Genomic DNA, 115,343 nt, shown 5'->3' on the forward strand with positions numbered 1-115,343 from the left:
CCGCCCCGCCGGAGCCGCATCCCCCCGGGACCCCCCAGCCACACCGGCCTGAATGGCCAACGGCGCGGACCCCTTCCCAAACTCGACCATCCAGTCCGCGGTCTCCGCCCGCACCAACTCCGTCACGTCCTCGGAGAACCGCCGCAACACCCCGAGACACCGCTCGGCAGCCTCCCCGGCGGTCCCTTCCGTGGGCCCGAGAACCTCCCGCACACACTCCGACGCCCAGTCGAACTGAAGCACCTGCAACCGCCGCTGCACGGCCTGAGCGGTGGCCACATCCCTTATCCACCCGGACGTGACCCCGAAGAAACGGTCCCCCGCCACACACGCGACCCCGAGCAACAACGCCAGATACCCCCAGGTAGCGGCCCCGCCGAGCACTCCGGCGAGATCGAGCAGCGGCAACGCGCCTCCGGCAACCCCACCCACGGCCGCGCCGTACCGCAACGCCCGCGCCCCCCGCCGCTTCCACACCCGGTCGGCGAGATACCAGGACGCCGTGGCCAGTGCCCCCGCCTCCACCCACCGGTACAGCTCATGAAGCCGCTCGGCGGGCTCCCCCCAGTCCCCGAGCGGAAACGCCCGCCCCATCAGGTCGTCAGGCGGCTCACCCTCCTGCCCCGCACCATCACCCCGACCGTCGTCGTCCTGGGCCGACCCCTCGGGCTGCATGTCCGGCTGGCTCACCCGACGCTCCCTACTCATGACGTTGCGTGACGGCAATGTGGCGCGAGGTGCTCATGCGCCGCTCCTTTACTACCTCCCAATGGGTGGCGATAGCCCTGGTTTCGGAGGTTTTCCGCTCGGACGTGGGCGTTGATCAGGTATAGGCCAACCTGTCGTGTCACTCGAAAGAGTGCTGGGGCGACGGCTGCGTAGACCACGTAGGCTCGTGCCAAGGCGGGAACACCGCCGGACAGGCGTACGGCCAGCACCATTCACGGCCGTACACACAGCCGTACACAAAGTCGTAGACGTAGCCGTACTCACAGTCGTACTCACAGCCGTACGAAACCAGGAGCTGATCGTGATTCCCGGTGGTGGCCAGCCCAATATGCAGCAGCTGCTCCAGCAGGCCCAGAAGATGCAGCAGGACCTCGCGAACGCACAGGAGGAGCTGGCGCGGACGGAGGTCGACGGCCAGGCGGGCGGCGGCCTGGTGAAGGCGACGGTGACGGGCTCCGGCGAGCTGCGTGCCCTGGTCATCGATCCCAAGGCCGTCGATCCGGAGGACACCGAGACCCTGGCCGACCTGATCGTCGCGGCGGTCCAGGCGGCCAACGAGAACGCCCAGACCCTCCAGCAGCAGAAGCTCGGCCCGCTGGCCCAGGGCCTGGGCGGCGGCAGCGGCATCCCTGGCCTGCCGTTCTAAGTCAACCCGGCAGTCTCTTCTAAGAAGGCCGGGCGCCAACTACCGTACGTACCAAGAAGGCAAGCCCGACTACGGTACGTACCCAGTAAGCGAGCGAGTGGGAACAGGAAGGCAATCCGTTGTACGAAGGCGTGGTCCAGGACCTCATCGACGAACTGGGGCGGCTCCCCGGCGTCGGTCCCAAGAGCGCGCAGCGGATCGCCTTCCACATCCTCCAGGCGGAGCCGACGGACGTGCGCCGTCTCGCGCAGTGCCTGATGGAGGTCAAGGCGAAGGTCCGCTTCTGCGCGACCTGCGGCAACGTCGCTCAGGAAGAGCTGTGCAACATCTGCCGCGACACCCGCCGCGACCTCTCCGTCATCTGCGTGGTGGAGGAGCCGAAGGACGTGGTCGCGATCGAGCGGACGCGTGAGTTCCGGGGCAAGTACCACGTCCTGGGCGGCGCGATCAGCCCGATCGAGGGTGTGGGCCCGGACGACCTGCGTATAAGGGAGCTGTTGGCGAGGCTGGCCGACGGCGCGGTCACGGAGCTCATCCTGGCCACGGACCCGAACCTGGAGGGCGAGGCCACAGCCACGTACCTCGCCCGCATGATCAAGCCCATGGGCCTCAGAGTGACCCGCCTGGCCAGCGGTCTGCCGGTAGGCGGTGACCTGGAGTACGCCGATGAGGTAACTCTGGGCCGGGCCTTCGAGGGGAGGCGGTTGCTCGATGTCTGAGAACGCCCCGCGGACGAGGTCACCCTGGGCCGCGCCTTCGAGGGAAGGCGGCTGTTGGATGTCTGAACGCGCACTGGGTGCACCAGGCGTACTTCGTGTTCGTGACGAAGTTCTTGAGGAAGTTCATGAGGAAGGTCGGCTTCTAGATGTCTGACGCCACGCTGCACGCGACCAGCCAGGACCCCGACGACTTCGCGGTCCAGATCGCGGACCAGGTCGAGAGCTTCGTCGTCGCGGTCACCGAGGTGGCCAAGGGTGACGAGCCGGACTCGGCCGTCCCCTTCCTCCTCCTGGAGGTCTCCCAGCTCATGCTGGCCGGCGGCCGGCTGGGCGCGCACGAGGACATCGTCCCGGACGAGCGCTACGAGCCCGACCTGGGCCCCGAGCCGGACGTCGACGATCTCCGCGAACGCCTGGCGACCATGCTGGAGCCGATCGACGTCTACTCGGAGGTCTTCGACCCCTACGAGCCCCGCAAGGCCCGGGTGCCCGCCCGTATCTCGGACGACCTGGCCGATGTCATCACGGACCTCCGCCACGGCATGGCCCACTATCGCGCGGGCCGCACCACCGAGGCCCTGTGGTGGTGGCAGTTCTCGTACTTCTCCAACTGGGGCTCCACGGCGTCGGCGACGCTGCGGGCCTTGCAGTCGCTGGTCGCCCATGTCCGCCTGAACCAGCCCCTGGAGGAACTGGACGGCCTCGACACCGACCAGGACCTCAGCGAGGACGCCCTCGCGGAGGAGGCCGGCAAGGTGATGGCCGAGGAGATCGCGGAGCCGTTGGGGTTGCGGACGGTCAAGTAGCGGGGTTTTTCCGTACGTTGTTGTGGGGACTGATCAGTCCGGAGGCGGGAGCAGGATGTCGACGACGTCGCGGAGCGGGCCGATCAGGTCGTCGGGTGTCGCGTCGCTCAAGGGCTGCAGGCCAACGGCGGATCGTACGACGGCGACCCCGACACCCAGCGCGACCAGGAGTTCCGCCCTCAGCAGGCGTTCGTCGCCGTCCTGAGTGCAACGCCCGACACGACGTTCAACGGATTCGCCGTTTCCCTCTGAGCGGCGCAGCGCACCTTGCAGGTCGGCGTGCCTCACCAGCCCCCCGCAAGGTGCCTGTCATGCCCGACGTGCCAGGTCAGACGTGCCAGGTCAGACGTACCAGGTCAGCAGCCGGCGGACGAGGTGTAGGAAGCGCTTCTCCAAGCGCCATTGAGGTAGATGTGGTAGACCCCGTCGATCCGCCGGAAGGTGACCTGCCCCGAGTTCTCCCATCCGACGTACCTGATGTCCCGGTTGTTGCCGAGGTCGACGAGGGAGTTGTCCGCCTTGCCCATCGTGATGGGCCCCGCGCTGCCGTCGTCGCCCAGGCCGTACCAATTCTGGTAGGCCCTGGTGGCCGCGATGGTGCCGCTGCCGAAGTCGCAGTCGATGGGTCCGGTGTAGAAGCCTTCGGCCCGGAGGACCAACTGCCACAGCGCCACCGCCCGGGTGTTGTTGTTGGAGTTGTAATCCAGGGGCCCCTCGTCGCCCCAGTCGTTCCTCACACCGGTGTTGCCCCAGTCGGCGCCACCGATGACGCCGCTGGAGACCGACGCGCCGGCCGTCGGCGCCGTCAGGACTCCGCCGCAGGCGATGGCCGCGGCGGTGAGAGCGAGGGTGAGGCGCTTGGAAGGTCGCAACTTGTGTCCTTTCATACGACGGCAGTCGTCACCGAGCCGTCGAGGTCGCATGTCGTGGTTTTCGGTGTTGCGGCGCGGCCGGGGCGGCGGGGCACGGCGCCGTAGTCGCCCTGGTGGCACTGGGACTGCCGGCGGCGGCTTGTCATGGATCCGTGCCGACCGGATTCGTATCCGGGGCTCGCTCAATGAGTGGGCCCCGGATACGAATCCGGGGGTCGCTCAATGAGTGATCGTCTTCACGCCGCAGGTTTCGCAGCTCTTGTGCTCTGTCTTCGTGAACGTGTATCCGCTGGGGGTTGAAGCGTCAGCTTTTCGAGCGTCGTGGATCCAACTACTCGTGCGAGCGCTGCCACCGGCGGTGGGCTTCATCGTCACCCGCAGCCAGGCATGGCCGGAGCAGGAGCCTGAGAGCTTCTGGGAGTACGCGTAGTGGTGCTCGCTGTATCCCGTGTACCCACAGCTGCCACGGCTCAGGTCAACCGACCCAGCGTGCGCCTGCGCCGCGGTGGCAGTGAAGAGGGCGAGGCTTGTCGCTGCCCCCGCTGCCAGAAATCCCCGAGTGATGTTGTGCCTCAATCGCGCCATTGATTCCTCCGCCTCCTAATTGATGAGGTCATGCGTGGTCATGCGTGGACGACCGGGCCGTCCGCGGTGAGTTCGGTGTCCGCGGTGAGTTCGGTGCACAGCCCGTGCGCCCGTCACTCCCCCCGGCGTCACGGGCTGTTGGTCACACCGTGGGGCAGGGATGTGGCGATAACCTTGCGATAACCTTGCTTGGCTGGTCAGCGGGTGGTTGAGGGCCCGGTGTGGCGGAGGCGCACCCGAGAGGCAGGCCATGCGGAGCAGCGCCGGGGAGGCATGGTGGAGTTTCCGCCGCAGGGGCCGGTGGAGTTACGGGGCGCGGACCGCTCGGTGGATCTGGGTCCTGCAGAACAACGCACGGTCTCGGCGGTGTTGTCGGTAACGCGGGCCGCTGGGTGACGGTGGAGACGCTGATCGACCGGGCCCGGAGTGAAGACGCGCCCGCTCAGGCCATTCCGGTCGGTCAGGGTATGGGCGAGTCGGCGATGCGGCGGTACTCCGCTTCGGCCAATACGGACAGGCCGTGGGCACCGCGCGTCCCGGACAGGGCTTGCGCCTGTTCGAGTTGGGCCAGGGCATCGGTCCTGCGATCGGGCGACGCGGCCAGGGCGATGCCGGCCTTGATGCGGGCGATTGCTTCGTAGAGCGGCATACGGCAGGTGCTGAACACCTCAGCGGCCTCCTGCGCGAACCGCGCCGCGACAATCGCGGTGTCCTGCCGGGCGAGGTGGAGCTCGGCGCTGGAGAGCGCGATGAAGGCCCGCTGGTGGTGTGGTCCGTCAGGACTGGCCGAGGCCGCCGCCCGGTCCGCCCACGAGCCGGCGGCGGCGAGATCACCCCTGGCCAGCTCCGCGCTGGTCAGCAGCCCGAACCACAGAGCGCGCATCGAAGCCTCGAACCTGAGCAGGTCGGGGCCACCGCCTGCGCGGGTGACCATGCGGACGCAGCCGTCCGGGTCACCGTTGAAGAGCATGGACTGACCGAGAATCCCGAGCGCGATCGACCTGACCTGTGAGGGCCCGGGATCATCGGCCGTGTTCACGGAGGCCGCCAGCTTCTCGAAGATGGAATTGGCCGTGGCGTAGTCGCCTTGCCACAGGCGAGTCGCGGCGAGCACGGCGGAGGCGAACGAGGACGCCTCTTCGCTGCCGACCACCGACGCGACTTCCAGCGCCTCCTCAGCGCATCTGCTCGCGTCGTCCAGGCGTCCGAGGAGCAGGTGGGCGTGCGCGGAGGCGGCGAACAGGTCGCTGAGCAACAGGCTGTTGCCAGTACGGCGGGACAACTCGAGTCCCTGGCCGAGATGTTGCAGCGCCGAGTCGTAGCGGCCCTGCAGCAGTTCCGTCCAGCCGATCACAGAAAGGGCGTCGATGTACTCCGGCCGCTCACTCTGCGCTCCGCCGAGCGTCTCGAGCAGTTGGCCGAGGTGGGCGCGGGAGCGGGCGTGTTCGCCGGTCGAAGCGTACGCAAGCGCCAGCAGCCCTCGGGCCAGGGCGAGCCGTGGCGGGTCGCCCGCTCTCTGTGCCGAAACAAGTGCCTGTTCGCTCCAGCGGACCGCTGTGGAGAACTCATCCGTGCGCTGTGCGATGGCGGCGAGCGCCATCTCCAGCTCCGCGATGTCGTGCTCCGACCGGCCGTCCCGGTCCTCCAACTCGCGTAGCAGCAAACGCATTGCCTGCTGGTACCCGCCGAGCATCCACTCCATCGTGGCTTGTGCGACGACGACCCGGACCCGCATGTTCCCCGCCTGCGCAGGCAGCAGCGAGGCCGTGGCACGCAGCTGGTCACGGCTTTCTCGCAGCCGTCCGGCCGCGCCGAGCGCGCCGGCCTTCTGGAACCACAGTTCCGGCCTCAGGCGGCCGTCGTCACCCAGCAGCCGGAGGGCTTCCCCTGTCCAATGCGCGGCGGTGGCCGGAGCGATGGTCAGCACGTCGCGGGCAGCCCGCGCCAGCAGATCCGCCGCCTTCTCGTCACCCGGATGTGCCGATCGCTGTACGTGCGAGGCCTGGGCGGCCGACGAGGCTCCGCGCGCCGCCAGGCACTCCGCGGCGCGGCCATGCGCGCTGATCAGCCAGCCGGCGCCCGCCCCTTCGTACACGGCGGCACGCACGAGCGGATGGCGGAACCTGAACTGGCCCGGGGCTCCCACCGGCCGCACCATGTCGTGTGCGGCGAGTTCGTCGAGGGCTGTCAGAGTGCGCGCTTGATCGGCCCCGGCGACGGCCGCGACCATCGTGGCCGTGAAGGAGTCGCCGAGAACCGCGGCCACCCGTGCGGAGAGCCGCGCCGGATCCGACAGGCCCTCCAGCTCCGCCAGGAGCGAGTCCCGCACTGGTCGGGGCACGTCTCGCACGGAGGCTGCCGGATCCAACGGGACGGCCGCCGCGAGCTGCTCGGAGGGCATCCGGGTCAGCGCTTCCAGGTAGAACGGATTGCCGCCGCTGACCTCGTACAGCTGCCGCCAGCGCCCTGGGCCCATGTCGCTCGGGAACAGCTGTACCGCGTCGGTGGACGACAGCGGACCCAGTCTCACCCGGGACAACCGGCTGTCCGCCCCGGCCCGGGCCAAGGCCGCCGACAGACGAGGCGGAATCTGCCGAGGACGGTGGGCAAGCGCGAGCAGCACCCGTGCCGGCGGATGCCGTATCAGGTGGTCGATCAACTCAGCGGTCGCGTCGTCCGCCCAGTGCAGATCGTCCAGGCTGAGTACAAGCCCCCGGCCACCACCGCCCATGGCTTCCGGTCCACCACCGGCCATGGCTTCCAGTAACGACCGCACTGCCCGGTGGAGCCAGTACCGCTCGGCCCGCACCGGCCCCGCCGCCAGGCGGTCGTCCCACAGTGCGGGAAAGACAGCACCGAGTTGGCGCACGGCCGCCTTCGGCAACGCGTCCACAGGGTTGCCGCCCGGGACCGCGGAAGCGAGGTGGTCGTCCAGCGCGTCCACGAAGGCACCGTACGGAGCCTGGTCGAACTGCACGCTGCGCCCGGCCAGCACAAGCAGCCCATGCTGCCTCGCCCGCTCGCCCAGCTCGGCGAGCAGGCGCGTCTTGCCGATACCCGGTTCACCGGCGAGCTCCACCACGTGCGCCTGGGTGCCGGGCCCACCCGTGGCCACGTCCTCGAGGACGCCGTCGAACATCGCCATCTCTTCGGCACGTCCCACCAGTCGGCCGCTCAGACGGCTGACCGCTGCGGGATGCGTCCCGACGGTGGCCACCGCCGGGCGGCGGGTGCCTCCCGGACTCTCGCCGCGGTCGGCCCGGCCGGGGGCGGTGTCCTCGCCACGCAGAATCGTCTGATGCAGCCGCCGCACCTCGGGTCCCGGGTCGGTACCGAGTTCCTCGGCCAGCCGCTCCCGTAAGGCCCCGAAACAGGCAAGGGCTTCCGGACCGCGTCCGCCGATGTGCAGCGCCCTCATCAACGCTGCGGCGAGCGGCTCAACCAGCGGGTGCTCGGCGACCAGATCAGGCAGCCGACCGACCACCGCCGCATGGTTGCCCGCTTCCAGCTCGCAGTCGGCCCAGGCAACCAGCGCGGCGACGTACTCCTGCTTCCAGCTTTCCCGGGCCCGGACCACCCCGGGCCCGGGCAGTCCGACCAAGGGTTCTCCCCGCCACAACGCACATGCCTGACGCAGCAGCAGCGCGCGTTCCCCCTGCGTGCGGGCAGATCCGTGGGCCTGCTCGACCAGACGCCGGAAGCGGTGCAGGTCCACTTGGTCCGGGGCCACGTCGAGCAGATATCCGTCGGCGCGGCGCAGGACGCGCGGTGGTGTGGTGAGGTCGCTGTACTCGGGAACCGGGGTGCCCGGTGTCGCCTCCAGGAGCCTCCGGATCCGGGCGATGTGCGAATAGAGCGAGGCGCGGGCCCCGGCAGGCGGGCGCTCACCCCACAGCCGGTCGATCAGCGTGTCGACCGGGACCGGCCGGCCGGCCTCTGCCAGCAGGAAGGCGAGTACGGCCCGACGCTGCGGCGGGCCGGGCTCCATGGCTCGGCCGGCCACGCGTAGCTCCAACGGGCCCAGCAGTCGAAAATCCGTCATGCCAACCCGTCTGATCCGTCCGCTCCACCACCTTGGGTGCGGGTCCATAACAGCAGTCGCATGCGGGGTGGACAAGGTTTCGACAAGGTTGTCGCCAGGGCGGGACGCCACCATCGACGCATACACCGCCGAGCGGCCGAGCAGGCCGGCGCCCACGGGCACGGAACGAGCCAAGGGCTTCGGCGACGGGGGCAGGTCGCTCGGCGGTGTCGGCAGGAGGAACGCTCGCCCCGCGCCGGACCGGTGCGCCCGGTGCCAACAGGAAGTACATCCACCGGAAGCCGACCGCCTCGCGGCCGACGGACTCCGCGTCACCGTCCGCCGCCTCGATGAGATCCGCGGCGGCCTGTTCCCCCGCGTACGCCCTGGATGCGGACCGCGTCGAAGTGGACGCCGCAGACGCGGAGCCGGTGGCCGGGGAGGGGGAGACCTGGCGGGCCGACCTGACCGGCGGTTCAGCCGCCGGTCACTCGGTGCGCAGCGCCGTGGCCGTGCGGGTCCCGGCCGCCCAGCCGGCCGGGAGCAGTGCGCCCAGCACGGCGATCGCGATCCCGGCCAGCCCCAGCAGCACCAGGCGCGGAGCGTCGAACACATCGAGGACCGACGGCGGCAGATTGGTGCCCGCCGCGTGCCCCATCACCGGCAGCACGAAGCCGTGCAGCGCGAACCCGGCCGGCACGCCGATCAGTCCGCCGAGCACGCCGATCCCGGCCACCGAGGCGAGCACGAGGCTCACCGTCTGGCGCGGTGACATGCCGAGTGCCTTGCAGACGCCCATGTCGTGGACGCGTTCCCGGGTGTCGAGGACGACGGAGTTGAGTACGCCGAGGCCCGCTACGGAGACCAGCATGAGGGTGAGCAGGACCGCCATCGCCTCCAGGACGAGGATCATGTTCTCCTGCTCCGAGGGGGATTTGATCATGACGTCGCCGCCCAGGGGCCGCACCGCGGCGGCGAGTTTCCCGGCATAGTCGGCGGGGGAGACGCCCGGCTTCACGTCGATGGCGAAGGTGTCGGGCTCGGCCGCGGGGAAGCTGTCGAGGTCCGCGTGGATCCGCATGCCGTCGTCCGAGGTGTCGAAGGCCTCGCCGACGATCCGCAGGGTCTGTGTGTCGTTCTGGAGGGTCACCCGCACCTTGTCGCCGATCCTGGTGCCGGTCCTCTCCAGGAAACCCGTCGGCACGACCATCTGTCCCGCACCGCCGATCCAGTGCCCGGAGATCATCTCGTAGCTGCCGGAACGTGAATCGCCCTGGTAGAGGCCGGCCCGGACCGAACCGGAGATCCCGGCCACGGTGACCTCCTTGTAGGACAGGCCGTAGTACGAGGCGGTGTCCGCCTGTGCCTCGATGGCGGCGCGGACCCGTGCCGGGTCGGCGGAGGGGAGTTCGTCGACCCCTTCGGCGGGGCGAGGCCCGCCGTTGCCGGTCGGTGCGCCGTTGATGGCGGTGACCTCGGCGCGCTCCTCGGGCTCCTGCGCGTGGCCGATCGCGGTCAGGGACAAGGTCAGCCCCATCGCGAAAGTCGCCGCGACGGTGCCGAAGGCCACCGCGAGCAGCATCGCGAGCGCCCGGACCGGGTGGGCGAAGGGGCTTGCGAGGCCGTAGGTCACCGCCCGTGGCAGCGGCAGCCGCCCCGCCGCGCGGTGTGCCCACTGGCCGCGCCCCGTGCGCGGCGCCCGGCCGACCGCGATGGCCTCGGCCGTACGCAGCCGTCCGGCCCGCAGCGCGGGCACCAGCGCCGCGATCCCGACGACGAGCAGCGCGCCGGCCGCCACCACGACGTCCACCCACCAGGCCACGGAGAGCGAGGCGGTGCCGTACACCGACTCGGTGTCCGCCAGCAGCGGCATGGCCAGGACATTTCCCAGTACGACCCCCAGTGCGATGCCGGCGCCGGCCGGGATCAGCGCCTGGGCCACATAGGCGCGTACGACCTCACGCGGTGTGAAGCCGATGGCCTTGAGGATGCCGATCCTGCGCAGGCTGGTGCCGACCGCGCCGCTGATCACACTGCCGACGATGATCACCGACATCACGATGCCGAGCACGCCGAACGCGATCAGGAACGGGATCGTCGGCGCCGCGCCCTGATCGGCGGCGCGCTTGGCGTCCAGCCAGGATTCGGCGCCCAGCAGCGCTCCCGACGGCACGGCGGCGGCGAGCTTCTTCCGGTCGGCGGCGATCTGCCCCTTCGTCGAGGCGGAGTCGAAGCGGTAGAGCATCTGACTCGTGACCGGGCTGTCCTTCGACCCCAGTGCCCTGACCTGCCCGGGGGTCGCCCAGGCATCGGCGGTCCTGGCGGCCGACATGGCGAAGCCGACGACCGTCAGGGTCTGGCTGTCCGCCGCGTCCGAAGTCCTCAGGGTGGAGCCGGCCTTGAGGAAGGGTCCCTCGAACGACGCGGAGAGCACGACCTCGCCCGGCTTCGCCGCCCACCGGCCGGACTTGAGGTCCAGGTCGTCCACGTCGCCGTGCGGACCGGACCGCCCGACCAGGGCAAGTCCGGGCAGGTGCCCGCCGTTCGCATCCACCGGGTGGACGGTCGTGGACGGGTACGGCCCCGCGCTCGCGGTGACGCCGGCCAGCCGCCCGGTCGCCTCGATGTCCGCCGTACTCACTTCGGCCGGATCGAACTGCGCTGTGATGTGCGCTCCGTGCTGCTTCGCGAAGGCGTGGTCGAAGGGCGCGTTCGCGGCGACCATGAGCGACCCGGCGACCACGGCCGAGGCCACGGCCATCATCGTGGCGATGGCGATCACGATCGTCTGCACCCGTCGCCGGCCCACCCCGGAGCGTACGACCCGGCCGAGCGCACCCGAGCCCCAGCGGCTCATCGGACGGCCGCCGCACGCGTGTCGAGGGCGAGGTGACCGTCGACCAGATGAATCGTGCGGCTCGCGCACGACTCCGCCAGCGCCAGGTCGTGTGTGACCAGCACGATGGTCTGCCCGCCGCGGTGCAGATCCACCAGCAGTTCCCGTACGTCATGGCCCGACGCGGTGTCGAGCGCGCCGGTCGGCTCGTCGGCGAGCAGCAGCGCGGGCCGGTTGACCAGCGCGCGGGCCACCGCGACCCGCTGGCGTTCACCGCCGGACAGCCGGCCCGGGTAGGCGCGGGCGTGCTTGGTGATGCCGAGCACCTCCATGAGCTCACCGGCGCGGGCCGCGGCCTTGCGCCGCGGGGTGCCCGTCAGCTGGGCGGGGAGCTGGATGTTGTCGGCGACGGTGAGGTCGTCGAGCAGATTGAAGAACTGGAAGACCATGCCGATCCGCTCGCGGCGGAACCGGGCCAGCGCGTGCTCGGTCAGCTGGTCGATCCGCCGCCCGGCCACGGTCACGGCCCCTTCGGTCGGCTTGTCCAGTCCGGCGACGAGGTTCAGCAGCGTGGACTTGCCGCTGCCGGAAGGGCCCGTCACGGCGAGCGCCTCGCCCTGTTCGACGGTGAGCGTGAGCGGTCCGAGCGCGGGCGCGCCGGCGCTGTCGTACCGCTTGGCCACGCCCTCCAGTTGGATCACCTGAGTCATTGGAGTGTCCGTCCTTACGCTCGAGAGGGCCTCTGCCGGTTCCAGAACGTAGGGGCGGCCGCGCGCCGGGCGCGTCGGCCGCGGCACCGACGTCCGGCCCTTCCCCCGGAGGATCCGGCCGCGGGGTCATCCCTGCGACGTACTCCTCCCGGACAAGATCCTGGGCGCGCAGGCTGATGCGGGCCGCGGCGGGCGGGTCACACAATGAGCCGGTGGACACGGAGGACCGGCGAGGATGGCGGCAGCAACTGCGCGACGCGCTACGGCCGGAGGCGAGGCCCGCCCCGCTGTCGCGCGGGGCGGTGCGCGTCGACGTGGTGCTGGCGGTCGTGCTGACCGTCATCGCGCTGATCGTGGCGGCGCGTTATCCCGACAGCGGGCCGGTTCAGATCACGCGCGACGCTCCCTTTCCGCCCCCGCCCCCGCCCGCTCCGGGCCTCCCGGTGCCGGAGGAGCAGTCCTCGTCGCCGGTCTGGCCGCTCGTCGTGCTGTCGGCGCTGCCGCTGGCGGCCCGGCGCCGGTATCCGCTGGCCGCGTTCGCGGTGGTGCTGGGCGCGACGCTGGTCATGGTCGACGACGCCTCCTGGATGAACGTGGTGACCTGCGTCATCGGCGCGTACAGCGCTGTCGTCCACAGCCGCTACCGGATGCGCGCGATGGCCGGACTGGTCGTCGCCGCCGTGCTGGCCGGTCTCGCGTTCCGCAGGACGGAGCCCATCCTGCCGGGCTGGTCGAGCCCGGCGGTCGTGCTGCTGATCGCCGGGGTGCTGGCCAGTCTGGTCCGATTCTGGCAGCGGCAGTTGACGGCGAGCCGGGACCGGTACGCGAAGCTGCAGCGGGCCCAGGAAGAGGCCACGCGCCGGGCCATCGAGGAGGAACGGTCCCGGATCGCCGCCGAGTTGCACGACGTCGTGACCCACAATGTGAGCGTGATGGTGATTCAGGCGGGCGCGGCGCGCAAGGTGATGGACGCGGCGCCCGAGCGGTCGAAGGCGGCCCTGCTCGCGGTCGAGGCCGGCGGACGGGCCGCCATGGCCGAACTGCGCCATGTGATGGGCCTGCTCGCGGGCCCGGACCACGAGCGCCCCGACGGCCTCGCGCCCCAACCCGGGCTCGGGCAGCTCGACGCCCTGGTCGAGCGGGTGCGCGGCGCCGGGACACCGGTGCACGTCGCGGTGTCGCTGCCACCGGACCCGCTGCCGCCCGGCGTGGACCTCGCGGCGTACCGGGTCGTCCAGGAGGCGCTGACCAACACGATCAGGCACGCGCCCGGCGCCGACGCCTCCGTCACGATCGGCTACGCCGACGACTGCCTCGAACTCGAGGTCACCGACACCGGTGGTGTGCGGGACGCCCGGCCGGCGGAGGGCAACGGCCGCGGCCTCATCGGACTGCGTGAGCGGCTGGCGGTCTACGGCGGCGAACTGACGGCCGGGCCCACCCTTGCCGGCGGCTACCGGATCAAGGCCCGAGTCCCCCGGCGGACGGCATGAGCGGAGCGCCCCTGCGCGCCGTCATCGCCGACGACCAGGCCTTGGTGCGCACGGGCTTCGGGATGATCCTCGCCGCCGACGGCATCGAGGTGACGGCCGAGGCGGCCGACGGAGTCCAGGCGGTCGACGCGGTCCGCCGCACCCGGCCCGACATCGTGCTCATGGACATCCGGATGCCGCGGATGGACGGCATCGAGGCGACCCGGCGGATCCTCGCCGACGGCGGCCCGGACGGCACCAGGGTCATCATCCTGACCACCTACGATCTCGACCACTACGTCTACGCCGCGCTCTCCGCCGGAGCAAGTGGCTTCCTGCTCAAGGACGTCACCCCCGAGTACCTGGTGACCGCCGTACGTCTGGTGCGGTCCGGCGACGCCCTGCTGGCACCGGCGATCACCCGTCGGCTGATCGAACGCTTCGCGCGGCGCGACGAGCCCCGGATCACCACCGCGCACCGCGATCTGTCCGGCCTGACACCGCGCGAACTCGAGGTGCTCCGCCTGCTCGCGACGGGCCTCAGCAACGCCGAGCTCGCCGACCTCCTGGTCCTCAGCCCGACCACGGTCAAGACGCACATCGGCCGCATCCTGTCGAAGCTGGACCTCCGCGACCGCGTCCAGGCCGTGGTGATGGCGTACGAGACGGGGCTGATCGCCCCGGGAGGCGGTGCGTGACTCCGCGCCGGTCCCGTTACTGTCCGTTCCCCTGTCTGTGTTTTGTCTGTGCGATGTCTGTGTTGTCGTTCCGTGTCGGGCCCAGTGCACACTTTGCCTTCCCCGTGGCCGATTTCGTGCGGTGATCTCCGCCTCATCTCCATGGCCTCTATGACCCGAAAAGGGTGTGCCGCGGACGGCGATCCGGCCGTCGGCGCCTGCTCTTCGATCTTGCGTAACCAGCCCGCCACCTGGGGGCCCTGGCGAATTGGACGAACCTTGGATGAGTGCTGGATCTGTGCTGGGCAGACCTTTACCAGTGTGACGAGAGGGTTGGGATCGTTCCCGCCGCAAGGGAACGAATCAGCCCCCCCAGCACAGGAGTTGTCATGCAGCGTCACATACGAACCCGCGCCGCGATCGTCGCCGCCGCCCTCGTGGCCGCCGGAGCCGTCACCGTCGGTGTCAGCCAGGCCGAGCCGGTGAAGCAGGCCAAGCCCGCCAAGTCCAAGGCCGCGGCGCCCACCAAGGCGGAGATCGCCGGGCTCTTCGACGAGTGGAACGCGGCTCTGCAGACCAGAGACCCCGAGAAGGTCGCCGACCTCTACGCCCCCGACGCGGTGCTGCTGCCCACCCTTTCGCCCGAGGTCCGTACCGACCGCGCGGGCATAGTGGACTACATGGAGCACTTCCTGGCGAAGAAGCCGAAGGGCGAGATGGTCAAGCAGGTCGTCAACGTCCTCGACTCCAACTCGGCGATCGACGCCGGTCTGTACGACTTCCACCTGACGAACCCGGACACCGGTGAGAAGACCACGGCCAAGGCGCGCTTCACCTTCGAGTACGAGAAGCGCGGCGGCAAGTGGCTGATCGTCAACCACCACTCCTCGGCGCTGCCCGTCGCAAGCTGAAGCGGACGCACAGCCCCCCGCCCGGAGCGTCCCGTAGTTCCACCGCACCGCCGTCATCCGTGACCAACTGCTTGACGATGGCCAGGCCGAGCCCCGAGCCGGACCGGCCCGTCAGGCCCTGGCCGCGCCAGAAGCGGTCGAAGGCGCGGGACTTCTCCTGGTCGGACATACCGGGGCCCTGATCCCGCACGGACAGCACCACCTGATCGGCACGGGCCGACACCCGGACGGTGATCGTGCCACCGTCCGGGGACACCTCCAGGGCGTTCGACAGCACGTTGTCCAGCACCTGGTCCAGGTGACCCGGGCTGGCCAGCACGAGCGGCCGGCCCTCGACCTCCTCCTCCAGCGCGATGGTCACTCCGCGCTCGTCGGCGGCCGGCCGCCACACGGAGAAGCGTTCCTCGATCACGTCGAGCAGTTGGAGCGGCTCGGCCGCGGACACCTTCGCCTCCGCGCGCGCGAGCACCAGCAGGCCGTTCACCAGGCGGCTCATCCGGACCACTTCGGAGGTGGCCTGCTCCACGTCCTCCCGTACGAAGTCGTCGTCGGTCCCGTCCGCGATGTTGTCCAGGGAGAGCCGCAGCGCCGTCAGCGGAGTACGCAGTTGGTGCGAGGCGTCGGCCACGAAGATCCGCTGGGAGGCGATCAGGCTGTCGAGGCGTTCGCCGGCCGAGTTGAGCGTGCGGGCCAGTTGCTGGGTTTCGTGCGGGCCCGTGACCGGTGAGCGTGCCGTCAGATCGCCGTCGCTGAAACGGGTCGCCATGTCGTTGAGCTGTCGCAGCGGGCGGGTGAGGCGGCGGGCCACGTAGGCGCCGATGAGGGCGGCCACGGTCAGCACGCTCACCGCGAGGATCGCCCGGAAGCCCCAGATGTTCCACAGCCGCGCGCTCAGGTCGGAGGTCGCGTACCGGATGCGCACCGCGCCCACGGTCCGGTCCTTGTCGTCCGTCGCCCTGGCGGGGACCGTGATCACGAGGTGGCGGCCCCAGACGAAGGACGAGCCCCAGTCGACCGTCGAGCGGCCGCCGTCGCGCAGGGCTTCTGTCACGGCGCTGTCGCGGGGAGCGAGGGGGAGTGTGCCGACCCGCGTCCCGTCGGACAGCGCGACCTGCACGGTTCCGGGCGTCTCCACCGCGTACGCCGACGCCATCTGCACCAGCGCCTGCCGCGACGACGGTTCGCCGTCCGCCAGCAGCAGCGCCATCGTGGTGGCTTCCCGCCGTACGGACTCCTCGGTGTCCCCGCGCAGCTGGGCGGTCAGCGTGAACGCCACCGGCACGGTGAAGGCCGTCAGCGCCACGGCCACCAGGAGTACGTAACTGACAATCAGCTGACGAATCATGACGGACCATCAGCTCCGGAAGTCCCGGGTCCGTCAGAAGCCCTGGAGCTGTCAGAAGTCCTGGAGCCGTCAGAAGTCCGGGACGCGTCGGAAGTCCCGGAGGCTTCGAGTGTCCCGGAGGCGTCGGGTGTCCCGGACGGTTGCTCCCGCGTGATCTCCAGGCGGAACCCGACCCCCCGTACCGCCTCGATCGTGACGGCGCCCGCCAGCTTGCGTCGCAGCGCCGCGACGTGGACGTCCAGCGTCTTCGTCGGGCCGAACCAGTTCGCGTCCCAGACCGCTTCCATGATCTGCTCGCGCGACATCAGCGCGCCCGGCTCCTCGGTGAGGAAGGCCAGCAGGTCGTACTCCTTGGGCGTGAGGGCCACCTCGGTGCCGTCCAGCCGGACGCGGGCCGCCTTGCGGTCGACGGTCAGCCGGGATCCGTACTGGTCCGGGGCGCTCTCCGCCGCCGTACGCGGCTGGACGCGCCGCATCACCGCTCTTATCCGCGCGATGACCTCACGCACACCGAAGGGCTTGGACACGTAGTCGTCGGCGCCGAGCTCCAGGCCGACCACGCGGTCCGTCTCGTCGCTGCGCGCGCTGATCACGATGATCGGTACGTCTCCGCGCTCCCGCAGCGCCTTGCAGACGTCGAGTCCGTCGGTGTCGGGCAGGCCGAGATCGAGGAGTACGACGTCGTACGGATCCTCGTGGGCCAGGGCGGCACCGCCCGTGCCGACCCACGCCACCTCGAAGCCGTATCGCTGCAGCCCGCGCCGGAGCGACTGGGCGACCGGCTCGTCGTCTTCCACCAGGAGTACGCGCACAAGCGGAACCTTAGTGCTTGAAATTTAAGGCTCCGGGGGCTGGGACGGGTGCCCGTGTGACGCGCCGCACTTTGCGAGTGGGCCGGGGTTGAGCAGGGCAGGTGCGGTCCTGGAGCGGCCGGATGGCCGGACGGTCCCGATGGCCGGACGGTTTCCATTACCGGCGCCGGAAGCCGGATGACCGGGGTGATCACGTCGTGAGCGGGACATCTCACGATGCGATATCCCCGGGGTGGAATTCGGCCGCTCGTTAGACTGAGCCGACCGCAGTCGTGCGGTACGAGACGGACTGAGCGAGGAGCGCACGTGGGCCTTGTCGTGCAGAAGTACGGAGGCTCCTCCGTAGCCGATGCCGAGGGCATCAAGCGTGTCGCCAAGCGAATCGTCGACGCCAAGAAGAACGGCCACCAGGTCGTTGTCGTGGTGTCGGCGATGGGTGACACGACGGATGAGTTGATCGATCTCGCCGAGCAGGTATCGCCGATTCCTGCCGGGCGCGAGTTCGACATGCTGCTGACCGCCGGAGAGCGGATCTCCATGGCCCTGCTGGCGATGGCGATCAAAAACCTGGGGCACGAAGCCCAGTCGTTCACCGGCAGTCAGGCGGGTGTCATCACCGACTCGGTCCACAACAAAGCGCGGATCATCGATGTCACACCGGGCCGGATCAGGACGGCGCTGGACGAGGGCAACATCGCGATCGTCGCCGGATTCCAGGGTGTCTCCCAGGACAAGAAGGACATCACCACGCTGGGGCGCGGTGGGTCCGACACCACGGCCGTCGCGCTGGCCGCCGCCCTCGACGCCGAGGTCTGTGAGATCTACACGGACGTCGACGGTGTGTTCACCGCCGACCCGCGCGTGGTGAAGAAGGCCCGGAAGATCGACTGGATCTCTTCCGAGGACATGCTGGAGCTCGCCGCCTCCGGTTCCAAGGTGCTGCTGCACCGCTGCGTCGAGTACGCACGCCGTTACAACATCCCGATCCACGTCCGCTCGTCCTTCTCCGGACTGCCGGGCACCTGGGTCAGCAACGAGAATCCGCAAGGGGACACTCAGGTGGAGCACGCCATCATCTCCGGAGTCGCCCACGACGTCTCCGAAGCGAAGATCACGGTCGTCGGTGTCCCGGACAAGCCGGGTGAGGCCGCGGTGATCTTCCGCGCCATCGCGGACGCCGAGATCAACATCGACATGATCGTGCAGAACGTGTCGGCGGCCTCCACGGGCCTCACCGACATCTCCTTCACCCTCCCCAAGGCCGAGGGCCACAAGGCCATCGACGCCCTGAAGAAGGCGAAGGACGCGATCGGCTTCGACTCGCTGCGCTACGACGACCAGATCGGCAAGATCTCCCTGGTCGGCGCCGGAATGAAGACCAACCCGGGAGTCACCGCCTCCTTCTTCCAGGCGCTGTCCGACGCGGGCGTCAACATCGAGCTGATCTCGACCTCCGAGATCCGCATCTCCGTCGTGACCCGCCAGGACGACGTCAACGAGGCCGTGCGCGCCGTGCACACCGCCTTCGGGCTCGACTCCGACAGCGACGAGGCCGTCGTCTACGGAGGCACCGGGCGATGACCGGCTACGGAGGCACCGGGCACTGATGGCCAAAACCGCGGGATCCGGGACCGTGCGACCCGGATCCGCAGGACCGACGCTCGCGGTCGTGGGAGCGACCGGGGCCGTCGGCACGGTCATGCTCCAGATCCTGTCCCAGCACGCGGACATCTGGGGCGAGATCCGCCTGATCGCCTCGCCGCGCTCGGCCGGCCGCAAGCTGGCCGTGCGCGGCGAGGAGGTCGAGGTGGTGACCCTGACGGAGGAGGCCTTCGACGGGGTCGACGTCGCCATGTTCGACGTACCCGACGAAGTGTCCGAGCGGTGGGCGCCGCTCGCGGCCTCCAAGGGGGCCGTCGTCGTCGACAACTCGGGCGCCTTCCGGATGGACCCCGAGGTGCCGCTGGTGGTGCCCGAGGTCAATCCGCACGCAGCCCGCGTCCGGCCGCGCGGCATCATCGCCAACCCCAACTGCACGACCCTCTCCATGATCGTGGCCCTGGGCGCGCTGCACGCCGAGTTCGGACTGCGCGAGCTGGTGGTGTCCTCGTACCAGGCGGTGAGCGGGGCCGGGCGCCGGGGCATCGACACGTTGCGGCAGCAGATGTCACTCGTGGCCGGTACGGAACTGGGGACCACCCCCGGTGACGTACGGCGCGCGGTGGGGGACAACACCGGGCCGTTCCCGGAGCCGGTGGCGCTCAACGTGGTGCCGTGGGCCGGGACGCCGATGGAGGACGGGTGGTCCTCGGAGGAGATGAAGGTGCGGGACGAGTCCCGCAAGGTGCTCGGGCTGCCGGGGCTGCCCGTCGCCGTCACCTGCGTACGCGTCCCCGTGCTCACCACGCACTCGCTGACCGTCCACGCCCGCTTCGAGGGCGAGGTGACGGTGGACCGGGCGCGGGAGATCCTCGCCACGGCGCCCGGGGTCGTGCTCTTCGACAACCCGGAGGCGGGGGAGTTCCCCACGCCGGTCGACGTGGTGGGGACGGATCCCACGTGGGTGGGTCGAGTACGGCGGGCGCTCGACGATCCGACGGCCCTCGAACTCTTCGTGTGCGGGGACAACCTGCGCAAGGGCGCCGCGCTGAACACGGCGCAGATCGCGGAGCTGGTGGCGGCGGAGTTGGGCGCTGTGTGAGCGGTAACAGTAGATTTTCTGGCCTCGACTTGAAACGTTTGTAGGATCTGTGTGAGTTTCGTGGTTCGAACGTTGGTCCGGACCACTTGAATCGAGGGTCTCTGGCGTTCGAGGATTTTTGCTCCCCGCTCTCCGCAACCGCGCGGAGGGCGGGGAGCGTCTTTGCGGACGCCCTCAAGGGGGTGTCCGGGCGCCACGTTTCATTGGGGCATAAGGGAAGAGCTGGTATGCATGAGGGCATTTGACGCACTGTCAGACGGTCGCGTCGACCGCGGTGCGCAGCCTGACGCAAATGCGATGCCTGTCGCGTACAACCCCAACGGGGGGCAACGTGTCCAACTGGCGTGGCTGAGGTACTCGAATTCACCGCGACGCGCGGCACGGCCCTGCGTCCGCCCCGCCGATCCCGCACGTCCGGCGCGTCCGGCGGCGGCATGCCGGTGATCGCGCCCATGCCCGCAGCGCGGCCCACCCGCCTACCGAACCAGCGCGAGGGCACTGACGACGCCCTGGCGGCCGGCACGACCGTCGACCATCTCACCGAGACCTACCGCGCCCACTACCGGTCGCTCCTGCATCTCGCGGCGCTCCTTCTCGACGACACCGCGTCCTGCGAGGACGTCGTCCAGGAGGCCTTCATCCGGGTGCACTCGGCGCGCAAGCGCGTGCGCGACCCGGAGAAGACGCTCGCGTATCTGCGTCAGACGGTGGTGAACCTGTCGCGCTCGGCCCTGCGTCGACGCATCCTCGGTCTGAAGCTCCTCTCCAAGCCGATGCCCGACATGGCGAGCGCGGAGGAGGGGGCGTACGACCAGCTGGAGCGCGACGCCCTGATCAAGGCGATGAAGGGGCTCCAGAGACGTCAGCGCGAGGTCCTCGTCCTGCGATACTTCGCGGACATGACTGAGGCACAGGTCGCCGAGACGCTCGGCATCTCGCTGGGGTCGGTGAAGGCGTACGGCTCGCGCGGCATAGCGGCGCTGCGCGTCGCCATGGGGGCGTCGGCATGAGTGGGTATGACGACCGCGAGAATCGCGACAACAACGATGAGCAAGAGCAGCACGCTGGGAACGAAACTGTGAATCACGGCCCCTCGGAGAACTCGGGCCCCGGAGCGTCGGGTTTCTCGGACAAGGAAGCCACCGGCCGGGAGCCGGTGCGCTCCGGCGGGCTCAGCTCGGTCGGGCTCGGCACCGAGGAGTCCGACCTGGACGCGCTCGGATCCGACGAACTGGCGCTGCGCAGGCTGATGCACCAGGCCGTGGAGGAGATCGAACCGACCGACGGCACGCTGGAGCATCTGCGGCGCGCGGTACCGGCCCGGCGGGCGCGCAAGCGCCAGGCCGTCGTCGGCATGGCGGCCGCCGCGCTCTTCATCGGCACGGCGGTCCCGGCCCTCGTGGCCGTCTCCCACTCCTCCGGCTCCGACGCCGACCCGTCCGTCGTGGGCCACAGCTCGCAGACCCCGGGCGAGAAGAGCGAGGACGGGGGCGAGGCCACCGCGGGCAGTAGCTCCGGCAGCTCCGCGGACAAGTCCAAGGGCAAGGACAAGGGCGACAAGAAGGACGACAAGGGCCAGGGTAAGGAGACGAGCAGCGGAACCACCGGCTCGGAGCCCACGCCCACGATCGCGAGCGCGCCCGCCTGTACGTCCACGCAGCTCGGCAGCGTCAGCGGAAGCGCCGGTTCGCCGGACGCCGGCGGCGCGGTCTACGGCTCGTTCAGCGTCGCCAACGTCTCCACCGCCAGCTGTACGGTCACCGGCGGCGGCTCCGTGTCCGTGACCGCCCAGGGCGCCGCGGACCAGGCCAAGCTCGGCACGTCCCTCCACGCTGCGGGTGACGCGGCGGCCTCCCTGCCCGACCCGTCCACCTACGCTTCCTCGCTGGTGTTGCAGCCGGGCGCCGCCTACAAGGTGGAGTTCGCCTGGGTGCCGTCGGAGACCTGCCCGACCAGCGGCGGTGGCGGCAGCGCCGACGGCGGTAGCGGCGGGGAACCCTCGACCGACCCGACGCCCTCGGACGACACCGGCGGGGACAGCGGCGGTACGTCCTCGGAGGGCACCAAGGGCACCGGCGGCGAGACCACCCAGCTCATGAAGCGGGACGGGGTCGCCGACGGAAGCGTCGTGGTGTCCTACACGGCGGAGGGCGGCGCACCGACGACGTCGACGACCGTGTCCAACGCTTGCGCGGGGACGGTCTACATGACTGGGGCGCTGGCGGGGGCCTGAGTGCCTGGGGCCGGGGCTTGAGGTCTGAAGACCTGGGGTCTGGGCTTGGCCGGAGCCTGACACCCGGCCCGGTTGTCGCGGATCAGGCTCTGGGAGAGGTCAGGCCGTGGGTGGGTCAGGCTGTGCGACAGATCAGGCCGTTGGTGGGTCAGGCCGTGGGACAGATCAGGTGGACGCCTTCGCCGCGGTGTCGTCATCGGTACGGACCCGGCTGCCGTCGGCCTCGCTGTCGTCGCCGTCGGCGTCATTTTCGTCCGTGGACGCGTCTTCCGTGAGCCCGAGTTCCGCGTCCCGCGCGAACTCCACCTCGCGCCGCACCAGCCGGAACCACATGAAGACCACGAAGCCCGCGAAGACGAACCACTCGCCGGCGTAGCCCAGGTTCTGGAACGCCTTCAGGTCGAGGCCCGTGTTCGACGGCGCCGTCGCGGGCACCGCCTTCATCCCGGCGTCGGCCTCGGCAAGGGTGACCCAGGCGTCGTACAGGTCGTACGGCACGAGGTTCACCAGCGACGCCGAGCTGATCGCGCCGGTCTGGCCGGCGGGGAGACCACCGGCCGCGCTCACACCGTTCGACCCCGGGGTCTCCGAAGACTGGAGCGCGCCGGTCACGGTGACCTCGCCGGCCGGAGCGGCCGGGGCCTTCGCGGAGTCCGCGTCACCGGGGAGCCAGCCGCGGACCACCGGCAGGGCCTTGCCCTCGTCGGTACGCAGCAGCGTCAGCACGTAGAACCCGCGCTTGTCGTCGAGCTCCCGGTCCGGCACGAGCAACTGCTTCCCGTACCGGCCCGTCACCGTGGCCTGCTTGCCCGACGTCTCCTGGTCCACGGGCAGCAGCTCGGCGAGTGGCCGGGCCGCCTCCGTCTTGGCCGCCGTGGCCTGTTTGTCGGCGTCGCGCTGGTTCTGGACCCGATCCTCGAACCGCCCCAACTGCCACGACCCCATGAAGACACAGACGGGGATGGCCAACAGCACGAAGACGTTGATCCCCCACCAGCGGGGCGTCAGCAGGAACCGGTACACAAACTCCAAGGTACGGGGCGTTGCGGGGAGCTCGGCCGAGGGGGTGCCTGTTCTCGGCCGAGGGAACGCGAGTCGCCGGCGCGGTCGCGTCCCGAGTCGCCGACGGGGTCGCGTCCCGAGTCGCCGACGGGATCCGTCCGTCGTCGAGCCCGGTCCCGCAAGCCCCGCCTCGGGGCCGTGCCGGTCCGCTACCGGCCCAGGTGTCGCTCCGCGAAGTCCAGCTCCAGCCGGACCTGCTTGATCCGCTCGTCCACGACCAGGGAACCGTGCCCCGCGTCATAGCGGTACACCTCGTGGACGGCGTCACGCGCGGCCAGCCGGGTCACGTAGTTGTCGACCTGGCGGATGGGGCAGCGCGGGTCGTTGACCCCGGCGGAGATGTAGACCGGCACCTTCACCGCGTCGACGTACGTCAGCGGGGACGACGCCTCGAAGCGCTCCGGGACCTCCTCCGGTGTGCCGCCGAGCAGCGTGCGGTCCATCGCCTTCAGGGCCTCCATCTCGTCGTGGTACGCCGTCACGTAGTCCGCGACCGGCACCGCGGCGATGCCCAGCGCCCATTCCTCCGGCTGCGTACCCAGACCGAGGAGCGTGAGATACCCGCCCCAGGAACCGCCGGTGAGGATCAGCCGGTCGGGATCGGCGAGCCCCGACGAGACCGCCCACTCCCGTACGGCCGCGATGTCCTCCAGCTCGATCAGGCCGACCCGGTGCTTGAGGGCGTCCGTCCACTCCCGCCCGTATCCGGTGGAGCCCCGGTAGTTGACCCGGATCACCATGTACCCGTGGTCCACCCAGGCCGCCGGGCCCGCCCCGAACGAGTCGCTGTCGTGCCAGGTCGGGCCGCCATGGATGTCGAAGACGGCGGGAAGGGGACCCGTGACTCCCGTCGGTCGCTGGACCAGGGCGTGGATGCGGCCGCCGGGACCGGTCACCCACACGTCCTCGACGGGCACCGACGCCGGTGCCTTCATGCCGGGCGCGTCCAGGACGACCTGGCCGGACGTCGAGCGGACCACCGGGGGCTCGGCCGCCGACGACCACAGGTACTCCACGCTGCCGTCCGGGCGGGCCGTCGCTCCCGACACCGACCCCTTCGGCGTCGGGACGTGCTCGAGGCGGCGCGTCGCCAGGTCGAACCGCCACAGCTCGCTGCGCGCCTCGAAGCTGTTCACGACGAGCAGCGCGGAACCGTCCGGATACCACTCGGCGCTCAGGTCGCCCTCCAGCTGCGAGGTCAGCGCCAGGTCGGTCTCCTCGCCGGACACGACGTCCCACACCATCGGCTCCCAGCGCCCCTGCCGCTGGTGCCCGACGAGCAGCCGGGTGTCCCCGTCCACCGGGGCGAAGCCCAGCACCTCCAGGCCCAGCTCGACCGTGCCGTCCTTGGTGTCGTCCAGCTCGGCGACCGCCGAACCGTCCATCCGCAGCACCCGCAGCGCCGAGTGCATCGCGTCGCCGTGCTCGGTGTGCTCGATCGCGATCAGCGAACCGTCGTGCGAGAGGTCGCCGACGCCGGCCGACTCCCGGTGCCGGTAGATCTCGACGGGGTCCTCGCCGGTCCGGCTGACGTAGATCGTCGAGCCGTCCTCGTCGGTGGACCGGCCCACGATCGCCGTCCGTCCGTCCCGGCCGAGCGCCAGCCCGGCGGGATAGGAGGGGTCGAGACCGGGAGCCGCGGGCTCGTCGGGAACGGACGTGCCGCCCGTACCGTCCGCCCCGGCGAACGGCTGTCGTCTCCAGATCCCGAACTCGTCGCCGTCCTTGTCGTCGAACCACCAGATCCACTCGCCGTCGGGCGACAGCACGCCGTCCGTCGTCCCGTTGGGCCGGTCCGTGGCCTGGCGCCGGTCGCCCGTCACTCGGTCCCACGCGTACAACTCGTACGTCCCTGTCGCGTTCGACACGAACAGGGAACGGTGCGGTGCGTCCTCCGCCCAGTCCGGCAAGGACACCCGCGGCGCCCGGAAGCGCTTCTCCCAGTCCGGCATGGTCGCCTCGTGCGGGGTGGCCCCGTTGCTCTCAGTCATGGCCCCATACTGCCCGCATCAGGTGGCACTCCGCTGGCAGGGCCCTCAGCCTGTGGACAACTTCCCGAACGAAATCGGATCCGCGCAGGTCAGATCCGATTGTCAGTGGCCGGGTGCACTATCGCGGTATGACCTCATCGACCGATCTGCGCAAGACAGTTGAAAGCCACTGGGCCGCGGCCGAGGCTCGTGACTGGGCGGCCTTCGCGGACACCCTCTCGGAGGACTTCCTCTACACCCTGCCCCAGACGCGCGAGCGCATCCGCGGGCGGGAGAGGTACGTGCAGTTCAACCGGGAGTATCCGGGCGACTGGCACCTGCGGATCGAGCGCATAGTCGCCGAGCCCGGGCAGGTCGTCACCTGGGTCCACTTCACGGTGGGCCTGGAGGAGATGTACGGCATCTCGTTCTTCACGGGCGACGACCGGGGCCGCGTCCTGGCGATCACGGACTTTTGGCCAGAGCCGTACGAACCTCCGGCGGGGCGGGAGCACTTGGTGGAGCGTTACTGAGGGCGTTACCAAGGGGGTACCGAGGGGGTACCGAGGGGGTACCGAGGGGCGTCACCGAGGGGTGGGCGGGCCCAGCCGTATCACCGCGACCCCGTTGTCCAGGTCGACCCGTGTCCGGTGCGGGGGCGCCCCGTCCTCCTCGTCGTCCCGCAGCACGAGGGCCGACTCCCGCTCCTTGAGTTCGTTCTGCTTGCCCGGCGACAGTGCGCCGTGCAGCTGCTCGAAGCCGGTGGCCGACACCTGCCCGATCCGCGCCCCGTTCCGCCAGGGCAGTACCCCGGCACGGCCCGCCCGCAACAGCAGTTGATCGACGAAGGCCAGGACCGTGAGCAGGATGACGAGCCCGGGAAGGGTGGCGAGTACGGCGAATTCCATGGGGCCATTGTCGAGGCGGCGGTTCCGCCGGGACAGTCCCTCGCCCGGGCAATCGTCCACGATCGGCTGCGCCGGACCGCGGCGTGCCCGTCGCGACTACTACGGCCCCGTACGGGACGACTACGCGCCCGTACGTTCCCGGGGCCGCCGACCCAGCAGCTCGGCGAGCCCTCGGCGGGTGGCCGCGAGCACCACGCGGTCCTCGGCGCCGAGGACATAGGTGGGCGGCAGGTCCCACACCAGGCCCGACGGGCGGTCGGGGGCGTCCGGAGCGGGGGCGGTCGCGAGATCGGGCAGGCGGTCCCGGGGGGAGGCGGTGTCCAGGGCCAGGACCCGCCACGCCCCCGCGCGGAACGCCTCGTCGACCGTGCGGCCCTCCAGCAACGGATGCCCGGCGACGTCCAGGGCCGCGAAGAGCAGGACCCGGCGTTCGACCGGGATCGCGCCCAGGATCTGGCGGCCCATCATCGCGCCGGCGAAGGCGGGCGCGGCCAGGTGCGAGACGCTGCGGCTGCGGGTGAGCGCGTGCGGGTGGGTGGCGCGCAGGGTGCGGTAGACGGCGGTGGCGAAGTCGTCGTCGTACAGGCGCAGGACGACACGCAGGTCGGGGCGCACCGACCTGGCGTACAGGGAGGCTTCGAGGTTGGTGGTGTCCGCGCTGGTCAGGGCGAGCAGGGCGTTTGCCCGGTGGATCTTGGCGGCTTCCAGGACACCTTCCTGGGTCACGTCGCCGAGGATGACGGGCACGCGCAGTCGGCGCGCGGTCGCCATCCCGCGTGCCTCGGGATCGGCCTCGACGCACACCACGGGGATCTGGAGTTCGCGAAGGCGCGCGAGGACGCGCGTACCGATCTTGCCGAGACCGAGGAGCACGACATGACCGGAGAGCCCACGGGGCGGCTTCCGCAGCGCGGACCCGCTGCGGAACGTACCGAGGGCCTCCAGGACGGCGGCGAGGAGCACGGGAAGCAGCAGCAACCCGATGAGACTGGAGAAGAGTTGGAGGATCTGGCGGTCGCGGGGTGCGTCGAGCGCGGGTTCGTTGATGGCGAAGAGGTCGAGGACGGTCAGGTAGGTGGCGTGCAGCGGGTGGTCGCCCGTTGTCACCATGGACGCGACCGCTAGTCCGACCACACAGGCCACCAGGCCCGCGAAGGACCAGCGGAGCCGGCGGGAGAACAGCGTGCCGAAGGGCAGGACGCTGCGGCTCGTGGGGAGCGGGGGACCGGAGTAGGACACCGCTTCCAGGACGATCGTGCCGCGGCCGGTCGCGGCGGCCACGGAATGTTCGTCGGGGAGGAGCCGGGGCCCGTTCTCGCCGCTGCTCTCCGAACCGTCCGCGCCGGCCGGGTCGTTGGTGGTGGACGAGAGCAGGGCCAGGGTGCACAGACCCGGGTCGGCGACCTGCCCGGGCCCCGGCGGCTGCCGTTCCACGGCCCGCAGCATCAGCCCGTCGGTCTGCACGACCTTGCTGGTCCCCGCCACCGCGGTCGCCGCGAGCGCGGGCGCGGCGGTGTCCGCGTCGGAGAGGACGGTGGTGGAGGCGTCGATGAGACCCGCGCCGAGGGAGCCGCCCGGATCCTCGACGCCCGCCATGGCCAGGGCGGAAGCCTGGTCCAGCAGGGCCTCGATGTGCTGGCCGAGGCGGCGGTTGTAGAGCCGGATGACCAGGCGCAGGCGGGGGTTGAGGCGGCGTGCCATCAACGCGGCGCGGATGTTCGTCTCGTCGTCGTCATGCACGAGCGCCAGCGCGGCGGCCCGTTCGACACCGGCCTCGGCGAGCACGGCCTCGGTGATTACGGCGGCCTCCAACACCCGCTCCGGGCGCGGGCCTTCAGAGGTGGCGGCCCCGCTCGACGAGGCGGCGGCAGTCCGAGGGGACGAGGAATCCGCGCCGTTGCTGTTGCCGCCACTACCGCCACCGCTCGCGCTGCTACTGCCGTTGCCCGCCGCGCGGGTCACCGCCGCCGACACCCGGTCGAGCAGGGCCGAGGCTCGGGCCCGGCCGACGACCGGCGGTCCTGCGGTCCGCTCGGCGGACGGCACGACCAGCGTCACCTGCTCCCCGTAAACCCCACGCAGTTCGGCCGCCAGCCGGTGCGCGAGGGCATCGTCCCCGCACACCACCATGTGCGCGGCACGGTCGTCCGGCCCGGTCTGATTCGGAAGGGTCGCCACAACAGCAAAGAGTGCCTCACTGGCACGAGTGGTTGCACTCCGGCCTGTCGAGCGCCGGCCCGATACCGTCGTGCGCCCTCCTCGTACTTGTCGCTGTCCACAGCCTCGCCCCTGCCGACAGCCAGCAGGATGAGAAGCTGGGCCCGAACCGGCGTACTGAAGGTGGAGGGGCCACCCATGAAGACCCGCCCGCCATGACCGGCCTACGAGGACCGGCCTACGAGGACCGGCCTACGAGGACCGGCCTACGAGGACCGGCCTACGAGGACCGGCCCACGAGGACCGGCCCACGAAGCCCCGCCTACGAAGCTCTTCCTCGCCGGACCACCGGAGGTGCCTGACGTGACGACCACCAACGCGGCCCCGCCACGGGCCGGCCGCCGGGACGCGGACGAACCGGAGCCGGAACCGCAGGGCTGGCAGTTCAACTCGCCGCTCGTCCTGACCATGTTGCTGCTCGTGGCGTTGGTACTGCAGGGGCCGATCCGCGGGGCGTTGTCCACGCCGGTGATGCAGAGCTGGATGACCGTGTTCGTCGCGGTGATCGTGCAGGCCCTGCCCTTTCTCGTACTCGGCGTGCTGCTGTCGGCGGTCATCGCGGTGTTCGTCCCGCCGTCGTTCTTCGCCCGCGCGCTGCCGGGGCGGCCCGCGCTGGCCGTGCCGGTCGCCGGGATGGCCGGGGCCGTGCTGCCGGGCTGCGAGTGCGCCTCCGTGCCGGTGGCCGGGGCGCTGGTGCGCCGGGGCGTGACGCCCGCGGCGGCGCTGGCGTTCCTGCTGTCCGCCCCGGCGATCAACCCGATCGTGCTGACCGCCACCGCCGTGGCGTTCCCCGGCAAGCCGCAGATGGTCCTGGCCCGGTTCGTGGCAAGCCTGTTGGTGGCCTGCGCGATGGGCTGGCTGTGGCAACGGCTGGGCCGTGCGGACTGGTTGCGCCCACCGGCCCGCCCGTCGTCCGACGGACTCGGAAGGGGGGCGGCGTTCTGGGGATCCGTACGGCACGACGTGATGCACGCGGGCGGGTTCCTCGTCGTGGGCGCGATGGCCGCGGCCACGCTCAAGGCCGTGGTCCCGGCGGAGTGGCTGGGCACAGCGGCCGACAACCCCGTGGTGTCGGTCCTCGCCCTGGCGATCCTCGCGGTGCTGCTGTCGATCTGCTCCGAGGCCGACGCGTTCGTGGCCGCGTCCCTGTCCCAGTTCTCGCTCACGGCCCGACTGACCTTCCTCGTGGTCGGCCCGATGATCGACCTGAAACTCTTCGCCATGCAGACCGCCACGTTCGGCCGCGACTTCGCCCTGCGCTTCGCCCCGGCCACCTTCGTCCTGGCCGTCCTCATGTCGGTCCTGGTCGGGGAGGTGCTGCTGTGAACCGCCAGGCCCAGGCGGCCGTCCTGTTCCTCACCGGCGGGGCGATCCTGCACACCGGGCTCACCGATCTCTATCTGCGTTACGTCAAGGCCGGCCTGCGCCCGTTGCTGCTGGCGGCCGGCGTCGTGCTGATCGCCACGGCTGTCGCGACGATCTGGTACGAACGCCGGGGGGCGGGGTCGCAGACGTCCGAGGGGAAGGGCCAGGGGAGAGAACTTGAGGGGAAGGACCAGAGGAACGAGCTTGAGGGGGATGGTGAGGCGAACGGGCTTGAGGCGGGTGGCCCCGAGGAGCATGAGCCCGAGCGCCAAGAAGGGCACGCGCGCACCCACACCCACGCCCACCGCGAACCCCGCATCTCCTGGCTCCTCGTCCTCCCCCTCCTCGCCCTCATCCTGGTGGCCCCGCCCGCGCTCGGCTCGTACAGCGCCATGCGCACCGGCACGGCCCTGCAGGAACAGCCCTGGGGCTTCGCCGACCTCCCCGCCGGCGACCCCGTCCGGCTCAGCCTCGTCGACTACGCCGGCCGCGCCGCGTACGACGACGGCCGCTCCCTCCGCGACCGCGACATCAAAGTCACCGGCTTCCTGGCCCTCGATCGCGACGGCACCCCGTATCTGGTCCGCATGGCCCTCAGCTGCTGCGCCGCCGACGCGCAGCCCGTCAAGATCGGTCTGACCGGCCGGATTCCACCTGTCCTGCAACCCGACGCCTGGCTCGAAGTCACCGGCACGTACACCACGAAACAGACGAAGGACCCGGTGAACGACGGCATCATCCCGTTCCTCGACGTCACCCGAGTCGTACCGGTCAAGGCCCCGCGGGACACGTACGACGAGAGCTGGAACGGCTGAACGTCAGCGAACCCCTTGAGCTTCTGAGCGTTCTGGCGTTGAGCCTCCGGGCATCGAGTCCTCCGGTGTCGCCGGATGCGGCCGTGGCGCGGAGCGCGGGGCGGCTCGCTGCGCGGGGGAAGGCGAGCCCCGCGAGTGCCGCGACCGACGCGGCGACGAGCAGGGGCGAGCGGGGCGGTCGTCGGGGCGACCGGGAAGCTCTCGGCGGCCCGGTAGAGCTTCGACCGTCGGGTGTGGATCACGGGTTGTCCGGTGGCCACGACTCACCTGCACCGTTCGGACCCAGGGAGCCGGTGAACGGAGTCGTGTGCCTCGGCCGTGGCGCTTACGTGGCCGAGGCGGTTCGGGCGGTCCGTCGGGATCGCCGCCGCACGGAGTGGAGGTACGTCCGCGTACGAATGTGACCACCGGGCCCGCGCTCGCGGCGGCGCGGCGATCCGTGCTTTCACCGCGACACCATCGGCGCGCCGAGCGATACCGCGATGGTCACGAGCGTGGAGATCGTTCGGTTCGAATTCTTGATTCCCGCCTGTAGAGAATGTGGCGCCGGGACCGGAGCGGTTGTGACCTGGTGCTGTCTGCCCAGGGCGTGCCCGCGTACTGCCGCCGCTCGGGCGGTGCCAAGCGCTCCGCCGGAAGAACGGTGAGGCTGTGTCGATGTGCGGCTCCGCCGCGTGCGCGGGCCGGTGGGGGCTGGTCGCGCAGCTCCACGCGCCCCTTACGGGGCGCGGTACCGCACCGAACTCAACCAAGGCCGCTCAGACGAAGAGCCCCAACGCCGTGTCGAGCGACCACGACTGCCAGCCCATGGCGAACAGTGTGACCAGCGAGATCAGAGCCATCATCAGGTTCTGCCCCTGCTCGGCCCAGTCGTGGATCATCAGCACGAGGTAGATCAGGTTCAGCAAGAGTCCGCCGACGAGGGCGATCGGCGTGAGGAAGCCGACGATGAGGCCGAGGCCGAGGGCCAGTTCCGCGTAGGCGACGACGTACGCCATGAGGCGAGGACGCGGGCTCACCACGCGGTCGAAGCCGAGGCGTACGACGGGCCATCGGTGCTTCGCCGCGATGCCTCCCGCCCACGCGATGCCGCCTCCGGTGAACCACTCCTTCTTGTCCTTGTGGCGCCAGCTCTCCAGCCACCACAGGCCCAGGCCGATCCGGAGAACCGCGAACCACTCGGCACCGCTGAGCCAGATCGTCTGCATCCCTGATTCCCCTGATTCCCCTCCGACCACGAACCTGACGGATCGTCAGTTCAGCGGAGACCGGTTGAGAGCGCAAGAGGTTGAGGTGTTGTTCTTCGCTCTTGCTGTCGGGAGGTCGGTCCCCTAGCCTGAAATCTGATGGGTCGTCAGATAAGAGTCGGAGTATCGGCAGGCAGCAGTAGGGGGTAAGGCGTGGCCAGCATGGAGAGCGTCACCAGGGATCTGCCCAAGGTCATCAGCGTGGACGATCACGTGATCGAGCCCGCGCACCTCTTCGAGACGTGGCTTCCGAACAAGTACCGCGACCTGGGGCCGCAGCCCTTCACCGCCGGTATCGGCGACCTTCAGTACATCGGAGGGAAGTACCGGTTCACCACGGACCCGAACGGCCAGGTCACCGACTGGTGGAGGTACGAGGGCGAGATCTTCCCGTACAAGCGCATCATCGCGGCCGTCGGCTTCTCCCGCGACGAGATGACGCTCGACGGCATCACGCGCGAGCAGATGCGGCGCGGCTGCTGGGACCCCAAGGCCCGCCTGGAGGACATGGATCTCAACCATGTGGAGGCGTCGCTCTGCTTCCCGACGTTCCCGCGGTTCTGCGGGCAGACCTTCGCGGAGGCCAAGGACAAGGAGGTCGCGCTCGCGTGCGTCCGCGCCTACAACGACTGGATGGTCGAGGAGTGGTGCGGCGACAGCGGTGGGCGGCTGATCCCCCTGTGTCTGATCCCCCTCTGGGACATCGACCTCGCGGTCGCGGAGATCAAGCGCAACGCGGCCAGGGGTGTACGGGCGGTGACCTTCAGTGAGATTCCGACGTACCTGGGGCTTCCGTCGATCCACTCGGGCTACTGGGATCCGTTCTTCGCGGCGTGCGAGGAGACCGGGACCGTGGTCAACATGCACATCGGGTCGTCCTCGCAGATGCCGGCGGCGTCGCCGGACGCGCCGCCCGCCGTTCAGGCCGCGCTGAGCTTCAACAACGCCATGGCGTCGATGATGGACTTCCTCTTCTCCGGGGTCCTGGTGAAGTTCCCGCGACTCAAGCTGGCGTACAGCGAGGGGCAGATGGGGTGGATCCCGTATGCCCTGGAGCGCGCCGACGACGTCTGGGAGGAGCACCGGGCGTGGGGCGGCGTGCGCGATCTGATCCCGGAGCCGCCGTCGTCGTACTACTACCGGCAGATCTTCTGCTGCTTCTTCCGCGACAGGCACGGCATCGAGGCCATCGAGACCGTGGGCGTGAACAACGCGACGTTCGAGACCGACTACCCGCACGTCGACTCGACGTGGCCGGACACCAAGCAGGTGGCGGCGGAGCATGTGGCCGGTCTCTCCGACGACGTGACGTACAAGCTGCTGCGGGGGAACGCCATCCGGATGCTGGGGCTCTCCTTCGACCAGGGAAACTCGGACTGACCAGCAACGCTGACGGGCGTGGCCGATTCAGCGGATCGTCCGGCGGGCACTCAAGTCACGAAGGCCGCCAGGTCCCGATCGGCTTGCCGACCCGCTCCGCTCCGGGGGGACGGCTCTCATGTGACTGGAGTGCATATGAAGGTCTCCATCGACCGCGACCTCTGCTACGGCTCCGCCGAGTGCGCCCACCGGGTCCCCTCCGTCTTCACTTTCGTGGATCCGGGGTACGGCGCGGTGCTGCCGGGCCGCGAGGATACGGGCGACGACCCACTGATCCGTGAAGCGGCCGAGAAGTGCCCGTCCCAAGCCATCACCATCACCGAGCACGTGACGGAGCACGTCACCGAGTAGAGGACATCCGCTGGACATCCGCGATCATCGGCATCTCATGGCTCCGCGCCACGGGTTACGGTCTCTTGACCCGGCGGAGAGGTGGATCGGATGCGCAATGCCATGTCAGAGGCCCTGGTCACGCTCGGACGCCGGTATGTTCGGGACGCGCCGGGTTCGTACGGGAAGACGCTCCTGGCTGCCCGGTACCTCAATTCTCACCTGCGGGAACACCCTCGGCGGCGAGTCGTCGAGTCCCTCTTCGGCGCTCGGTTCGCCGTCGATACGCAGGACCTGATCCAGCGGTACATCTACCTCTTCGGGGTGTGGGAGCCGCACATGACGCGATGGCTCCAGAGCCGGCTGAAGCCCGGTGACGTCTTCGTTGATGTCGGTGCGAACATCGGCTACGTGAGCGTTCTCGGGTCCCGGCTCGTCGGGAGCACGGGACGTGTGGTGTCCATCGAGGCGTCTCCCGTGTTCCATCGCGGGGTGCTGCGGCATCAGCGGCTCAACGGGTGCGACAACATCCGCGCGGTGAACGCCGCCGTCTCCGACAGCCGCAAGACGCTGACCTTCGTCCTCGCCAGCTCCCGCAACATGGGCGCGAACAGCATCGTCCCGTACGAGGGACCGGCAGAGTCCACCTTCGAGATGGAGGCGTGCCCGCTGCCGGAGCTGCTGGAGCCGGACGAGATCGCCAACGCTCGGGTGATCAAGATAGATGTCGAGGGAGCGGAGGGGGGCGTCATCCGAGGACTGGCCCCCATGCTCGACAAGCTGCGGCCGGACGCGGAGATCACCGTGGAGGTCACTCCCGATCGCATGGCTCGACTCGGCGACTCCGCCGACGAGTTGCTGCGGACGATGCGTGATCACGGGTACCACGCATACCGGCTCGCCAACGACTACGCGCCCCAGAGCTACCCACCGGCCTTGCGTGGTGCGCTCGTCGCTCCGGTGCGCTGGCGTGGACCGGTCCTCGGCGAGAGCGATCTGGTCTTCTCCAGGATCGACGCCGAGGTACTGGCCTGAGGGTTGCCCCTGCTGGTCAGCCAACTCGCCGGCGAACTGCCGCGATGCCCGTCCCACCCGTGAGACTGACACCCGGGCACCCGGGCACCCGGGCACCCGGGCACCCAGCCGCCCCGGCCCCCGGCACGCTCGGCCGCGAGGTTCCGGTCAACGATCAATCCGTGCCCGGGTAGCGCCACCGGAAGGACGCCAGCGCCCGCGTCCTCGCCTCCACCACAGCCATTCGCGCATCGCGTTCGGCGGTGTCGATGTGCGCCGCCTGGCCCGTCGCCTGCCCCTCCCACTTGCGGTAGAGGAGCCCTACTTCTTGGGAGAACCACCCGCGGCTGACCGAGTTCAGCGCGAGGAGGAGACCGGTGTCCTCCGAGGCCGGGAGCGCCATCCAGCCGCCGAGGGAGAGCAGGAGGTCGCGGCGCACGAAGAGCGTCGCCGGGTGGACCTGGGCGCGGAAACCATGCGCGGTCCAGTACTCGAGCACTGCCCCGCGCTCGATCGGGCCGTCAGCGGGGTCCCCCGGGAAGCCGACGGTGGAGCCGTCGGGCATGAAGTCCAGGACTCGCGAGGTCGCCCACCCGATGGTGGGGTCGTCTTCGAGCACGGCCAGGTCGCGCGCGAGCGTGCCCGGGGCGAGCTGGTCGTCGGCGTCCAGCACCTTCACGTATGGGCCGTCGGCGTGGGCGAGCGCGAAGGTTCGGGCTACACCGGGACCGCCCGGCCGGCCTTGCCGGAAGGTCACACGTTCGTCGTCGGGGACGTACGGGGCGACGCAGTCCGTCTGTCCGTCCTCCTGGATCACCCAATGCCATTCCCAGCCGTCCGGGAGTCTCTGCTCGCGCAGCGACTTGTAGGCCTCCGGCAAGAAGCGGGCCGAGGGCCCGTGGACGGCGGTGACGATGATGACGCGCCGGCTCACGACGGCACTCACCACCTTTCCAGGGGAGTGGTGAAGAGCGGCTCGGTGCGGTCACCGGGCAGAGGACGGCGCCTTTGGCGTTCGCTGCCCTACGGCGGGGCCACCTGCCCCGCCGTATCGAAAAGCCCCTCGCAATTGGATACCGCGGGACATGGAAGCGCCCGACCGCTGGCGACGGGGGATGCACCAGCGATCGGGCTGTGGCCAACCCTAACAAGGCTGCTCGCACGGTGGGACCCGACTGCTCAGCCGCGACGAGAAGTTGTGACCGGGATCACAGTGTGGACTTCGTTACGGAACTCCGTTATGGAACTCCGTAACGGGACTCGGCCAGGCCGAATAGGACTCCGTTATGGCACTCCGATGCGGACCCCGCTACTGATCGCACGGAGGCTCGTACGAGAGGCGCGGCAGATACTCGTGCCATTTTTCGGGTGTCAGAACGCCCCGCGTGGTCGCACAAATGCGACGAATGGCCTCGTCGACGTCCAGGTCCCACAGCCGGACGGTATCGGTGCCGCTCGACACTCCGAGCATGTGGCTTTTCGGGCTGAACGACAAGAAATTGCCTGTCTTGGCGTTGGGACTCATCGATTGTCCGATGGGAGCGGCCTTGGACGGGAGAATGACGTCCCAGAGCCGGACCGTGTTGTCGTTGCCGCCGCTCGCCAGGGTGCGGCCGTCCCGGTTGAACGTCAGCGACACGACCGCTTCGGTGTGGCCGGTGAGCGGGGAGCCCAGCCGGGTCGCGTCGAGGGGTTCGGTGACGTTCCAGAGCCGGACCGTGTCGTCGTCGCTGCCGCTGGCCAACGTATGGCCGTCCGGACTGTAGGCGAGCGCGTTGACGGGTCCGCGGTGCCCCGTGAGAGCCGCGCCGAGCTGGGCGGCCTTCCGTGGGTCGGTCACGTTCCACAGCCGGATGGTGCCGTCCGCGCTGCCGCTGGCGAGAGTGCGGCCGTCCGGGCTGAACACGAGGGAGTTGACGTAGCCCTTGTGGCCGGTGAGCGGTGTGCCGAGCGGAACAAGGCGGGTCGGGTCGCTGACGTCCCACAACTGAATGGTGCGGTCGTCGTAGGCGGTCGCCAGCGTGCGCCCGTCCGAGCTGAACGCCAGCGTGTCGGGGCCCGCGAACCGTGTCCGCAGGGCGACGGGCTGCCCGTAGGGGACGGGTCGGGTCGGGTCGGTGACGTTCCACAGCTGCACCGCCCAGCTTCCCGTCAGTACGGCGAGTTTGTGGCCGTCGGGGGAGAACGCGAGCGAACGCACCTCATCCCCCTGCCCGGGCTTGAACGGTTCGCCCAGCGACCTGGGCCGGTTGGGCGTCGCCACGTTCCACAGCCGGATCCGTCCGTCACGCGCGGCCGTGGCGAGCACCCGCCCGTCCGGGCGGAACGCTCCGATGCGGCCGATCATGTCCGACGTCGGTATCGACCACAGGCGGACCTTGCTGTCTCCGCTCCCGGTGGCGAGGGTCCGGCCGTCGGGGCTGAAGCCCAGGGCATACATCTCGCCGCTGCTTCCCGCGAGGGGCTCGCCGACCTGCGACGGGTAGGCCGGGTCGCTGACGTTCCACAGGCTGGCCGTGCTGTCCGCGCTGGCCGCGGCGAGCGTGGTTCCGGCGGGGTTGAAGGCCACCGACCAGATGGCACCGGTGTGGCCGGTGAGCGGCGCGCCGAGTTGGGCGGCACGGCGTGGGTCGGCCACGTCCCAGAGCCGGATGGTGTCGTCCGAGCTGCCGCTGGCGAGGGTGCGGCCGTCGGGGCTGAAGGCCACGGAGTGCACCAGGTCCGTGTGGCCGGTCAGCACCCGGTCGATCGGCTTCGGGCGACGCGGATCGGCCGTGTCCCACAGTCTGATCGTGTCATCGTCGCCACCGGCCGCCAGCATCCGTCCGTCTGGGCTGAACGCCACTGAGCGCACGGCGGCGGTGTGGCCGGTCAGCGCCTCGAGCGCCGTCGGCCGGAGTGGGTCGGCCACGTTCCACAGGCGAACGGTGCGATCTTCACCGGCGGAGGCGAGGGTGCGGCCGTCCGGGCTGAAGGTGAGCAGGTAGATCGTGCCGTCATGGCCGGTCAGGGGCTCACCGAGCGGGCGCGGGTGGCCGGGATCCCGTACGTCCCACAGTCGGATCGTGCCGTCGTCCGAAGCGCTGGCGAGGGTGCGGCCGTCCGGGCTGAAGACCGCGCTGCTCACCCAACTCTCGTGGCCGGTGAGGGGCTTGCCCAGCTGTTTGGGGCGAGCGGGATCGCGTACGTCCCACAGTCGAACGGTCCGGTCGTAGCTGGCGGTGGCCAGGATCCGCCCGTTCGGGCTGAACGAGGTGAGATAGACGGCGCCGGTATGGCCGAGAAGCGGCGTGGCCAGCGGTGCGTTCACGATCGAGATCAGCCGGCTGTTCGTAGCCTCGTCGCCCGGCCGCAAGCGATGTGCCACCAGGTCCAGTTGAGCGGACAGCGACGGATCCGTGTACTGGAAGCGATCGGCTTCGGCGACCACCTGCTCGAACACCGCGTCGTCCCGCTGCTGCCACGCGACGACCGCCGAACCGACAGCCACGATCGTCAGGACGACGAGAGCCGACACCGCGCCGCGGCTGATCCAGAGCATGCGCCTGCGCAGCCTGACCGAAGCGGCCAGGAACTCCACCGCGCTCCGGGTCAGGAAGGTGTTCCCGGCGGACTTCGCCCAGCTGCGGGCCTGTTCCAGACGGGAACCCCGGTAGAGCAGTGAGGTGTCGCGGTTCGAGCCCTCCCAGGCCCTGCCGTCCTCCTCCAGCCGCTGACGCAACAGGTTCTCGTTCCGGTCCTCCTCGATCCACCCGCGCAGGCGCGGCCAGGCGTGGAGCAGCGCTTCATGGGTGATCTCCACGGTCTCCGCGTCCAGTGTCACCAAGCGGGCGCGAACCAGTGCTTCGAGGGACTCCTCCGTCTTGCCGGCATCCGTCGACTCCTCCGCCAGCTGGCGCCGCGTCCCTCGCCTACGGGTGGCCTGGGTGTCCTCGCCCAGCCGGACCAGCCTGAGGAGGAGCAGTCTCGCGGCGGTGCGTGCCGCCGGGTCGAGGTTGGACCAGGCCCGCTCGGCGGTCGCCGCCACCGCTCCCTGGATTCCGCCCGCCGCGCGGTAGCCGGCCAGTGTCAGCCTGCCCGCCTTGCGTCGCTGCCAGGTGGCGAGCAGGGCGTGGGAGAGGAGGGGCAGCACTCCGGCGTCGTGCGCCCCGCGGGGGCCGTCGGCGCTCACTTCCCGGACGATCAGCTCCGAGAGGCCCGGTTCGAGTTCGAGGCCCACGGCCTTGGCCGGGCCGGTCACCGCTTCGCGCAGTTCCGTGGTGGTCAGCGGCCCGAGCACCATGTGCCGGTGCTGTAGCGCGTCGGCCAGTTCGGGATAGCCGAGGCACTGCTCGTAGAAGTCGGCGCGTATGCCGAGGACCACGAGCATGGGGGGCAGGTCACCCGGGCCGGCGGGCGTGCACGCGGCGTGGAGGAGCTGGATGAAAGTGCGCCGGTCCGCCTCGTCGGCGCAGAGGGTGAACGCCTCCTCGAACTGGTCCACGATGACCACGGGAGGGGCGGGGGAGGAGGTCTCGCGCCCCGCCCATGCCGTGACGGTCTCCCGCACCGCGTGAGCGAAGTGCGCCGCGATGTACGGAGGACCGGGCTCCTTGGCCGCCGGTCCCCGCGCCGCAGGTTCCCGCGCGGCAGGTTCCCGCGCGGCGGAGACGACGGGTGCGAGCTCGGGGATCCGGCGGGTCAGCTCCACCAGGGGATCGGCTCCCGGTACGAGCTGGAGCACCTCCCTCGCCCGGCTGTTCTCGTCGCCCAGCGCGCCGTTCCGTACCGCGGACACCAGGCCGGCGTTCAGCAGGGAGGACTTGCCCGCCCCTGAGGCGCCCACGAGCATGACCAGGCCGCCCCTCTTCTCCGCCGCGCTGAGCTGAGCGACGAGGGCGTCCGTGCTCCGCTCCCGGCCGAAGAACCACCGGGCGTCCTGCTGGCGGTACGAAGACAGGCCCAGGTATGGGCACACACCCCCGGGGACGGTCGGGGCCTCGCCCGGAGAGCGCTCGTCCTCCTCCGCGGATGTCGCGGATGTCGCCGGTGTCGCGGGGCGGTCGCCGACCGGGTCGGCCACCGCGTGCCCCCACAGGCGCTGCCACTGGGCCAGGTCGTACAGACCCGTGGACACCGGCGCGGGCCGCAAGCGCCGTGCTTCGGGGATCAGGATGTGCAGCACCGCCGCGAGGACGGCGAACTGGGCAGGTACGTTCTTGGCCCGCCGCCAGTCGCTGATCCGCTGCGGGGAAACCCGTACGGGCCGTCCGCGTTCGTCGACCCGCTGAAGCCGGATGACCGCCTCGGCCACGCGCTTGAGGGGAGGGTTGCCGGCTTCCTTGTACAGCAGCGCGAGACGTTCCGCGAAGGCCGTGCGTGGCCCCGAGTCGGAACTCAAGGTCTCCACCCCTTACTTCCCTCGCACTTGGTCATCCGGACCGGAAAACTCACTTTATACGGCTGACCTGCGAGGAAGTCATTGACCCGACACCGGAACATCCTCGGACTGAGCCGCAGCTGGCAGGATCACGACGCAGTAGCGCATCAACCGGGCGTCGCCCAGACAGGCCACCAGCTCAGCGCTCGGAGAGACAACTCATGACGTATGTTCTCGGCCGATTTCCGTTGGAGTTTCCGTCGGAGTTACGAGCCGCCGACGACGGTCTCCTCGCACGAGCCTGAGAGCTCCGTAGAGCCTGCCCCATCCATCCGGACCGCCAGCGCGTTGATAACGGGTCCGACCTCTCCTTGTTCCGCGCCCTTACCGCGCGGAACGACGCCGCACCCGCCGTTCGGCACCGGTCCCCACGAGGGGAGGGACCGGTACCGAACGGTGGGTGCCACTTTCCGGATCCACTAGCCACCCACCGCGCGGGAACTCCTGCGGGACTGGTGATCGCCATGCCGATCGGCGTGGGCGGCCCGGCTCTGCCGATGCCAGCAGGGGCCCGGCCCTGCCGATGCCGGCAGACGAGGGAGAGAGCCGTCGGGCGGGATGAATCCGCTCGTCGCCAGGGTCCCTCCCGTGTCGGCGAACTCCTGGCAGGTCGCGTACGTCCCGCCCTTGTGCGGCCATTTCGCGCGGCCGCGCCACCTCGGTGAGCGCCGCCGCGGTGAGCGCCGCCGCGGTGAGCGCCGCCACGGTCGGGCGGCTCAAGGCCGTCAGTTGTGGCGCGTCTTCTCGGCGGCCATGGGTAGTTCCAGGCGGGGCCCGTCGAAGCGTTCCCGCAGGAGCCGGTCGTGCGTCACCACGACCAGCGTGCCGGTGTAGCGGGCCAGGGCTGCCTCGATCTCCTCCACCAGAGCGGGGCCAAGTTGTTCGTCGGCTCGTCGAGCAGTAGCAGATCGAGTGGGCCGGCCGTCACGAGCCGGGCCAGTTCGAGCTTCCGGCGCTGCCCGGCGGACAGGTTCCGTACGGGAACAGCGAGATCGGCGGCACGGAACAGGCCGAGCACAAGGAGTGCGTCGGCGTGCTCGTCGGGCCGTCCCACCCTGTCGGCTGCGAATGCCGCGAGCAGCGTTCGGGCATCGAGGGCGTCGTCCGGCGCGCTTTGCTGACGTAGGAATCCAACCCGGCGCGGTCGGCGCACGATACCGGCGTCAGGCGTCAGTTCCCCCGCCAGCAGCTGGAGAAGGCTGCTCCCGGATCACCCCGCTCTTCGCTCCTGGATTTCAGAGCATGATGAGCAGACGCGTCTTCGGCTTGAGCTTCCTATTCACCGAACGACTCTGTACGTAGACCTCCAACTTGGGGTTGTTCCCCGCCTTCACGGAGACGGTTCCCTGGACATCCGTACCGAACAAAAGGCTGCGCGCCGCGTCCCCCGTATAGGCGCGGTCGGTGTCCTTCTCGACCACGATGACTTCCTTGTTCTGCTGAACCTGAGCCCGGGCGCCCAATTGGTAGTAACAGGAACCACGTTCGTACGTCACGCCCGGATGCGAGTCGACGAAGGAGCGAATCTCGACCTCCTTGTCGACTTTCAGGATCCGGTACTTGTCAGCCGGAATCGGTTCGAGGTTCGCCCGCACCTCGTCAACCGATATGTCCTGACCGACGGCGAACAGGTTCTTCGTGCCGCGCACCCCCTGCTCCCGCCCGCGGAGGAAGCTGGTGGCGGCAGCGCGCACGGTGCCGATCGCCTCCTCGACGCCCTTCTGGGAGTCCGCATCCCAGATGGCGATGTTCCCGGCCGGAAAACCGTAGTTCTGGGCGGTGCGCTTGGCCAGCGAGTTCGGAACGAGGATCGCGGAAGTCCAGTGGCCCGGAAGCCCGCCCATCTTCGCCGCGATCTTGTCGAGCCAGGGGCCAAGGATGGCCATGTCGCCGTCGTGCCGCCTGTCGCCCCCGGAGGCGTTCTCCTCGCCGTCCGTCACGACGATCTGGAGGAAGCTGTGCTCGCCGTATTCCTCCCAGATATGGCCCAGGTCATCCAGGGACTTCAGAGAAGCCTCGATGAGCGCCGTAGCACCATTGTTGACCTGGTACAGCCCCCGCATGGACGGCAGGTGCTTCACGTCCATGTCCCAGACCAGGTTCTCCACCCTGTGGTCGAAGGAGTAGAGGCTGATCCGTGTCTCATGGCCGAGGCTGTCGGACTCGGCCTTCAACCCCGCCACGAACTCGTCCACAACTCGAATGAGTTGACTCTGGTGCGGACGCATCGAACCCGAACAGTCCACTACCAGCGCGACGTGATTCACCTTGTGCTGGATCTTGTTTGCGGACACGTCTGTGTTCCCCCTCCGAGGTCCCCGAGTGATGTCTTCACTTTATGGGGAGGCACTGACAACGGCCTTTGACGCTCAATCACATGCCTGCGTCCAGCGCTGTGTCCGGCATCCAGGGACGCCCGGCGATCGTCCATGGCGCTCGCCGGTAGCGGACCGTCGTGCGGTCCTCGTGGTCCTCGCGGTCCTCGCGGTGCTGGGCGGATTGGGTGTGGGCGAGTCGGTAGGAGTCGCTGCGGTAGCGATCAAGACTTCCACCTGTGGGTTGACGACCTACCCAGCCACCAACTCAGCCGGCCGCACGGAGACGGTTCCCGGATCGGCAGTCCCGGCAGAGGCCGGGTTCCGCCGCGCGGAACCCCCGGTCGCAACCGTCGCAGTTCCGCATGGGCAGGACCGCCGGACGTACTGCGGGTTCCGCACTTCTGACCGGTGCGGGCAGGGGTGTCTCCTTGAGCCGGTAGGCGAGGATGCGGGCCGGGCGGACCAGGAGGTTGTCCGGGAGTCCTGCGGTGAGGTGGTCCGTGACCTGCGTGGGCAGGAGGCCTGCCGCGAGCCACCGGGTGACGGCCGGGGCGAGGCGGGCGGCTTCCTGCGCGGACAGGAAGAGGCGGGGGTCGACCCGGCGCAGGGCGGCGAGTACGGCGAGGGCCTGCGGGTCGGCGTCGGCGAGCGGGATCGGTGTCTCCGCCTCGGCCCGCACGGGCGCGGCCACCGTTTCCTCCATGGCCGCGGACGCGGGCGTGACCGCCGCCGCGGCGGCGGCGGGCGGCTTCCGGGGGCGGCGGGGCTTGGGCGGCTCGGGAGGCCCGTCCGGATCCGGATTCAAGTCCGGATCGCCGCCGGGAATGTCGTAGAAGTACGTCCGGGTGCGGATCTGCCCGGTGGACAGTCGCTCGCGGCGGCGCTCCAGGTACCCGGCCTCTTCGAGTTCCCTGAGTGCCCGCGAGACCAGGATTTCTCCCTCGGTGAAGTGCTCGCACAGCGCGGCGATGCTCACGGGGGAGCCGTCCGGCAGGGAGAGGATGTACGTCGCGACGCCGACCGTGACCGCGCTGCCGCGTCGCTGTGCGAGGGCGTTGGAGATCACGGTGAAGTCGGCCGTGAGGCGGGTGCGTACGTGGATCACGCCGGAGGTCGGAGCTCCGGCGTCGGCGCGCAGGCGCGCGTTAGACTGCGGTTCAGCCATCGGGAAGGTCTCTGCTTCCTGATCGGTCAGGCCCTCGTTCGGGATTGCCGTCCCGGCCGGGGGCCGTATCTGTTTGCGGTTGTCGCGGCGAACGTAACCGCCCGAATCCCGTGCCTGCAAGCCGGTCACTCGGACGGGTGACGTGGGCTTCGCGACCGGGGAGGGTGAGTGGGCGGGTAGTTCTTTCCCCCGGTTCTTTGGGGAGGTCAGTGGCCCGCCGGACCCTCGCGGACAAGGGTCCGGTGAGCCCGGAAGACGGCCGGCGGCCGGGGCCCGGCCGCCTCAGGGACGGTGGTGCCCGGCCTTCAACTCGCCCATGAAGGCGGCCCAGGTGGCGGTTTCGAAGCACAGCGCCGGACCGTGCGGGACCTTGCTGTCACGGACGGGGACGACGGTTCCTCGGAACCGGTCGGCCACCTCCACGCAGTCGCCCCCCGCCTGATTGCTGTAGCTGCTCCTGTACTCCACCGCAGTACAGCGTTCACGGATCAGGAAAGCCGCCCGGCCTCGTGAAGCGCGTCGAAGACCATCTCGTCGACGGCCGAGACTCGGTCCCGATCGGCGTAGCGGAACCACGCCTTCTCGGCGATCTCCCTCGACGGGGTCAGCTCACCGCGGTGATCGGCGGTGTAACAGATCATCCGGAAGGGGGCGTGATCCGGATGACCCTCGCCGATCTCGAAAGTGCCGAAGTGCACCATGGAACCGGGGTCGATCGCCGCCTGCAGTTCCTCGTCGATCTCCCGCACCAGGGTCTCGCCGTCGGACTCGCCCGGCTCACGATGACCGCCCGGGAAGTAGAAGCGATCTCTGCCGTGACTACGCGTCACCAACACCCGGTCGTCCCGCACCAGGATCCACGCCACCTTCTCCGGCACGCCGTTGCCGTTCGCCATGGCTCGGGACCGTATCGGAGGGGCATGGTCTGCGTCAGCACCGTTTCACCGTGATTCCCCGCTGTTCCCCGCTAGATCTGGTGCGCTTGTGGTGCAGTCTCCGGCGGCGGCGTCGGCGGCACTCACCGCTTCACCGCTCTGTACCGCTTCATGAGCGAAGTGATCCGCTGGCCGTCGGCCTGCCCGTTCAGCTCGGTCAAAAGATCGTCAGGGCAGAGCTCGTAGAGATCACCCCACCATCGACGCCCTCGGTTGTCCCAGATCCTGTAACCACCCGGCACGCCCCTTGCGACGTAGCGCCTCCTACTCACCCGTCCACCACCCCCCTGCCTTCCCGCTCTTCCCGCACGACCATACGGACGCCGGTGTGCGCCGGCGAGAAGGTTTCTGCAGCCTCCGGCCCACATGCTTTCCAACTGCGCCGGCGGTGGGTTGGTACATCCGGATGAACCTCACCTGAGGCGCGATCCAGATTTTTTTGGAGTTCGGCGGTCTGCGGATGTCGAGAACGTGCCACCGGCTCCGTCCCAGGGACATCAGCGGCCACCACCGGCCGTACGAGAAAGAAGGAGAAACCAGCATGGCGATTCAGCGGATGGACAACGTCGGCATCGTCGTAGAGGACCTGGACGCCGCCGTCGCGTTCTTCGTGGAACTCGGTATGGAGCTGGAGGGCAGGGCGGAGGTCGAGGGCCCCGTCGCCGACCAGTGCACCGGACTCGACGGCGTCCACTGTGACATCGCGATGGTCCGGACCCCGGACGGTCACAGCCGGCTCGAGCTGGCGAAGTACCGCACCCCCGCGGTGATCAGCGCCGGGCCGCGCAACCGGCCGCACAACATTCTGGGCACGCACCGCGTCATGTTCGCCGTCGACGACCTCGAGGACACCGTTGCCCGCCTGCGCCCTCACGGCGCCGAACTCGTCGGCGAGATCGCCCGGTTCGAGGACAGCTATCTGCTCTGCTACCTCCGCGGCCCGGAGGGCATCATCGTCGGACTGGCCGAGCAACTGCGCACCGGCTCCCACGTCGACAGCTGAGCGTCGACATGGCTCGCGCCCACGCCCCGGCCGATGGTGACCTCGACTCTGGGTCGCGGCTGCAGTCGCCTGGTATGAATGGCCGTGATGTCTTCGGTGTGGAGGCCATCGATCCCCTCGCATGTGCATGTGCTGCGTGAACTCGGCGGCGCCCAGGAGGAGGGTCGTTGAACTCGCCCCGCCGGGCAGTTGAGCCCGCTGGCACTGCCGGAGGCTTCACCGCTGCCGAGTCGGTTGCAGGACGCTCTCGTGGAGCAGATCCGCCGTCTCCCCGAAGCCACCCAGTCGGTACTGGTGGTGGCCGCCGCGGACGACACCCGTGATCTCACCCTGGTGCTGGCGGCGGCCGCCCACCGCTTCGGCGCGTCGATCGAGGACCTCGAACCCGCCGAACGCGCCGGCCTGGTCGCCCTGTCCGGGCAGCTGCTGCGCTTCCGGCACCCGCTGGTCCGATACGCCGCCTACCTGGGAGCCCCGCTCGCCAGGCGCATCGCCGCGCACCAAGCGCTGGCGGCGGTGCTGGACGCCAGTCGGCATGCACACCGGCGCGCGTGGCATCTGGCCGCCGCATCGACAGGCCCGGACGAACAGGTCGCCGACGAGCTGGAATCCGTCGCCGAGTGGGCCGACAGCCGTCAGGCGGTGGCCTCCGCGTCCGCCGCGTACGAGCGTGCCGCGCAACTCACGGCGGATCCGGACAGGCGGACGCGCCGGCTCATCAGCGCGGCTCAGAAGGCCGGCGAAGCCGGTCAGGACGAGCGGTGCGGCGCCCTGGCCGACCAGGTACCACTCCCCGTCGCGGATCCGGGGACGGCGGCGAACCTCGCCCGCGTGCGGGCTGTCGTCGAGCTGGGATACGGCAGCCCGGCCACCGCCGGTCGCATCCTGGTCGAATGCGCCGACCGGATCGGACCCAGTCGCCCCGACAAGCTTGCCTCCCTCCTGACCGAGGCGATCCACGCGGCCTTCTCCTCGGGCGACGCCGATCTCATCGCCGAGATCGCCGACCACGGCCCGGACCTGCCGGTATTGGCCATGCCCGCCCGCTTGTTCACCGGGGATGTCGGGGATGTGGCAGGCGCGCTGGCGTTGCTGCCTGATCTCCTACGGGTCGGCCGCCGTTCCGACTGCGGACTAGTGGACCGGCTGATGGCCGGTATCTACTGCCATCTGGTCGCCGACTACGCGCACGCGCTCGAGATCGCCGACGCGTCGGTCGTCCACTGCCGTGACCAAGGCATCGGCGGATGGCTGCCCACCACGCTGCACCTGTTGGCCAAGGTGGAACTGGCGCTCGGCCGGCATGAGCAGGCGTATGCGCACGCCGCCGAGGGACTCCGGCTGGCCGACTACTACCAGCTGGCCCACCGCGCCGCCCACCTGCGTGCCGTTCAGGCGGTCCTGGCCGCCGTCCAAGGACGGGAGGAGCAGACCCGCTCCCTGGCGGAGGAAGCCCTGGAGTACACGCGCCCGCGCGGTGTCGGGCGGGGTACGGCGGATGCTCTGTGGGCGCTCGGTCTCCTCGAACTCGGCCTCGGGCGAGCCGGGGCGGCGCTGGAGCACCTGGAATCGGCCGGGCGGGAGGCGGGCCATCCGCTGCTGGCTCACTTCCTCGTACCCGACCTGGTCGAGGCCGCGGTACGCGCCGGCCATCCGGAGCGGGCGACGGAGCCCGCGCGGCTGCTCGGGCAATGGGCGGCCGCCGCGCGGCAACCGGCCCTCGCCGCCCTGGCCCGCCGCTGCGCGGCACTGATCGGTCCGGACGCGGAGGCCGAGCAACACTTCTCGGCGGCTCTGCGACTCCACGAGGACGGCGGCGACTTCGAGCGGGCCCGCACCGAGCTGCTCTACGGGGAATGGCTGCGCCGCCTGCGGCGCAACCTCGACGCCCGCGACCACCTCCGCGAGGCGATGGAGGTCTTCGACAAGCTGGGCGCCGAGCCCTGGGCCGACCGGGCCCGGGCGGAACTGCAGGCCGCGGGCGAGACCCATGACCTGGCCGGTGCTGCCGACGGACGGATCAGCCGGCTGAGCCCACAGGAACGCGAGGTCGTACGGCTGGCCGCGACCGGCGCGACCAACCGGGAGATCGCCACGCACCTGTTCCTGAGTCCCCGTACCGTCGGCCACCACCTCTACCGTGCCTTCCCCAAGCTCGGCATCAGCTCCCGCACCGAACTCGCCTCGCTCCTCGCCTCATGAGGCGGGCGGCCTCATGAGGCGGGCGCCGAATAGACCATCCGGATCTCCGCGGTCCGGTAGCCGGCCCGGGCGAAGGCCGCGGCCATGGGCGCATTACCCATGTCCGTGGTAGCCGTGATCAGTTCGGCGCCCGCAGCCGCCTGCACCCGGGTGATCTCGGCGAGCACGTCGTCGACGTACCCCCGGCCGCGGAACTCCGGGACGACACCCAGGTAGCCGACGTTGCGGTTGTACGGAGTCGCCGACGGGATCGCCAGCCCGGCGACCTCCCCGTCGAGGGTGTGAGCCAGCCGCCACCACGCGCGCTCGCCGGGACAGCCCAGGTAGAAGTCCATTTCGTCCCGGGCGGTGGCGTCGGCGCCTTTGGCGGCCAGGTTCCTACGGGTCTCACCGTCCAGGCTGCCCGCGGCGATCCGCCGGAACACCCGCAGGAACTCCTCGTCCGAGGCTTCGGCGAAGGTGAGCCGGCCGCTGGAACCCGGGACGCCGACGTCGGGCGTCCACTCCAGGCGAAGCCGCTCCACCTCGTCGGTCAGCCCGGCCGCCAGCGCGGCCCCACGCCGCCAGGCCACAGCGGTCGCGATGTCCGGGGCGTCGCGCCAGCCGTTCGCCAGTGTCAGGTTGTAGAGCGGCAGTTTGCGCGCGCCCTGCTCGGCGAAGGCTCGCAGGCCGGCGCTGATCAGCTCGGCCCCGACCGCCGCGCGATCGGTGACCGAGGCGTCGACGTACAGGCAGTCCAGAGCGAGCGGGTGATCGCAGGCCGGCGGTCCCCACCACAGCGCCCGACCCACCACCCGGTCACCGTCCTCGGCGACCCAGGTCCACTCCGGCCGGTACATGCCCTGGCCCAGTTCGTCGAGGTAGCGGTCGGCAGGAATCCAGCCGACGGGTTCGTCGACCTTGACGGCGAGCATGCGATCGAGGTCGGCCTCGGTCGTCGGACGAAACAGCATGTGCTCTCCTGAAGGTCGTGTCTCTTCGATCAGGTGGCTCGTAGTTCTGGGCGGGTTCAGCAGGGGGCCCCGCCCAAGGGCCGGAACGAGTCGCGGGAGGCGGCCCGCGTTATGACGGCGGTTACTGCGGGTCGCGGTTGAACAAGGCCGTCGACCAGCGCGAGACCGAGCCGAACTCCCATCCCCATCCCGCAAAAGACGGGAGTCTCCCTGATGTGGCTGTTGCCGGTGGAGCCCCGCCCGACGTTGCCACCGCTGGTGACGTCATCGACGCTATGGCTGACCACACGGGGCCGGCATCGGTCGTCCCGACTTAACCTGGCCAGTCACGGCCGTACCGGGCATGGGCAGGCGCGTTCGCACCTTCGCCGCGCACATGCGAACCGGCGGGGCCAGGGAGGCGGAACAGGGCGCAATCGATCGTTTGGCCCCCGCAGTTCCGACCCAGCGCTATGGGCCGGCGACGCCGCGACGACTGTCTCCCCGCCCGCTGGACGACTATCTCCCTGCCCACTACAAGGGCGACCTGTTCGGGGATTCTCCTGGAAGCCAAATCTCGAAGTCGGCTCCCAAATGGCTCCCAGAACGGCGCCACAAAACGAACCAGGCCCGGTACTGATCTCTCAGTACCGGGCCTGACCTGCTATTTCAGCTGTCAGGGTGGCGGGATTTGAGCCCACGACCTCTTCGTCCCGAGCGCGATCACGGGGGCCCAGGCCTTGCCTCGAGGGCCGCTGGCCTGCCTATTCGGCTCCGACACTGTCCATTACGGTCCAGGACCGTCCGATCGCGGCTGTGACGCTTGGCCCTCTGTTTGGCCCCCGGGGAAGTTGCGGTGACGCTGCATTCGATGCTGGTCAGAGCTGTGATCAGGCAGGGCGACCGACCTTCCGACGTGGCATGACCCCGGACGCCAGTCGCGCGGTCAGCTCCTGGTCTCGTACCTGGTCAGCACCATGCCGTCGGGAAACGTCCGGGTCTCCAACAGGCTCAGGTTCACCCAGTTGTCCAGGGCTGTGAAGAACGGCGTGCCGCCGCCCACCAGGACCGGATGGGTGACGATCGCGTACTCGTCGATCAGCCCGGCCCGCATGGCCGCCGCGGCGAGTGTGGCACCGGCGATGTCCATGGGGCCGCCGTCTTCGGCCTTGAGTCTGGTGATCTCGGTGACCGCGTCGCCGGTGACCAGACGGGTGTTCCAGTCGACCGTGCGGGTCGTCGAGGAGAACACCACCTTCGGCATGTCCCGCCAGCGGCCGGCGTACTCGATCGTCGCCGGTGTGGCACCCGGCTGCTTGTCGGCGGTCGGCCAGTGGGAGCTCATCGTCTCCCACAGCTTGCGCCCGTACAGCGCCAGGCCCGTCGCGCCCACCCGGTCGGACCACCACTGGAACAGCTCGTCGCTCGGCACGCTCCAGCCGAGGTCGTCGCCAGGCGCGGCGATGTAGCCGTCCAGGCTCATGTTCATGCCGTAGGTCAGTTTCCGCATGGCGTCAGCCTCCCGTGAGTCGGTATTCGGCGTACAGACCAGCACGGCGCGCAAAACTCATCGGTCAGGCCACACTGAGGGCCAGTTGACCACCACGCCAAGCAGATGCTCCGTCACCGCGGCAGGAAACCGGGCTTCTCCTCTGCCAGGGTGTGGAGTCGATTGAGGTAGTCCTGCGCCGCAGGTTCTGCGGCGTAGCGGCGTCGCATTTCGGCAGCGAGTTCCCGCCTGGTCATGATGAGCGACGGCACCGATTGGCGGTCGCCCTCAAGGGCACGCGCACCCATAGTCAATGCCTGCTCCAGGTCGCCCTCACGTGCCGCCGTGACGCCCAGCGTGACGCGAGCTTCAGCGTTACGCATCGGCGAGCGGTCGGTGCCGTCGAAGTCCGTTCCTACCCTCAGCAGCTCTTCGGCGAGCGTGCGCGCGAGCTTGTCCTCACCGACCAGGCGGTAGCAGTCCATCGCGTAGAAGTCGAACTCGGCGGGGTCCACCACGAGGTGGTTGTCCAGGTTCGGCGTTGGTCCGCGGGTGTGCGCGGGCGTCCGCCGGTGTTCGTCGGCGTTGTCACGCAGTTGGACACTCACGTGGGGCCCGGCGCAGTCGTAGTTCCGGGCCCACCTGGCATCTGCCGTGCGGCTGTTGCCATGAGTACTTGGCGAACAGCGCGCCGGCCATGAGCGGAGGGTAGATGCCGGACGCTCAGCTTGGGCGGCTCGGTTGATCCAGCGGAGGTTGCCGTATTGACCTGTGGCAAAGCAGTGGCGGCGCCCATGCCCTATTCGAACTGCTTGCCGCTGCGGTTGTAGGTACCTTCGGGTTTGGTATCCAGTAGGCCAAAATGACGAGCGCGTGCTCGATAACTGGTCGAACCCGGGTCGTTCGTGTGTCCCGCCGAAGGTGTTGGGGTGGCGTGAGTTGCGTTCCTACCGGGCAGTCCTGGTCCTCGTTCCCGTCGCGTTCGCCCTCGTCGCATGTGGCAGGTTCGCCTTCCCGCCAGTCCCTGACGGTAAGCCGGTCGAGCTACCCCGATCGCAGACAGCGACCATGTGGGGCGACGGCGCGGGCGGCAGGCTAGAGCTGAAGCCGGATGGAACGTTCACTGCCGATGATGTCTGCGGTGATTACGACATCTCTGCCTACGGGCCGGAGAACGAACCCCGGTCGGGATCGGGTACCTGGGACGACGATGACGGGGAGGGACAGAGCAGCGTAACGGTGTCGTTCGAAGCCGACCGCGTGAACTCCACCTACAAGGCCCTGCGAGACGGCAAGACGCTGAAACTCTGGACATATGTCGGGGACCCCGACGAGGGTCTTTCGCTCTGCGTCCTGACCCTGCGGTAGTTACGGCCGTGCCGGAGTGGCCGACGGGACGGACTCTCGGGTCACCGCCTGGTCGAGCGAGGTCGGGCACGACCCTGTACTCGGGTGCGTGGCGAGATTGATCAGCACGTCGAGTCGGAGGCCTGCTTCCTGCAACTCGGCGACCTTCGCGTTGATGCGGAGGCGCTCGTCGAGCAGACATTCCAGCAGCTCGGGGCCGACGTATCGGGCGTCGATGGAGGGCAGGAGGGTGGCGATCAGGCGGCTGCCGAGACCGGCTGTGTAGAGCTGCTGGATGAGCCCCACACGGTCCACGGCGGACTCGTCGTAGACGCGCTGACCGCTGGTCGTGCGCTGGGGACGCAGCAGGCCCTGCTCCTCGTAGTAGCGCAGGGCACGCGTACTGACTCCGGCCTTGCCGGCCAGTTCTCCGATACGCATGGCACCCCTCCTTCTCGCGGTGTCGCTGTCACGACTTGCCTTTGACGTCAACGTCAAGTTTTAGCGTAAGCGGCACAGGACGGAAGCGAACATCGTCCCTCCGTCCGCTGAAGGGAATGACCATGAACATTGCTGGTTCTACCGCGCTCGTGACCGGAGCCAATCGCGGGATCGGTCAGCGCTTCGTCGAGCAGCTGCTGACCCGGGGAGCCAAGAAGGTATACGCCGCGACTCGCCGTCCGGAGCTGATCGACACCTCCGATTCGCGAGTCACGCCGCTGTACCTGGACCTGCTGGACGAGAAATCGATCTTGGGCGCCGCCGCAGCGGCGCAAGACATCACGTTGCTGGTCAACAATGCCGGCATCGCGACCGGGGCGCAGCTACTGACCGACGACCTGGACAAGATCCGGCAGGACCTGGAAACGCACCTCTTCGGCACGCTTCGGGTCATTCGCGCCTTCGCTCCGCACCTGGCCTCCAACGGTGGAGGGGCGATCGTGAACATTCTCTCCGTGCTTTCGTGGGTTGCCACCCCCGAAGGGTCGGGATCCTATTCCGTGGCCAAGGCCGCGGAGTGGAACATGACCAACGGCGTGCGCGTGGAGCTCGCCGCTCAGAAGACGCTCGTCCAGGGCGTGCATCTGGGCGCCGCGGACACCGACATGATGGCGGGACGCGACGCCCCCAAGATCGACCCGGCCGATGTCGCACGAGCCAGTCTCGACGGCGTGCAGGCCGGGGCCATCGAGGTGCTGGTCGACGATCCCAGCCGCTTCGTCAAGGCCGCCCTCTCGGGTGATCCTGCGCAGCTCTACAGCCCGCCGTCTGAAAACTGACCCGTCCCGGTGCGCCCAGATCCCGGCGCCGGTTCTCGCCCAGCCCCGAGCGGGACCCGGTGCCCGCCTCGGGGTCCCGCGGCCACTCGGGGACAACTCGCGCTGCGAACAACACGACATCGGCTCCCTGACCGGGGCCATCAAGCCGTTGCCTGTGGAACGGTTCACCATGGATGGCCGCCGAGTCGGTTGACGGTGGCATGAGGTGCCCAGCATGCAGCACAACATCGGCCGCCCCCGGCCACAGCTGCCGTCCGGCATGCCCAGCCGACACGGGGAAACGTGGCCCGGGCGTCCCACCGCGCCGCTGAAGAGGGCCAGTTGCGGCTTTGCCGGCGCATCGATGCCGGGCGGCCGATCGCGCACGTCGGCGCTTAGACCGGAATCTCGCCGCTGTCTGGCGAAGTGGTATGCACGCTGGCGCTGGCACGCACGGCCTCCGAGCGCGAGCGCCGGGCGGCATTCGCCGACTTCCTGAACCATCACCGCGTCACCTTCGGCCAGCCGCCGAAACCGCTCGACGTCTTCCCGCACAGCTGACCATGGAGAGAGTTCGTGGAACCAACGTGACCACCACAGCTAGTCACGCAGCAACACGAGAGGGCCCTTACCTACCCGGTAAGGGCCCTCTGACCTGCTACTTAGCTGTCGGGGTGGCGGGATTTGAACCCACGACCTCTTCGTCCCGAACGAAGCGCGCTGCCAAGCTGCGCTACACCCCGATGTCGCTGCTCGGCGGGCCACTTGCGTGGTGTGTGCCGTGGCGACGTCGTTTACTTTAGCCCACCGGTGGCCGGAGACGAAATCCGGTTTTCAGGAGGTCGGCGGCGGCGTGGGCCGGGGCGGATGTGGTCGAGGGCGACGAGGAGGACGGCGAGGGCGTAGCAGGCGAGGCCGAGGACGGTGGCGTTGCCGAGCACTTCGACGTAGCCGCGTTGGGGCACGTCAAGGAAGGGGTACAGGTAGCGGGCCGGAGCGTCCGGTGGTAGGAGCGCGCCTCGGGTCAGGGCGAAGGCCACGTACGTGACGGGGAAGACGAGCCAGACGGCCGCGTCCTGTGGGCGCAGCGGGCCCGGGCGGGTCAGCAGGAGCCAGTCCAGTGCGGCGGCGACGGGGATCACCGTGTGCAGGAGCTGGTTGGTGAGCGCGTGCCAGCCGGTCAGCGCGCCGGCGCCGGCGTCGCTCGTCATGGAGAACGTGATCGCGTCGTTCGCCAGGATCAGGTGGTAGACCAAGCCGGTGGCCACGGCGTACAGCAACGTGCACGCGGTGACGGACGGTGGCAGCGGGCGGCGGGCCGTCCACGCCCGTCGGGCCGAGAGCGTGAACACCACCGTCACCAGGAGGGCGGTCTGGATCGCGAAGTAGCTCAGGACTCGCGGTGGGCTGCCCAGGAGCAGGTCGAGCGTGATGCCCGCGGCCGCCGTCAGTGCGATGAGCAGGCGGAAGGCGGCGACGAAGGGGCGGCGTACGCGGGGGACCACCGCGTCGGCCGGGACGACGGAGGCGGTGGTGGCGGCGGCGCTGGCGGCTATACCGGGGATCGCGGGGATGTCCGGGATGTCCGCGGGTATGGGAGCGGTCATGCCCTCACGCTAAGCGGGGCGGACAAATGGGGCGATCCGGATTGAACCGGTCGAGGGTCGCCCTCGCTCCACGACCGGTCAGCCCGGCCCGCCACCGTCAGCTCTGGCCGCCGGGGTCAGCCGCGGCCCGCCGGCGTCAGTCTCGCCCCGCCGACGTCAGTCGTCTCGCCCCACCAACGTCAACAACGTCGCCTCCGGCGGGCAGGCGAACCGTACCGGCGTGTACCGGCTCGTCCCGCACCCCGCCGACACGTGCATGTACGACGTCCGCCCGGAAGCCTCCTCCGTGTGGGTGGACAGCCCCTTCACCCGGTCCGTGTCCAGGTCGCAGTTGGTCACGAAGGCCCCGTAGAAGGGGAGGCACAGCTGGCCGCCGTGAGTGTGGCCGGCCAGGATCAGCGGGTAGCCGTCCGCGGTGAAGGCGTCGAGCGCGCGCAGGTACGGAGCGTGCACGATGCCCATCGAGAAGTCGGCAGAGTCCGACGGGCCGCCTGCCACGCGCGCGTACCGGTCGCGCTTGATGTGCGGGTCGTCGAGCCCGGTCAGCTCGATCTCGTAGCCGTCGATCTTGAGGGTGCCGCGTACGTTCGTGAGGTTCAGCCAGCCGGCCGAGTCGAAGCCTTCGCGCAGCGGTTCCCACGGGTTGTGGATCGCGCCGACGACGGGCGCGTTGCCGTTCAGCCCGTGCCGCCCCTGTGTCTTCTCGAACAAGTAACGGGCGGGGTTGCGGGGTTTGGGCCCGTAGTAGTCGTTCGAGCCGAACACGTACGCGCCCGGGAACTCCATCAGAGGCCCGAGGGCGTCCAGAACCTCCGGTACGCCCTCCGGATCGGAGAGGTTGTCCCCGGTGTTGATGACGAAGTCCGGGCGCAGCCCGGCCAGCGAGCGCAGCCAGCGCTGCTTCTTGCGCTGGCCGCTCACCATGTGGATGTCGGAGACCTGGAGCACGCGCAGCGGCCGCATCCCGGGCGGCAACACCGGGACCGTCACCCGCCGCAGGCGGAAGAAGCGGGTCTCGAAACCCGCCGAGTAGAGCAGACCGGCGGCGCCGGCCGCCACGATTCCCAGGGGTACTCCGTATCGCGCGCGCATACGTCCATCGTGTCAGACGGCACGGACACCCGGCTCCGCCGGAACCGCCGCCCGAAAGCACCCCACGGAGCCGCCGCCCGAAATCAACGGGCAGCCGTCGCACCGTACCTGCGACAATCAACCCATGACCACGCTCAAGTCGAAGCTGAAGGCAGACCTCAACGCCGCGATCAAGGAGCGTGACGAGCTCCGCTCCTCGACGCTCCGGCTGACCCTCTCCGCGATCACGAACGAGGAGGTCGCGGGCAAGGAGAAGCGCGAGCTCTCCGACGACGAGGTGCAGAAGGTGATCGCCAAGGAGGCGAAGAAGCGCCGGGAGGCGGCCGAGGCCTTCGCGCAGGGCGGCCGCCCCGAGTCGGCCGAGCGTGAGAAGGCGGAGGGCGAGGTCCTCGCCGAGTACCTGCCCAAGCAGCTCTCCGACGACGAGCTCCGGCAGATCGTCACGCAGGCCGTCGAGGAGGCGAAGGCGGCCGGCGCCGAGGGCCCCCGCGCCATGGGCCAGGTCATGAAGATCGTGAACCCGAAGGTGGCCGGCCTGGCCGAGGGTGGCCGCGTCGCCGCGCTGGTCAAGAAGCAGCTCGCGGGCTGAGGCCGACCGGATCCCGCACGAAGAGCACCAAAAGCGCCAAGCACCAAGCACCAAGCACCAAGAGTACGAAGAGCACCAAGAGAAAGAGGCGGACGCCCCCAACCACTAGGGGACGCCCGCCTCTTCTTCGTACAGGACTACAGGACTACAGGGCTAAGGGAGGCTAAGGGACCCGGCCCACGGAACCCGGCCCACGGAACCCGGCCCACGGAACCCGGCCCACGGAACCCGGCCCACGGAACCCGGCCTACGGAAAGTTCCCGCCGCCGTTCCCGTTCCCGCCGTTCCCGTTCCCCCCGATCGTCCAGTCCTCCGGAATCGAGATGGTCGGATCGGGGAAGGCGCCACCGTCGGTGCCGCCGTCGTTCCCGTTGTCGTCGTTCCCACCGTTGCCGTTGCCGTTGCCGTTGTTGTCGCCGTCCCCGTTGTCCCCGTCTTCGCGGTCCTTGTCCCGGGGGCGCTCGACCTCGGGGATGCTGACGTTGTTGAAGGTTCCGGAGTCCCTGCCCGCGAGGGCGCCGGTCATGGCGTCCTTCCAGATCGGTCCGGGCACCGCGCCGCCGAAGACCTTCTCGTGCCACTCGCCGCCGATCGTGATGTTCACCATCTTGACCTTCTGGGTGGCGCTGCCGACCCAGACAGCGCCGGACAGTTTCGGCGTGTAGCCCACGAACCAGGCGTTCTTGCGGAAGTCCGTCGTACCGGTCTTACCCGCGTTGTCCCGGTCGGTGAGACCGGCCTGCTGGCCCGTACCGGAGTCGACCACGCCGCTGAGCAGCGCGTTGATCATGTCCGCGGTGGACTCCGACATCGCGCGCGAGCACGTCGACTTCGGCACCTTGAGCGACTTCTTCTCACCGCCGAGCTGCTGGCTGATCGACTCGATCGCGACCGGCGTGCAGTACGTGCCCCGGTTGGCGAAGGCCGCGTACGCGCTCGCCATGGTCAGCGGCGAGAGGCCGGTGGAGCCGAGGGTGAGCGAGGCGGGCACCTCGGGCACCTTGGTGCCGTTGCCCTGCACCACGCCCAGCTTGTCGGTCATCTTCACCACCGGGCACATGCCCGTGTCCTCGAGCATCTGCACGAAGTAGGTGTTGACCGACTTGGCCATGGCCTCCTGCAGCCCGTACGGGCCAACCTCCGACTCGTCCTCGTTCTCGACCTTGACCTCGCCCTCCCTGCGCCAGGTCTTCCCGTCGCACGCCGACACGCTGTCGGGATACAGCATCTCGTACGGCGCGGGATAGACCTGGTTGGCGGGCTTGCCCTCCTCCAGAGCGGCCGCGGCCAGGAACGGCTTGAACGTCGAACCCGTCGGGAAGCCGAAGTTCGAGCCGCCCATCTTCGCGTTGACCGAGTAGTTGTACTCCGTCTCGTTCTTGCCGTAGCCGTACGGCTTCGACTGGCCCATCGCCAGGATCTTGCCGGAGCCGGGCTCGACGAGCGTCGACGCCGCCGCGACCTTGTCCTTCTTGTAGATGTGAGCCTTGAGGGACGCCTGCACCGACTCCTGGGACTGCGGGTCGAGCGTCGTACGGATCGTCAGACCGCCCTGGTTCCAGACCTTGGACCGGGCCTCCTTGGTCTTGCCGAAGACCGGGTCGGTCAGGAAGACCTCGCGGACGTAGTCACAGAAGAAGCTGGCGTTCTTGACCGCCGTGATGCAGCCGTTGTTGGGCTTGCTGACCTTCAGGCCGAGCGGTTTCTCCTTGGCCGCGTCGGCCTCCGCCTGGGAGATGTCCTTGACGTCGGCCATGCGCTGCAGCACGGTGTTGCGCCGCTTCGTGGCCTCCTCCTCGTCGTTGACCGGGTCGTACCGGCTCGGCGACTGGACGATGCCGGCGAGCAGCGCGGCCTCCTGCAGCTTCAGGTCCTTGGCGGACTTGGAGAAGTAGCGCTGGGACGCGGCCTCGACGCCGTAGGCCTGCTGTCCGAAGAACGTGATGTTCAGGTAGTTCTCGAGGATCTTCTTCTTGCCGAGCTCTTCCTCGACCTGGATCGCGAACTTCAGTTCCTTGACCTTGCGGCCGAGGGTCTGCTGGGTGGCCTGGGCGATCTTCGTCGCGTCATCGCCGGCCTCCTCCACGAAGACGTTCTTCACGTACTGCTGCGTGAGCGTGGAGGCGCCCTGTGAGACGCCGCCGCTCTGCGCGTTCTTGTTGAGGGCGCGCAGGACGCCCTTGAGGTCGATCGCGCCGTGCTCGTAGAAGCGCGAGTCCTCGATGGCGACGATCGCGTTCTGCATGTACGGGGAGATGTTCTTGAGGTCGACCACCGTGCGGTCGCGTGAGTAGACCGTGGCGATGTTCCCGCCCTGGTTGTCCAGGATCGTGGTGCGCTGGCTCAGCGGTGGCCGCTTCAGGTTGGCCGGGATCTCGTCGAATCCCTCGACGGATCCCTTCGCCGCGAGACCGAGCGCGCCCACCGCGGGCACCGCGATTCCGGCCATGACGGCTCCTGCGAGCACACTGACACCGAGGAACTTGGCGGCCTGCTGAGTTGGGGACAGACCACCACCCGAGCGCTTGTTTGGCATAGGGGCAGCCTACGTTCTCATTCGCCGGACACACGTATAGGCCTTGGCCTAAGCTGCTCTCAACTGTCACAGCAAGCAGGGCTACGTATCAATACGTCCGGCGACCCCGAATCGTTTCGGTCGGCACTCAACTTTTTTGTTGGGGACGTGCCTGAATCCGCCTCATGTGTCATCTGGCGTCCGTTGTGACTCAACTCAACTGTCCCGGTTCGCCGGGAAGGTCACGTATGTCGTCGGGTCACTCCGTTGGGTGATCTGTCGCGTACGCATAGTCCATTCGGGCCATTCAAGATTGGGCCCCAAGGGGCTGGTTGACTGTGCCCTCCTTCCGTAACGTCCTCAACTGGCGGCGGTGAATATGCCGCTGCCGCCGTGGGGGAGCCTCGATTCGGGAGAGGACGGCGCCGGTATGGGCTGGGTAACCGACTGGAGTGCGCAGGCGGCCTGCCGCACTACCGATCCGGATGAACTGTTCGTTCAAGGAGCAGCGCAGAACAGGGCCAAGGCGGTGTGCACCGGATGCCCGGTGCGGACGGAGTGCCTGGCCGACGCGCTGGACAACCGCGTCGAGTTCGGCGTGTGGGGAGGAATGACGGAGCGGGAGCGCCGCGCACTGCTGCGCAGGCGGCCCACCGTCACCTCTTGGCGCAGGCTGCTCGAAACCGCGCGTACGGAGTACGAGCGAGGGGCGGGGATCCTGCCTCTCGACGAGGAAGAGGTGTACGAGCACTACGCGGCGGTGGGCTGACCGCCCTCCGCATGCCATCGGGGTCCACAGCGGCCCCGTACGCGTCCCGGGTCCACGTGACCCTGCACGCACCGCGTCAGGGGCCCACACGGCCCTGTCGCACCTGGGGCCCCGCGGCCCCGAGAGGCTTACGCAGCTCCGGTCGGCGAGGTACCGGCCGCGAGCCGGTTCCCGATGTCCCGCAGCCCCGCGAGGTCGTGCACATCGCCGGGCAGCGCGGCCACTTCGGCCACCGCCACTTCGGGGTGGAGCGAGGTGAAGCGGTCACGTGTGCGCTGCTCGCGGGAGAGCAGCTGCATGCGCTCGGCGTGCAGCCTCAACAGGCCTGCGGTGAGTTGGTCGACTGTCCGGTCCGGGGCGGGGGAGCCATCTTCGGAACCGGAAGGTGCGGTGGGTGCGGTTGCCTCGGTAGCGGGAGATTCTGAACTGCCGTACGTGTCGGGAGAGTTACGAAGTCCAGCTTTCCCGTCCACCTGATCCACAATGCGGGCTTCGGCAAGATTTTCCACGGCCGTGAGATCAAGGTTCTCCGCGGCGGCGAGCGCGCGCTCGGCGGACAGCTGAGCGGCGCCGCTGCCGTGGACACGGTTCAGCACGAGACCCGCCAGCGGCATGTCCTCGGCGGCCAGCCGCTCCACGAAGTAGGCAGCCTCGCGCAGCGCGTCCCGCTCAGGGGCCGCGACGACCAGGAACGCCGTCCCGGGCGCCTGGAGGAGCTTGTACGTGGCGTCCGCGCGGGTGCGGAAGCCACCGAAGGTGGTGTCCATGGCGGCCACGAACGTCTGGACGTCCTTGAGGAGCTGGCCGCCGAGGAGCTTGCCCAGGGTGCCGGTCATCATCGACATCCCGACGTTCAGGAACTTCATCCCCGCGCGGCCGCCCAGCTTCGCCGGCGCGGTCAGCAGCCGGATCAACTTGCCGTCCAGGAACGACCCGAGTCGGCTCGGGGCGTCGAGGAAGTCCAGCGCCGAGCGCGAGGGCGGGGTGTCGACGACGATGAGGTCCCACTCGTCGCGAGCCCTCAGCTGCCCCAGCTTCTCCATCGCCATGTACTCCTGCGTGCCCGCGAAGCCCGCCGAAAGCGACTGGTAGAAGGGGTTGTTGAGGATCACGGCCGCCCGCTCGCGGTCCGCGTGCGCCTCGACGATCTCGTCGAAGGTGCGCTTCATGTCGAGCATCATCGCGTGCAGCTCGCCGTCCGCGGAGTCGTCGACGCCCTTCACGCGGCGCGGGGTGTTGTCGAGCGCGTCGATGCCCATCGACTGGGCGAGCCTGCGCGCCGGGTCGATGGTGAGGACGACCACCTTGCGGCCACGCTCCGCCGCGCGCAGCCCGAGGGCCGCCGCGGTGGTCGTCTTGCCGACGCCGCCCGAGCCGCAGCAGACCACGATGCGGGTCTTCGGGTCGTCGAGCAGCGGGTCGACGTCGAGGACGCGGGCGGAGTCGATGGCGCGGGGGTCGTGTGTGTGGGCGAGGTCGTGCCCGCGGGCGGCGTCGCGCGCGTGGGCCGGATCGTATGCGCGGGCCGGGTCCTGGCTCATGAGATCCCTTGCTGACGCAGTTCCGTGGCGAGTTCGTACAGGCCCGCGAGGTCCATTCCCTCGGCGAGCAGTGGGAGTTCGTGCAGCGGGAGGCCCAGTTCCTGGAGTACGGCCCGCTGCTCGCGTTCCAGCGCGTACCGCTCGGCGTACTCCCCGGCCTGGGTCAGCAGCGGATCCACCAGCCGCTCGGCGACCCCGCCGCGGCGTGCGCCGCCGAGTCCGGCGGCGGACAGCGACTTGGCGACGGCCGTGCGCGGTGCCTCGCGCGTGAGATCCAGGTCGGCCTCGTCGAGGATCGCGGGCCGCACCATGTTCACGATGATCCGACCCACCGGCAGGTCAGCGGCGCGCAGATCGGAGATGCCGTCCACGGTCTCCTGGACGGGCATCTCCTCCAGCAGGGCCACCAGGTGAACCGCCGTCTCGGGCGACTTGAGCACCCGCATGACGGCCTGCGCCTGATTGTGTATCGGGCCGATCTTGGCGAGCCCGGCCACCTCTTTGTTCACGTTCAGGAAGCGCGTGATCCGCCCGGTCGGTGGGGCGTCCATCACCACGTAGTCGTACGCGAAGCGCCCGTTCTTGTCCTTGCGGCGGACCGCCTCGCAGGCCTTCCCGGTCAGCAGCACGTCCCGCACACCCGGCGCGATGGTCGTCGCGAAGTCGATGGCGCCGAGCTTCTTCAGGGCACGTCCGGCGCCACCGAGCTTGTAGAACATCTGGAGGTAGTCCAGAAGCGCCAGTTCGGCGTCGATGGCCAGGGCATACACCTCCCCGCCACCGGGAGCGACGGCGATCTTCCGCTCCTCATAGGGCAGCGCTTCTGCTTCGAAGAGCTGCGCGATGCCCTGTCTGCCCTCGACCTCGACCAGAAGGGCGCGCTTGCCCTCGGTCGCGAGGGCGAGCGCGAGGGCCGCGGCGACCGTCGTCTTGCCGGTACCGCCCTTGCCGCTGACCACCTGGAGCCTGCTCACGTATTCGAGCCTAACCAGTCTGCGGCCGGACTACGCAGGAGGCTGTGGACAACGTGTGCGGAAGGCGGCGGACGGCAGCGACTAAAGTCGCCTCATGACCAAGTGGGAATACGTGACCGTGCCGCTGCTCGTCCATGCCACGAAGCAGATTCTGGACACCTGGGGCGAGGACGGCTGGGAGCTCGTCCAGGTCGTGCCCGGGCCGAACAACCCTGAGCAGCTCGTCGCCTACCTGAAGCGGGAGAAGGCCGCGTGAGCGCCGTCGAGGCGAAGCTGGCCGAACTCGGGCTGACGCTGCCGGCTGTCGTGCCGCCGCTGGCCGCGTACCAGCCCGCGGTGCAGTCGGGTGTGTACGTGTACACCTCCGGCCAGCTCCCGATGGTGGACGGCAAGCTTCCGGTCACCGGCAAGGTGGGCGCGGAGGTCACGCCGGAGGAGGCCAAGGAACTGGCCCGTACGTGCGCCCTGAACGCCCTCGCCGCGGTCAAGTCGGTCGCGGGTGACCTCGACCGCGTCGCGCGCGTCGTGAAGGTCGTCGGCTTCGTGGCCTCGGCCTCGGACTTCACGGGCCAGCCCGGCGTCCTGAACGGGGCGAGCGAGCTTCTGGGCGAGGTCCTCGGCGACAAGGGCGTGCACGCGCGCAGCGCGGTCGGTGTGGCCGTGCTCCCGCTGGACTCGCCGGTGGAGGTCGAGGTCCAGGTGGAGCTGACCGAGGCGTAGGCGTACCTCCATGGGGGCTCTCCGGCGAACGGGGCTCTCCAGCGGAGTGAGCTCTTCGGGGAGCCGATTGTTGCCTCTCGAACATCAGCTCACTCCGGGATAGCCTCCGCCCATGGCGAATGGGCAGTGGTACCCACCGGAGTGGCCCGAGAGGATCCGCGCACTCGCGGAGGGCACGCTCACACCGGTCGTCCCCAAGCGGGCCGCCACCGTCATGCTGCTCAGGGACACCGACTCCACCCCCGCCGTGCACATGCTGCGCAGACGCGCCTCCATGGCCTTCGCCGGAGGCGCGTACGCGTATCCCGGCGGCGGCGTCGACCCCCGGGACGACGACCGTCAGATCGGCTGGGCGGGCCCCACGCGCGCGTGGTGGGCCTCCCGGCTCGACGTCGACGAGACCTCCGCCCAGGCGATCGTCTGCGCGGCGGTGCGCGAGACGTACGAGGAGGCGGGCGTCCTGCTCGCGGGAGCCACCCCGGACACCGTGGTCGGCGACACCACGGGGGAGGGATGGGAGGCGGACCGCGCGGCCCTGGTCGCCCGTGACTTCTCCTTCGCGGAGTTCCTCGACCGCCGTGGCCTCGTCCTGCGCTCCGACCTCCTCGGTGCCTGGACGCGCTGGATCACCCCGGAGTTCGAGCCCCGCCGCTACGACACGTGGTTCTTCGTGGCCGCCCTCCCGGAGGGCCAGCGCACCCGCAACGCCTCCACGGAGGCCGACCGCACCGTCTGGATCCGCCCCCAGGACGCGGCGGCCGCGTACGACAAGGGCGACCTCCTGATGATGCCGCCCACCGTCGCGACGCTGCGCCAGCTGCGCGCGTACGGCACCGCCGCCGAGGCCCTCGCCGCCGCACCCGGGCGGGATCTGACCCCGGTTCTGGCCAAGGCCCGCCTGGAGGACGGCGAGCTGGTCCTCAGCTGGCCCGGCCACGACGAGTTCACCAAGCACATTCCGACCGGTGGAGCCCCCGCATGACCGACGCCGCAGCCCTGCCCGGCCAGCCACGTGGCGGGGTGCTGTCCGGCCCCGCCACCCCACGAGCCGTCAACGTCCTCGCCCCCAACGCCTCCGCGATGACCCTGGACGGCACGAACACCTGGATCGTGGCCGAGCCGGACTCCGAGCTGGCGGTGGTGATCGACCCGGGACCCCTGGACGACGTACACCTGCGGAACGTCCTGGACTCTGCCGAGAAGGCCGGCAAGCGGGTCGCGCTGACGCTGCTGACCCATGGGCATCCGGACCACGCGGAGGGCGCCGCGCGGTTCGCGGAGCTGACGGGCACGAAGGTGCGGGCGCTCGACCCGGCGCTGCGGCTCGGCGACGAGGGTCTGGCCGCCGGGCACGTGGTCAGGACGGGCGGCCTGGAGCTGCGTGTGGTGCCGACACCGGGGCACACCGCCGACTCGCTCTGCTTCCATCTGCCCGCCGACCGGGCCGTCCTGACCGGCGACACGATCCTCGGGCGGGGCACCACGGTCGTCGCGCACCCGGACGGGCGCCTCGGCGACTACCTGGACTCCCTGCGGCGGCTCAGGTCCCTGACGGTCGACGACGGCGTGCACACGGTGCTGCCGGGCCACGGGCCCGTCCTGGACGACGCCCAGGGCGCCGTCGAGTTCTACCTCGCCCACCGCGCCCACCGCCTCGCCCAGGTCGAGACGGCCGTCGAGGACGGCTACACGAGCCCGTCCGAGGTCGTCGCCCATGTCTACGCCGACGTCGACCGGTCCTTGTGGCCGGCGGCGGAGCTGTCGGTACGGGCGCAGCTGGACTATCTCCAGGAGCACGGGCTCATCTAGACCCGCCGGTCTCGTGGGGCCTTGACGCCGTGCACGCGCGCGTACTCCTCGGCCAGCCATGGCCCGAGGTTCTCGACGTACGCGTGCAGGACGTCGGGGTCGCCGCCCGGCTCGTATCCGAGGACGGCCGCCTGCCGCATCTGTGCGGCACGCTCCGGGTAGTACGCGCCGAACGCCTCGGCCATCTCCGCCAGATCGCTCGTCCAGCCGTTCCAGCGGGGCATGACCAGAGTGAAGCCGGTGCGGACGAGACGGCGTGACATGAAGCGCACGAGGGGCCGCTGGGCTTCCTTCGAGTCGCCGGCCTCGGCGATCCGCTCGCGCCAGCGGGCCAGGTGGAGCCCGAGGTCGCCGTTGGTCTCGCGGGCGAGAAGTGAGTCGGGCCGGTAGCGCGGCAGGTCCTCGGCGAGGTCCTCGCCCAGCAGTGGCGTACACAGGCAGGCGACGAACCACCCGAGGTCGTACGTCTCCAGGTCGCTCAGCACCTGCGCCCGGCTGACGAGCAGGGTCCCGACACCGTCGATCTCCGGGAACTCCTTGTCGAGCGCGTCGTCGAGCGTCCGCGCGTCCGCCCGGTCCGCCTCCGTGGGCTCCTCGCGCAGGGCGAGCAGCAGATCGAGATCGGAGCGGCCCACGCGCGCCGTGCCGCGCGGAATCGAACCGTAGAGGTACGCGCTCGTCATCCGCGGGCCGAAGACGTCCAGCAGCCGCTCGCGGGCCGCCGCCACGACGGGCCGGAACGCGCGAGGGACCCGCCCCAGGGAACCTTCGCGTTCGATGTATCCCTGGGCGTCGAGCCCCGTGTTCCGCATGGGAACACTGTGCATCGACGGCGGTACGGGGTCATGTCATTTTCAGACGTGGATCACGTCATTCCAGCGGAAACACCAGCGGAAACCTCAGCGGAAACACCAGAGCGGTGCTCTCCTCCGTCGGCCCGACCCTCAGCGGCTGGCTCGGGTCGCTCTTCCGGGACTTCCACAGTCGGCACGCCGAGCGGCGCTGCCCCGTCGCACCTGGAGGACCCCGCTGTACAGCGGGGTCCTCCAGGTGCGTACGAAATCAGCGCGAGCGCTTCGCCAGCCGCTCCACGTCCAGCAGGATCACCGCGCGGGCCTCCAGGCGGAGCCAGCCGCGGCCCGCGAAGTCGGCGAGTGCCTTGTTGACCGTCTCGCGGGAGGCGCCGACCAGCTGGGCCAGCTCCTCCTGCGTCAGGTCGTGCACGACGTGGATGCCCTCCTCGGACTGCACGCCGAAGCGGCGCGAGAGGTCCAGGAGCGCGCGGGCCACGCGGCCCGGGACGTCGGAGAAGACCAGGTCGGACATCTGGTCGTTGGTCTTGCGCAGGCGCCGGGCGACGGCGCGCAGCAGTGCTGCGGCCACCTCGGGCCGCACGTTCAGCCAGGGCTGGAGGTCGCCGTGGCCGAGGCCGAGCAGCTTGACCTCGGTCAGCGCGGTGGCGGTCGCTGTGCGCGGGCCCGGGTCGAACAGCGACAGCTCGCCGATGAGCTCGCCGGGGCCGAGGACCGCCAGCATGTTCTCGCGGCCGTCGGGGGATGTGCGGTGGAGCTTCACCTTGCCCTCGGTGACCACGTACAGGCGGTCACCCGGGTCGCCCTCGTGAAAGAGAGCGTCACCGCGCGCGAGGGTCACCTCACTCATGGAGGCGCGGAGCTCCGCGGCCTGCTCGTCATCGAGCGCCGCGAAGAGCGGGGCGCGCCGCAGAACGTCGTCCACGAGTTCTCTCCTTGTCGACCTGCTCAGGGGATCTTGCTCCCCGGTGTACCAGGGGACCGTGCTCCCCATCTTGCCGGACGGTCCAAACAGTGTGATCAGTCACAAGTCTGCCGCACTGGAGTCCCAGGCAGTGCGGCAGGGGGCCAATTGGGGGCCGATCTACGAGGGTCGGGGCGGATGTCAGCGGTGGGCTTTAGGCTGGCCGAGTGTCCAAATCGCCGGTGAGAGCACAGGCCAAGGGGGCTGGGCGGGTGGTTGTACGTCGCGATTCCGCTGTGGGCGAACAGGGCCCCGACGGAGCGAAGAAAACGACAAAAGCGGCAGCGTCGGGGTCGGTGAAGAGGTCGGTGAAGAGGTCGGCAGGGGCCGCGGGGAAGGCCGCGGGGGTTGCGGCGACGGAGATGGCCGCGTCCGCCAGGAAGGCGGCGTCCGCCAGGAAAGCCGCCGCCGCCAAGAAGGCCGCCGCGCCGGAGAAGGCCGCCAGGAAGACCACCAAGAAGGCCGCAGAGAAGACCGCCAGGAAGAGCGCACCGTCCAAGTCGCCCGCCAAGAAGCCCGCACCCGCGAAGAAGGTCGCGCCCACCGAAGTGACTCCGACCAAAGTGACCCCCGCCAAACCTCCCCGGAACGAGTCCCGCACCGCTCTCGTCCGCCGGGCTCGCCGTATCAACCGCGAGCTCGCCGAGGTGTATCCGTACGCGCATCCGGAGCTGGACTTCGAGAACCCCTTCCAACTCGTGCTCGCCACCGTCCTGTCGGCCCAGACGACCGACCTGAGGGTGAACCAGACGACGCCGGCGCTCTTCGCCAAGTACCCCACCCCCGAGGACCTGGCCGAGGCGAACCCGGAGGAGGTCGAGGAGATCCTCCGGCCGACCGGGTTCTTCCGGGCCAAGACCAAGTCGGTGATAGGGCTCTCCAAGGCCCTGCGGGACGACTTCGGCGGCGAGGTCCCCGGCCGACTCGAAGACCTCGTCAAGCTCCCCGGAGTGGGCCGCAAGACCGCCTTCGTGGTGTTGGGCAACGCTTTCGGGCGACCCGGACTCACCGTGGACACACACTTCCAGCGGCTCGTACGGCGCTGGCAGTGGACCGACGCGAAGGAGCCGGACAAGATCGAGGCGGCCGTCGGCGCGCTCTTCCCGAAGAGCGAGTGGACGATGCTCTCGCACCACGTGATCTTCCACGGCCGCCGCATCTGCCACGCCCGCAAGCCCGCCTGCGGCGCCTGCCCGATCGCCCCGCTCTGCCCGGCGTACGGGGAGGGCGAGACGGACCCGGACAAGGCGAAGAAGCTCCTGAAGTACGAGAAGGGCGGCTTCCCGGGCCAGCGCCTCAACCCGCCGCAGGCGTACCTGGACGCGGGCGGCATCCCCGCACCGCCGCTGGGGGCTCCCGTTCCGGGAGAGCCTCCGATGGGGGCCGGATGACGGAACGTTCTGCGGACCCGCAGGCGTTGAGATCAGCAGAACGGGGGTGGCGATGACGCACGCGAGCCATACGCACGACAGACAGGGCGGCGGTACGCACGACATGCGGGGCGGAGATGTGGACCTGACCAAGGACGGTCTGCCCGGCTGGCTGGACCCGGTGGTGCGCGCCGTGGAGACGGTGGAGCCGCTCCAGCTGAGCCGCTTCCTGCCCCCCGCGGACGGCGCGGGCCGCCAGTCCGCCGTACTGATCCTGTTCGGTGACGGCGAGCGCGGCCCCGAACTGCTGCTCATGGAGCGCGCCAGCTCGCTCAGGTCACACGCCGGGCAGCCGTCCTTCCCCGGCGGCGCCCTCGACCCCGAGGACGGCGACCCGAAGGCCGACGGGCCGCTTCGGGCCGCTCTCCGCGAGGCCGAGGAGGAGACCGGGTTGAACCCCGGCGGAGTCCAGCTCTTCGGCGTGCTCCCGAAGCTCTACATCCCGGTGAGCGGCTTCGTGGTCACCCCGGTGCTGGGCTGGTGGCGCGAGCCGACCCCGGTCGGCGTGGTCGATCCGAACGAGACGGCCCGGGTCTTCACGGTTCCCGTGGCGGATCTCACGGATCCGGCCAACCGCGCGACGACGGTCCACCCCAGCGGCCACCGAGGTCCGGCATTCCTGGTCGAATCCGCCCTCGTCTGGGGCTTCACGGCCGGAATCATCGACCGCCTCCTGCACTACTCGGGCTGGGAGCGACCTTGGGACCGGGACAAGCAGGTCCCGCTCGACTGGCGCGCATGACAGGGTGGCCTTCGTGAACGTGCTGGACATCCTGTTGCTGGTCGCCGCCGTGTGGTTCGCGATCGTGGGCTATCGCCAGGGGTTCGTCGTCGGCATCCTGTCGGTGATCGGCTTCCTGGGCGGCGGCCTCGTCGCGGTCTACCTCCTACCCGTCGTCTGGGGGGCGGTGACGGACGACGCGGAAGTGGGTACGACCGCGGCCGTCGTCGCCGTGGTCGTCGTGATCGTCTGCGCCTCCGTCGGCCAGGCCCTGACCACCCACCTCGGCAACAAGCTGCGCCGGTACATCACTTGGTCCCCGGCCCGCGCTCTGGACGCCACGGGCGGCGCCCTCGTCAACGTCGTGGCGATGCTCCTCGTGGCCTGGCTGATCGGCTCGGCCCTGGCCGGTACGACACTGCCGACCCTCGGCAAGGAGGTCCGTAACTCCAAGGTGCTGCTCGGCGTGTCCCGGGCCCTGCCCGAGCAGGCCGACACCTGGTTCGCGGACTTCTCCTCGGTCCTCGCGCAGAACGGCTTCCCGCAGGTCTTCAGCCCCTTCTCGAACGAGCCGATCAACGAGGTGCGGTCCCCCGACCCGGCCCTCGCCAACAGCCCGGTCGCTGCCCGCGCCCAGCGCTCCATCGTCAAGGTCACCGGCACCGCCGAGAGCTGCGGCAAGGTTCTCGAAGGCACCGGCTTCGTCTTCGGCGAGCGCCGAGTGATGACCAACGCGCACGTGGTGGGCGGCGTCGACGAGCCGTACGTCCAGATAGGCGGTGAGGGCAGGCGGCTCGCCGCGAAGGTCGTGCTCTACGACTGGGAGCGCGACATCGCGGTACTCGACGTACCGGATCTGCGCGCGCCCGCCCTGCAGTTCACCACCAAGGACGCGGGGAGCGGCGACGGCGCGATCGTCGCGGGCTTCCCGGAGAACGGGTCGTACACGGTCAACGCCGCACGCGTGCGCGGTCGCATCACGGCCAACGGCCCGGACATCTACCACCGCGGCACCGTGCGCCGCGACGTCTACTCGCTCTACGCGACCGTGCGCCAGGGCAACTCCGGCGGCCCGCTGCTCACCGCGGACGGCAAGGTGTACGGCGTGGTCTTCGCGAAGTCCCTCGACGACCCCGATACGGGCTACGCGCTCACCGCGGACGAGGTCCAGGAGGACATCGCCCGGGGCCGCACCGCCAACCAGCAGGTGGACAGCGACAGCTGCGCGCTGTGAGGCCGGGGTGGACTCAGCCGCGAGGGTGACGCAAGCGTACTGAGACCCAGCGAGCCCGGCGCCTCAGAATGTGCGGGATTCCCAGCCGAGGATCGGTGCCCTGCATCTGCGGGGCGCCCCTCTGGTGGGAGCTCAGGCCACTGGCCGAGCGGCGGTTTCGTGCTGCGTCACTGTAGTCGTGCGTCCAGCCCATACCCCGACGTCTGCCCCTGCCCCAAGGTCCATAACCGCCCCCACACCCCCCAATTGGCCTATGCGCCAGGCATTTGGCTGTTCGTAGCACAGCTGTTCGCCGGGCGGTATCGCGGGAAGGGCAGGACGTGGGGCGGGTCGACCCTCAGTGGTCGCCTCAGCGGTCGGGCTCGGGGTCCTTCAGCCAGTTCACCAGCTCCGTCGAGAAGGCCACCGGATCCTCTTCGTGCGGGAAGTGACCGAGACCGTCGAACAGCCGCCAGCGGTACGGCGCTTCGACGTACTCCCCGGACCCCGCGGCGCTTCGTGTCCGCATCACCGGGTCGAGCGAGCCGTGCAGATGCAGCGTCGGCACGCGCAACGGCCGCTTCATGCGCCGGTTGAACTGGATTCCGTCCGGGCGTGCCATGGAGCGCACCATCCACCGGTACGGCTCGATCGCGCAGTGCGCGGTCGACGGGATGCGCATCGCGCGCTGGTACGTCTCCACGTCCTCGTCGTCCGGCTGCCGCGGCCCGGACCAGTCCCGGATGAGCCGGCCGACCAGGGCGCTCTCGTCGGCGACGAGTTGCCGCTCGGGGATCCAGGGCCGCTGGAAGCCCCACACGTACGAGCCGGCCGCGGTCTGCTTCATGTCCGAGAGCATCGCCGAGCGCCAGCGCCGGGGGTGCGGCATCGAGGAGACCGCGAGCCGGCGCACGAGCTTGGGGCGCATCACGGCCGCCGTCCACGCCAGATAGCCGCCGAGGTCGTGGCCGACGAGCGCGGCGTCGGGTTCGCCGAGGGACCGCACGACGCCGGTGATGTCGAGGGCGAGGTTCGCCGGGTCGTAGCCGCGCGGGGTGCGGTCGCTGCCGCCGACCCCCCGCAGGTCCATCGCGACCGCGCGGAAGCCCGCGTCGGCGAGTGCCGGCAGTTGATGCCGCCAGGTCCACCAGAACTGCGGGAAACCGTGCAGCAGCAGGACCAGTGGCCCGTCGCCCATCTCGGCGATGTGGAAGCGCGCGCCGTTGGCGGCGACGTCCCGGTGGGTCACCTCTCGCCCGCCGGGAACGTCGAGCCGTACGGCCGAGGTGGGTTGCGCCCAAGGTGATTGCCCCGCAGGGAAGGAGCCCGTCATGAGGACGAGCGTGCCACAGCCTTGGCGCTCTCACCGACCCGATCCGCCGGGCTCGTCTCACGGGGGTGCGGCTTCACGCTCTGCAGTACGGCGGCCGACTCCTTGACCGAAGCCGCGGTCTTCTGCGGACCCTGCCCCTTCTTGGCCTTCTTCGCGAAGACCACGCCGATCAGCGCGAGGGCCCCGGCCACCACCACGTTCGCGGCGAACGACAGCAGGAAGCAGACCGCCAGGTTCCAGTCGCTCCAGGTGCGGATGCCGTATGCCAGGGCGAAGCTCAGCATCGGCAGGGAGAAGATCAGCACCGCCCCGGCCGCGGCGAACGCGCCACCGCCGACCGCGCCGCGCTTGACGTCCCGTTTGAGCTGCGCCTTCGCCAGTGCGATCTCGTCGTGCACCAGCGCGGACATCTCGGTCGTCGCCGAGGCGAACAGCTGGCCGATGCTGCGTTCGGCGCCGACCGGGCTGCCGTCGGGTGCGCTCATCGCGTTCTCCCTGTTGTGTTGAGGTGCCGCTGTCTTGGGCCGTAGTTCTGTGGGGCGTTTTGCGTACGTGTCGGACCGTGCGTGTCAGATCATGCCGGACCGTCGTTCTCCTCGCTTGCCCCGGCCATCACTTCGGCAAGCCTTCGGTGTTCGGCGGCCTTCCGCTCGTAGATGTCGGCCATCCGCAAGTGGTAGGCCGGGCTGTCCACCTCGTAGATGTCCGGGATGCCGTCGTGGTCCTCGTCGCGCTCCTCGTCCTCGCACAGCTTGCGGTACTTGCCGTTGCGTATCTTCAGCAGCGTCCCCGACAGGACGGCCGCGATCACGGAGCCGATGAGGACGGCGGCCTTGACCTCGTCGGTGAGCGACGCGTCGCCCTCGAAGGCGAGTTCGCCGATGAGCAGCGAGACGGTGAAGCCGATGCCCGCGAGCGAGGACACCGCGAACACGTCGGGCCAGGCGAGGTCCTCGGAGAGCGACGCCCTGGTGAAGCGGGCCGTCAGCCAGGTGCCGCCGAAGATGCCGACCGCCTTGCCGACGACCAGACCGAGCACGACACCGAGGGTCTCGGGCTTGCTGAAGACGTCGGAGACCGAGTCGCCGGAGATCGCGACCCCGGCGCTGAACAACGCGAACAGCGGCACGGCGAGGCCCGCCGACAGGGGACGTACGAGATGTTCGATGTGCTCACCGGGGGAGTGCTCCTCGCCTTCCTCCTCGCGGGGAGTGCAGCGCAGCATCAGGCCCATCGCGACACCGGCGACGGTGGCGTGGATGCCGCTGTTGTACATCAGCCCCCAGATGACCAGCGCGAGCGGCACGTACACGTACCAGCCGCGTACGCCCTTCCTCAGCAGCAGCCAGAAGACGGCGAGGCCGACGACGGCGCCGCCGAGCGCGGCGAAGTCCAGGTCGTCGGTGAAGAAGACCGCGATGATCAGGATGGCGAAGAGGTCGTCGACAACGGCGAGCGTGAGCAGGAAGGCGCGCAGGGCGCTCGGCAGCGACGTACCGATGACGGCGAGGACGGCGAGCGCGAAGGCGATGTCGGTCGCGGTCGGTACGGCCCAGCCGTCGAGCGAGCCGCCGCCGGTGGCGCTGACGAGGGTGTAGACGAGCGCGGGCACGGCCATGCCGCAGAGCGCGGCGACGACCGGGAGCGCGGCGGCCTTCGGGTCCCTCAGGTCACCGGCGACCAGCTCGCGCTTGAGCTCGATGCCCGCGACGAAGAAGAAGACCGCCAGAAGCCCGTCGGCGGCCCAGTGCTCGACGGAGAGGTCCAGGCCGAGCGAGGCGGGTCCGATGTGGAAGTCGCGGACGGACTCGTAACTCTCCCGCAGCGGGCCGTTCGCCCAGATCAGCGCGGCGATCGCGGCGGCGAGGAGCAGGATGCCGCCGACCGTCTCGGCGCGCAGCGCGTCCGCGACGAAGTTCCGCTCGGGGAGCGAGAGCCGTCCGAGGACCTTGCGGTCTTTGCGGGGAGGAGCGGGGGCGGGAGTGGGCGCGGACACGGGGTCGACCTCCGGTCGGTGGGCAGCACTGAGCACATGCCGACCAGACTTCCCGGCGCACCTGATTCCTCTGTCGCGTTGTTGACGTCTTCCTTAGCTTACCTAAGTTCCTGGGCTTGTCTAAGCCGCCGGACCTGCCCGGTGATCTTCACGCTAGACGCAAAGAGAGCACCCGGCGCGTCCGGCGCCGGGTGCCCCTATGGGTGGTTCCTACTCGCTACGGGTTCAGTCCTCGCTGGGCGCCGCCGGGAGTTTCGCCTGGATGAGGTCCATCACCGTGGAGTCCGTGAGCGTCGTCACGTCACCGAGCTGGCGGTTCTCCGCGACGTCACGCAGCAGCCGGCGCATGATCTTGCCGGAGCGGGTCTTCGGCAGCTCCGCCACCGGCAGGATCCGCTTGGGCTTGGCGATCGGGCCGAGGACCGTACCCACGTGGTTGCGCAGCCCGGCCACCAGACCCTCGTCCTCGGCGGAAGCTGTCCCGCGCAGGATCACGAAGGCCACGATCGCCTGCCCGGTCGTCTCGTCGGCCGCGCCCACGACCGCCGCCTCGGCGACCGACGGGTGCGAGACGAGCGCCGACTCGACCTCGGTGGTGGAGATGTTGTGCCCGGACACGAGCATCACGTCGTCCACCCGGCCGAGCAGCCAGATGTCGCCGTCCTCGTCCTTCTTGGCACCGTCCCCGGCGAAGTACTTGCCCTCGAACCGCGACCAGTACGTGTCGAGGAACCGCTGGTCGTCGCCCCAGATGGTGCGCAGCATCGACGGCCACGGCTCGGTGAGCACGAGGTAGCCACCGCCGCCGTTCGGCACTTCCCGCGCCTCGTCGTCGACGACGGTCGCGGAGATGCCCGGCAGCGGACGCTGCGCGGACCCCGGCTTCGTCTCGGTCACACCCGGCAGCGGCGAGATCATCATCGAGCCGGTCTCGGTCTGCCACCAGGTGTCCACGACCGGGGCGCGGTCGTCGCCGATGCGCTTGCGGTACCACATCCACGCCTCCGGGTTGATCGGCTCACCGACGGAGCCGAGCACGCGCAGGCTGGACAGGTCGAACTTCGCGGGGATGTCGTCGCCCCACTTCATGAACATCCGGATGACCGTGGGCGCGGTGTAGAGGATCGTCACGCCGTACTTCTGCACGATCTCCCAGAACCGCCCCTGGTGCGGGGTGTCCGGCGTGCCCTCGTACATCACCTGCGTCGCGCCGTTCGCGAGTGGCCCGTACGTGATGTACGAGTGGCCCGTCACCCAGCCGATGTCGGCCGTGCACCAGTAGACGTCGGTCTCCGGCTTGAGGTCGAAGACGGCGTGGTGGGTGTACGCGGTCTGGGTGAGGTAGCCGCCGGAGGTGTGCAGGATGCCCTTCGGCTTACCCGTCGTCCCCGAGGTGTAGAGGATGAACAGCGGCTGCTCGGCGTCGAACGCCTCGGGCGTGTGCTCGGCGGACTGCTTGCCCGTGATCTCGTGCCACCAGACGTCGCGGCCCTCGGTCCAGGCGACCTCCTGGCCCGTACGGCGCACGACGAGTACCTTCTCGACACCGGCGACCCGGGCGACCGCGTCGTCGACGGCCGGCTTGAGCGCGGACGGCTTGCCGCGCCGGTAGCCGCCGTCGGAGGTGATGACCAGCTTGGCGTCGGCGTCCTCGATGCGGGTCGCGATGGCGTCGGCCGAGAAGCCGCCGAAGACGACTGAGTGCGCGGCGCCGATGCGGGCGCAGGCCAGCATCGAGACGACGGCCTCGGGAATCATCGGCAGATAGATGGCGACCCGGTCGCCCTTCTCGACTCCGAGCTCCGTGAGGGCGTTCGCGGCCCTGGAGACCTCGTCCTTGAGCTCGGCGTAGGTGATCGCTCGGCTGTCGCCGGGCTCCCCCTCGAAGTGAATCGCGACGCGGTCGCCGTGGCCGGCCTCCACATGCCGGTCCACGCAGTTGTACGCGACGTTGAGCTTGCCGTCCTTGAACCACTTGGCGAACGGCGGGTTCGACCAGTCCAGCGTCTCGGTCGGCTCGGTGGCCCAGGTCAGCCGACGGGCCTGCTCGGCCCAGAAACCGAGCCTGTCAGCCTTGGCCTGTTCGTACGCCTCCGCCGTGACGTTGGCGTTGGCGGCCAGGTCGGCAGGCGGCGCGAACCTGCGCTCTTCTTTGAGCAGGTTGGAGAGGGAAGGGTTCTCGCTCACTGTCCCGTCTCCTCCGGCAGGTTGGCCAGGCTTTCGTTGCTCACGACATCTCCCTTTCCCAGGGTGTCCGTTGTGTCCCGGGCCAGCTCATCAGACGTGGACCCCTGGTGACAAGGGCCGTCCGAGAATTGGTTTAGACCTGTGTGCGAGATCCTGTGTGCGGGTGGCCCCTCCGCGCACTGAGGGGCCACACGTTCTCACGGACGGGGGAGGTGAGAGGTTCAGGCTCGTTGGCGGGCCCGCGAGTGCGGGCGTGTGGGCGGGAGACTTGGGTGGGAGGCGGTTCAGGCCCGTGTGTCGTACAACGCCGTCGCCGCGACCCGGTCGAAGACCTCGCCGTCGGGGTCCTCGTGGGGCGTGGACTCCGTGAGCAGATATGCCTGGGCCTCGCCCACGTGGAAGTACATTCCGTGCAGCTCGAGTACGCCCTCCGCCAATGCCCGCGCCACGGACTCGTGCGCCCGCAGATGCTCCAGCTGCTGCACCACGTTGGTCAGACAGAGCTGCTCGACGGCGTCGGCGGGGGCCCGTCCGGCGATCCGCGTCCACGGCCGGTCCTTCGCGGCCATCCGCTCCAGACTGGGCAGCCCGTGGCGCAGCCACCGCTTCAACGGCGTCCGCGCGCCCCCGGGTTCGGAGCTCATCAGCGCCTGCATCGCGCCGCACCCGGAGTGTCCGCACACCGTGATGGACCGCACCTTCAGCACATCCACCGCGTACTCGATCGCGGCCGCCACCGAGTCGTCGCCGCTCTCCTCGCCGGGCGGCGGTACGAGATTGCCCACGTTCCGTACGACGAAGAGGTCGCCGGGCCCGCTGGCGGTGATCATCGACGTGACCAGCCGGGAGTCGGCGCAGGTCAGGAAGAGCTGCGAGGGCCGCTGCCCTTCCCGCGCGAGCCGGGCCAGCTCGCGGCGCACCAGGGGCGCGGTGTTGCGCTGGAACGTGCTGATACCGCTGGCCAGTTGATGCCCGCTCGGGCGACCCCCGGGCGGCGCGGTCTCCGAGCCCTCGCAGTGGTGGTTGAGCCAGGGAGTCCAGGGCCGGCAGTGGCAGTGCGACGCCTGCCCGTTGTTGGCGTGTGGTTCCGTGAGCCTGGCTCCGGTGCGCCCGGTCAGCTCGACGGAGCCGCCCTGCGCGGTGTGCGCGCTCTGCCAGTCGTGCAGCGACTCGTACGCCGCGTGGTCCATGAAGGAGCCGTCCAACTCCACGACGGCGTCGGCCCCATGGGGCACCATATGCAGCGCCCGGCTGAGCCGCGGCACGGCGAGGAACGTCAACTGCCCGTGTACGTGAACGTGATGGACTCCTTCCCTTTCCTCGTGCGTGATGCGGGTGTGGGCGAGGCGGTGCAGAGCGACACCGACGGCCACGGCGACCCCCAGCGAGACGCCTTCCAGGACGCCGAGGAAGACGATGCCGACGGTGGTGACGGCATACACCAGCACTTCTCGGTGGCGGGTGACCGTGCGGATGTGTGATGCAGAGACACCATCTGGATGCCGACGGCCATCACCAGGGCGGCGAGCGATGCGAGGGGGATCAGCTCCAGGATCGGGACCATCAGCAGCGCGGCAACTACTACCCAAACGCCTTGCAGCATCGTGGAGTTCCGGCTGGTGGCGCCCGCCTGCACATTCGCCGAACTTCTCACGGCCACGCCCGCGACAGGCAGGCCGCCGAGCGTTCCGGAGACGATGTTGGCGGCGCCCTGCCCGAGCAGTTCGCGGTCGAGATCGGAGCGCGTGCTTGGAGTCGGCTGCCTGGCCGTGAGCTTGTCCACGGCGACGGCGCCGAGGAGCGACTGCACGCTGCATACCAGCGTGACGGTCAGTACGGCGGCGGTGAGGCCGAGCGCGGGCCCCTCCGGCAGTCCGGCCAGTGCGTGGCTCCGCCAGGACGGCAGGTCGACCTTGGGCAGGGTAAGCCCGGCGAGCGACGCCGTCGTGGTGGCCACGGCGACGGCGACGAGCGCGGCCGGTACCTTGCGCAGGGCCCGACCCACGCGTCCGGGAATCCGGGACCAGGTCAGCAGGACGGCCAGCGTGAGAGCGCTCATCGACAGCGCCGCCACGTGGAGGTCGGCCAACTGGGCGGGCAGCTCCCGCACGTTGTCGACGACGGAGCTGTGCGGAGAGCCGCCCAGCACGATGTGCAGCTGGGCGACGGCGATGGTGATGCCGATACCGGCCAGCATGCCGTGCACGATCGCGGGGCTGACGGCGAGGGCGGAACGGGCCACCCGCAGGAATCCCAGCCCGAGTTGGGCGAGCCCGGCGATCACGGTGATGGCGCAGGTCGTACGCCATCCGTACTGCTGGATGAGGTCGGCGGTGACCACCGTGAGCCCGGCGGCGGGCCCGCTGACCTGGAGCGGAGCTCCGCCGAGCCGACCGGCCACGAGCCCGCCCGCGGCGGCGGCGACGAGTCCCGACTGCAGCGGAGCGCCGGTGGCCAGGGCGATGCCCAGTGACAGAGGCAGGGCGATCAGGAAGACGGCGATCGAGGCGGAGAGGTCGGCGGCCGCGATCCGGGGAATCCGGGGACGGCGGCGGGACCGGGGCGGGCTGTGCGGCCGCCCCTCGTCCGGAGTGTGCGAAGAGTCGTCGGTGCGGGTGGGGACGCAGGCAGGCATGGTTCCCGTCTCCTCCGGGGCTACGCGGTCGCTGGGGGTGCGGCCGTGGGTCACGGCGTACTGCGGCGGGATTTATCAACGCTCGGTAAATGAATCGTAATGGAGAGTAAAGGCTGCATGCGGAAAAGTAGCGCAAATGGGGTAATGATTCACTCTCGCGAGTGATTAAGCATTTTGATCGGCTTGTCGTATTACTTCATCCTTCTGACCTTGCGACCTTGATGGCGCTGCCGGTGTTCGCCCGTTTCTCCGGGATTTCCCGTGCGGCACCGCCATCGGCGTTGGTCTGACTGAAGGAAGAAGGTGGGCGCGACATGGCCGGCATCCAGAGGGCCGCCGCGGGCGTCGCGGTCGCCGCTGCCTGTGCCGCGGCGCTCGCCGGCTGCTCGATCGGCGACACCGGTTTCGGTTCCACCGGTTCCGAGGAAGGCGCGCACGGCGCGAAGAGGGCGGCGGGGGCTCCGGCGCACAGGAGCGCGGTCCGCCTGATCGGCGACGGCTCGACCGCCTTCACCGGCGCGCAGCCGTACCTGTCCCGGCCCGAGCGGCTGAAGCCCGGTCAGAAGCCGCCGCAGTTCGTGGTGTTCTCCTGGGACGGCGCCGGCGAGGACAGCCAGCGGCTATTCTCCCACTTCCGCAAGGTGGCCAAGGCCAACAAGGCAACGATGACGTACTTTCTGAGCGGCGTGTACCTGCTCCCGGAGGAGAAGCGCGACCTCTACCGCCCGCCCCAGCATTCACCGGGCCGCTCCGACATCGGCTTCAACGACGAACAGGGCATCAAGAACACCGTGCAGCAGCTGCGCGGCGCCTGGCTCGAGGGCAACGAGATCGGCACGCACTTCAACGGCCACTTCTGCGGCCGCGGGGGCGGTGTGGGCGAGTGGTCGGCCGCCGACTGGAAGAACGAGATCGCCCAGGCCAAGTCGTTCGTGAAGTCCTGGAAGACCAACACGGGCACCAAGACGGCCGTCCCGCTGCCCTTCGACTACGAAAAGGAGCTCATCGGCGCCCGCACGCCCTGCCTGGAGGGGCAGCGGAACTTCATGCGGGCCGCCCGCGAGCTGGGCTTCCGCTACGACACCAGCGGCGTCAACAACCAGCTCTGGCCCAAGAAGAAGGGGGGCCTGTGGGACCTGTCGATGCAACTCGTCCCGTTCCCGGGCCGCGGCTTCGAGACGCTCACCATGGACTACAACTTCATGGTCAACCAGTCGGGTACGACATCCAACGGCGACCCCGCCAAGCACGAGTACTGGGGTGACCAGATGCGGGACGCTCTGCTCATGGGCTTCTCCCGCGCCTACGACGGCAACCGCGCGCCCCTGATCATCGGCAACCACTTCGAGTCCTGGAACGGCGGCACGTACATGCGCGCCATCGAGGAGACCGTCGAGCACGTCTGCACCAAGAGCGAGGTGCGCTGCGTCTCCTTCCGGCAGCTCGCCGACTGGCTCGACGCCCAGGACCCGGGGACCCTCGACCAGCTCCGCACGCTGAAGGTCGGAGAGGCCCCTGAGCAGGGCTGGGCGCGGTTCCTGTCCGACCGGCCCGCCGCCCCGGCCCCGAAGGGCGTCCCGGGCGCTCCGGCGGTGAAACCGTAACGCCTGGCGCGCCTGGGTGCGGTCGGGTGCGAGCGGTCAGGCCGTGGTGGCCGGCCGGTCGGGTGGCGTCGAGCGGTCGGCGGCCGGTGCCAGGGCCGGACAGGCAGTGCGAGCGGTCAGGCCGTGGCGGTCTCGGCCTCACGCAGCACGAAGGCGGGGTCGACCTGGGCGGCCAGGTCGGTGCCCGTCCGCTCGTTGGCCCAGGACTGCGCGTTCTTCAGGTGGAAGTGGACCATCTGGCGCGTGTAGCGCTCCCAGTCACGCTGCTCGTACGTGGCGTCGGCGGCGGCCTTGAGTGAGTGCAGCGCGCGCCGGTTGTCGTCCTCTAGGTGCTCGAACCGTGGCGGGCGGCCCTTCTCCATGGCGCGCACCCAGTCCGAGTGCCCGACCGTCACCAGCAGGTCGTCGCCGACTTCGCTCTTCAGGAAGTCGAGGTCGTCCTGTCCGTGCACCTTGTTGCCGACGACCTTCAGGGTGACGCCGAAGTCGTGCGCGTACTCCTTGTACTGGCGGTATACGGAGATCCCCTTCCGGGTCGGCTCGGCGACGAGGAACGTCATGTCGAAGCGGGTGAACATGCCGGACGCGAAGGAGTCGGAGCCCGCCGTCATGTCGACGACGACGTACTCGCTCTGGCCGTCGACGAGATGGTTCAGGCAGAGCTCCACTGCACCGGTCTTGGAGTGGTAGCAGGCCACTCCCAGGTCGGCCTCGGTGAACGGGCCGGTGACCATCAAACGGACGGCGCCGCCGTTGAGTTCCAGCGGCCGCGCACAGGCCTCGTACACCGGGTTGTCCTCGCGCACCCGCAGCAGCCGGGAGCCCTCGCCGGGCGGGGTCGTCTTGATCATCGTCTCGGCGGAGGAGATCCGGGGGTTGGAGCCGCGCAGGTAGTCCTTGATGAGCGGCAGCCGGTCGCCCATGGCGGGCAGCGCCTCGGCCTCCACGTCGTCCAGGCCCAGCGCGGCCCCGAGGTGCTGGTTGATGTCGGCGTCCACTGCGACGACGGGCGAACCGGTCGACGCGAGGTGGCGGATGAAGAGCGAGGACAGGGTGGTCTTGCCGCTGCCGCCCTTCCCAACGAAAGCAATTTTCATATTCAGTAAGGGTAGTGGCGTGATCGTGCTCGCGGGCAGCCAAATGTGGATAACACCACTCCTTCGTGGGGTGCGGGCCAACGAGAAGGGGACGCGTAGGGTCGTACTCATGAGTACGACAGGTGCGAACGCCGACCCGCTCGCGGCGCTGAGCTCGCTGCCAGGGGTGGCCGAATCGGTGGAGTCCGTGCGGAAGGCCGTGGACCGCGTCTACGGGCACCGCGTCATGCGGCGCCGCAGCAACGAGCTCACCTCGGAGGCGGCACTGCGCGGAGCGCGCGGTTCCGCGGCACTATCCGGTGCCGACTGGGCCCTGGAGGAGGTGCGCCGGCGCACCGACTTCAGTGGCGACGACGAGGCCCGGGTGGTTGGTGCGGCACTCAGGCTGACCGCCGAGGCGGGCCAACTCCTGTCCATCTGGCGGCAGTCGCCCCTTCGGGTGCTGGCGCGGCTGCATCTGGTGGCCGCCGCGGACAAGGGAGACGCGGTCGGGCGTCCACGACAGGACGGGGAACCCGTCACGGAGACCTCGGCGGCCGGCGCGGCGGGGCCCCTGATCGAGCTTCCGCTGCCGGGCGCGGCCGAGGTCGAGGGCCGTCTCGACGGCCTCTCGCGCTTGGTCATCGCGGGGGGTTCCGCGCCCGCCCTGGTGACCGCCGCCGTGGTGCACGGCGAACTTCTCGCCCTGCGCCCCTTCGGTTCCCACAACGGCCTGGTCGCGCGCACGGCCGAACGCATCGTCCTGATCGGCAGCGGCCTCGACCCCAAGTCCGTCTGCCCCGCGGAGGTAGGTCACGCGGAACTGGGCCGCGCGGCCTACGCCGCGGCCCTCGAGGGATACGTATCCGGCACCCCGGAAGGCGTGGCGGCCTGGATCACCCACTGCGGGAAGGCGGTGGAGCTCGGCGCACGGGAGTCGACGGCGGTGTGCGAGGCGTTGCAGCGAGGGGCTGCGTAGGTCCCTGAACAGGGTTGCGGCGGTACGGGTCTCCGTACCGCCGCTGGCATGTTCACCTGGTTACCATGCGTCCTCGAGATATTGCCCATCAGGTCGGGAACTGCTTGCCCGTAACCTGGTGCGGCTGGCCCGTAATCGACGGGTCGACGTCGCGTGGGTGCCTGGTGTTCATGCTCGGTCCGTGGGGCCTTGGTTGCGTTTAAAGGTGATCCTCTCGGATGTCCTTGGTCTCGCGGGCCGTTAATCCCTTTGTACTCCTGGACCAGGGGAAGCGAAAGCCCTCGCTGAACTTCTTTACTTTTGATCTCAAACAGGAGCGAATCAGGCGAACGGTCGGATTCGCAGGTCAGGCGACTGACCCGCGCCGTCGGCTCGCGTACCAGACCAGTCCCGCGGTGGCTGCCGCCGCTCCTATGGCCGCCGCCGCGACGAGCGCCGGCCGGGGCGGTACGGACAGCCGCTGCTTCAGCCGGACCGGGTGATGGAAGTCGAGAATGGGCCACGCGCGCGCGGTGGCCTCGCGGCGCAGCGCGCGGTCGGGATTGACGGCGTGCGGGTGGCCGACCGCCTCGAGCATCGGTATGTCGGTCGCCGAGTCGCTGTAGGCGTAGCAGCGGGTGAGGTCGTACCCCTCGGACGCGGCCAGCTCCTTGACGGCCTCGGCCTTCGTCGGACCGTACGCGTAGTACTCCACCTCGCCCGTGAAGCAGCCGTCGTCGCCCACGACCATGCGGGTCGCCACCACCCGGTCCGCGCCGAGCAGTTCACCGATCGGCTCGACGACCTCCGCTCCGGACGTGGAGACGATCACGACGTCGCGGCCGGCGATGTGGTGCTGTTCGATGAGGGAGGCGGCCTCGTCGTAGATGATCGGGTCGATCAGGTCGTGAAGGGTCTCGGCGACGATCTCCTTCACTTGTTGGACGTTCCAGCCGCGGCACAGCGCGGACAGGTACGAACGCATCCGCTCCATCTGGTCGTGGTCGGCGCCGCCCGCGAGGAAGACGAACTGGGCATATGCGGTGCGCAACACGGCCCGGCGGTTGATCAGCCCACCTTGGTAGAACGACTTGCTGAAGGTGAGTGTGCTCGACTTCGCAATGACCGTCTTGTCCAGGTCAAAGAAGGCCGCTGTGCGAGGCAAGGAGTGGTTTTCCACGGGGCCGAGCATATGCGCCCACCATTCGGGCTAGTGTGGGGTGTCTGGGTTTGCCTGAGAGGGCTCTCGGGTACACCATGGAAGTCACGGATCGTTCGCGACCGTGTCTAACCCGGTCCGACTCCTCCCCCCCCGAGTCGGCCGTGGGGACGACCCCCGCTCTCCCCCCCGGCGGGGGTCGTCGCATGTCCGGGTGGGTTTTCTCCCTCCGTTTCCTGATCGCCGGGCCCTGTTGTGCGGGCTTCGGCGCTCTTTGCGTGCGCCCGCGATTCATCACTGTGTGTAGTCGTGAGACTCCTCTGCGGAAGTCGTACAGGGGTCACCGGTTTGGGTGAAGGCGATATTCACAGCCACCAGGTTGTCCACAGTTATCGACCAAGATCCACACGATTTTCGGGATCGCTGCACCGTGATTCCAGCGCGTCCCGCTCGCGGAAGTCCATGGCCGGTTCGGTTTGCCCGGCGGCTATGGCCGGTTCGTATCGGCGGTTCATATGGAGGGCCGGTTGCCGGTTCTCGTGCGTGGGCGGGAATCGCGGGGCCGCAGGCGCTCCGCGGAAGAAGCAGCGAAGGGGGATGGAGATCGTGGCGGGAGCCATCACACACGACAGGCCGTCGGCCGCCGAGGGGCGGCAGGGCGGGCCGTTGATCGTCACGGAGGACGTGGATCTGCTGGACGACCTGCTGCGGCTGTGCGCCGCGGCGGGCGCCCGGCCCGAGGTCCACCACGGGGTGCCGGAGCGCGGAGGTGGCTGGGAGACAGCGCCTCTGGTGCTCGTCGGCGACGATGCCGCGCGACGGGTGAGCGGGGCCGCCCGCCGACGCGGAGTGGTGCTCGTTGGGCGGGATCAGGACGATTCCGGGGTCTGGCGGCGGGCCGTGGAGATCGGCGCCGACCATGTCCTGCTGCTTCCGGATGGCGAGCAGTGGCTGGTTGACCGTATCGCCGACGTGGCTGAAGGCGTCGGACCGCCCGCGCTCACCGTCGGCGTGATCGGAGGGCGCGGCGGGGCCGGATCGTCCACGCTGGCCTGTGCGCTCGCGGTCACCTCGGCGCGCCAGGGACGGCGCACCCTCCTCGTGGACGCGGATCCGCTGGGCGGCGGACTCGACGTACTCCTCGGCGGAGAGGCAGCCGAGGGGTTGCGCTGGCCGGCCTTCGCCGCCTCGCGCGGGCGGGTCGGCGGCGGCGCCCTGGAGGAATCGCTGCCCTCTCTGCATGCCCTCCGTGTCCTCAGCTGGGATCGCGGCGACTGCGTCACCATCGCGCCCGAGGCTGTCCGGGCCGTACTGGCCGCGGCCCGGCGGAGGGGCGGAGCCGTGGTCGTGGACCTGCCGCGCCGGATCGACGAAGGAGGCGCCGAGGCCCTGGCCCAGCTGGACCTGGGGCTGCTCGTGGTCCCCGCCGAGCTGCGCGCCGTCGCGGCGGCCGGACGGGTGGCATCCGCGATCGGCATGGTGCTCCGGGACCTGCGGGTCGTGGTACGAGGGCCGTACGCGCCCGGCCTGGACGACAAGGAGGTGGCCCGGCTGCTCGGGCTGCCCCTGGCGGGTCAGGTGCCTGTGGAGACGGGGTTGTTGACGTCCCAGGAACGAGGGGATCCGCCCGGGGGAGACGGACGCGGGCCACTCGCGCGCTTCTGCTCGGCGTTCTGGGAGCGGGTCGCGGTCGCGGGAGGGGGCGTATGAGCCGGCGGGCGAGCGGGGGCACGCGCGTGCGTGGCGGGGTGTCTGCGGGTCTGTCCGGGGCCGCGAGGGCGCCCGGGGCCTCAGGGCCGTTCGGGGTCGCCGGGCTGTCGGGTGGGCGAATGGAGGGCGGTTCGCCTGTGGATACGGTGCGGCGGGGCGGATGGGCGGGCACGGTTGTGCCGGCGGAACCCGGGCCGGCGGGTCGGCGCGCGGGGGCAGGTGTGCCTGCGGGCATGGGGCGGTCCGGGCGGGTGGGGGCGGGTGTGCCTGCGGATTTGGGGCCTGCGGATGGGCGCGCGAGCTCCACGAGGGCGGGGATGCCTGCGGACACGGGCCGGATCGGCGGACGCGTGGGCGCTGGTCTGCCTGCGGATTCGGGACTGTTGGACGGAGTGCGGCAGTGGCTCGCGGAGAGTGGGGGCGAGCCGACTCCGGCGCGGGTGGCGCAGGCTTTGCGGGAGCAGGGGCGGGTGCTCGGGGACGCCGAAGTCCTCGGTGCGGCCGAGCGGTTGCGGTCGGAGCTGGTCGGGACCGGGCCGTTGGAGCCCTTGCTCGGCGACCCCTCGGTGACCGATGTGCTGGTCTCGGCTCCCGACCGGGTGTGGGTGGACCGGGGCGGCGGCCTGGAGCTGACAGCCGTTTCCTTTCCGGACGCGGCGGCCGTACGACGCCTCGCCCAGCGTCTCGCGGCCGTGGCCGGGCGACGGCTCGACGACGCACACCCTTGGGTGGACGCGCGGCTCCCGGACGGCACCCGCCTGCACGCTGTGCTGCCACCGGTCGCCGTCGGCTCGACGTGCCTGTCGTTGCGGGTCGTACGGCCGCGGGCGTTCACGCTCGACGAACTGGTGGCGGCGGGGACGGTGCCGCCGGGCGGCGACCGGGTGCTGCGAGCCTTGCTCGACGCGAGGCTGTCGTTCCTGATCAGCGGCGGTACGGGCACCGGAAAGACCACGCTCCTGAGCGCCTTGCTGGGCCTCGTCGGACCGGGCGAGCGGATCGTGCTCGCCGAGGACTCGGCGGAGCTGCGCCCCGATCATCCACATGTCGTACGTCTGGAATCCAGGCCCGCCAACCAGGAGGGCGCCGGACTGGTCACGCTCCAGGACCTGGTGCGCCAGGCCCTGCGCATGCGGCCGGACCGGCTGGTTGTGGGCGAAGTGCGCGGGCCCGAAGTGGTCCACCTGCTGGCCGCTTTGAACACTGGCCATGAGGGCGGCTGTGGCACGGTCCACGCCAACGCCGCCTCCGGAGTCCCGGCCCGCCTCGAAGCGCTGGGCACGGCTGCGGGGCTCGACCGGGCCGCCTTGCACAGCCAGTTGGCGGCCGCTCTGTCGGTGGTGCTCCATCTCGTACGCGACCGGGCCGGGCGGCGGCGGATCGCCGAGGTGCATGTGCTGGAACGGGATCCGGCGGGGCTGGTGGTGACTGTGCCGGCGCTGCGGTGGGGCGCGGAGGCCTTCGCGTACGAGCGGGGGTGGGAGCGGCTGCGGGGGCTGCTTGGTGGCGTTCGTGACTTCAGTGGCCTCGGTCATCTGCGTGGTCTGCGTGATCTTGGTGAGAGGAGTGAGGACTGTGACGGGGGTCGGTGAGGTGTCCGTGGGGGCGGCGATGGTGTGCGCCGGGGCGGCGGCCTGGCTGATGGGCGGGCAGGGGCCGGGGGCGCGGCGAGGGCAGTTGCTGTGCCCGGGCGGTGGTGCGGTGGGGGTCGGACCGCCCACGTGGGAGCGGGTGACGCGGGCCGGGGATCGGCTGCGGTGGCTGCACCGGACGCGGGGCGAATGGTGGTCGCTGGTCGCCGGGTTGGTGGTCGCCCTGCTCGGGACGTCCGTGGTGCCGCTCGTCGTGGGAGCGCTCGGGGTCGCGCTGGTGCGGCGGGCTCGGCGGGGCGGAGCGGCGCGGAGGGCGCGGGACGGGCGGGGCGACGCGGTGATCGCGTTGTGCGGGGCGCTTGCGGGGGAGGTGCGCGCCGGGCGGCAGCCGGGCGAGGCACTGCTCGGCGCCGCCCGTGAGTCGGGCGGACTCGGCGACGCACAGGCCGTGGTGCTGGCGGCGGCCCGGTTCGGCGGGGACGTGCCCGGCGCGCTTACCGACGCGGCGCGGCGGCCGGGGGCCGAGGGCCTGCTGGGCCTCGCCGCGTGCTGGAAGGTCGCCGTGGACCGGGGTGCCGGGCTTGCGGCCGGGCTGGACCGGTTGGAGGGGGCGTTACGTGCCGAGCGGGATCAACGAGCCGACCTGCGCGCCCAGTTGGCGGGGGCACGGTCAACGGCGGTATTGCTCGCCGGGTTGCCGGTGCTGGGGCTGCTCCTCGGCACCGCGCTCGGCGCCGATCCGCTGCATGTCGTGCTGCACACAGGCGCCGGCCTGGGCTGTCTGCTGGTCGGCGGAGTGCTGGAGGGCGTCGGGCTGTGGTGGGCGCTGCGGATCGTGCGGGGAGCGGAGGCGGGATGAGCGCGGAGGTTGTCCACAGGCTGGGGGTGGCGCTGTGCGTGGCGGCGGGGGTGTGGTCGCTGGCTCGGGCGTTGGGTGCGGCGCGGCGGGAGCGGAGAGTGCGTAGACGGCTGGGGGTGGTGCTGGTTCGGGAACCGGGTCCGGCGTTGACGGGGCTCACGACGGCGATCGCCCGGCGGCGCTTCGAGATGCGCGGTGAGGCGCGGCGGTGGCTGCCGGTGGGCGGGGCTGTGAGCGTCGGCTGGGTGTTCGTCGGCGGCGTCCCCGGGACCGTGGTGGGGCTTCTGGCCGGGGTCGGGGTGTGGTGGTGGCAGCGGAGGCCGGTGCCGGTGGAGGAGTTCGACGCGGTTCAGGCCGCACGGCAACTGCCGCTCGCGGCCGACCTGCTGGCTGCTTGCATCGCGGCGGGCGCCGGCCCGGTGGCGGCTGCCCAGGCCGTCGGAGAGGCGCTGGACGGGCCTGTGGGGGAGCGGCTGGCGCGGGGTGCGGCCGAGGTGCGGCTCGGAGGCGAACCGGCGGAGGCATGGCGGGGGTTGGCCGCCTTGCCGAGGGCTCGGGCGCTGGCTCGGTTGCTGGAGCGGGCCGGCGATTCGGGTGTGCCGGCGGCGGGGCCCGTCGCGCGCCTCGCCGGAGAGGCCCGCGCGGAGTGGGGGCGTAGCGCCACGGCTCGTGCGCGGCGCGCGGCCGTACTGGTCACCGCGCCGGTGGGGCTCTGTTTTCTGCCCGCGTTCATCGCCATCGGGGTGCTCCCTGTGGTGATCGGGCTCGCGGGTGGGGTGTTGGGAGGGGGTGGTGGGTGAGGGGCGGAACGGAGTGAATGACGAGTGATCAAGGTCAACGGAACAGATCTACACGGGGGTTCGGATGAGCAAGGCAATGAGGGCGCGGGCGTGGGCGTGGGTCCTGGCGGGCAAGGCCCGGATGGTGCGGAGGGATGCCGGGATGGTCACCTCCGAGTACGCCATGGGACTGATCGCGGCAGTGGGATTCGCCGCTGTGCTCTATGAGGTGCTGACCAGCGGGCAGGTGCGCGGGGCTCTGGAGGGCATTGTGGGGCGAGCGCTCAATGGGCAGTTCTGAGGCGGGGCCGATGGCAGGGGCGACCGATCCGGCGCCGGGCCGGAGTCCGGACCTGACTGTGGCCCGGGACCGCGGCTTCGTGACGGCGGAGGCGGCCGTGGTGTTGCCGGTGCTGGTCGTGTTCACGATGGCGCTGGTCTGGGCGTTGATGGCCGCGTACGCGCAGATCCAGTGCGTGGACGCGGCCCGGGCGGGGGCTCGCGCGGCAGCCCGGCAGGACCCGCCGGGCGCGGTGATGTCGGCGGTCCGGCAGTCAGCGCCGAGTGGCGCGCGGGTCACCGTACGGCGAGAGGGCGACCTGGTGCGCGTAAGGGTCGAGGCGGAGCCGCCTGGGCCCCATGCGCTCGCCCTTGATCTGGATTCCGAGGCCGTGGCTCTGGCCGAGGAGACAGTGGGGGTGGGCGGATGACGAGGGGAGTTCTCCGGCCGCGTACGAGGGCGTTGGCGTCGGACCGAGGGTCGGCGACCGTCTGGGCCGTGGGCGCGATCGCGGTGCTGTGCGTCGTCTTCGGCGCCGTCCTCGCGATGAGCCAGGCGGTGGTCATCCGCCACCGTGCGGGCGGAGCGGCCGACCTGGCGGCGCTCGCGGCGGCCGACCACTGGATGGAGGGCGGTACGGAAGCCTGCGCCCAGGCGGATCGGGTCGCACGGGCCCAGAACGCCTGGATCGTGCGCTGCGCCGTCTACGGAGAGATCGCGGACGTCACGGTCGCGGCGGGACGAGAACCGTTGACCGCCGAGGTCAGATCACGGGCGGGGCCGGCGGGCCCCGTGGCCCCGGCTGGTCCTGTGGGATCGGTGGCTCCCGCCAGTCGCGCTGGATCCGTGGCGTCGGCCGGTCCCGGGGGACCTGACGCGCCGACCGGTTCCTCAGGACGAGCCGCCGAGGCGGTGGAGCCGTAGTTCTCCACCTGCCCGCCCGCGAGGCGCCGGTTTGTCGGACGGTCGGGCAGGGACCTCGGGCGGGGCTCGGACGGTCGGGCGGGGACCAGGGCAGACGCCTTACCCCTCGGCCCGCTCTGCTCCCTCGGCCTCGTCGGAGGCGTGCCCCGCCCCTGACGCGACTCGCGCCGCCGACGCGACCCCCGCCTCCTCCTGCGGCCCCTCCGGTGCCCCCCGCAACAGCACCGTCAGCAAACGCACGGCCCCCCGCTTGTGCAACGGCTCGTTGCCGTTGCCGCACTTGGGGGACTGGATGCAGGACGGGCAGCCGGCCTCGCACTCGCAGGAGGCGATGGCCTGGCGGGTGGCGGTGAGCCACTCGCGGGCGGTGTGGAAGGCGCGTTCCGCGAAGCCCGCGCCACCGGGGTGGCCGTCGTACACGAAGACGGTGGGCAGGAGGGTGTCCGGGTGCAGCGGGATGGAGACTCCGCCGATGTCCCAGCGGTCGCACGTGGCGAAGAGCGGCAGCATGCCGATCGACGCGTGCTCGGCGGCGTGCAGGGCGCCGCCGAGGATCTCGGGGTTCACGCGGGCGGCGTCGAGCTGGTCCTCGGTGACCGTCCACCACACGGCACGCGTACGGAGCGTACGAGGAGGGAGGTCGAGTTTCGTCTCGCCGAGCACCTCGCCGGTGATGACACGACGACGCAGGAAGGAGACGACTTGGTTGGTGACTTCGACGGAGCCGTAGCACAACCGGCCTTCGCCCCAGGGGACTTCGACGTCGGTCTCCAGGACGGAGATGGCGGTGGTGTCGCGGGCGACCGTCGAATACGACGGGTTGGCCTCCTCGACGAGGGCGACCGAGTCATCGAGGTGCAGCTCCTTGACCAGGTACGTACGGCCCTGGTGAAGGTGGACCGCCCCTTCGTGGACGCTGGTGTGCGCGGATCCGGCGTCGACCGTGCCCAGCAGCCGTCCGGAACCGGCCTCCACGATCTGCACCGGATTGCCGCCCCCGCCGCGGATGTCGGTGAGGTCCGCGGCCCGCTCCCGGCGTGTCCAGTGCCAGGCCTTGGTGCGGCGGCGCAGTAGCTTCGCGGCCTCCAGTTGCGGCAGCAGATCGGCGGTGGCCGGGCCGAAGAGGGGCAAGTCTTCGTCGGTCAGCGGCATTTCGGCGGCCGCGGCGCACAAGTGGGGCGCGAGGACGTACGGGTTGTCCGGGTCGAGGACGGTGGATTCCACCGGCTGGTCGAACAGGGCCTCGGGGTGGTGGACGAGGAACGTGTCCAGCGGGTCGTCGCGGGCGACCAGAACCGCCAGTGCCCCCTGCCCGTCGCGGCCCGCGCGGCCCGCCTGCTGCCACAGCGAAGCCCGCGTGCCCGGGTAGCCGGCGATGACGACGGCGTCCAGGCCGGAGACATCGATGCCGAGTTCGAGGGCGGTGGTGGCGGCGAGGCCGAGGAGTTCGCCGGAGTGGAGGGCGCGTTCGAGGGCGCGGCGTTCCTCGGGGAGGTAGCCGCCGCGGTACGCCGCCACGCGTTTCACGAGCGACCGGTCGACCTCGGCCAGCCGTTCCTGGGCGATCACCGAGATCAGCTCGGCCCCGCGGCGGGACCGTACGAAGGCGACCGAGCGCACACCCTGCACGGTCAGGTCGGTGAGGAGGTCAGCGGTCTCGGCGGTGGCGGTACGGCGGACCGGAGCGCCCTTCTCGCCGTGCAGGTCGGTTAGGGGCGGCTCCCAGAGGGCGAACACCAGTTCGCCGCGTGGTGAGGCGTCGTCCGCGACCTCCAGGACGGGCAGGCCGGTGAGACGGGTGGCGGCGACCGAGGGCTCGGCGGCGGTCGCTGAGGCCAGCAGGAACACGGGAGAGGAGCCGTAGCGGGCACACAGGCGGCGCAGGCGGCGCAGCACCTGGGCGACATGCGACCCGAAGACGCCCCGGTAGGTGTGGCACTCGTCGATGACGACATAGCGCAGGGCGCGCAGGAAGGAGGACCAGCGGGGGTGCGAGGGCAGTATGCCGCGATGCAGCATGTCGGGGTTGGTGAGGACGTAGTTGGCGTACTGGCGTACCCATTCGCGTTCCTCGACGGGAGTGTCCCCGTCGTAGACGGCGGAGCGTACGGCATTGCCCAGTGGTTGTGAAAGTTCCTTCACAGAACGGCGCTGATCGGCCGCGAGAGCCTTGGTGGGGGCGAGGTACAGGGCGGTCGCGCCGCGGCCGTTCGGCGCCTCGGAGCCGTCCAGCAGGCCCGACAGGACCGGCACGAGATAGGCCAGGGACTTGCCGGAGGCCGTACCCGTGGAGACGATCACCGAGTCGCCGTCCAGCGCGTGCTCGGCGGCGAGTGCCTGGTGGGCCCAGGGGTGCTCGATGCCCGCGGACTGCACCGCGGCGATGACCTCCGAGCGGATCCGGTCGGGCCACACGGCATGGCGACCCTCACGAGGGGGCAAGTGCTCCGTATGAGTGATGCGCGAAGCCCGGCTCGGCCCCGCGGCGAGCCGGTCCAGGATCGTGCCCGGCGAGGGGCGGGAAGCGGTGTCCGCCGAGGGGCGATCGGATCGGGGATTCTTGGCCATCGGCATCGAGTGTGTCACTGGCGTGACGGACAATGGACCCAAGGCGTCGTGCACGCCTGCCGGTAAGTGATTGAATGCCATCGCGGCTGGCGAACCGTCCCGGGGGCTCTGCCGAGGTGTCCCTTGGGATGACCGCTCGATAGCAAGGTGCTGGAGGATCCGTGGACCTGTCCCTGTCGACCCGTACCGTCGGCGATCGTACGGTCGTCGAGGTCGGTGGCGAAATCGATGTATATACCGCGCCCAAGCTGCGTGAGCAGCTGGTCGAGCTGGTGAACGACGGCAGTTTTCATCTTGTCGTCGACATGGAGGGCGTGGACTTCCTCGACTCCACCGGGCTCGGCGTTTTGGTGGGCGGCCTCAAGCGGGTGCGTGCCCACGAGGGCTCGCTCCGGCTGGTCTGCAACCAGGAGCGCATTCTGAAGATCTTCCGAATCACCGGCCTCACCAAGGTGTTCCCGATCCACACCTCGGTCGAGGAAGCGGTGGCGGCCACCGACTGAGCGGCCATGAGCTGACCGACCACTGACTGGCCGGTCGGTGGCCGGCAGTCGAATCCCGGGCCCGGCCCGGGAGGCAGAAGTCAATGGAGGGGGGTCCGGGTCTCGGCTACCCGGCCCCCTGACCGCACGCCCGTAGTTCCGAGGGGGATGCATGGCCACCGTTGAGCTCCGCTTCAGCGCGCTGCCCGAGCACGTCAGGACCGCCCGACTGGTGGCGGCAGCGGTGGCGCGCAGGGCCGGAGTGGACGAGGCCGTCCTCGACGAGGTCAGGCTCGCTGTCGGCGAGGCCTGCACCCGGGCCGTCGGCCTGCACCAGAGCGGCGGAATCTCGGCGCCGGTGCGGGTGTCGCTGATCGAGGAGGAGAAGCAGTTCTCCATCGAGGTCGGTGACGAGGCACCACACATGGCTCCCGGTGACAAGACGCCGGGCGCTGCCGGCGGAGCCGACGAACCGGACATCGACGCCGAGGAGGACGAGATGGGCCTCGCGGTCATCAGCGGCCTCGTCGACGACGTGGAAGTGACCGCCGGTGAGAACGGCGGACTGATCAGGATGAGCTGGCCCACCACGCCGCCGGCCGCGCTCGTTCCCTGATCGGACCCCCTTGGTACTGCCCCAACCTGTTCGAAAGGGCCCTGCTCAGCGGGGCCCTTTCGCATGTCCGGATCATGTTCCGCGTATTCGTGAATGAATTCACGACCTGAATTACGATCAACGATACGATCAGTTTTACGTCGCGTCGCGGTCAACGGATCGGGCGTCAATGCTTTTAGGGCATTACCTCTTTCGGGTTCCGTGTCGGCCCGTGGATCATTTGCTGAAGAGCAGGTGAAGGCTAATTCCGCTTACCGCGCACTGTTTTGATCAGGTTCCGGTACCTACAATCCGTCCACATCTTGAGCTCGGTCCAAGCGTCAAGGAGGACGAATGGCGGGGCTTTCTACCCCTCATCAGTTTGACCAGCCCACAACCTTCGCAGCCGCAGTACTGACAGACGACAACCGGCTCATCGTGATGGTCATCGCGGCCGTCGCCCTTGCGGCGCTTGTCGTCGCCGGGGTCCTGGTGCGCCAGGTGCTAGCGGCCGGCGAGGGCACCGACAGCATGAAGAAGATCGCGGTGGCGATCCAGGAGGGCGCGAATGCCTACCTCGGACGGCAGATGCGCACGCTCGCGGTATTCGCCGTCGTGGTGTTCTTCCTGCTCATGCTGCTGCCTGCGGACGACTGGAATCAGCGCGCCGGACGATCGATCTTCTTCTTGATCGGCGCCGCGTTCTCGGCAACCACCGGCTATATCGGCATGTGGCTCGCCGTGCGAAGCAATGTCCGCGTGGCCGCCGCGGCACGGGAAGCGACCCCGGCGGAGGGTGAGCCGGAAAAGGATCTCACCGCCGTCTCGCACAAAGCCATGAAGATCGCTTTCCGCACGGGCGGCGTCGTCGGCATGTTCACAGTGGGGCTCGGTCTACTGGGCGCCTCCTGTGTGGTGCTGGTGTACGCGGCCGACGCGCCGAAGGTCCTGGAGGGCTTCGGCCTCGGCGCCGCGCTGATCGCCATGTTCATGCGTGTCGGCGGCGGCATCTTCACCAAGGCCGCCGACGTCGGCGCCGACCTGGTCGGCAAGGTCGAGCAGGGCATCCCGGAGGACGACCCGCGCAATGCCGCGACCATCGCCGACAACGTGGGCGACAACGTCGGCGACTGCGCCGGCATGGCCGCCGACCTCTTCGAGTCGTACGCCGTCACGCTCGTCGCCGCGCTGATCCTGGGCAGCGCGGCGTTCGGCGACTACGGGCTCGGCTTCCCGCTGATCGTGCCCGCGATCGGTGTCCTGACAGCGATGATCGGCATCTTCGCCGTGGCTCCGCGCCGTGCGGACCGCAGCGGGATGAGCGCCATCAACCGCGGGTTCTTCATCTCCGCGGTGATCTCGCTGGTGCTGGTGGCCGCGGCCGTCTTCATCTATCTGCCGTCCTCGTACGCCGAATTGGACGGCGTCACGGATGAGGACATCATCGGCAAGTCCGGCGACCCGCGGATCCTCGCGCTCATCGCGGTCGCCATCGGCATCGTGATGGCCGCGCTGATCCAGCAGTTGACCGGCTACTTCACCGAGACCACCCGGCGTCCCGTGCGGGACATCGGCAAGAGCTCGCTCACCGGAGCGGCCACGGTCGTTCTCGCGGGTATCTCCATCGGCCTCGAATCGGCCGTCTACACCGCCCTGTTGATCGGCCTCGGCGTGTACGGGGCCTTCCTGCTCGGCGGTACGTCGATCATGCTGGCGCTCTTCGCGGTGGCGCTGGCCGGTACCGGTCTGCTCACCACGGTCGGCGTGATCGTCGCCATGGACACCTTCGGTCCGGTCTCCGACAACGCGCAGGGCATCGCCGAGATGTCCGGTGACGTCGAAGGCGCCGGCGCACAGGTGCTCACCGACCTGGACGCCGTCGGCAACACCACCAAGGCCATCACCAAGGGCATCGCCATCGCCACCGCCGTCCTGGCGGCGGCGGCGCTCTTCGGCTCGTACCGCGACGCGATCCTCACGGCCGCGAACGAAGTGGGCGAGACGGTCTCCGGCGAGGACGCGCCGCTGAACCTGATGATGGACATCTCACAGCCCAACAACCTGGTCGGGCTCATCGCGGGCGCCGCGGTCGTCTTCCTCTTCTCGGGGCTGGCGATCAACGCGGTCTCCCGGTCCGCCGGGGCCGTGGTCTACGAGGTGCGGCGGCAGTTCCGCGAGCACCCCGGGATCATGGACTACAGCGAGAAACCCGAGTACGGGCGCGTCGTCGACATCTGTACGAAGGACGCGCTGCGTGAGCTGGCCACACCAGGTCTGCTCGCCGTACTGACCCCGATCGCGATCGGCTTCACCCTCGGGGTCGGCGCGCTCGGCTCGTTCCTCGCGGGGGCCATCGGCACCGGCACGCTGATGGCGGTCTTCCTCGCCAACTCCGGTGGCGCGTGGGACAACGCGAAGAAACTCGTCGAGGACGGCCACCATGGCGGCAAGGGCAGCGAGGCCCATGCCGCGACGGTGATCGGCGACACGGTCGGCGACCCCTTCAAGGACACCGCGGGACCCGCGATCAACCCCCTGCTGAAGGTGATGAACCTGGTGGCGCTGCTCATCGCGCCCGCGGTAGTCAAATTCAGCTACGGCGACGACGCGAGCGTGGGGATGCGGATTCTCATCGCGGTGCTCTCGCTCGCCGTCATCGTCGGCGCGGTGTACGTGTCCAAGCGGCGCGGAATCGCCGTGGGTGACGAAGACAACTCCGAGCGGACGGCCAAGTCCGTGGATCCGGCGGTGGTTTCGTAGGGGCAGGGGTAACTCCTGGTCAGGTTCCGCTCAACGGGCGGGCAGGCAGCGCGCATTGACGCGTTGTCCGCCCGCCCGTGTGTGTTCGCGCCCTGTTCGTGAGCCTTCTCTCGCTTGGTGCAAAAGGCTTCAATAACGGTCCAAACGGACGTTCGTCACGCTGGTGTCGCCCAGTTGGCGTGTATGTTCCGGGGCCGAGAGCCATGGAAGGGACCAATCCGGTGAACAAGAAGCTCGCGGCCGCACTGTCCGGCGGTGCGGTACTGGTACTGGCGCTGTCGGGATGTAGCAGTGACGACAGCAGCGACAAGCTGAACTCCTGGGCCAAGCAGGTGTGTGACGCGGTGCAGCCGCAGGCGAAGAAGATCGAGGCCGCCAACACCGCGATCCAGAAGCAGACCTCGGACAACAGCACTCCGGAGGACGTTCAGAAGACCGACGCCAAGGCCTTCCAGGACATGTCCGACGCCTACAAGGCGATCGGTGCCGCCGTGACCAAGGCCGGGGCGCCGGACGTCGACAACGGCGAGAAGAAGAAGACGGACGCCGTCAAGGAGCTCGACGACATCTCCGCGTCCTACGCCGGCCTCAAGAAGCAGGTCGACGGCCTCGACACGAAGGACCAGGCGAAGTTCGCCGACGGCCTCAAGGGGATCGCCACGCAGCTGGACAAGCTGAGCCAGAGCGGCAATGACGCCCTCAGCAAGCTGGAGGAGGGCGACGTGGGCAAGGCGATGGCCAAGCAGGAGAGCTGCAAGAGCGCGTCCGCTTCTCCGTCGGCGACCAAGAGCTGAGCCGGGGAAGGCCGATCGGTCGGTCAACCGAGAGAGGGCCCGGCACGCGCGTGTGCCGGGCCCTCGGCATGTCTGTCCACAGGCACCACGCACCGTCGGTGGAAGCGGCCACAATGGAGGCGTGAGTAACACCAGCCTGGCACCGCTGCCCTCGTCCGACCGCACCGACGTCACCACGCGGCTGCGGGACGCCCTTCTGGGCGCCTCCTTCAGCGCCGACGGGCTGCTCGACCTGCTCGGCGCCACCGCATACGCGGCGCTGGCGCGCAGCGAGACCGTGCCCGCGCTCCGCGCGACCCGGGGCGACTCGCCGCTGGAGACGCTCGTACGGCTGTTCCTGTTGCAGCAGCCTGTGCCGCACGCGCGCGTGGCGGATGTTCTGCCGGTGGAGGACTGCCTGGAGAGCGGGTGGTTGATCCGGGCCGGCGGGGACGAGGTCGTGGCGACGGTCGACGTACGGCCGTTCGGTGGACCCGGTGGTGAGGACTGGTTCATCGTCTCCGACCTGGGCTGCGCGGTCGGCGGAGCCGGCGGCATCGGCAGCCATGACGAAGGTGTCGTACTCGGTGTGGGCGGCGCGTCCACGACCCTGGCCGGCATCACGGTGCGTACGCCCGTCGCCTCCGCGCTCGACCTGGGCACCGGGTCCGGAATCCAGGCGCTGCACGCCGCACAACACGCCACGCGGGTGACCGCGACCGACCTCAACCCCCGCGCGCTGCACATCACCGGACTCACGCTCGCCCTGTCCGGCGCCCAGGCGGCGAACCTGCGCGAGGGCTCCCTCTTCGAACCGGTGGCAGACGACACGTACGACCTGATCGTCTCGAATCCGCCCTTCGTGATCTCTCCCGGAGCCCGGCTCACCTACCGCGACGGCGGGATGGGCGGGGACGATCTGTGCCGCCTGCTCGTTCAAGGGGCAGGTGAGCGTCTGAACGACGGTGGATACGCGCAGTTCCTGGCCAACTGGCAGCACGTGGAGGGTGAGGACTGGCCGGACCGGCTGCGGTCCTGGGTGCCGCGTGGCTGCGACGCGTGGATCGTGCAGCGCGAGGTGCAGGACGTCGCGCAGTACGCGGAGCTGTGGCTGCGGGACGCGGGCGACCACCGTAGTGAACCGGCGGCGTACCAGGCGCGGTACGACGCTTGGCTGGACGAGTTCGAGGCGCGGAAGGTGAAGTCCGTCGGCTTCGGCTGGATCACCCTGCGCAAGTCGGGGGCGGGGCAGCCCTCGGTCGTCGTGGAGGAGTGGCCGCATCCCGTCGAGCAGCCGCTCGGTGACACCGTGCGCGCGCACTTCGAGCGCGTGGACTATCTGCGGGCGCACGACGACGCCGCCCTGCTCGCCGCGCACTTCAAGCTCGCGGGCGAGGTCGTGCAGGAGCAGGTCGGCCTGCCCGGCGCCGAGGACCCGGAGCACGTCGTGCTGCGGCAGAACCGTGGGATGCGGCGGGCCACGAAGGTGGACACGGTCGGCGCGGGCTTCGCGGGCGTGTGCGACGGCACGCTGAGCGCGGGGCGAATTCTGGACGCCATCGCCCAACTGGTCGGAGAGGACCCGGTGTTGTTGCGGGACCGGACGCCCGCGCAGATCCGGCTGCTGGTCGAGCAGGGGTTCCTCGAGCCTGCCGGGTGAACATCAACTCGTTGCCGGGTGACGTGAGCCCGTTGCCGACGGAGCCTTGGGTCTCGGCGGGTCTCGGCGGGTCTCGGCGGGTTCGGCGCGGCTGGGGTGTATCCGTCCCCCGTCGAGTTGCTGATGCACGAGGGGCTGCCGTGAATCGTCATGTAGTACGTGCAGGACGTGCAGGATGTGCAGGATGTGGGCGATCTCCAGATCGACCACATCCGCCACGGTGTGACCGATTCCGCAGGGAGACGCGCAGGGCGACACACAGTGGCTGTCCGCCCCGTGTTCACCCAGGGTTGGTGTGCCGGTTTCCCGGAGGTGTCAGCGTCCCGAGCCTGGGCACTCAAGGGCGAAGGGAACGAACGATGGAGAGCGGACCCGCGATCTTCACGGGATCAGTGTTCGCCCTGTTCGGGAGCGGGCTGCTGCTGTGGACCGCGGCCCGGCTGCGGCACCGCGCCCCCGTGGCCCACGGGGCGAACCCGGTCGCGTCGGCCGCGGTCGCCGGCTTCGCCGGGACGGCCGCGATGCTGCTCGCCGTGTGGTGTTTCACGCGCACCTGAGTGCGAGGCCGGTGACCGGAGTGCCCGGCTCTCCTGGCCGGGAATGGTCGCCCCGGTGTCCGGGAATCGTCGCCCGCCGACGGTCGCGGACAGGGGCCGCGGCCATCGGGAATTATGGCTTCCGGTAATTGAGAGGTCACCCTCCGGATAGGGCCGAAACAGCAGGTCGACACTCCGGGCGGCAGGAATGGCGGGAGTCGGGTTACCGTTCGAGTGGCCGTTGCGGGCTTTTCCCGTTTGACACGGGGGCGGGATGTACCGTCACACTCCGCAGCGTCAGCATGACCCGACCCCCGGGTTCCAGGCCTGGGGCCGAGACCCCCTGCGTCGACCGGAGAGAAGAGCGAAGTTGTCCCCGACCAGCGAGACCGCACACGGCGGCCGCCGACTCGTCATCGTCGAGTCGCCTGCCAAGGCGAAGACGATCAAGGGCTATCTCGGCCCTGGCTACGTCGTCGAAGCGAGTGTCGGGCACATCCGCGACCTCCCCAACGGTGCCGCGGAGGTACCCGAGAAGTACACCGGCGAGGTGCGTCGGCTCGGCGTGGACGTCGAACACGACTTCCAGCCGATCTACGTCGTCAACGCCGACAAGAGGGCCCAGGTCAAGAAGCTCAAGGACCTGCTGAAGGACTCCGACGAGCTCTACCTCGCCACCGATGAGGACCGCGAGGGCGAGGCCATCGCGTGGCACCTCCAGGAAGTGCTCAAGCCCAAGGTCCCGGTCAAGCGGATGGTCTTCCACGAGATCACCAAGGCCGCGATCCAGGCCGCCGTCGCCAATCCGCGCGAGCTCAACCAGAAGCTCGTCGACGCCCAGGAGACCCGCCGCATCCTCGACCGCCTCTACGGCTACGAGGTATCGCCGGTCCTGTGGAAGAAGGTCATGCCGCGCCTGTCGGCGGGCCGCGTCCAGTCCGTGGCGACCCGCCTCGTCGTCGAGCGGGAGCGCGAGCGCATCGCCTTCCGTTCCGCCGAGTACTGGGACCTGACGGGCACCTTCGGCACGGGCCGCGCCGGCGACTCGAGTGACCCCTCGCAGCTCGTGGCCCGCCTGACCGCGGTCGACGGCAAGCGCGTCGCCCAGGGCCGTGACTTCGACTCGCTGGGGCAGCTCAAGGGCGCGAACACGCTCCACCTGGACGAGGCGAACGCCCGTGCGCTGGCGGCCGCCCTGGAGAACACGAACTTCGCCGTACGGTCCGTCGAGTCGAAGCCGTACCGACGCTCGCCGTACGCGCCGTTCCGTACGACGACGCTCCAGCAGGAGGCCAGCCGCAAGCTCGGCTTCGGTGCGAAGGCCACGATGCAGGTGGCGCAGAAGCTGTACGAGAACGGCTTCATCACCTACATGCGTACGGACTCCACGACCCTCTCGGACACGGCGATCACCGCCGCCCGCGCCCAGGTCACGCAGCTCTACGGCGCCAACTATCTGCCGGACAAGCCGCGTACGTACGCTGGGAAGGTCAAGAACGCGCAGGAGGCGCACGAGGCGATCCGCCCCTCGGGTGATCGTTTCCGCACCCCGGCCGAGACCGGCCTGAGCGGCGACCAGTTCAAGCTCTACGAGCTGATCTGGAAGCGGACCGTCGCCTCCCAGATGAAGGACGCGGTCGGCAACTCCGTCACCGTGAAGATCGCGGGCAGGGCCTCCGACGGCCGCGACGCCGAGTTCAGCGCGTCCGGCAAGACGATCACCTTCCACGGCTTCCTGAAGGCGTACGTCGAGGGCGCGGACGACCCGAACGCCGAGCTGGACGACCGCGAGCGCAGGCTTCCGCAGGTCAACGAGGGCGACCCGCTGTCCGCCGAGGAGATCTCGGTCGACGGTCACGCCACCAAGCCCCCGGCCCGCTACACCGAGGCCAGTCTGGTCAAGGAGCTCGAAGAGCGCGAGATCGGCCGTCCGTCGACGTACGCGTCGATCATCGGCACGATCCTGGACCGCGGATACGTGTTCAAGAAGGGCACGGCACTCGTGCCGTCCTTCCTGTCCTTCGCCGTGGTCAACCTCCTGGAGAAGCACTTCGGGCGGCTCGTCGACTACGACTTCACCGCGAGGATGGAGGACGACCTCGACCGCATCGCGCGGGGCGAGGCACGGGCCGTGCCGTGGCTGAAGCGGTTCTACTTCGGCGCGGGCGACGCAGCGGGTGCCGCCGAGGCCGGGAACGGCGACGGGGACCACCTTGGCGGCCTCAAGGAGCTCGTCACCGACCTGGGCGCGATCGACGCCCGCGAGGTGTCGTCGTTCCCGGTAGGCAACGACATCATGCTGCGGGTCGGCCGCTACGGCCCGTATGTCGAGCGCGGCGAGAAGGACTCCGAGAGCCACCAGCGCGCGGACGTGCCCGAGGACCTGGCACCCGACGAGCTGACGGTCGATCTCGCGGAGGAGCTGCTCGCCAAGCCCAGCGGCGACTTCGAGCTCGGTGCCGACCCGGCGACGGGCCACCAGATCATCGCCAGGGACGGTCGCTACGGCCCGTACGTCACCGAGGTGCTCCCCGAGGGCACCCCGAAGACCGGCAAGAACGCCGTCAAGCCGCGTACCGCCTCGCTCTTCAAGTCGATGTCCCTGGACACGGTGACCCTTCAGGACGCGCTCAAGCTGATGTCGCTGCCCCGCGTCGTCGGCAAGGACGCGGAGGGCGTGGAGATCACCGCGCAGAACGGCCGCTACGGGCCGTACCTGAAGAAGGGCACCGACTCGCGGTCGCTCACGTCCGAGGACCAGCTCTTCACGATCACCCTCGACGAGGCACTCGCGATCTACGCACAGCCCAAGCAGCGCGGGCGCGCGGCCGCCAAGCCGCCGCTGAAGGAGCTCGGCCAGGACCCGGTCAGCGGACAGCCGGTCGTCGTCAAGGACGGGCGCTTCGGGGCGTACGTCACCGACGGCGAGACCAACGCGACACTGCGGTCCGGCGACAGCGTGGAGGAGCTCACTCCGGAGCGCGGTTTCGAACTGCTCGCGGAGAAGCGGGCGAAGAGCCCCGCCAAGAAGACGGCGAAGAAGGCGCCCGCCAAGAAGGCTCCGGCGAAGAAAACCGCCGCCAAGAAGACCGCGGCCACGAAAACGGCAGCCAAGAAGACAACTGCCAAGAAGACGACCGCGAAGAAGGCGACGGCTTCCAGGGCGACGGCCGAGGACTGAGCCTGCGCGGCTCCGCTTTCGGGTCGCTTCGGATCGTTCACATCGGGTTCGCGAAGCGAACGTCCCGACACCACTTGGTGTCGGGGCGTTCGCATGTTCGGGCGCCTCTTCGAGGAGTAGGTCCGTCCGGATAGGCTGTCAGGATGACGCGAGCCGAGCAGCCAACGGCCCACAATCCGGCCCCCGACGACGCCCTGGTCGCAGATTCACGAGAGCGCGCCGTTCGCGCGCTGCTGCGTGTACCGCAGTTGAGGCGCCTGTGGAGCGCCCAGCTGGTGGGAGGCGTCGCTGACGCCCTCGCGCTGCTCGTGCTGGTTCTGCTCGCCTTCCAAGTGGCGGTCTCCACGGGCTCCTTCGGCGGCAGCTACCGCGGAGTGGCCTTCGCCGTGTCGGCCGTCTTCGGGGCGCGGATTCTCGCGACGCTGCTCTTCGGGGCCGTACTTCTCGGGCCGCTCACCTCCCTCACCTCCTCGGAGGGGCCGCTCGACCGACGCTGGACCATGGTCGGCGCGGACGGCGTGCGGGCCGTGCTGCTGATCATCGCGCCCCTGTGGATCGACTGGACGCCCGAGGACGCGCTGGCCGTGCTCCTGGTGACGGCCTTCGTGATCGGGGTCGCCGAGCGCTTCTGGACGGTGTGCCGCGAGAGCGCGGCGCCCGCGCTGCTGCCCGCGCCGCCGCTGGAGGGCGCGACGGTACGCCCGCTGCCGGACCACATGGACACGCTGCGCCGCCTGTCGCTGCGTACGGGATTCATGGCGGTGCCCCTCGCGGCCGCCACGCTCGTCGTCGCGGGGCTCGTCAACAATCTGCTGGGCGCCGGTATCGCGTGGTTCGACGAGCACCACGCGGCGCTCGCCTCGTACGTGGCCGCGGGCCTGTTCGCCGCCTCCCTGTCGGTGCTCACCTTCCTCGAACTGCCCGACGCCCGCACTCCGCGCGCGCGGTCGCCGCTCGAGGGGCTGCGCCGCCCCAAGACAGGGTCCGGCGTCGACAACGGGCGTACCGGAGCGATTCCGCTCCTGGTGCTCGCCTGCGGGGCCGTCGCCGGGGCGATCGCGGCCGCCGTCGCCGTCGCCGTGCTGCACGCCACGGACCTGGGCGGCGGGCCGGTCACGTACGGGCTGCTGGCGCTCGCGCTGACCGGGGGTGTCGTGATCGGCATCCGTACGGCTCCGAAGCTGCTGCTGTCCCTGTCGCGGCGCCGACTGCTCGCCCTGGCGATCGCCTTCACGGGGATCGCGCTGCTCGCCGCCGGGCTCGTCCCGGACGTCGCCACGGTGATCCTCATCACAGGGCTCGCGGGCGTCGGCGCGGGCATCGCCGCGAACACCGGGCACGCACTGCTCGATCAGGAGGCCGAGGAATACCGGCGGGCGCGTACGACGGAGCACCTGCACGCGGTCGTACGGGTCTTCGTCGCCCTGGGGGCGTTGGTGGCCCCTGTGGTGGCCGCCGCGATCGGGCGGCATCGCCTGGAGAACGGCAAGTTCGTGTTCGACCACGGCGGCGCGGCTTTCACTCTGATGCTGGTCGGCGCGCTGCTGCTGCCGGTCGCCGCGCTCGTGCTGGCCAAGGCCGACGACCGCTCCGGAGTGCCCCTGCGACACGACCTGAGGGACGCTCTGCGGGGCGGGGACGATCCGGAGCAGGCGCCCACCGCCACCGGGTTCTTCATCGCTCTGGAGGGCGGTGACGGGGCCGGGAAGTCGACGCAGGCCGAGGCGCTCGCCGAGTGGATCCGGGCCAAGGGCCACGAGGTCGTGGTGACCCGCGAGCCTGGCGCCACGCCCGTCGGCAAGCGGCTGCGGTCGATCCTGCTCGACGTGTCCTCGGCGGGGCTGTCGCACCGCGCGGAGGCGCTGCTGTACGCCGCCGACCGCGCCGAACACGTGGACACCGTGGTGCGGCCCGCGCTGGAGCGGGGTGCGGTGGTCGTCTCCGACCGCTACATCGACTCCTCCGTGGCGTACCAGGGGGCCGGTCGTGACCTGTCCCCGACCGAGATCGCGCGGATCTCGCGCTGGGCCACCAATGGGCTGGTGCCGCACCTGACCGTGCTGCTGGACGTGTCGCCGGAGACCGCGCGGGAGCGGTTCACGGAGGCGCCGGACCGGCTGGAGTCGGAGCCTGCCGAGTTCCACGCGCGCGTGCGGTCCGGTTTCCTGACGCTCGCCGCCGCCGACCCCACCCGCTACCTGGTCGTCGACGCCGGCCAGGAGCCCGAGGCGGTCACCACGGTGATACGGCACCGTCTCGACGTGATGCTGCCGCTCTCCGAGGCCGAGGTGAAGGCCCAGGTGGAGGCCCGTAAGGCGGCCGAGGAGGAGGCGCGGCGACGCGCCGAGGAAGAGGCGGCCCGCAAGGCCGAGGAGGAGCGGCTGGAGCGCGAGCGCCAGGAGCAGCTCGCCCGGTTGCGCGCCGAGGAAGAGGAGCGCAAACAGCGCGAGCTGGAGGAGGCCCAGCGGCGCGAGGCCGAGCGGCAGGCCGAGGAGGCCCGGCAGCGGGCCGAAGAGGCGCGCAGGCGTGCCGAGGAGGAGCGGGCGCGGCGGCTCGCGGAGGAACAGGTGCTCAAGGCCGAGGAGGAGCGTCGGCGCAAGCAGGCCGAGGAGGAGGCGCGACTCCGGGCCGAGGCGGAGGAGCGACGGCTGGAGAAGCAGCGGAAGGCCGAGGAGGCGTTGCTTCGGGCTGAGGAGGCTCGGAGGGTCGCGGCTGCCGCTGCGGCGGCGTCTGCGGGGACCGCGGGCACTGCGGGGGCAGCTTCGGGTGGCGCGGAGGGCTCCGGGGGAGGGGCCGCTTCTGGTTCCTCGGCGGCCGCCCGTGACAACGAGACCACGGAGCCGACGCCCATCGTGACGCCGACCAACGCGTCCGGAGGACCGGCGGACGAGACGGCAGTGCTGCCTCCGGTGCCGCCGGGTGAGGCCGGGCCCGACGCCGAGGAGACGACGGTGCTGCCGCAGCCTCCGGCGCCGCAGGGGGCAGCCGAAGAGACGACGGTGCTGCCTCGGTTCGGGCGGGACTCCGGTGACTCCGGTGACTCGGGGGCTGATGAGACGGCGGTTCTTCCTCCCGTACGGGAGGACCCGGGCGGCGAGCGGGGTGGCGGTCCGGCTGACCGGGTGCCCCCGGGGTACTTCCGCGACGAGCGGCCGGGGGCGGACCGTCCCGACGACCGCACCCGCGAGCTGCCTCAGGTCGACGAGGAAGGCGCTCCCCGACGGCGTCCCCGTTCGGACTGGGCCGAGGAGACCCCGCTGGACGATCTTCCGACGCTGGCGGACGAGTTGCTCGGGCCGCGCGAGGACGACGAGTGGGGCGAGGGGCGCCGGCGTCGGTGACGTAAGGCGGCGGGCGGTGAGTCCGCCGTGCGCCGCGTTGTCAGTCCCCTCCCGCACAATGGATCGCGGCAAGGCGGATGCGCGACGGAAGGGCGGCAACCCATGACCGTATGGGACGACCTGGTGGGCCAGGGGAAGGTGAGCGCGCAGCTCGGCGCCGCCGCCCGGGACGCCGACGCCCTGGTCACGGCGGTGGCTACCCACGTCCCGCCCCCCGAGGCGTCGAAGATGACGCACGCCTGGCTGTTCACCGGGCCGCCCGGCTCGGGCCGTTCCACCGCGGCGAGAGCCTTCGCCGCGGCTCTCCAGTGCGTGAGCCCCGACCGGGCCCTCGGCGGAGTCCCCGGGTGCGGGTTCTGCGACGGCTGTCACACGAGCCTGATCGGCACCCACGCCGATGTGCAGATCATTCGCACCGACCTCCTGTCCATCGGTGTGAAGGAGACCCGCGATCTCGTACGCCGCGCTCAGATGTCGCCGGCGGGGCGCCGCTGGCAGGTCATCGTCCTGGAGGACGCCGACCGCCTCACGGAGGGCGCGGGCAATGTGCTGCTGAAGGCCGTCGAAGAGCCCGCCCCCCGCACGGTCTGGCTCCTCTGCGCGCCCTCCCTGGAGGATGTGCTGCCCACCATCCGCTCCCGTTGCCGCCACCTCACGCTCCGGACGCCGCCGGTGGACGCGGTCGCCGACGTCCTCGTACGCCGCGACGGCATCGAGCCGGACGTGGCGGCGGCCGTGGCCCGCGCCACCCAGGGCCACATCGGGCGTGCCCGCCGCCTGGCCACGGACGAGCGCGCCCGCGCGCGCCGCGCCGCCGTCCTCAAGCTGCCCCTGCGCGTCGACGACGTGGGCGCCTGTCTCAAGGCGGCCCAGGAGCTGATCGACGCGGCCTCGGAGGACGCCAAGCAGGTGGCCGAGGAGTCCGACGTCAAGGAGACCGAGGACATGAGGGCGGCGCTCGGCGGGGGTCAGGGCGGCCGTATGCCGCGCGGCACCGCGGGGCTGATGAAGGAGCTGGAGGACAAGCAGAAGCGCCGCAGGACGCGTACGACGCGCGACAGCCTGGACCTGGCCCTGATCGACCTCACGGCCTTCTACCGCGACGTGCTCGCCCTCCAGTTCGGCACGAACCTCGCGCTCGCCAACACGGAGATGCGGGACACGCTGGACCGCCTGGCACGCGGTTCCTCCCCAGAGGCCACCCTGCGCCGCATAGAAGCGATCGCCGCCTGCCGCGAGGCCCTGGACCGGAATGTGGCGCCGCTGCTGGCGGTGGAGGCGATGACGATGGCGTTGCGGGCGGGCTGACGGCACCGGTCGACGAGTGGGGGCCGCCCCCATCGGCAAGCGGATCCGACTGCACTGCACAAGCGAATCTGACTGGTTTGCACAAGCGGACCCGACTGGTTTGCACAAGCGGACCCGACTGGTCGGCAAGCGAACAGCACTGGTCTGTGAAGAGTTGACAGGGTCACTCGTACGAGGCGCACTGGAGACTCTCCGCGATCGACTCATCGCACAGGGTTACGCTCGCTCGATGCACACCAGGCGCCAGCTCCGGTCACCATCGATCCGGGCCAACCGGTCCCTCCGCGCGTACGGCACACTGCTCGCCGTCGCCGGACTGCTCATCTCCGCCTGCTCGGCGGGGGGTTCGACTTCGACGAGTTCCGCGAGCTCGGCGGCGGAAGCGGCACTGGTCGCGCTGCCCAAAGCGCTCCCGCCGGCGCTCGCCCCGTACTACGAGCAGGAGCCGAACTGGCGCTCCTGCGCTGTCCCCGGCTTCCAGTGCGCCACGCTGAAGGCCCCGCTCGACTACGCCAAGCCGGCCGAGGGAGACATCAGGCTGGCAGTCGCCCGGAAGAAGGCCACGGGCCCGGGCAAGCGGCTCGGTTCGCTGCTGGTCAACCCGGGCGGGCCGGGCGGTTCGGCGGTGGGCTACGTCCAGTCGTACGCGGGAGTCGGCTACCCGGCGGAGGTCCGTGCCCGCTACGACATGGTCGCGGTCGACCCGCGCGGCGTCGCTCGCAGCGAGCCGGTCGAATGCCTCACCGGCCGGCAGATGGACACGTACACGCAGACGGACACGACCCCCGACGACCCGCACGAGACCGACGAACTGGTCGACGCCTTCAAGGAGTTCGCGGAGGGCTGCGGGCAGCGCTCGGCCGACCTGCTGCGCCACGTGTCCACCGTCGAGGCGGCCCGAGACATGGACCTCGTGCGCGCCGCGCTGGGCGACAAGAAGCTGACGTACGTGGGTGCTTCGTACGGCACATTCCTCGGGGCGACGTACGCGGGCCTGTACCCGGACCGGGTCGGCCGCCTGGTCCTGGACGGCGCGTTGGACCCGTCCCTGCCCGCCCGGAGGATGAACGAGGACCAGACGGCCGGGTTCGAGACGGCATTCCAGTCCTTCGCGAAGGACTGCGTACGCCAGTCCGACTGCCCGCTGGGTGGCGCGGGTACGACGACGGAGCAGGTCGGCAAGAACCTGAAGGCCTTCTTCCGGCAGTTGGACGCGGCGCCCATCGATGCGGGCGACGCGGACGGCCGCAAGCTGGGCGAGGCGCTCGGCACGACGGGCGTCATCGCGGCGATGTACGACGAGGGGGCCTGGCCGCGACTGCGCGAGGCCCTCACCACGGCGATGGAGGACAAGGACGGCGCGGGCCTGCTCGCCCTCTCCGACGGCTACTACGAGCGTGACGCCGACGGACAGTACGCGAACCTGATGTTCGCCAACGCGGCGGTCAACTGCCTGGACCTGCCGGCCGCCTTCTCCTCCCCCGAGGCGGTGAAGGACGGCCTCCCCGCCTTCGAGAAGGCCTCCCCGGTCTTCGGCGAGGGACTCGCCTGGGCCTCCCTGATCTGCGCGTACTGGCCCGTGGGCCCGACCGGCGCACCCCACCGCATCGAGGCGAAGGGCGCCGCCCCGATCGTCGTCGTCGGCACCACCCGCGACCCGGCGACCCCCTACGCCTGGGCCCGGTCCCTCGCCACCCATCTCTCCTCCGGCACGCTCCTCACCTATGACGGCGACGGCCACACGGCGTACGGGCGCGGCAGCGCGTGCGTCGACTCCTCGATCAACCGCTACCTCTTGGAGGGCACCCCTCCCCCGAAGGGAAAGCGCTGCTCAGCGGGCTGATCCCGGGCTCGGCCGGGGGGCTCCCACGGGTGCGTACGGAGCACTCCCGGAAACTGTGTAGACTTTCCGACGTTGCCGATCGCACCATAGTCGGCAGCGCGCCGCCTTAGCTCAGATGGCCAGAGCAACGCACTCGTAATGCGTAGGTCTCGGGTTCGAATCCCGAAGGCGGCTCTGTGGAAGCCCCAGGATTCTCACTCGCCGTGACCTGGGGCTTTTGCTTTTAACGGACGCGGCGGCGACGGCCGGCACGAGCCGCGCGGCCGTCGGCGGTCTCAGTTCTGGTCTCAATTGCGGGTTCCGGCTGAGGCATGAAGTGGTCTCCCATCCGGCGCATGGCGTCCTTCGAGAGGTGTGACCGTCCTTTCACGTACCGCCGCCGTGTCTGACTGATCTGTGTGTGCCGCAGGATCTCCATGATCGTGGGCATGTCGACCCCCAGCTCGTTGAGGATCGCGCCTGGCCGTGGCGGCGGCTTCCGCGTCCTGTACGAGGCCGGATACGAGATCGACCACATGGAACCGGATACGAGATCGACCACATGGAACCGGATACGAGATCGACCACATGGAAGAGGAGCTCTTCGCGCGCGTGCCCAGCGAGGAGGAAGCCCAGCTGACTTCGTCGGGGACCTTGACGGGGAGTGGAATCCCGGCGCACCCCGGCGCACCCCGCAGCGACACGCGACGCACCCGACCTCCCCGTGAGGACAAACCAGGGTGAACCGATTACCTCGCGAAGACCGCATCACGGTTGACGAATCGAGGCTGGGTATCGCCGGCGCCCCGGACGCTCCAGGAACTTGGTCAAGCCTTGACCGTGCAGATGCGGGGATCGCCCGATAAGCACGTTGACAGGAGATCATCTCGGAACTTAACGTCGGTGGCGCGCTGCGCGACCAAGGGGGACGAGGGCGGGGGTGTTCGCATCTTCGCTCCATTAACGGGGCATTGGGACTTTAACGGGGCGTTGAGACTTTAACGGGGCATTGAGACTGGGAATGCAGATCTTCTGTCAGAAGTAATTGCTGTGCGCGCTCGTCGGCAAGGGTAGTTGTGCGGCCTTGTGTTTTCCGGCGAGTCCGGACCGGCGGAGGATCAGCAGTGCGGCGATCGACAAGGCGGGGCAGTGCTGTCAGCGAGCCGGCTGCGGGCGGCGTGCCCGCGCCGCGTCCTGGCCCGGTTGTTCGATTCTCCTGAGCTGTCCGGCTTCCCGGGCCTGGCGCATTGTGGTGCCAGAAACCGACACGGGTACGCGCGGCGATCGCCGAACTGACCCCGAGCCGACACCGGTCGACAAACCGGCCGCGATGAGGCCGGAATGGTGCGGCCCGATCCGGCGACCCCCGCGGCCAGGGCTGCGCGTCGCGGTTTCCGGGACCTGCATCCGGGTCGCTGAATGAATGATGCGCCATCAGAGGCGAGCCTTAAATCGGACGGAAGGTGTCGGGAATGAATTCCTCTGCGCGGAAATCGGCATTCTCGTCGAGCAGCAGCGAATTAGCGACGCAACGCCAGGTGAACGACACGGATACCGCTTTCGATGAACAGCTCACCCTGCCGGAAGCATTCACCCGCCGAGCCAAGGCCGACCCGGACGCGGTCGCGGTGGTCGGCGACGGTTTTTCGCTGAGCTACGCGGAACTGGACCGGCAGTCCGGTCGGCTCGCCGCCACGCTGCACGCGAACGGCGTCGGGCGTGACGAGGTGGTCGGCATTCTGCTGGAGCGGTCTCCAGAAATGCTGGTGGCGATTCTGGCGGTGCTGAAGGCGGGCGGCGCCTACTTGCCGGTCGACCCGGCTTATCCGCAAGCGCGCAAGGAGTTCTTGCTCTCCGACAGCGGAGCGCGGCTCGTGCTCACCGGGAAGCAGCACCTCGGCTCTGTGGCCGGGCAGTTCCGTCTGCTCGACGTCGGCGAGCCGGATTCGTTCGGTGCCGAGGAGTTCGCCGCGGCCGGGGATTCCCGTGCCCTGGCTTATGTCATTTACACCTCGGGATCGACCGGTACGCCGAAGGGTGTCCTGGTCGAGCACCGGTCGGTGGTCAACCGGCTCGCCTGGATGCAACGGGCCTATCCGATAGCCCCGGGCGACGTCGTCTTGCAGAAGACGCCGATCTCGTTCGACGTTTCGGTGTGGGAGCTCTTCTGGTGGATGACCGAGGGGGCGACGGTCTGCCTGCTGGCGCCCGGCGCGGAGAAGGACCCGGAATCCCTCGTGGCGACAGTGGAGCGACATGGCGTGTCCGTCTTGCACTTCGTCCCGTCCATGCTCGGGGCATTCGTCGACTTCGCGGAATCGGCCGGGCAGGCCGGGCGGTTGGGCAGCCTGCGCCGAGTGTTCGCGAGTGGCGAGGCACTGGGAGCGCACCAGGTGCACGCATTCCGCCGAGTGTTCGGCAACCGTCCGGGCGGCCCGGTTTCGCTGGTCAACCTCTACGGTCCGACCGAGGCAACCGTCGACGTCTCCCACTACGACTGCACGGTCATGGGCGACGTGGACCGCGTGCCCATCGGCGTGCCGATCGACAACACGCGGTTCTACGTCGTGGACGAGAACCTGAAGGTTCAGCCGCCGGGAACCGTCGGCGAGCTGTGCGTCGCCGGCGTCCAGCTCGCGCGCGGATACCTGCACCGTCCGACGCTGACCGCGGAGAAGTTTGTCGACCTGCCTTTCGAAGGGGAAGAGCGGATCTACCGCACGGGCGATCTCGCCCGGCAGCTCCCCGGCGGGGAGTTCGAGTACCTGGGGCGGATCGACCACCAGGTGAAGATCCGCGGTTTCCGGATCGAACTGGGTGAGATCGAGCACTGTCTCCGCACGGCCGAGGCGGTGCGGGAAGCCGTTGTCGTGGCTCGAGAGGAGCCCCAGGGCGGTGCTTCGCTCTGCGGATACGTGCTGCTCGCGCAGCCGTGCTCCGAGGAGGACTTGCTCGAGCACGTCGCCCGGACCCTCCCGGCGCACCTGGTCCCCGATCGGGTCGTGGCGGTGGACGAGTTCCCGCTGCAGCCGAACGGCAAGCTCGACCGCGGGGCGCTGCTGCCGCCGCCGCGCGCGAACAGCGAGGACACTGCGCCGCGAAACCCGCGTGAAGCCACGCTGCAGGAGATCTGGAAGTTCGTGCTGGACGCTCCGGAGGTGGGCGTCCACGACAACTTCTTCGCTCTCGGCGGCAATTCCATCCACTTCATCACCGTGCTCGCCAGGGCCAACGCGGCCGGCTTCCCGCTGACCTTCCAGCAGCTCTTCCAGCACCCGACCATCGCCGAACTCGCCCAGGTCGTCGGCGAGACCGGCGCCGGACAGCCCGCATCCGAGCCGGTACACCAGCCGTTCGCCCTGCTCTCCGAGAAGGACCGGGCGGCGCTGCCCGCCGACGCCGAGGACGCCTACCCGCTGGCCATGCTGCAGGCGGGGTTGATCTTCCAGAGCAAACTCGCCCGCGGATCGGCGCAGTACCACGACATCTTCAGCTATGACATCCAGGCGTCGTTCGACGCTGAGACCTTCGAACGTGCGGTGCGCGAACTGGTGCGGGCCAACCCGATCTTCCGCACCAGCTACCAGCTGTCCGGCTTCAGCGAGGACATCCAGATCGTCCACCGGGAGGGGCCGTTGCCGCTCACCGTCGTCGATCTGCGCGAGTACGACGAGGCAGCACGGCGAGCGTGGCACGAGGAGTGGCTCGTCCGGGAACGCGCCCACAGCTTCGACTGGACCCGGCCCGGGCTGGTCCGCCTGCACGTCCACATTCTGGCCGACGACCGGTACCGGTACAGCATCAGCCTGCACGACTCCGCGGTGGACGGCTGGAGCATCACGCTCGTCCACACCAAGCTCTTCGAGACCTACTACCGGATGCTGGCCGGCGAGGAAGCCGGCCTCGCGGACGCGGACAACCACTTGCGGCGCCACGTCGAACTGGAGCGGGAGGTGCTCGCCTCCCCGGAAAGCAAACAGTTCTGGCAGGACGTGCTCGCCCAGGGCGCCGCGGAGCCGCTCCCTCGATGGGACGCTCCCGCCACGCAGGGCGAGGGCGTGCTCATGCATCCGGTGCCGTTGCCCGAGGGCCTTTCCGATCAGTTGCGGGAACTGGCCTCGGCCTTGGCCGTGCCGGTCAAGAACGTCCTCATGGCCGCGCACGTGAAGGTGATCGCCGCGCTCACCGGCCAGGACGAGGTGCTGACCGGGTACGAACACAGCGGCCGGCCCGAACGCGAGGGTGCGGACCAGGCGATCGGGATGTTCCTCAACACCTTGCCGTTCCGGACCCGAGTCGCGGGCGGCACCTGGACCGACCTCGTGCACCGGGTCCGGGACGCCGAGACCGGGCTGCTGCCGCACCGGCGCTATCCGATGGCGCAGATGAAGTTCGACGCGAAGGCGCCCGGCGGGCCGATGTTCGAGTCGATCTTCAATTTCACCCACTTCTACCCGATGAAGAAACTGAACGACCTGCCGGAATTCGCGCTGCTGGACATACGCATCGAAACGGAGACGGAGTTTCCGCTGCGAGCGGAGTTCGCACAGGACTACGCGACTGACGACGTGGTGCTCGAACTGCACCACCATGCCTCGGAGTTCTCGCCGGGATACATCGACCGGATCAGCGGCTACTACATCCGTGCGATGCAGCTGATGGTCCAGGACCCGGCAGAGGAGCACCAGGTTTCGCTTCTGCCGGAGGTCGAACGGAACTTCCAGCTGCGGGAGCTGGCCGGTCCGGTACGCGACACGCCGGACCGGTGCTTCCACCAGTTGTTCGAGGAGCAGGTTAGGGCGACGCCCGAGAGCGTGGCTCTCGTGCACCGCGGCGAGGAACTGAGCTATGCGGCGCTCAACCGGCGGGCGAACCGGGTCGCGCATGCGTTGCTGGAGAACGGCCTGACGCCCGAGGGGGTCGTAGCGGTCGCCACGTCGCGGGACCTGGACTGGGCAGTGGCGGTCATCGGCGTGCTCAAGGCGGGTGGCGTCTACCTGCCGGTCGATCCGGGATATCCCGCCGAGCGCATCGCGACCATGGTGCGGCAGAGCGGGTGCCGGCTGGTGCTGACCACCGCGGACGCGGGGCGGTCTGTGCAGGACGCGGTGGCGGAAACCGGAGCGTCGGCCCTTCGCATAGCGGCGATTCCAGCTGGTGCCGAGCATGACCCGGAGACGGAGGTGAAGGGCGGACACGCAGCCTATGTCTACTTCACTTCTGGTTCGACCGGGCTGCCGAAGGGCGCCGTGTGCGAGCACGCCGGCATGGTGAATCACCTTTTCGCCAAGATCGACGACATGGAAATCGACGAGCACAGCGTCGTTTTGCAGAGCGCTTCGCAATGTTTCGACATTTCGCTGTGGCAGCTCGTCGCCGCGCTGGCCGTCGGCGGCCGGACCGTGATCGCCGAGCAGGAGGCGGTGGCCGACGTCGCCCTCTTCGCCGAGCTCTTGCACCAGCAGAAGGTGTCCGTGCTCCAAGCAGTGCCCTCGTACCTCGATGTCCTGCTGGCGCACCTCGCCGCGAATCCCCGGCCGCTCGAGCGGCTGCGCCGGATCTCAGTGACCGGCGAGGCGGTGAAGAAGAGTCTGCTGGAGCGGTGGTTCGCCCGGTTCCCGACAGTGCCCGTCGTCAATGCGTACGGCCTCACCGAGACCTCGGACGATTTCACCCACGAGGTGCTGCACGCCCCGCCGGTCACCGACCACGTGCCGGTGGGACGGCCGGTGCGCAACATGTCCGTCTACGTCCTCGGGACGGACGGGCTTCCCGTCCCGCTCGGCAGCCGCGGCGAGATCGTGTGCTCCGGGGTCGGCACGGGACGCGGCTACATCAACGATCCGGGCCGCACCGAGCTGTCCTTCGCCACCGACCCACTGGCCCCGGGGAACCGGATCTACCGCACCGGGGACTTCGGCCGCTGGATGCCCAGCGGCACACTGGAATTCCTGGGCCGCAAGGACGCCCAGGTGAAGGTCCGCGGCATGCGCGTCGAGACAGGCGAGATCGAGGCGGTGCTGCTCGCCTTCCCGGGGCTTCGCGACGCAGCCGTGGTGGTCGGTCAGGCCGGCGATCAGGCAAGTAAACTGGTGGGCTTCGTTGTCGCGGACCAACCGCTGGACCCGGCTGAGGTGTCGGCGTTCCTCGGCCGGTCGCTGCCGGCGTACATGATCCCCACTCAGCTCGAGCAGCTCGCCGCGCTCCCCGTCACCGAGAACGGGAAGGTGGACACCGCGGCGCTCCGGCTGACCGCCGGCCGGCTCAGCTCAGACGCCCGCCCGGCATTCGCCGCTCCGGCTTCAGCCACCGAGAAGGCCCTCGCCGAGGTATGGGAGGGCGTGCTCGGCCTGGAACCCGGCACGGTCGGCCGCGACGACCACTTCTTCGATCTCGGCGGCCATTCCTTGACGGCGATGCGGGTGATGGTCCGGGTCTTCGAGCGATTCCGGACCGACATCCCGCTGCGGACGCTGTTCGACTCGCCCACGGTGGCCGCTCTCGCGGAGACGATCGAGCAGGTGATCGCCTCCGAGGGACAAGCCACGGAGGGCGCCATCGCGCGGGCCGAGCGGCCGCAGCGGATACCGCTGTCCTTCGCGCAGCAGCGCATGTGGTTCATGGACCAGCTCGTCCCCGGCAGTTCGTTCTTCAACATCGGCGAGAGCGTTCGCCTTGCCGGTCGCCTCGACGTGCCCGCATTGCAGACCGCGCTGGACGAAGTTGTTCAGCGGCACGAGGTGCTGCGCACCCGCTATCCGAGCGTGGACGGCGAGCCGCACCAGGAAGTCGCCGAAACGGTTTCCGTTCCGCTGGAAACCGTGCGCTGCCAGAACGAGCAGGGGGCCCGCGCCTTCGTCGCCGAGCAGGTCGACCGCCCGTTCAAGCTCGCCACCGGGCCGGTGCTGCGGGCCGGTCTCGTCCAGCTGGCCGACGACGACCACATCCTGTGGATCTGCGTCCATCACATCGCGTTCGACGGCTGGTCCATCCCGGTTCTGTTCCGGGAGATCTCCGGGATCTACACGCAGCTCGAGAACGGGCAGCGGGCGGGTCTCGACCCGTTGCCGGTGCAGTACGCGGACTTTGCCATCTGGCACCTGGACTGGTTCGCCGGCGCGGTCCGCGACCGTCAACTGGACTACTGGCGCGAGCAGTTGGAAGGCGCCCCACAGGCGCTCTGCCTGCCCGCTGACCTGCCGCGCCCGAAGAGGCTGAGCCAGTCCGGCGCGGCGCTGGAGCTGGAGCTCGGCCCGGCAGTCTCCGACGGGCTGCGGGAGCTGGCCCGCAGCGAGGGCTGCACACCGTACATGGTGCTGCTCTCGCTCTTCGGAATCCTGTTGAGCCGCAACGGATCCGGCGAGGACATCCCGGTGGCGACCCCGATCGCGGGCCGTACCCGGTACGAGACGGAGAAGATGATCGGTCTCTTCTTCAACACGCTGGTCCTGCGGCTCGACCTGTCCGGCGGGCCGACCTTCCGGGAACTGCTGCGCCGGACCCGGAAGACCGCACTGGACGCCTACGAGCACCAGGACCTGCCGTTCGACCAGCTGGTGGACGCCCTGCGCCCGGCACGGGACCTGAGCCGTAACCCGTTGGCCCAGGTGATGTTCCAGCTCCTGAACACCGGGCGGGAGGACGACGACCTCGCGCTTCCGGGGGTGTCCGTCACCGAGTTCGACGGCGTGCCCACGACCACACACCTCGACCTGGAGTGGTACTTGCGAGAAGAGCCCGACGCCTTCGCCGGCACGATCGTCTACTCCACCGATCTTTTCGAACGGGAGACGATCGCCCGTCTGCTCGCCGAATACCGGCTGCTGGCGGCGGAGGCGGTGCGGGCTCCGGACAGCGATCTCCGCACTGCCGAGCTGGCTGACCCGGGTGCAGCGGCACAGCCGGGCCGAGCACTGTCGCACGATGAAACGGCCGAGGAAATCAGGCGGATCTGGGCCGCTGTGCTGGAACGCGACGAGATCTCGTTCGACGACGACTTCTTCGACCTGGGCGGTAA

General features: G+C 69.9%; 86 protein-coding genes, 2 tRNA genes and 6 pseudogenes (1 of these 94 running past the window's edge). 51 read left to right on the plus strand and 43 right to left on the minus strand.

Annotated features, from left to right (window positions below; translation table 11 throughout):
* Nucleotides 1-690 (minus strand): SLATT domain-containing protein (locus ACTWQR_RS23065; RefSeq protein ID WP_443229033.1); only part of this gene is annotated, 690 nt, incomplete at its 3' end.
* A 340-nt stretch (nt 691-1,030) separates the two neighbouring features.
* Here ACTWQR_RS23065 and ACTWQR_RS23070 point away from each other — a divergent pair.
* The 3 genes and pseudogenes from ACTWQR_RS23070 (at nt 1,031) to ACTWQR_RS23080 (ending at nt 2,900) form a co-directional block, all read left to right on the plus strand.
* Nucleotides 1,031-1,375 (plus strand): YbaB/EbfC family nucleoid-associated protein, encoded by a 345-nt coding sequence (locus ACTWQR_RS23070; RefSeq protein WP_099504834.1) that lies wholly within the window; start codon nt 1,031-1,033, stop codon nt 1,373-1,375.
* 119 nt (nt 1,376-1,494) lie between these two features.
* Nucleotides 1,495-2,160, plus strand: a pseudogene (recR, locus tag ACTWQR_RS23075) (recombination mediator RecR).
* Between the two features lie 80 nt (nt 2,161-2,240).
* Nucleotides 2,241-2,900 (plus strand): DUF5063 domain-containing protein, encoded by a 660-nt coding sequence (locus tag ACTWQR_RS23080; protein ID WP_443229034.1) that lies wholly within the window; start codon nt 2,241-2,243, stop codon nt 2,898-2,900.
* Between the two features lie 33 nt (nt 2,901-2,933).
* Here the strand turns inward: ACTWQR_RS23080 and ACTWQR_RS23085 are convergent, their stop codons facing one another.
* From ACTWQR_RS23085 to ACTWQR_RS23105, 5 genes are all read right to left on the minus strand, one after another.
* Nucleotides 2,934-3,188, minus strand: a complete 255-nt coding sequence (locus ACTWQR_RS23085) for a TetR/AcrR family transcriptional regulator (RefSeq protein ID WP_443229035.1) — start codon at nt 3,186-3,188, stop codon at nt 2,934-2,936.
* Between the two features lie 68 nt (nt 3,189-3,256).
* Nucleotides 3,257-3,772 (minus strand): peptidoglycan-binding domain-containing protein, encoded by a 516-nt coding sequence (locus ACTWQR_RS23090; RefSeq protein WP_443229036.1) that lies wholly within the window; start codon nt 3,770-3,772, stop codon nt 3,257-3,259.
* 1,045 nt (nt 3,773-4,817) lie between these two features.
* Nucleotides 4,818-8,399 carry a BTAD domain-containing putative transcriptional regulator gene (locus ACTWQR_RS23095; RefSeq protein ID WP_443229037.1) on the minus strand — a complete coding sequence of 1,194 codons (3,582 nt, stop codon included), beginning with the start codon at nt 8,397-8,399 and terminating at the stop codon, nt 4,818-4,820.
* 466 nt (nt 8,400-8,865) lie between these two features.
* A complete protein-coding gene (locus ACTWQR_RS23100; protein WP_443229038.1) occupies nt 8,866-11,235 on the minus strand; it encodes an ABC transporter permease in 2,370 nt (789 codons plus the stop codon).
* Nucleotides 11,232-11,924 (minus strand): ABC transporter ATP-binding protein, encoded by a 693-nt coding sequence (locus ACTWQR_RS23105; RefSeq protein ID WP_443229039.1) that lies wholly within the window; start codon nt 11,922-11,924, stop codon nt 11,232-11,234. Before ACTWQR_RS23105 ends, ACTWQR_RS23100 begins: the two co-directional genes overlap by 4 nt.
* A 212-nt stretch (nt 11,925-12,136) precedes the next feature.
* On the opposite strand from ACTWQR_RS23105, the gene ACTWQR_RS23110 reads away from it, so the two are divergent.
* The 3 genes from ACTWQR_RS23110 to ACTWQR_RS23120 all read left to right on the plus strand — a co-directional run bounded on the left by ACTWQR_RS23110 (nt 12,137) and on the right by ACTWQR_RS23120 (nt 14,984).
* Nucleotides 12,137-13,417 (plus strand): sensor histidine kinase, encoded by a 1,281-nt coding sequence (locus ACTWQR_RS23110; RefSeq protein ID WP_443229040.1) that lies wholly within the window; start codon nt 12,137-12,139, stop codon nt 13,415-13,417.
* On the plus strand, nt 13,414-14,094 hold the full coding sequence (locus tag ACTWQR_RS23115; protein ID WP_443229041.1) for a response regulator: 681 nt from the start codon (nt 13,414-13,416) through the stop codon (nt 14,092-14,094). The genes ACTWQR_RS23110 and ACTWQR_RS23115 overlap by 4 nt, the downstream gene beginning before the upstream one ends.
* Before the next feature lie 368 nt (nt 14,095-14,462).
* Entirely contained in the window at nt 14,463-14,984 is a 522-nt protein-coding gene (locus ACTWQR_RS23120; protein WP_443229042.1) for an SgcJ/EcaC family oxidoreductase, read from the plus strand.
* Here the strand turns inward: ACTWQR_RS23120 and ACTWQR_RS23125 are convergent.
* Both ACTWQR_RS23125 and ACTWQR_RS23130 read right to left on the minus strand, forming a co-directional pair.
* Complete coding sequence (locus ACTWQR_RS23125) at nt 14,947-16,329, minus strand: sensor histidine kinase (RefSeq protein ID WP_443229043.1); 1,383 nt, start codon at nt 16,327-16,329, stop codon at nt 14,947-14,949. The genes ACTWQR_RS23120 and ACTWQR_RS23125 overlap by 38 nt on opposite strands.
* A 128-nt stretch (nt 16,330-16,457) precedes the next feature.
* Nucleotides 16,458-17,141, minus strand: a pseudogene (locus ACTWQR_RS23130) (response regulator transcription factor); the annotation flags it as partial.
* 306 nt (nt 17,142-17,447) lie between these two features.
* Between ACTWQR_RS23130 and ACTWQR_RS23135 the strand changes: the two are divergent.
* From ACTWQR_RS23135 to ACTWQR_RS23150, 4 genes are all read left to right on the plus strand, one after another.
* On the plus strand, nt 17,448-18,722 hold the full coding sequence (locus tag ACTWQR_RS23135) for an aspartate kinase (RefSeq protein WP_443229044.1): 1,275 nt from the start codon (nt 17,448-17,450) through the stop codon (nt 18,720-18,722).
* A 25-nt stretch (nt 18,723-18,747) separates the two neighbouring features.
* Entirely contained in the window at nt 18,748-19,842 is a 1,095-nt protein-coding gene (locus ACTWQR_RS23140) for an aspartate-semialdehyde dehydrogenase (RefSeq protein WP_443229045.1), read from the plus strand.
* 434 nt (nt 19,843-20,276) lie between these two features.
* Nucleotides 20,277-20,852 carry a SigE family RNA polymerase sigma factor gene (locus ACTWQR_RS23145; protein WP_443229116.1) on the plus strand — a complete coding sequence of 192 codons (576 nt, stop codon included), beginning with the start codon at nt 20,277-20,279 and terminating at the stop codon, nt 20,850-20,852.
* A 68-nt stretch (nt 20,853-20,920) separates the two neighbouring features.
* Entirely contained in the window at nt 20,921-22,075 is a 1,155-nt protein-coding gene (locus ACTWQR_RS23150) for a hypothetical protein (RefSeq protein WP_443229046.1), read from the plus strand.
* 165 nt (nt 22,076-22,240) lie between these two features.
* Here ACTWQR_RS23150 and ACTWQR_RS23155 read toward each other — a convergent pair whose 3' ends face one another.
* Both ACTWQR_RS23155 and ACTWQR_RS23160 read right to left on the minus strand, forming a co-directional pair.
* Entirely contained in the window at nt 22,241-23,098 is an 858-nt protein-coding gene (locus ACTWQR_RS23155) for an SURF1 family protein (RefSeq protein ID WP_443229047.1), read from the minus strand.
* Between the two features lie 188 nt (nt 23,099-23,286).
* Nucleotides 23,287-25,128, minus strand: coding sequence for a S9 family peptidase (locus ACTWQR_RS23160; protein WP_443229048.1), 1,842 nt, complete (start codon nt 25,126-25,128; stop codon nt 23,287-23,289).
* 128 nt (nt 25,129-25,256) lie between these two features.
* Between ACTWQR_RS23160 and ACTWQR_RS23165 the strand changes: the two genes are divergently transcribed.
* Nucleotides 25,257-25,640, plus strand: coding sequence for a nuclear transport factor 2 family protein (locus ACTWQR_RS23165; protein ID WP_443229049.1), 384 nt, complete (start codon nt 25,257-25,259; stop codon nt 25,638-25,640).
* 51 nt (nt 25,641-25,691) lie between these two features.
* Here the strand turns inward: ACTWQR_RS23165 and ACTWQR_RS23170 are convergent, their stop codons facing one another.
* The gene (locus ACTWQR_RS23170; RefSeq protein ID WP_443229050.1) at nt 25,692-26,015 is read right to left on the minus strand and encodes a DUF6191 domain-containing protein; all 324 of its coding nucleotides are present in this window, start codon (nt 26,013-26,015) and stop codon (nt 25,692-25,694) included.
* A 120-nt stretch (nt 26,016-26,135) separates the two neighbouring features.
* Nucleotides 26,136-28,145: an NAD-binding protein gene (locus ACTWQR_RS23175; protein ID WP_443229117.1), complete on the minus strand. Its 2,010-nt coding sequence runs from the start codon at nt 28,143-28,145 to the stop codon at nt 26,136-26,138.
* A 390-nt stretch (nt 28,146-28,535) separates the two neighbouring features.
* Between ACTWQR_RS23175 and ACTWQR_RS23180 the strand changes: the two genes are divergently transcribed.
* Both ACTWQR_RS23180 and ACTWQR_RS23185 read left to right on the plus strand, forming a co-directional pair.
* Nucleotides 28,536-29,558, plus strand: coding sequence for a permease (locus ACTWQR_RS23180; RefSeq protein WP_443229051.1), 1,023 nt, complete (start codon nt 28,536-28,538; stop codon nt 29,556-29,558).
* A complete protein-coding gene (locus tag ACTWQR_RS23185; protein WP_443229052.1) occupies nt 29,555-30,412 on the plus strand; it encodes a TIGR03943 family putative permease subunit in 858 nt (285 codons plus the stop codon). Before ACTWQR_RS23180 ends, ACTWQR_RS23185 begins: the two co-directional genes overlap by 4 nt.
* Nucleotides 30,413-31,170: 758 nt before the next feature.
* Here the strand turns inward: ACTWQR_RS23185 and ACTWQR_RS23190 are convergent.
* Complete coding sequence (locus tag ACTWQR_RS23190) at nt 31,171-31,620, minus strand: DoxX family protein (protein ID WP_443229053.1); 450 nt, start codon at nt 31,618-31,620, stop codon at nt 31,171-31,173.
* Nucleotides 31,621-31,821: 201 nt separating this feature from the next.
* Between ACTWQR_RS23190 and ACTWQR_RS23195 the strand changes: the two genes are divergently transcribed.
* From ACTWQR_RS23195 to ACTWQR_RS23205, 3 genes are all read left to right on the plus strand, one after another.
* Nucleotides 31,822-33,039, plus strand: a complete 1,218-nt coding sequence (locus ACTWQR_RS23195; RefSeq protein ID WP_443229118.1) for an amidohydrolase family protein — start codon at nt 31,822-31,824, stop codon at nt 33,037-33,039.
* A 135-nt stretch (nt 33,040-33,174) separates the two neighbouring features.
* Nucleotides 33,175-33,390, plus strand: coding sequence for a ferredoxin (locus tag ACTWQR_RS23200; RefSeq protein WP_443229054.1), 216 nt, complete (start codon nt 33,175-33,177; stop codon nt 33,388-33,390).
* Between the two features lie 90 nt (nt 33,391-33,480).
* Nucleotides 33,481-34,404: an FkbM family methyltransferase gene (locus ACTWQR_RS23205; protein ID WP_443229055.1), complete on the plus strand. Its 924-nt coding sequence runs from the start codon at nt 33,481-33,483 to the stop codon at nt 34,402-34,404.
* Between the two features lie 154 nt (nt 34,405-34,558).
* Here ACTWQR_RS23205 and ACTWQR_RS23210 read toward each other — a convergent pair whose 3' ends face one another.
* The 8 genes and pseudogenes from ACTWQR_RS23210 to ACTWQR_RS23245 all read right to left on the minus strand — a co-directional run bounded on the left by ACTWQR_RS23210 (nt 34,559) and on the right by ACTWQR_RS23245 (nt 44,492).
* Entirely contained in the window at nt 34,559-35,317 is a 759-nt protein-coding gene (locus ACTWQR_RS23210; RefSeq protein WP_443229056.1) for a glycosyltransferase family 2 protein, read from the minus strand.
* A 375-nt stretch (nt 35,318-35,692) separates the two neighbouring features.
* On the minus strand, nt 35,693-39,772 hold the full coding sequence (locus ACTWQR_RS23215; protein ID WP_443229057.1) for an nSTAND1 domain-containing NTPase: 4,080 nt from the start codon (nt 39,770-39,772) through the stop codon (nt 35,693-35,695).
* Nucleotides 39,773-40,527: 755 nt separating this feature from the next.
* Nucleotides 40,528-41,006: pseudogene (locus tag ACTWQR_RS23220) on the minus strand (ATP-binding cassette domain-containing protein); the annotation flags it as partial.
* Between the two features lie 31 nt (nt 41,007-41,037).
* Nucleotides 41,038-42,096 carry a VWA domain-containing protein gene (locus ACTWQR_RS23225; RefSeq protein WP_443229058.1) on the minus strand — a complete coding sequence of 353 codons (1,059 nt, stop codon included), beginning with the start codon at nt 42,094-42,096 and terminating at the stop codon, nt 41,038-41,040.
* A gap of 289 nt (nt 42,097-42,385) precedes the next feature.
* Nucleotides 42,386-43,285 (minus strand): hypothetical protein, encoded by a 900-nt coding sequence (locus tag ACTWQR_RS23230; protein WP_443229059.1) that lies wholly within the window; start codon nt 43,283-43,285, stop codon nt 42,386-42,388.
* Between the two features lie 282 nt (nt 43,286-43,567).
* On the minus strand, nt 43,568-43,753 hold the full coding sequence (locus ACTWQR_RS23235; RefSeq protein ID WP_443229060.1) for a DUF397 domain-containing protein: 186 nt from the start codon (nt 43,751-43,753) through the stop codon (nt 43,568-43,570).
* A gap of 20 nt (nt 43,754-43,773) precedes the next feature.
* Complete coding sequence (locus ACTWQR_RS23240; RefSeq protein ID WP_443229061.1) at nt 43,774-44,181, minus strand: NUDIX hydrolase; 408 nt, start codon at nt 44,179-44,181, stop codon at nt 43,774-43,776.
* A 122-nt stretch (nt 44,182-44,303) separates the two neighbouring features.
* Complete coding sequence (locus tag ACTWQR_RS23245; protein ID WP_443229062.1) at nt 44,304-44,492, minus strand: hypothetical protein; 189 nt, start codon at nt 44,490-44,492, stop codon at nt 44,304-44,306.
* A gap of 269 nt (nt 44,493-44,761) precedes the next feature.
* Between ACTWQR_RS23245 and ACTWQR_RS23250 the strand changes: the two genes are divergently transcribed.
* Nucleotides 44,762-45,223 carry a VOC family protein gene (locus ACTWQR_RS23250; protein WP_443229063.1) on the plus strand — a complete coding sequence of 154 codons (462 nt, stop codon included), beginning with the start codon at nt 44,762-44,764 and terminating at the stop codon, nt 45,221-45,223.
* Nucleotides 45,224-45,472: 249 nt separating this feature from the next.
* Nucleotides 45,473-47,425: a LuxR C-terminal-related transcriptional regulator gene (locus tag ACTWQR_RS23255; protein ID WP_443229064.1), complete on the plus strand. Its 1,953-nt coding sequence runs from the start codon at nt 45,473-45,475 to the stop codon at nt 47,423-47,425.
* 11 nt (nt 47,426-47,436) lie between these two features.
* Here the strand turns inward: ACTWQR_RS23255 and ACTWQR_RS23260 are convergent, their stop codons facing one another.
* The 3 genes from ACTWQR_RS23260 to ACTWQR_RS23270 all read right to left on the minus strand — a co-directional run bounded on the left by ACTWQR_RS23260 (nt 47,437) and on the right by ACTWQR_RS23270 (nt 50,454).
* Nucleotides 47,437-48,378, minus strand: coding sequence for a GNAT family N-acetyltransferase (locus tag ACTWQR_RS23260; protein WP_443229065.1), 942 nt, complete (start codon nt 48,376-48,378; stop codon nt 47,437-47,439).
* 925 nt (nt 48,379-49,303) lie between these two features.
* Nucleotides 49,304-49,867, minus strand: a complete 564-nt coding sequence (locus tag ACTWQR_RS23265; protein WP_443229066.1) for a dihydrofolate reductase family protein — start codon at nt 49,865-49,867, stop codon at nt 49,304-49,306.
* 113 nt (nt 49,868-49,980) lie between these two features.
* The gene (locus tag ACTWQR_RS23270) at nt 49,981-50,454 is read right to left on the minus strand and encodes a hypothetical protein (protein ID WP_443229067.1); all 474 of its coding nucleotides are present in this window, start codon (nt 50,452-50,454) and stop codon (nt 49,981-49,983) included.
* 265 nt (nt 50,455-50,719) lie between these two features.
* Between ACTWQR_RS23270 and ACTWQR_RS23275 the strand changes: the two genes are divergently transcribed.
* Complete coding sequence (locus ACTWQR_RS23275; RefSeq protein WP_443229068.1) at nt 50,720-51,214, plus strand: hypothetical protein; 495 nt, start codon at nt 50,720-50,722, stop codon at nt 51,212-51,214.
* Here the strand turns inward: ACTWQR_RS23275 and ACTWQR_RS23280 are convergent, their stop codons facing one another.
* Entirely contained in the window at nt 51,215-51,634 is a 420-nt protein-coding gene (locus tag ACTWQR_RS23280) for a MerR family transcriptional regulator (RefSeq protein WP_443229069.1), read from the minus strand. It abuts the gene before it with no gap.
* A 122-nt stretch (nt 51,635-51,756) separates the two neighbouring features.
* Between ACTWQR_RS23280 and ACTWQR_RS23285 the strand changes: the two genes are divergently transcribed.
* Both ACTWQR_RS23285 and ACTWQR_RS23290 read left to right on the plus strand, forming a co-directional pair.
* On the plus strand, nt 51,757-52,473 hold the full coding sequence (locus ACTWQR_RS23285) for an SDR family oxidoreductase (RefSeq protein ID WP_443229119.1): 717 nt from the start codon (nt 51,757-51,759) through the stop codon (nt 52,471-52,473).
* 405 nt (nt 52,474-52,878) lie between these two features.
* The gene (locus tag ACTWQR_RS23290; protein WP_443229070.1) at nt 52,879-53,013 is read left to right on the plus strand and encodes a hypothetical protein; all 135 of its coding nucleotides are present in this window, start codon (nt 52,879-52,881) and stop codon (nt 53,011-53,013) included.
* A 108-nt stretch (nt 53,014-53,121) separates the two neighbouring features.
* Here ACTWQR_RS23290 and ACTWQR_RS23295 read toward each other — a convergent pair.
* The 3 genes from ACTWQR_RS23295 to ACTWQR_RS23305 all read right to left on the minus strand — a co-directional run bounded on the left by ACTWQR_RS23295 (nt 53,122) and on the right by ACTWQR_RS23305 (nt 55,151).
* Nucleotides 53,122-53,195 (minus strand) — tRNA-Pro (locus tag ACTWQR_RS23295).
* Between the two features lie 51 nt (nt 53,196-53,246).
* Nucleotides 53,247-54,059: a Pr6Pr family membrane protein gene (locus ACTWQR_RS23300; RefSeq protein WP_443229071.1), complete on the minus strand. Its 813-nt coding sequence runs from the start codon at nt 54,057-54,059 to the stop codon at nt 53,247-53,249.
* Between the two features lie 156 nt (nt 54,060-54,215).
* Nucleotides 54,216-55,151, minus strand: a complete 936-nt coding sequence (locus ACTWQR_RS23305; protein ID WP_443229072.1) for a metallophosphoesterase — start codon at nt 55,149-55,151, stop codon at nt 54,216-54,218.
* Between the two features lie 124 nt (nt 55,152-55,275).
* On the opposite strand from ACTWQR_RS23305, the gene ACTWQR_RS23310 reads away from it, so the two are divergent.
* On the plus strand, nt 55,276-55,740 hold the full coding sequence (locus ACTWQR_RS23310; RefSeq protein WP_443229073.1) for a GatB/YqeY domain-containing protein: 465 nt from the start codon (nt 55,276-55,278) through the stop codon (nt 55,738-55,740).
* Between the two features lie 247 nt (nt 55,741-55,987).
* Here ACTWQR_RS23310 and ACTWQR_RS23315 read toward each other — a convergent pair whose 3' ends face one another.
* On the minus strand, nt 55,988-58,276 hold the full coding sequence (locus ACTWQR_RS23315; RefSeq protein WP_443229074.1) for a transglycosylase domain-containing protein: 2,289 nt from the start codon (nt 58,274-58,276) through the stop codon (nt 55,988-55,990).
* Nucleotides 58,277-58,685: 409 nt separating this feature from the next.
* On the opposite strand from ACTWQR_RS23315, the gene wblA reads away from it, so the two are divergent.
* Nucleotides 58,686-59,024 (plus strand): transcriptional regulator WblA, encoded by a 339-nt coding sequence (gene wblA, locus ACTWQR_RS23320; protein ID WP_033321758.1) that lies wholly within the window; start codon nt 58,686-58,688, stop codon nt 59,022-59,024.
* Nucleotides 59,025-59,152: 128 nt separating this feature from the next.
* Here wblA and ACTWQR_RS23325 read toward each other — a convergent pair whose 3' ends face one another.
* Complete coding sequence (locus ACTWQR_RS23325; protein WP_443229075.1) at nt 59,153-60,565, minus strand: ArsA family ATPase; 1,413 nt, start codon at nt 60,563-60,565, stop codon at nt 59,153-59,155.
* Nucleotides 60,562-61,539, minus strand: coding sequence for an ArsA-related P-loop ATPase (locus tag ACTWQR_RS23330; RefSeq protein WP_443229076.1), 978 nt, complete (start codon nt 61,537-61,539; stop codon nt 60,562-60,564). Before ACTWQR_RS23330 ends, ACTWQR_RS23325 begins: the two co-directional genes overlap by 4 nt.
* Before the next feature lie 94 nt (nt 61,540-61,633).
* Here ACTWQR_RS23330 and ACTWQR_RS23335 point away from each other — a divergent pair, with 94 nt between their 5' ends.
* The 4 genes from ACTWQR_RS23335 to ACTWQR_RS23350 all read left to right on the plus strand — a co-directional run bounded on the left by ACTWQR_RS23335 (nt 61,634) and on the right by ACTWQR_RS23350 (nt 64,068).
* Nucleotides 61,634-61,795, plus strand: coding sequence for a DUF4177 domain-containing protein (locus ACTWQR_RS23335; RefSeq protein ID WP_443229077.1), 162 nt, complete (start codon nt 61,634-61,636; stop codon nt 61,793-61,795).
* Nucleotides 61,792-62,259: a RidA family protein gene (locus ACTWQR_RS23340; protein ID WP_443229078.1), complete on the plus strand. Its 468-nt coding sequence runs from the start codon at nt 61,792-61,794 to the stop codon at nt 62,257-62,259. Before ACTWQR_RS23335 ends, ACTWQR_RS23340 begins: the two co-directional genes overlap by 4 nt.
* Nucleotides 62,260-62,371: 112 nt before the next feature.
* The gene (locus tag ACTWQR_RS23345) at nt 62,372-63,241 is read left to right on the plus strand and encodes an NUDIX hydrolase (protein WP_443229079.1); all 870 of its coding nucleotides are present in this window, start codon (nt 62,372-62,374) and stop codon (nt 63,239-63,241) included.
* Nucleotides 63,238-64,068, plus strand: coding sequence for an MBL fold metallo-hydrolase (locus tag ACTWQR_RS23350; RefSeq protein WP_443229080.1), 831 nt, complete (start codon nt 63,238-63,240; stop codon nt 64,066-64,068). The genes ACTWQR_RS23345 and ACTWQR_RS23350 overlap by 4 nt, the downstream gene beginning before the upstream one ends.
* On the opposite strand, the gene ACTWQR_RS23355 is transcribed toward ACTWQR_RS23350, so the two are convergent.
* The gene (locus ACTWQR_RS23355) at nt 64,065-64,880 is read right to left on the minus strand and encodes a nucleotidyltransferase domain-containing protein (RefSeq protein ID WP_443229081.1); all 816 of its coding nucleotides are present in this window, start codon (nt 64,878-64,880) and stop codon (nt 64,065-64,067) included. The two genes, ACTWQR_RS23350 and ACTWQR_RS23355, sit on opposite strands and share 4 nt — an antisense overlap.
* Before the next feature lie 250 nt (nt 64,881-65,130).
* Nucleotides 65,131-65,805 carry a Crp/Fnr family transcriptional regulator gene (locus tag ACTWQR_RS23360; RefSeq protein WP_010986016.1) on the minus strand — a complete coding sequence of 225 codons (675 nt, stop codon included), beginning with the start codon at nt 65,803-65,805 and terminating at the stop codon, nt 65,131-65,133.
* A gap of 401 nt (nt 65,806-66,206) precedes the next feature.
* Here ACTWQR_RS23360 and nth point away from each other — a divergent pair, with 401 nt between their 5' ends.
* Genes nth through ACTWQR_RS23375 form a run of 3 tightly spaced genes read left to right on the plus strand, consistent with a single transcriptional unit; the run spans nt 66,207 to nt 69,229 of the window.
* Nucleotides 66,207-67,235: an endonuclease III gene (gene nth, locus ACTWQR_RS23365; protein WP_443229120.1), complete on the plus strand. Its 1,029-nt coding sequence runs from the start codon at nt 66,207-66,209 to the stop codon at nt 67,233-67,235.
* A gap of 52 nt (nt 67,236-67,287) precedes the next feature.
* Nucleotides 67,288-68,016, plus strand: coding sequence for an NUDIX hydrolase (locus ACTWQR_RS23370; RefSeq protein ID WP_443229082.1), 729 nt, complete (start codon nt 67,288-67,290; stop codon nt 68,014-68,016).
* A gap of 13 nt (nt 68,017-68,029) precedes the next feature.
* A complete protein-coding gene (locus tag ACTWQR_RS23375; RefSeq protein WP_443229083.1) occupies nt 68,030-69,229 on the plus strand; it encodes a MarP family serine protease in 1,200 nt (399 codons plus the stop codon).
* Between the two features lie 13 nt (nt 69,230-69,242).
* On the opposite strand, the gene ACTWQR_RS23380 is transcribed toward ACTWQR_RS23375, so the two are convergent.
* The 6 genes and pseudogenes from ACTWQR_RS23380 to ACTWQR_RS23405 form a co-directional block, all read right to left on the minus strand.
* A complete protein-coding gene (locus ACTWQR_RS23380) occupies nt 69,243-69,422 on the minus strand; it encodes a hypothetical protein (protein ID WP_443229084.1) in 180 nt (59 codons plus the stop codon).
* Nucleotides 69,423-69,578: 156 nt separating this feature from the next.
* On the minus strand, nt 69,579-70,541 hold the full coding sequence (locus ACTWQR_RS23385) for an alpha/beta fold hydrolase (RefSeq protein ID WP_443229085.1): 963 nt from the start codon (nt 70,539-70,541) through the stop codon (nt 69,579-69,581).
* The gene (locus ACTWQR_RS23390; protein ID WP_443229086.1) at nt 70,538-71,026 is read right to left on the minus strand and encodes a phage holin family protein; all 489 of its coding nucleotides are present in this window, start codon (nt 71,024-71,026) and stop codon (nt 70,538-70,540) included. Before ACTWQR_RS23390 ends, ACTWQR_RS23385 begins: the two co-directional genes overlap by 4 nt.
* An 89-nt stretch (nt 71,027-71,115) precedes the next feature.
* Nucleotides 71,116-72,537 (minus strand): Na+/H+ antiporter NhaA, encoded by a 1,422-nt coding sequence (gene nhaA, locus ACTWQR_RS23395; protein ID WP_443229087.1) that lies wholly within the window; start codon nt 72,535-72,537, stop codon nt 71,116-71,118.
* Between the two features lie 225 nt (nt 72,538-72,762).
* A pseudogene (gene acs / locus ACTWQR_RS23400) lies at nt 72,763-74,810 on the minus strand (acetate--CoA ligase).
* A 198-nt stretch (nt 74,811-75,008) separates the two neighbouring features.
* A pseudogene (locus tag ACTWQR_RS23405) lies at nt 75,009-77,359 on the minus strand (bifunctional SulP family inorganic anion transporter/carbonic anhydrase).
* Between the two features lie 314 nt (nt 77,360-77,673).
* Here ACTWQR_RS23405 and ACTWQR_RS23410 point away from each other — a divergent pair.
* Entirely contained in the window at nt 77,674-78,963 is a 1,290-nt protein-coding gene (locus tag ACTWQR_RS23410) for a hypothetical protein (RefSeq protein ID WP_443229088.1), read from the plus strand.
* A 116-nt stretch (nt 78,964-79,079) separates the two neighbouring features.
* Here ACTWQR_RS23410 and ACTWQR_RS23415 read toward each other — a convergent pair whose 3' ends face one another.
* Nucleotides 79,080-80,060, minus strand: coding sequence for a nucleotide-binding protein (locus tag ACTWQR_RS23415; protein WP_443229089.1), 981 nt, complete (start codon nt 80,058-80,060; stop codon nt 79,080-79,082).
* A 109-nt stretch (nt 80,061-80,169) separates the two neighbouring features.
* On the opposite strand from ACTWQR_RS23415, the gene ACTWQR_RS23420 reads away from it, so the two are divergent.
* Entirely contained in the window at nt 80,170-81,018 is an 849-nt protein-coding gene (locus ACTWQR_RS23420) for an oxidoreductase (protein ID WP_443229090.1), read from the plus strand.
* Between the two features lie 346 nt (nt 81,019-81,364).
* On the opposite strand, the gene ACTWQR_RS23425 is transcribed toward ACTWQR_RS23420, so the two are convergent.
* A complete protein-coding gene (locus ACTWQR_RS23425) occupies nt 81,365-82,189 on the minus strand; it encodes an HAD family hydrolase (RefSeq protein ID WP_443229091.1) in 825 nt (274 codons plus the stop codon).
* Nucleotides 82,190-82,762: 573 nt separating this feature from the next.
* Between ACTWQR_RS23425 and ssd the strand changes: the two genes are divergently transcribed.
* The 7 genes from ssd to ACTWQR_RS23460 all read left to right on the plus strand — a co-directional run bounded on the left by ssd (nt 82,763) and on the right by ACTWQR_RS23460 (nt 88,300).
* On the plus strand, nt 82,763-83,866 hold the full coding sequence (gene ssd, locus ACTWQR_RS23430; RefSeq protein ID WP_443229121.1) for a septum site-determining protein Ssd: 1,104 nt from the start codon (nt 82,763-82,765) through the stop codon (nt 83,864-83,866).
* A gap of 317 nt (nt 83,867-84,183) precedes the next feature.
* Nucleotides 84,184-85,458, plus strand: coding sequence for a TadA family conjugal transfer-associated ATPase (locus ACTWQR_RS23435; protein WP_443229092.1), 1,275 nt, complete (start codon nt 84,184-84,186; stop codon nt 85,456-85,458).
* A 19-nt stretch (nt 85,459-85,477) separates the two neighbouring features.
* Nucleotides 85,478-86,317: a type II secretion system F family protein gene (locus tag ACTWQR_RS23440; RefSeq protein ID WP_443229122.1), complete on the plus strand. Its 840-nt coding sequence runs from the start codon at nt 85,478-85,480 to the stop codon at nt 86,315-86,317.
* Complete coding sequence (locus ACTWQR_RS23445) at nt 86,314-87,117, plus strand: type II secretion system F family protein (protein WP_443229093.1); 804 nt, start codon at nt 86,314-86,316, stop codon at nt 87,115-87,117. The genes ACTWQR_RS23440 and ACTWQR_RS23445 overlap by 4 nt, the downstream gene beginning before the upstream one ends.
* 64 nt (nt 87,118-87,181) lie before the next feature.
* On the plus strand, nt 87,182-87,397 hold the full coding sequence (locus ACTWQR_RS23450) for a DUF4244 domain-containing protein (RefSeq protein WP_443229094.1): 216 nt from the start codon (nt 87,182-87,184) through the stop codon (nt 87,395-87,397).
* 10 nt (nt 87,398-87,407) lie between these two features.
* Nucleotides 87,408-87,806, plus strand: coding sequence for a TadE family type IV pilus minor pilin (locus ACTWQR_RS23455; protein ID WP_443229095.1), 399 nt, complete (start codon nt 87,408-87,410; stop codon nt 87,804-87,806).
* Nucleotides 87,803-88,300 carry an Rv3654c family TadE-like protein gene (locus ACTWQR_RS23460; RefSeq protein ID WP_443229096.1) on the plus strand — a complete coding sequence of 166 codons (498 nt, stop codon included), beginning with the start codon at nt 87,803-87,805 and terminating at the stop codon, nt 88,298-88,300. The genes ACTWQR_RS23455 and ACTWQR_RS23460 overlap by 4 nt, the downstream gene beginning before the upstream one ends.
* Before the next feature lie 99 nt (nt 88,301-88,399).
* Here the strand turns inward: ACTWQR_RS23460 and ACTWQR_RS23465 are convergent, their stop codons facing one another.
* On the minus strand, nt 88,400-90,949 hold the full coding sequence (locus ACTWQR_RS23465; RefSeq protein WP_443229097.1) for a DEAD/DEAH box helicase: 2,550 nt from the start codon (nt 90,947-90,949) through the stop codon (nt 88,400-88,402).
* Nucleotides 90,950-91,029: 80 nt separating this feature from the next.
* Between ACTWQR_RS23465 and bldG the strand changes: the two genes are divergently transcribed.
* The 11 genes from bldG (at nt 91,030) to ACTWQR_RS23520 (ending at nt 107,521) form a co-directional block, all read left to right on the plus strand.
* Entirely contained in the window at nt 91,030-91,371 is a 342-nt protein-coding gene (gene bldG, locus ACTWQR_RS23470) for an anti-sigma factor antagonist BldG (RefSeq protein ID WP_003975386.1), read from the plus strand.
* A gap of 151 nt (nt 91,372-91,522) precedes the next feature.
* The gene (locus ACTWQR_RS23475) at nt 91,523-91,966 is read left to right on the plus strand and encodes an ATP-binding protein (RefSeq protein ID WP_443229098.1); all 444 of its coding nucleotides are present in this window, start codon (nt 91,523-91,525) and stop codon (nt 91,964-91,966) included.
* A 333-nt stretch (nt 91,967-92,299) separates the two neighbouring features.
* Entirely contained in the window at nt 92,300-94,705 is a 2,406-nt protein-coding gene (locus ACTWQR_RS23480; RefSeq protein ID WP_443229099.1) for a sodium-translocating pyrophosphatase, read from the plus strand.
* A 203-nt stretch (nt 94,706-94,908) separates the two neighbouring features.
* Nucleotides 94,909-95,499, plus strand: coding sequence for a small secreted protein (locus tag ACTWQR_RS23485; protein ID WP_443229100.1), 591 nt, complete (start codon nt 94,909-94,911; stop codon nt 95,497-95,499).
* 121 nt (nt 95,500-95,620) lie between these two features.
* Nucleotides 95,621-97,138 (plus strand): DUF7059 domain-containing protein, encoded by a 1,518-nt coding sequence (locus ACTWQR_RS23490; RefSeq protein ID WP_443229101.1) that lies wholly within the window; start codon nt 95,621-95,623, stop codon nt 97,136-97,138.
* A gap of 359 nt (nt 97,139-97,497) precedes the next feature.
* On the plus strand, nt 97,498-97,695 hold the full coding sequence (locus ACTWQR_RS23495) for a hypothetical protein (protein ID WP_443229102.1): 198 nt from the start codon (nt 97,498-97,500) through the stop codon (nt 97,693-97,695).
* A 349-nt stretch (nt 97,696-98,044) separates the two neighbouring features.
* Complete coding sequence (gene topA, locus ACTWQR_RS23500; RefSeq protein WP_443229103.1) at nt 98,045-100,855, plus strand: type I DNA topoisomerase; 2,811 nt, start codon at nt 98,045-98,047, stop codon at nt 100,853-100,855.
* Nucleotides 100,856-100,998: 143 nt separating this feature from the next.
* Nucleotides 100,999-104,196, plus strand: coding sequence for a dTMP kinase (tmk, locus tag ACTWQR_RS23505; RefSeq protein WP_443229104.1), 3,198 nt, complete (start codon nt 100,999-101,001; stop codon nt 104,194-104,196).
* A gap of 102 nt (nt 104,197-104,298) precedes the next feature.
* A complete protein-coding gene (locus ACTWQR_RS23510; protein WP_443229105.1) occupies nt 104,299-105,504 on the plus strand; it encodes a DNA polymerase III subunit delta' in 1,206 nt (401 codons plus the stop codon).
* Nucleotides 105,505-105,733: 229 nt separating this feature from the next.
* A complete protein-coding gene (locus ACTWQR_RS23515; RefSeq protein WP_443229106.1) occupies nt 105,734-107,347 on the plus strand; it encodes an alpha/beta hydrolase in 1,614 nt (537 codons plus the stop codon).
* 100 nt (nt 107,348-107,447) lie between these two features.
* A tRNA-Thr gene (locus tag ACTWQR_RS23520) sits at nt 107,448-107,521 on the plus strand.
* Nucleotides 107,522-107,570: 49 nt separating this feature from the next.
* Here ACTWQR_RS23520 and ACTWQR_RS23525 read toward each other — a convergent pair.
* Nucleotides 107,571-107,807, minus strand: a pseudogene (locus ACTWQR_RS23525) (tyrosine-type recombinase/integrase); the annotation flags it as partial.
* A 1,057-nt stretch (nt 107,808-108,864) separates the two neighbouring features.
* Here ACTWQR_RS23525 and ACTWQR_RS23530 point away from each other — a divergent pair.
* Nucleotides 108,865-115,343, plus strand: the 5' portion of a protein-coding gene (locus ACTWQR_RS23530; RefSeq protein WP_443229107.1) for an amino acid adenylation domain-containing protein. It continues 154 nt past the right edge of the window; 6,479 of the gene's 6,633 nt are visible here — the first part of the coding sequence; it begins with the start codon at nt 108,865-108,867; its stop codon lies off the right edge, out of view.

This window comes from Streptomyces sp. 2A115 (assembly GCF_052245575.1).
In the GTDB taxonomy this organism is placed as follows: domain Bacteria; phylum Actinomycetota; class Actinomycetes; order Streptomycetales; family Streptomycetaceae; genus Streptomyces.

What these genes read in the sequence shown, in the direction of transcription:
- ACTWQR_RS23080 (WP_443229034.1), top strand. Translation starts at nt 2,241, where the DNA reads ATGTCTGACGCCACGCTGCACGCGACCAGCCAGGACCCCGACGACTTC.
- ACTWQR_RS23095 (WP_443229037.1), bottom strand. Translation starts at nt 8,399, where the DNA reads ATGACGGATTTTCGACTGCTGGGCCCGTTGGAGCTACGCGTGGCCGGC.
- ACTWQR_RS23100 (WP_443229038.1), bottom strand. Translation starts at nt 11,235, where the DNA reads ATGAGCCGCTGGGGCTCGGGTGCGCTCGGCCGGGTCGTACGCTCCGGG.
- ACTWQR_RS23105 (WP_443229039.1), bottom strand. Translation starts at nt 11,924, where the DNA reads ATGACTCAGGTGATCCAACTGGAGGGCGTGGCCAAGCGGTACGACAGC.
- ACTWQR_RS23115 (WP_443229041.1), top strand. Translation starts at nt 13,414, where the DNA reads ATGAGCGGAGCGCCCCTGCGCGCCGTCATCGCCGACGACCAGGCCTTG.
- ACTWQR_RS23120 (WP_443229042.1), top strand. Translation starts at nt 14,463, where the DNA reads ATGCAGCGTCACATACGAACCCGCGCCGCGATCGTCGCCGCCGCCCTC.
- ACTWQR_RS23125 (WP_443229043.1), bottom strand. Translation starts at nt 16,329, where the DNA reads ATGATTCGTCAGCTGATTGTCAGTTACGTACTCCTGGTGGCCGTGGCG.
- ACTWQR_RS23140 (WP_443229045.1), top strand. Translation starts at nt 18,748, where the DNA reads ATGGCCAAAACCGCGGGATCCGGGACCGTGCGACCCGGATCCGCAGGA.
- ACTWQR_RS23145 (WP_443229116.1), top strand. Translation starts at nt 20,277, where the DNA reads ATGCCGGTGATCGCGCCCATGCCCGCAGCGCGGCCCACCCGCCTACCG.
- ACTWQR_RS23160 (WP_443229048.1), bottom strand. Translation starts at nt 25,128, where the DNA reads ATGACTGAGAGCAACGGGGCCACCCCGCACGAGGCGACCATGCCGGAC.
- ACTWQR_RS23165 (WP_443229049.1), top strand. Translation starts at nt 25,257, where the DNA reads ATGACCTCATCGACCGATCTGCGCAAGACAGTTGAAAGCCACTGGGCC.
- ACTWQR_RS23170 (WP_443229050.1), bottom strand. Translation starts at nt 26,015, where the DNA reads ATGGAATTCGCCGTACTCGCCACCCTTCCCGGGCTCGTCATCCTGCTC.
- ACTWQR_RS23175 (WP_443229117.1), bottom strand. Translation starts at nt 28,145, where the DNA reads ATGGTGGTGTGCGGGGACGATGCCCTCGCGCACCGGCTGGCGGCCGAA.
- ACTWQR_RS23190 (WP_443229053.1), bottom strand. Translation starts at nt 31,620, where the DNA reads ATGCAGACGATCTGGCTCAGCGGTGCCGAGTGGTTCGCGGTTCTCCGG.
- ACTWQR_RS23195 (WP_443229118.1), top strand. Translation starts at nt 31,822, where the DNA reads ATGGAGAGCGTCACCAGGGATCTGCCCAAGGTCATCAGCGTGGACGAT.
- ACTWQR_RS23200 (WP_443229054.1), top strand. Translation starts at nt 33,175, where the DNA reads ATGAAGGTCTCCATCGACCGCGACCTCTGCTACGGCTCCGCCGAGTGC.
- ACTWQR_RS23205 (WP_443229055.1), top strand. Translation starts at nt 33,481, where the DNA reads ATGCGCAATGCCATGTCAGAGGCCCTGGTCACGCTCGGACGCCGGTAT.
- ACTWQR_RS23230 (WP_443229059.1), bottom strand. Translation starts at nt 43,285, where the DNA reads ATGGCTGAACCGCAGTCTAACGCGCGCCTGCGCGCCGACGCCGGAGCT.
- ACTWQR_RS23240 (WP_443229061.1), bottom strand. Translation starts at nt 44,181, where the DNA reads ATGGCGAACGGCAACGGCGTGCCGGAGAAGGTGGCGTGGATCCTGGTG.
- ACTWQR_RS23250 (WP_443229063.1), top strand. Translation starts at nt 44,762, where the DNA reads ATGGCGATTCAGCGGATGGACAACGTCGGCATCGTCGTAGAGGACCTG.
- ACTWQR_RS23260 (WP_443229065.1), bottom strand. Translation starts at nt 48,378, where the DNA reads ATGCTGTTTCGTCCGACGACCGAGGCCGACCTCGATCGCATGCTCGCC.
- ACTWQR_RS23265 (WP_443229066.1), bottom strand. Translation starts at nt 49,867, where the DNA reads ATGCGGAAACTGACCTACGGCATGAACATGAGCCTGGACGGCTACATC.
- ACTWQR_RS23280 (WP_443229069.1), bottom strand. Translation starts at nt 51,634, where the DNA reads ATGCGTATCGGAGAACTGGCCGGCAAGGCCGGAGTCAGTACGCGTGCC.
- ACTWQR_RS23285 (WP_443229119.1), top strand. Translation starts at nt 51,757, where the DNA reads ATGAACATTGCTGGTTCTACCGCGCTCGTGACCGGAGCCAATCGCGGG.
- ACTWQR_RS23300 (WP_443229071.1), bottom strand. Translation starts at nt 54,059, where the DNA reads ATGACCGCTCCCATACCCGCGGACATCCCGGACATCCCCGCGATCCCC.
- ACTWQR_RS23305 (WP_443229072.1), bottom strand. Translation starts at nt 55,151, where the DNA reads ATGCGCGCGCGATACGGAGTACCCCTGGGAATCGTGGCGGCCGGCGCC.
- ACTWQR_RS23310 (WP_443229073.1), top strand. Translation starts at nt 55,276, where the DNA reads ATGACCACGCTCAAGTCGAAGCTGAAGGCAGACCTCAACGCCGCGATC.
- ACTWQR_RS23315 (WP_443229074.1), bottom strand. Translation starts at nt 58,276, where the DNA reads ATGCCAAACAAGCGCTCGGGTGGTGGTCTGTCCCCAACTCAGCAGGCC.
- wblA (WP_033321758.1), top strand. Translation starts at nt 58,686, where the DNA reads ATGGGCTGGGTAACCGACTGGAGTGCGCAGGCGGCCTGCCGCACTACC.
- ACTWQR_RS23325 (WP_443229075.1), bottom strand. Translation starts at nt 60,565, where the DNA reads ATGAGCCAGGACCCGGCCCGCGCATACGATCCGGCCCACGCGCGCGAC.
- ACTWQR_RS23335 (WP_443229077.1), top strand. Translation starts at nt 61,634, where the DNA reads ATGACCAAGTGGGAATACGTGACCGTGCCGCTGCTCGTCCATGCCACG.
- ACTWQR_RS23345 (WP_443229079.1), top strand. Translation starts at nt 62,372, where the DNA reads ATGGCGAATGGGCAGTGGTACCCACCGGAGTGGCCCGAGAGGATCCGC.
- ACTWQR_RS23350 (WP_443229080.1), top strand. Translation starts at nt 63,238, where the DNA reads ATGACCGACGCCGCAGCCCTGCCCGGCCAGCCACGTGGCGGGGTGCTG.
- ACTWQR_RS23355 (WP_443229081.1), bottom strand. Translation starts at nt 64,880, where the DNA reads ATGCGGAACACGGGGCTCGACGCCCAGGGATACATCGAACGCGAAGGT.
- nth (WP_443229120.1), top strand. Translation starts at nt 66,207, where the DNA reads ATGGCCGCGTCCGCCAGGAAGGCGGCGTCCGCCAGGAAAGCCGCCGCC.
- ACTWQR_RS23370 (WP_443229082.1), top strand. Translation starts at nt 67,288, where the DNA reads ATGACGCACGCGAGCCATACGCACGACAGACAGGGCGGCGGTACGCAC.
- ACTWQR_RS23380 (WP_443229084.1), bottom strand. Translation starts at nt 69,422, where the DNA reads ATGGGCTGGACGCACGACTACAGTGACGCAGCACGAAACCGCCGCTCG.
- ACTWQR_RS23385 (WP_443229085.1), bottom strand. Translation starts at nt 70,541, where the DNA reads ATGACGGGCTCCTTCCCTGCGGGGCAATCACCTTGGGCGCAACCCACC.
- ACTWQR_RS23390 (WP_443229086.1), bottom strand. Translation starts at nt 71,026, where the DNA reads ATGAGCGCACCCGACGGCAGCCCGGTCGGCGCCGAACGCAGCATCGGC.
- ACTWQR_RS23410 (WP_443229088.1), top strand. Translation starts at nt 77,674, where the DNA reads ATGGCCGGCATCCAGAGGGCCGCCGCGGGCGTCGCGGTCGCCGCTGCC.
- ACTWQR_RS23415 (WP_443229089.1), bottom strand. Translation starts at nt 80,060, where the DNA reads ATGAAAATTGCTTTCGTTGGGAAGGGCGGCAGCGGCAAGACCACCCTG.
- ACTWQR_RS23420 (WP_443229090.1), top strand. Translation starts at nt 80,170, where the DNA reads ATGAGTACGACAGGTGCGAACGCCGACCCGCTCGCGGCGCTGAGCTCG.
- ACTWQR_RS23425 (WP_443229091.1), bottom strand. Translation starts at nt 82,189, where the DNA reads ATGCTCGGCCCCGTGGAAAACCACTCCTTGCCTCGCACAGCGGCCTTC.
- ACTWQR_RS23435 (WP_443229092.1), top strand. Translation starts at nt 84,184, where the DNA reads ATGCCTGCGGACACGGGCCGGATCGGCGGACGCGTGGGCGCTGGTCTG.
- ACTWQR_RS23440 (WP_443229122.1), top strand. Translation starts at nt 85,478, where the DNA reads ATGGTGTGCGCCGGGGCGGCGGCCTGGCTGATGGGCGGGCAGGGGCCG.
- ACTWQR_RS23445 (WP_443229093.1), top strand. Translation starts at nt 86,314, where the DNA reads ATGAGCGCGGAGGTTGTCCACAGGCTGGGGGTGGCGCTGTGCGTGGCG.
- ACTWQR_RS23450 (WP_443229094.1), top strand. Translation starts at nt 87,182, where the DNA reads ATGAGCAAGGCAATGAGGGCGCGGGCGTGGGCGTGGGTCCTGGCGGGC.
- ACTWQR_RS23455 (WP_443229095.1), top strand. Translation starts at nt 87,408, where the DNA reads ATGGCAGGGGCGACCGATCCGGCGCCGGGCCGGAGTCCGGACCTGACT.
- ACTWQR_RS23460 (WP_443229096.1), top strand. Translation starts at nt 87,803, where the DNA reads ATGACGAGGGGAGTTCTCCGGCCGCGTACGAGGGCGTTGGCGTCGGAC.
- ACTWQR_RS23465 (WP_443229097.1), bottom strand. Translation starts at nt 90,949, where the DNA reads ATGGCATTCAATCACTTACCGGCAGGCGTGCACGACGCCTTGGGTCCA.
- ACTWQR_RS23475 (WP_443229098.1), top strand. Translation starts at nt 91,523, where the DNA reads ATGGCCACCGTTGAGCTCCGCTTCAGCGCGCTGCCCGAGCACGTCAGG.
- ACTWQR_RS23480 (WP_443229099.1), top strand. Translation starts at nt 92,300, where the DNA reads ATGGCGGGGCTTTCTACCCCTCATCAGTTTGACCAGCCCACAACCTTC.
- ACTWQR_RS23485 (WP_443229100.1), top strand. Translation starts at nt 94,909, where the DNA reads ATGGAAGGGACCAATCCGGTGAACAAGAAGCTCGCGGCCGCACTGTCC.
- ACTWQR_RS23495 (WP_443229102.1), top strand. Translation starts at nt 97,498, where the DNA reads ATGGAGAGCGGACCCGCGATCTTCACGGGATCAGTGTTCGCCCTGTTC.
- tmk (WP_443229104.1), top strand. Translation starts at nt 100,999, where the DNA reads ATGACGCGAGCCGAGCAGCCAACGGCCCACAATCCGGCCCCCGACGAC.
- ACTWQR_RS23510 (WP_443229105.1), top strand. Translation starts at nt 104,299, where the DNA reads ATGACCGTATGGGACGACCTGGTGGGCCAGGGGAAGGTGAGCGCGCAG.
- ACTWQR_RS23515 (WP_443229106.1), top strand. Translation starts at nt 105,734, where the DNA reads ATGCACACCAGGCGCCAGCTCCGGTCACCATCGATCCGGGCCAACCGG.